Here is a 94,770-nt window from a genome sequence, read left to right as displayed (position 1 = left end):
ACATTTCCCAGCGCCAGTTGCCCGATCTTCGCGTGCAGCGATTTCAGATCAACCGGTGGCTCGTTCGTGGACGCTCCGCCAGCGCCAAACACGTCTGCCGCGCGCTCCTGCAATTGCCGTTCCGCTCGTTCTTCATCGGCCGATTCGTGATGGCACGAAGCCCGTGCACGTCCCCAGGATCACCCCCGCATCTGCGTCTTGAACATCAGCGTGATGCGCATCGTCGGGCAGGCGCGCGACACGCCGCGCGCGACGTGGTAGAGAAAGCCCGGAAACACCAGCAGCCGGTTCGGCTTCGGGTAGACCGCCGCGAGGATGTCGCTGCGATCCTTGTTGAACAGGATCGTCTCGCCGCCCCAGTCAGGGTCCCAGTGCTGGTGCGGGTAATACACGGCGGTGCAGGCGCCGATCGCCAGCGAATCGGTGTGCACCGAACCGTCGGTGCCGTAGGGCAGGCCGTTCGCGTAGCAGCTCTGCAGCGCGTGATCCCGTAGGTAGCCACGCGCGATCCGCTGCCAGCAGGCATCCAGCAGCGGCTCGCGCGCGGCCAACTCCTCGCTCGCGTCGTGGCGCCCGTCCAGCCGCGCCGGATCCTGCGAGCCGGCGAAATGGCGATTCCAGAACGCCTGCGCGCCGGCGCCGTTGTGCGAACGCCAGCCGTGCTGCCAGGGCCCTTGCGCGAGCAGGCGATGGATCGCGGCCTGCTCGTCGCCGGGCAGCAGGTCGTCGATGATCGTGATGTCCTGCCAGGCACCGCTCGCGCCCGGCCGCGTGTCGAGAGTCATCGCCACTCCGTCGATGATGGGAAAGCGCACGCCCGAAGGCGTCCGCGGCTTCATGGGTTCGCCCCGAGGCGAATCCGCGATCAGAACTTCCAGCCCAGGCTGCCCCGCACCGCGTGATCGGCCTGGCGGCTGGCCAGCGAGCCCGAGTAGCCGAGGCTGGCGCGACCGGCCTTGCCGAACGCGAACCCGGCATCCACGCTCAGCACCGCCGCGTCCTTCGCCACCGGCACGCTGGCGACCGTGAAGCCGTCGCTGCCCGAGGCGAAGGCGAGTGTCGCCACCGGTCGGCCGCTCGTCAAGGCGTGCTGCCAGCCCACGCTGCCCTGCAGCGTCAGTTGCATCGACGAACCCAGCGCGAACTGCGTGGTGCCGCGCAGGCCCAGCGTCGAGAACGACACGTCGTTGTTGCCCTCCTGCACCCGCAAGGCCGCCGCGCCGCCCGACTCGGTCGCGCCGTGGTTGCTCAGGTGGACGTAGGCGAGCCGGCCGAAGGGTTCGAGCTCGAGCGCCGAGCCCAGGCCGAGCCGGTAGGCCGCCTCGCCGAACACCTGGCTCGTCTCCGCATTCAGCGTGCCGGTTTCCGACTCGGCGGCGGCGCCATAGCGAACCGCCCGATCGACGCCGCCGCGATGCCAGGCGTGCACCGCTCCCGCGCGCAGCCCGAGCGCGCCCGGTTGCCATGCCGCGTAGGCGCCGAGATGGAAGCTGTCGAACGAGGCCGAGGACGGCTGGTCGCGCAGGCTGATGCCGCTATGCGTGTAGCCGGCGATGCCACCCACCCGCAGCGCATCGCGCACGGCCGCGTCCGCGCCCGCCAGGAAGCCGCCGGTCGAGCTGGTGTAGCCGTTCACGCCGTCGCCGCGCGCGCTGCCCCAGGAGCCCAGCAGCCGGGCCCAGACGCCGGGCCGCGCGGCCGCCGCGTCGCCGCTGCCGGCACCGCCACTGCCGGTCGCGGCCAGCCGATCGAGCACGGCATCGCGTACCTGCCGGCTTTCGTTGATCAGCGTGGCGTAGGCGGCCGGGTAGATCTCGCCGGTCAACTGCGAAAGCGTGGCTTGCGGCGCCTGCGCGGCGGTCGCGAACAGCACGCTGTTGTAGACCGCGCTGCCCGGATCGACGGTTTCCAGCGCGTTCGCCACGCTGCGTTCGTTGTCGGTGTTCGCGACGCTGGCGAAGCGCGCGGCGTTGCGATTCACGGTCAGGCTGATACTGGTCGGCCCATAGGCCAGCGACGGCGACACGAACAGATAGGCACCGGGCAAAGCGAACTGCCCATCGACGCCGCCCGCCGCATTCAGGATCACGAAGCTGCGCCCCAGCACCGAGCGCGACTGCTCACCGCTCAGCGGCGGCGGCGTGTTCTCGAGCGCCAGGCTCAGCGCCCCGCCCGCCAGGCTGGCCTTGCCGCCCACGTCGATCCGGTCGCTCGCGCCGCTCGGCGACAACTCCACCGCGTAGGTCGAGCCGCTCGCCAGGCTCAGGTCGCCCGCCACCGACAAGCTACCGACCGAGTGCCCCGGCGCCACCGTGCCGCCGGCCATCGCGTTCAGCGAGCGCATCGCGCCATTGCCGTTCACCAGGCCGCCGTTGCCGACCGTGACGTCGCCGCTGCTGCCGTCGAGCGAGGCGCGCCCGCCGTCCACCGCCACGTCGCCGGTACGGCCCGTGATCGCCGCCACGCCGAGCGCCTGCACGCTCACCTTGCCGCTGCTGCCGCCCAGCGAGGCGAAGCCGTTGGCGAGCCGCACGTCGCCGGTGCTGCCGGTGCCGGTCACGGCCGCGGTGCCGCCCTGGTCGATCGCGAGCGCCGCGCTGGTGCCGGCGATGGTCGCCAGTCCGCCGTTCACGGCGATGTCGGCCGCGCGGCCATTCACCGTGAGCCGCCCGGCGGGGTTGACCACCGCGCCCGAGGCGATCGAGCCGTCGATCCGCAACTCGCCGCCGTCGACCGTGGTCAACCCGCGATAGGTATTCGCGCCCGCCAGCGTGAGCGTGCCGGCGCCCGACTTCACCAGGCTGCCCTGGTATTCGCGCGCCTGGCGGGCGGCCTCGCGCGCCACGCCGGTCGCGTAGTCGACCTTGTCGCCGTCGCTCGCCCCCGCCGGCAGGCCCTGCTGCCAGCCCCTGGACTGCAGCGTGTCGAGCCAGGCGCGATGCTCGGCGTCGTCCTCGAGCTTGCGCGCCGCGAGCGCGACGTCGGAGATGTCGTTCGACCAGACGTCGGCGGTGCCCGCGGGCAGCGCCGCGCGGAAGGTGCCGAGCAACTGCCCCGGCCCGTTCATGGCCTTCTTCAGGTCGACCAGGCCCCAGCCGCCGAACCCGTTCGGCACGCCGCTGCTGCCCGGCTTCGCGGGATGGACCGCCTGGAACAGGCCGTTGTTGCTGGTGTAGTCGGGTCGGCTGGGGTCCGGCTCCATGTTCTGCGCGGTGGTGAACATCACCGACAGCGCCTGCTCGCTGCTCATGTAGGGAAACCGCTCCATGATCAGCGAGAGCGCCGCCGACGCGTGCGGCGCGGCCGCCGAGGTGCCGTTGAAGTTCGCGTAGGTCGCGCCGGTGGGCGCCGCCGAGGTACCGGAATACGAGGTGGACGGCACGCCGGTCGGCGCCATCACGCACCACCATTTCGCGATCCCGCACTTGTTGTAGACCTGGCCGACCTGCTCGTCGTAGCCGGTGGTGGTCATCCAGTGCCCTTCCAGCTCCGGATGGAAATAGGCGTAGGAGCCGCGCAGGCTGGCGTTGTCGTAGCCGCTGTTGCCCGAGCTGAAGTTGTTGATCACGCCCTCGCGCGACACCTTCGCGGCCGCGTCGAGCCAGGTGCCCTGCCCGGTGCGCGTGCGCACCGCCTCGTGCAGCTTGTAGGCATCGGTCAGCCTGGCGAGCGTGCTGTAGTTCTCGTCGCTCGGCTGCGAGCCCCAGCTGTTGCTGATGATGCGCACGCCCTTGGCTGCGATCGCATCGTAGACATCGGAGAAATACCTCGCGTCCGAGCCGGGGAATTTCGGATCGGATACGCCGAACAGGAAGCCGTCGGTGGCATTGGTATTGCCTTCGTAGACGGTTGCGTCGGGCGCCACGCCGTGCATGCCGGTGCCGTCGCGCGCGCCCGCGATCACGCCGCTGACCAGCGTGCCGTGATTGTTGTTGTTCGGATTCAGCACGCCCGGGATGCCGTCCGAGGTGGCCGGGATGTAGCGCTTGGCGGAGAGTTCGGGATGCTGCGCGTAATAACCGGAATCGAGCACGCCGATCGCGATGTGCCTGCCGGTGAAGCCGGCCGCGTAGGCGTATTCGGCGTGCATCGCGCCGAGCCCCCATTCCCTGGCGAATTCCGGCGTGCGCCAACTGGCGGGGTCTCCGAGCCTGCCGGGCTCCTGGTAGGGCGCCGTCTGCGCCGCCACCGGCCGCGGAATCACCGCGGCGGCGATCAGCAGTTGAAACAGCAGCAGCGATGCGCGCCCGGGTGCGCCGGCGCGATTCTCATGCGTGGCCACGGCTGCCCTCCACGCGGATCGTTCCTCGATTTCCAGCGAGATCCATTGCCTTTTCTCCACTCATTGGTTTTCTGGTGTCCTGCCCCACATCGTTCGATCGCGTCGAACGCGCCCGACATCGATCCCTGCCCACCGGCGACAGGCGAGCACGGCCCCGCCCTGCATTCGGCCTCGCTGGTTTCATTCAGGCGCTTTGATCAAAAACGGGAAATTGATCCGGCATCGTCCATCCATGCCGGCGAAGATCGGCCATGCCCGGTCGGTACGCGCGGCCGGCATGGCCGTGGTCTTGAAAGGGCCGGCATCTCCATGCCGGCCGATCAGGGATATCAGCCCCGCCGCATGCCTGCCTCAGGGCTGGACGGCTCGGCTCAGGAATTGCCTCCTGCCTTCGCCGCGTTGCGCATCCGCATGACGCGCTGCGGGGTGCGTTGCGACATGAAGTCGAGCACGTCGTTCAGGCGGACATAACCGCTTCCGGCGCGGTCGATCTCGGAGAAATGATCGCTCACCAGGCCCCAACCCGCCGCCTTGGCCTGCTGCTTCGACAGCGTGCCGTTCGCGTCGCCGCCGTTGGCCGCCGTGAAGCGTTCGGTGACCTGGCGATCCACGTCGGCCGTGACCGAACGCTCCGATTGCTTCTCCGGCTGCGCCCAGCCGCCCGGCGGCGGCGGGGGCTTGGGCAGGTCGTCGTAGCCGTTAGCCATGGCGACGTTGGCCAGGGAGAAGCCGCCGGCAAGGGCCACAACCATCCATTTCATGATCTTCATGCTTGTCCTCGCTCATGCTTACATCAGGGAACCATCGGCCGCCTGCGCCGACGATTGGTAGTACGCATCGATCGCCTGCTTCAGCGGCGCGCGCGACTGCTCGGTGTTGTAGATCATGTGGCCGCCCTCGAACCATTTGACGGGCACCCGGTCCGCAAGGTTCACGCCTTCCAGGTCCAGCTCGGTCTGGAAGCCCGGCGTGGCGATGTCCTCGTAGCCGTGCAGGATCAGCAGCTTGGCATCCGGGTTGGCGGTCAGCACGGCCTGGATGTCGGTGATGCTCTGCGGCAGGGTATTGGCCGGCAGGCCCGCCCGCGCCCATTTCCAGATCCCGATCGTGTCGTTGTTGAGCGGCTGGTACGCCGACTTGCTCTGGTAGTTCACGAAGTCCGGGAAATAGGTCTTGAGCTGGTTCAGGAAGGCCACGTTGATGTAGTCGTCCGCCGCGAAGCTGTTGCCGTTCGGCACCTTCATGCGCGCGTCATAGCGACCCAGTTGATACCCCGGCACCAGCGCCGAGCGGAACGGCCCCGGCGTGTAGTTGAAGCTGCTCTTCCAGGTCGCGGCGGAAATGCCGGTGTAGCTGGACAGCTGGTTCAGCACCGCCTGCCCTTGCGAGCTGGCCGCGAAGGCGTTCCAGGTCGATTTCGGCCGGCCGTTGGTGAAATAGGTCCGGTAGGTGTTCTGGAAGGTGGTGCGAGCCACCGTGCGCAGCTCGGCCAGGTACTCCGCCTGGCTGCGCGTGCCGCGCTGCGTCGACTTCTTGAAGTAGTCGGCCGCCATCGCGTAGGACGGGATGTAGCCCTCGCAGGTGACCGAGCCGTCCTCCATGTCGCAATTCGAGTTGTAGTCGACCAGGGGCGAATTGAGGATGAAGCCCGCCAGCACCTTGGCCGGCTTGCCGGTCGGGTCGGGCACGTAGCCGCTGGTGCCGGCCTGCTCCAGCAGGTTGGCGACGATCGGCGTGCGAATGCCGCCGTAGGATTCGCCATACAGGTACTTCGGCGAGCTCTGGCGGTTGAACTTGTTGGTATAGCTGACGATGAAGTCGGCCACCACCTGCGCGTCGGCGTCGGTGCCCCACAGATCGCGGTTCTGCAGCGGCGAGATGGCCGTGGACAGGCCCGTGCCCGGCGGATCGACGAACACGATGTCCGATTCGTCGAGCAGCGAGATCGCATTGTCCTCGAACGGGAAGCTGGACGGCTGCACCGTGTCGTTGGCCATGTTGGGCGCATCCGACTTCAGGCGCTTCGGACCCCACGAGCCCATGTGCAGCCAGATCGAGGCGGAACCCGGGCCGCCGTTCCAGAGGAAGGTGACCGGGCGGTTCTCCTTGCCCAGCCCGTCGCGCGTGTACGAGGTATAGAAGATCGCCGCCTCGGCCGTCTTGCCCTGGGCATTGGTCTTGTAGGCCACCAGGTGGCCGGCGCGCGCCGTGTAGGGCACGGTCTTGCCGTTGATCGCGATGGTGTGGCGCTTGACCGAGGTGTCCTCGTTGATCGAGGCCAGCTTGATCGTACCGCTGCGCGTGGTGGTGTAGGTGTTCGGGTCGTTGAGCACCTTGTCGGCCGGCGCGAGCCGGTCGAAGGCCTGCTGCTCGGTTTCGTCCGCGGCGGGCCCGGCGGCTGGGCTCGCGACGGGCGCGGCCTGGTTCGCGGCGAAGCTGCTGACGGGCGAGGACGTGTCGTCGCCGCAGGCGGCCATGGCCATGGCGGCCAGCAAGGCGCATAGCGTCCAGGCGGGGGTTCTTCCAGTCATGAAGACTCTCCTGTTGATACTCTGCAAATCGATGTTATTGGGCTGGTTGATTCGCACTGCATATCGACCCGACGTTCACGGCGCGTCTCGGAACGACGCCGGGTCAATTCCTGGCACGACGCCGGCCGCGCGCGGCGCGGCGGCGTCGTGTCGTCATCTCGTCGGGTTCATTGCGCACGCATCACGGCGGCCACGCGCGCCTGCGGCACGATCGGCATCTGCAGCGTGGTGTGCGCCAGGTCCAGCGTGACCTGCGCCGTGCCCTGGTAGCCCTGCAGCTTGAGCTTCACCTTGCTGCCGGGCAGCACGGTGAAGTCGCGCGGCATCAGCTCGAGCACGAAGTCGTAGTCGGTGCCGGCCGCGATGTTCTGCGGCGTCTCCAGGCCCTTGTAGAAGCGCGGATTGGCCCAGCCGTAGGTGACGTCGTGGCCGTCCACCGACAGCGTCGCCTTCACGTTGGTGACCGCCGGCGCGAAGCGCCCGCGCATCGCCACGCGGATGGTGCCCGAGTAGCGCGTGGCGTTCGCCAGCGGGCGGGTCTCGTAGCTGACGGCCGTGCTCTTGCTGAAGCCCACCGAGGGCGCCGCCGTGCCGTCCGCCGTGTCGGGCGTGAGCAGGCCGCCCGCGCGGCCGTCGCCGTGCAGGTAATAGGCGGCGTCGACCGTCTTCGGCCAGGCGTCTTCCTTGATGAACAGCTCGCCGGTCGGGATGCAGTCGCGCGGGTTGTGGCCCGAGTGGCAGTGGCCGATCAGCGTGTCGCTGGTGTCGTCCTCGCCGCGGCTGATGGTGGCGCCCACCGGGATGTCGCCGGCCGGCGTCTCGCGCACGTAGGTGGGCTGCTTCTCCACGCCGTTGTTCACGCCGAACAGGTAGCGCGAATACCACATCAGGATCTGCTTCTGCCACTCCTTCTGCCAGGCCGGATCGTCGTGGTCGCGGCTGTGCAGCCAGAGCTGCACCGGCTTGCCGGCGCGGCGCAGCGCATCGTAGAGCTGCACCGAGTTCCTGGTCTTGACGTTGTTGTCGGCCTGCCCCTGCGCGATCAGCGTGGCCGCCTGGAAGCGGTCGACCAGGGACACCGTGTTGCGCGCCTTCCAGAAGTCGTTGTAGGCATAGGTGCCGTCGTCCGAGGCGCTCACCGCGGCCTGGCGCGCCGGCTCGCAGATCGAGGCGCGCGCGCTCGACTGCTCCTGCTGCATGTAGCTGCCGAGCGTGACGGTGTTGTCGATATCGGCGATCACGCCGTTATAGCGGAAATAGTCGTAGCCGCTGCTGATGCCCTCCACCGGCACGATGGCCTCCAGCCCCGGCACGCCGGTGGCCGCCACCATGCTCGGCAGCGTGCCGCCGTAGGAGATGCCCTCCATCGCCACGTGGCCGGTCGACCAGCTCGCCGTCACCGGCTTGCCCTGCGCGTCGGTGCCGGGCGCGGTGGCGTCGCCGGTCAGCCAGCGCACCACGCTGGCCATCGCCTCGCGCTCGGTGCGGTCCATCACCGACCAGCAGCCGTCCGACAGGTTGGTGCCGATCGAGTCGGCATAGATCACCGTGAAGCCCATGCGCAGGTACTCGGCCTCGCCGAGGAAGGGCGCGCGCGTCTGGGTGGCGTAGGTCGGATCGGCGTAGTACACCGAGGGCCGCACGATCACCGGCGTCTTGAGCCCCTCGGCCACCTCGGCCGGCTGCACGATGCGGATCGCGATGCGGTCGGGCTTGCCGTCCTGGTCGGTGTCGAACGGCGTCTGCACCATCACGCTCTGCTTGAGCGGCGCGCGCATCGACAGCCAGGGCAGGATCATGCCGTCGTTGACGCTCGGCCCGTTGTGGCCGGGATACAGCGTGGCGAGCTTCGGATACGGCAGCCCGGTGGGCGAGCTGGCGAACTGCTCGCCCACCTCGGGCAGCGGCTGCGGCGGCGCGAACGGCGCCGGCTCGGGCGCCGTGGTGGCCGTGCTCAAGGGCGTGACCTGCCGCGCGGCCGAAGGCGAGGCGCCATCGTCGCCGCCGCATGCCGTCAAGCCGATCGCGGCCGCCATCAACAGCATCGGCAAGCGCGCGCCATGGCGGACCTTGCCCGCCCCCTCTCGATGATTGTCTTTATTCACTCTCGGTGCTCCGGCCCATGTTCTTATCTGTTGTACTAATCGTTTAACATTTCACGCATGTAACGCGCGGAAATAATTTGTAATGTAGCAAAAAACAAAAATCAATCTTTTTGCAATCTGATACGTAAAAAAGATTCCGATGGCTCGGGCGGAAAGCTTACAGGCGGGGCCGCGCAGCTCAATCGAGAGGAATGATTCGGCCCAGACAACAATACAAGGACATAACAAAATGTCGATTGACAATCGAATCGAATCAGGAAATTGGCGCTGCGCAAGTGCAGCAAATATTTGAACGAATCGGTGAAAAGGCATTACGCGAAGCCGGCGCGGAAGGCCGAGCGGATTCGTGGGAGGAAAACGCAAAGGGCGCGCCATGCGCGATGGCGCGCCCGATCGTGCGATAGCGACGAACGCTTCGCTCAGTGAGCGTCGACGAACGCGAGGATGTGCCGCGCCACCTCGTCCGGTGCCTCGCGTTGCGGAAAATGGCCAACGCCGTCGAGCAGCTCGCGTCGATAGGCCGAGGTGAAGAAGCGTTCCTTGCCGGCCGAACTGGCGGGATGGTTGCAGGTGTCGATCGCGCCGTGCAGCACCAGGGTCGGCACCGCCAGCACCGGCGCGGGATCGAGCAAGGCCTCGTCGGCGTCGTAGGCCGCATCGCCCGCCACGAAGCCCCAGCGATGCCGATAGGAATGCAGCACCACCTCGGCCCAGTCGGGCCCCTCGAAGGCGCTGCAGGCATCCTCGAAGGCCTCCTCCTCATACCAATCCGAGGGCGACCAGGTATTCCACATCTGCCGCGCGAAGGCACGGCGCTGCTCGCGCACCGCCTGCTCGCCGCGCGGCGTGGCCATGAACCAGTGATACCAGTAGTTGCGCGCCTGCTCGAACGGCAGCGGCTGGCGCGGATCGTTGGTGCCATAGCCGACCGACAGCATCACCAGTTGCTCGGCCACGCCCGGCCGCAGCCCGCAGGCATTGGCCACCGCCCGCGCGCCCCAGTCGTGGCCGACCAGCAGCGGCCGCGCGAGCGACAGCGCGTCGATGAAATCGAGCAGGTCGCGGCCGAGCGCGGCCAGTTGCCCGCTGCGCGGCGTGGCCGGATCGCGAAAGCGGGTCGGCGCGAAACCCCGCAGCGCGGGCGCCAGCACGCGATAGCCACGCGCGGCCAGCGTCGCCGCCACGCCTTGCCAGGAGCGCGCGTTGTCGGGCCAGCCGTGCAGCAGGATCGCGACGCGCTCGCCTTGCGGGTTCCATTCCAGATAGGCAATCTCGAGCGTCGCGGTGGATACCGAGGACCAGGGCTTCATGTCGCCTCCATGTGCGTATCGAAAGCTCCGATGCTATCGAGCTCGCCTGGACGATTGACGATCAATCGACGCCTATAATGCACGTTTCGTGATGAATGGAGTTCGCCGTGGACACCGCTTTCGGCCCTCAATCGGCCAGCCTCGACATCGTGCTGCTGCGCACCTTCGTGGCCGTGATCGAACTGGGCGGCTTCGCGCCGGCCGCCGAGCGGCTGGCGCTGACGCCCTCGGCCGTCAGCGGCCATATCAAGCGGCTCGAGGACAGCGCCGGCGCGCGCCTGCTGGAGCGCACCACGCGCCGCGTGGCCGCCACCCCGGCCGGCGAGACCCTGCATCGCTACGCGCGCAACATCCTCGACCTGGAACGCGAGGCGCTCGCGCGCCTCAAGGGCTCGTCGATCCAGGGCCGGCTGCGGGTGGGCGCCTCGGAGGATTTCGCCGGCACCTGGCTGCCCGGCGTGCTGCAGGCCTTCCAGCGCGGTTATCCCGATGCCGCGATCGAGCTGAAGGTCGGCATCACGCCGGACCTGGTGCGCCAGCTCGCGCGCGGCCGGCTCGACATCGTGTTCGGCAAGCAATGCGGGCCGATCGATCGGGACGGCGAACTGCTTTGGGAGGAACCGCTGGTGTGGGCCTATGCCGAGCAGGCGCCCTTCTCGTCCGACACGATCGTGCCGCTGGCCGCCTTCGCGGCGCCCTGCATCTATCGCGACGCGGCCGTCACCGCGCTCGGCGAGAGCGAGCGCGAATGGCGGCTCGCCTTCGAGAGCAGCAGCATGGCCGGCTGCCTGTCCGCCGCGTTGTCGGGCTTCGCGGTGGCGCCGGTGGCGCGCAGCCAGCTGCGCCCCGGGCTGCGTGCGCTGGGCCGCCGCGAAGGCATGCCGGCGCTGCCGCAGGTGCGCTTCTACGCCTTCATCGGCAAGCGCACGCCGGCCACGCTGGCGCTGGTGCGCGCCGTGCACGAGGCCGGCAGCCCGGGCCGCTTCGCGCCGCGCAACGCGGCCTGAGCCCGCGGATCGTCAATCCGGATTCCTTAATCCGGCTAATTCATGCAGGCCCTCGCCGCCTGACGATTCGATTACGAGTTTGCTAGAATCGCGCCCATCAAGGGATTTTCAACGATCGACCGATCTCGCCTGGCACAAACCAGGCTTATCGATCGATTAGCCATGCTAATGCAAAAGATTCTCGACTCGTCGATGCTGGGCGCGCTGCGCTGCTTCGCCTGCGCTGGACAACTGCTCAGCTTCACGCGCGCGGCCGACGTGCTGAGCCTCACGCAGAGCGCCGTGAGCCAGCAGATCCGCCAGCTCGAAAACCGCCTCGGCTACGCGCTGTTCGTGCGCGAACACCGCCGCCTGTCGCTCACGCGCGAGGGCACCATGCTGCTCGAGGGCGTGCGCCGCGGCTTCGACGAGATCGAGACCACCCTGGTGCGGATCGCCAGCGCCGACGATCCGGTGCGCGTGGGCTGCTGCCCCTCGTTCGCGATGCTGTGGCTGGTGCCGCGCCTGTCCGACTTCCACCTGCAGTTCTCGCGCAACCCGGTGCAGTTGAAGGCCGAGTTCACGGCGGCCGGCCTGCCCGATCACGACACCACCGGGGTCGATATCGCGATCCGCTATTCGGTCGACGATTTCAGCGACATCGAGCATGCCGATGCACTGCTCGACGAATGGCTGCTGCCGGTGGCGACGCCCGCCTACCTGGAGCGGCATCCCTCGCTGCGCGCCGGCAAGCTCGACCGCAAGGTCGCCTTCCTGCACGACGCGGCGGCCTGGACCGGCTCCTCCGATTCGGCCGAGTGGCAGGCCTGGCTGGAAGCGGTCAAGCCGGCCTGGCTGCCGCGCATCGACGGGCCGCGCTTCAATCTCGGCAGCATGGCCTTCAACGCTGCGCTCAACCACCAGGGCGTCGCGATCGGGCGCGTGTCGATGCTGCTCGACGACCTGCGCGACGGCCGGCTGGTGCCGGTGGTGCCGGTGGCGATCCGCTCGCCGGCGCGCTACTGGATGATCCGCCGCGCCGACAGCGCGATGTCGGTCGGCTCGTTCCGCGCCTGGATCCGTCAGCAGTGCTCACACCATGCGCTGCGCCGCGCGCACGACATCGGGCAGCTCGGCGTGAGCCTGGGGCAATCGCCCGAGCCCTCGCGCGCCGCCCGCTGAGCGCACCTGCGGCGCGCGAAGCGAAACCGCCGCTTCAACGCGACGAACGCGACGAAACCGGCGCGCCCGGTCGCGAGGGCACGCGATCGGGCGGCACGCCGAGCACATGCAGCGCGCCCTCGGTGATCGCCGCGAACACCGGCCCGGCCACCGGCCCGCCGTAATACGAGACCTTGCGCGGCGTATCGATCATCACCGCCACCACCACGCGCGGCCTCGACATCGGCGCCATGCCGACGAACACCGCGCGATACTGCCCCGCCGCGTAACCATGCCGTCCATTGCTCTTGCGCGCGGTGCCCGTCTTCGCGCCGACGCGATAGTCGGGCAGGCGCGCCATGGTGGCGGTGCCGCCCGGCGCGACCGTCTCCTCCAGCATGGCGCGCACCCGGGCCGCGACGGCGGACGGGATCACCGCCGCGCCCGGCCGCGCATCGCGGAGCGCCGGCATCTCGTGCAGCAGGCTCAGGCGCGTGGCGTGCCCGTCGTTGGCCAGGATCACGTAGGCGCGCGCCAGTTGCGCGAGCGACACCGACAAGCCGTAGCCATAGGACATGGTGGCCTGCTCCACCGGCCCCCAGCGATGCGGATTGCGCAGCGTGCCCGACACCACGCCGGGAAAGCCGTCGAGCGGCGCGCCGCCCAGGCCGAAGCGCCGGAAGTTGTCCCACATCGCCTGCGCGCTCAGCAGTTGCGAGATCTTCACCATGCCGATATTGCTCGACTTGGCGATCACCTGGCCGGTGTCGATCACGCCATGGTCCGAGGTGTCGCGAATCCGCGCGCCATGGAATTCCAGCACGCCGGGCGAGGTATCGAAGCGCGTGCCGGGCGTGATCAACCCATCGGCCAGTGCCAGCGAGACGGTCAGCGGCTTGATGGTCGAGCCGGGCTCGAAGGTGTCGGTCAGCGCGCGATTGCGTGGCGGCCCGCCCGCCAGCGCGCCAGGATCGTTCGGATCGAAGCTCGGCACGTTGGCGAGCGCGAGGATCTCGCCGCTGACCACGTCCACCGCGATCGCGCAGCCGGCCGCCGCCGCCGTGCGCTCGACGCCGCGCGCCAGCGCCTCCTGCGTGAGCCGCTGGATCTGCCGGTCGATCGACAGCACCAGGTCCGGCTGCGGCTCGGGCAGGTCCGAATCGCGCGGCTCGGTCACCGCGCGGCCGAGCCGGTCGACGATCAGGGTACGGCTCGCGGCCTGGCCGCGCAGCGCCGCGTTGCCGGCCAGCTCGATGCCTTCCAGCCCCGCGCCGTCGCGGCCGGTGATGCCGATCACCTGGGCCAGCGCATCGCCTTCCGGGAAGTAGCGTTTCTGCGCGGCGATCGCGTGCAGGCCCGGGATTGCGCTCGCCAGCAAGGGGCGCGCGACGTCCAGCGGCACCGCGCGCCGCAGCGGCGCGAAACGTCCGCCGCGCCGCCGGAACGCGTCGACCGAAGCCGGCGACAGATGCAGCGCGTCGGCCAGCTCGCCGACCTGCACGGGCGTGGCGCGCGCGAAATCCTGCGGATCGAGCCACAGATCGTCGACGGGTTCGCTGATGGCCAGCACGTTGCCGCGCCGGTCGAGGATCTTCGAGCGCAGCGCCACCGCGCTGAAGGTGCGCTCGTAGCGCCGCCGCCCCTGCTCGACGAAGAACTCGCGATGCGCCACCTGCACCCAGGCGGCACGCGCGACCAGCGCCAGGAAACCGAGCGTGAGCAGCAGCACCACCAGGCGCGAGCGCCAGGCGGGCAAGCCGGCCGGCACGCCGGGCGAACGCTGGAAGGAAAAGTGCTCGCGTGACATGTGCCGGGCGATCCGTGCCGGCGGCGAAGCCGGCTCAGTGAGGAAGGCCGGCGATTGTGTCGAGCGCGCGCGCGACGCTCAAGCGATGATTTCTTGGGCGTGGATTAGCCCGCTTAATGCCTGCGCCACGACGGGCGGCGCGCATTCAATCGCGCACGCCATCCGCTCCCGCGAATACCGACATGCGTCGCATGATCCAGTCCAGCAGCTCGTTGGCGGCCGCCACCAGCGGCCTGCCCGGCTTCACCAGCAGGCCCGCCTTGATGTCGAGGAACAGCGGATGCGAGATCGGCACCACCGCGAGCTTGCCCGCGGCCAGCTCGCGCTGCACCGCGAACTCGCCGATCAGCGCGACCATCGAGCCGGCCTCGACGATGCGCTTGAGCGCGGTCAGCGAGTTGGCCGTCAGCGAGGGATGGATCCGCACGCTCTCGGCGAACTCCAGCATGCGCGCCGCGTGGCCGATGCCGAAGGTCGAGGGCATCAGCGCGAGCGGATGCGCCAGCACCTCGGCGACGCTGGCCGGCCCGCCGCGCCGCGCGAGCGGATGATCGCGGCGGGTCAGCAGCACGATCGGCTGCGCGACCGTCATGCGATGCACCACCAGCGGATGCGGCGGCGGGTTGTAGGCCAGGCCGATATGCGCGCGGCTCTCGGCGATCGCCTCGAGGATGTCGTCGACCGGCAGCATGTTCAGCTCGACGCTCACGCCGGGATAGGTGGCGAGGAACTCGGCCAGCACCTCGTCGACCAGGCCGTCGACGAAGCCCTCGCTGACCACCAGTTGCACATGCCCCTGGTGCAGCCCCTTGAGCGCGTGCAACTGCTCCTCGAGCCTCTCCTGGTGAGCGCGATAGCCGCGCCAGAATTCCAGCAGATGGGCCGCCGCCTCGGTGGGCTTCACGCCCCGCGCGAGCCGCTCGAACAAGGTGGTGCCGAGCTCCTCCTCGAGCAGGCGGATCTGGCGCGTGATCACCGAGGGCGAGGTGTTCAGGTGGTCGGCCGCGCCGCGGATCGAACCATGGGTGAGGACCTCATGGAAATAGCGCAGGCGCTGCTGGTTGATTTCTCGCATGAATCGACTCGGGGCGAAAAGGAAGACGGCGGCGGCAGTGTTGCCCTGGCGGCAACGATACATGAACCGAGTTGCTGTTGCTCGTGCTTTTTGGGCTGGACATCATTCGCACACCAGAACGTGAAGGCCGAGCCGAGCCACGCCACCGGAGATCCCCATGTCGACTGTTTCCCGCGTCGGTCTCGACGCCCGCGCGTCCTCGCTCTATGCGAAGGTCAACCTGCGGCTGCTGCCGTTCCTGCTGCTCTGCTACCTGTTCGCCTACCTGGACCGCGTCAACGTCGGCTTCGCGAAGCTGCAGATGCAACAGGACCTGGCGCTGTCGGATGCCGCCTACGGGGTGGGCGCCGGCATCTTCTTCATCGGCTACGTGCTGTTCGAGGTGCCCAGCAACCTGCTGCTGCCGAGGATCGGCGCGCGCCGCACCTTCAGCCGGATCCTGTGCCTGTGGGGCATCACCTCGGCCTGCATGCTGTTCGTGCGCAACGTGCCGATGTTCTACGCGATGCGCTTCCTGCTCGGCGTGTTCGAGGCCGGCTTCGCGCCCGGCATGATCTGGTACCTGTCGCGCTGGTACGGCCCCTCGCGGATGGGACGCGCGATCGCCATCGTGTTCCTGGCCGGGCCGATCGGCGGCATCGTGGGCGGCCCCTTGTCGGCCGCGCTGATCACCACGCTCGACGGCCGCCTGGGCCTGGCGGGCTGGCAGTGGATGTTCCTGGTGGAGGGCCTGCCCTGCGTGCTGCTGGGCCTCCTGACGCTGCGCGTGCTGCCCGATCGCGCCGCCGACGCGCGCTGGCTCGATGCAGAGGAGAGGCAGCGCATCGAGGCCGAGATCGCGGCGCCCCACCTGCACGAACGCGGCTTCGGACGCGCCCTGCGCGACCTGGCGATCTACCGGCTGGCGATCGCCTACTTCAGCCTGATCGCCGCGATCTACGCGATCAGCTTCTGGCTGCCCACCCTGCTCAAGGCGCGCGGCGCCACCAACCTGATCACGCTCGGCTGGTACAGCGCGATCCCCTACCTGGCCGCCGCGATCGGCATGACCTGGATCGGGCGCCGCTCGGATCGCACCGGCGAGCGCCGCTACCACGCGGTGGTGCCGGCCTGCGCGGCGGCCCTGGCGCTGGCCGCGGCGACGCGCTTCGACGCGCAGCTGCCGGTCGCGCTGGCCCTGCTGACGCTGGCCACCGCCGCGCTGTGGATGGCCTACACGGTGTTCTGGGCGATTCCCTCGAACTTCATCAAGGGCGCCGAGGCAGCCGGGGTGATCGCGCTGATCAACACCATCGGCCTGTCCGGCGGCTTCTGGGGCCCGGCCATGATCGGCTGGGTCAAGACCGCCACCGGCAGCCTCGACGCGGGCCTGCTCGCGCTGGCCGGCTTCCCGCTGCTGGCCGCCGTGCTGCTGGCCACCAACCGGCTCAGCGCCGCGCCGCGCTGAGTACCGGGCGCCGGCTTCGCGGCCCGGCTCGCAACCGCTTCCCCGGCGGCGCCTCACGGCGCCGCGCCGTCTTTTCCTTCGGACTCCACGATGAAGATCCTGATTGCCGGTTTCCAGCACGAGACCAATACCTTCGCGCCCACCCGCGCCGACTACGACAGCTTCGTGCGCGGCGAGGGCTTTCCCGCGCTGCGCCGCGGCGCCGAGGTGCTGGCGCTGCGCGAGGTGAACATCCCCGCCGGCGGCTTCATCCGCGCCGCCGCGGCGCGCGGCCACGCGCTGCTGCCGGTGATCTGGGCCGGCGCGAGCCCCTCCGCGCACGTCACGCGCGAGGCCTACGAGCGCATCGCCGGCGAGATCCTCGACGCGGTGCGCGCCGGCGGTTTCGAGGCGATCTACCTGGACCTGCACGGCGCGATGGTGGCCGAGCATGTCGACGACGGCGAGGGCGAACTGCTGGAGCGGATCCGGCGCGAGCTGGGCGCGGGCGTGCCGGTCATCGCCTCGCTCGACCTGCACGCCAACGTGACGGCGCGCATGCTGCGCGACGCCGACCTGCTGGTCGCCTACCGCAGCTACCCGCACGTCGACATGGCCGAGACCGGCGAACGCGCGCTGCACCTGCTCGAGCGCCTGGCCGCCTCGCCCGCGAAACCGGTGTGCGTGGCGCGCGGCCTGCCCTTCCTGATTCCCGTCAACGCGATGTGCACGCGCTTCGATCCGGCCCGCGCGCTCTACCAGGAACTCGCGCGGCTCGAGCACGACGACGAACGGCTGCTGTCGCTGTCCTTCGCGCCCGGCTTCCCGGCCGCCGACTTTCCCGAATGCGGGCCGATGCTGTGGGGCTACGGCATCGACGCCGCCCCGATCGAGCGGCGCATCGATGCCCTCGCGCGCGCGCTGGTCGCCGACGAGGCGAGCTGGCGCGTCGACTTCCTGAGCCCCGACCAGGCGGTGCGCGCGGCCCTGCACGCGAGCGTCGGCGCCACCCGGCCGGTGATCATCGCCGACACGCAGGACAACCCCGGCGCGGGCGGCGACGCGAACACCATGGAACTGGTGCGCGCGCTGCTGCGCAATGGCGCGCGCGAGGCGGCGGTGGGCATGATCTGGGACCCGCAAGCCGTGCGGCTCGCGCATCAGGCCGGTGTGGGCGCAAGCATCGAGCTGGCGCTGGGCGGCAGCCAGGCGCGCGACGCTCCCGCCGCTCATGCTCCGCTGGCGGCCCGCTTCGAGGTCGCCCACCTGTCCGACGGGCGCTTTCGCTTCGACGGGCCGATGATGAACGGCATGGACGGAGAACTGGGCCCGGTCGCCTGCCTGCGCATCGAGGGCGTGGAGATCGCGGTGAGCGCGACCAAGATGCAGATGTTCGAGCGCAACCAGTTTCGTTGCGCGGGCATCGATCCCGAGCGGCGCGCGATCCTGGTGGTGAAGAGCTCGGTGCATTTCCGCGCCGACTTCGAGTCGATCGCGCACGCGACGCTGGTGGCCAAGGCGCCGGGGCCGATGGCGGCCGATCCGGGCGACCTGCCGTGGCGCCGGCTGCGTGCCGGCATGCGCGTGCGCCCGGGCGGGCCGGCCTTCGCGCGGGCCTAAGCCCTCGCGGCCACGCGCTGATTCGATTCGCGGAGCGTTGGCAAGATCGATTGCGAGCTGGATTGCGAGCTCGATCGCGGCCTGGATTGCAAACCGGGGCGCGAGCCTGCTCGCCGGCACCTTACCGCCACGTCACGAACCCGTCGCGATCGCATCGCGCGGCTGATCCGCAAGGCCCGCAGCCCGCGCCGCGCCGCGCCCGGCCATGCAAAACGGCGCGCGCCACCTCGCCGGTGGCGCGCGCCGCATCGAATCACGCTCGACGAATCACCGCTCAGCCGGGAACCACCTCGGCGCTGAACGCCTCGACCTCGGCGGCCAGGCCGATCGCGGCCTGGCGCACCAGCTCGCCGCCCTTTTCCTGCGAGGCCTGCTTCGGATGCGAGCCCATCCGGCCGTCGGGGAAGCGCGCGCGGAACTCGAGCGCCTCGCGGATCGGCCCCATCGGCGCGATCTCCGGCGCGTAGTCGGCATCCTTGATGGTATGCGGCAGCGCCCATTGCGTGACGGCGATCTCGGAGGGCGTGGCATGCACGCCATGGCCGGTCGGGAACTGGCGGTTGGCGATCTCGGTCACGCCTTCCAGGTCCCACCAGTTCTTCAGCTTCAGCGCGAAACCGCAGCGGCGACGCGCGAAGCTGGCCTGCGCGTAGATCTCCGAGAACGCGGCCTCGATCGAGGCGATGTTGCCGCCATGGCCGTTGAGGAACAGGATCTTCTCGAAGCCGTGCACAGCCAGCGAATTGACCCAGTCGCAGATCGCCGCGATGAAGGTGCTCGGGCGCAGCGAGATGGTGCCGGGAAAGCCCAGGTGGTGCTGCGCCATGCCGATGTTGAAGGTCGGCGCGACCAGGATGTCGGCCGACTTCTGCGCCTCGACGGCGATGATCTCGGGACACAGCCAGTCGGTGCCCAGCAGGCCGGTGGGGCCGTGCTGCTCGTTCGAGCCGATCGGCACCACGATGGTGCGGCTGCGCTTCAGGTAGGCCTCGATTTCGGCCCAGGTCGACAGGTGCAGGAGCATGATGAATTCCGTTGGCAGGTGCGCTGGGCTCGCGCGACTGCGGGCCGGACGATGCGCGGGTGGGGACGATTCGTGATGTCGCGATGGATCACATCGTCCCAGCAAGCCGCCCGGTGCACAACAGCAACAAGATGAACGAAACGTTGCCCGGCAAGCAACGCTCGATTCGATCGGCCGCCTGTCACGGCGCCCGGCCGGCGCTGCGCCGATTCCTTGCCTCGCCCTTCCCTCCCCTCCCCTTGCTCCGGCCTCAGCCCGCCTCGACCGCTTCCGGCTCGGCGAGCGCCGCCTCGTGCGAGGCTTCCAGCCCGGCGCTGACGATCACCGTCTGCACCGGACGGCCGCCGTCCAGGCGCGAGCCGTCCGCGCGATACCAGAGCATCGAGACGATATCGCGCGCATCGCGCGTGCTGGTTTCCTCGAATTCCCGCTGCATGGCCCTTCTCTCTCGATGATGTGAATCGCCGCGCCCGCAGGCGCGCAAACGTTGTCGTCGACGCGCGCGAGCATCGAGCCCGCGGCGTCGATCGGCACCTGCCGCCCTCGCGCCGCCCGTCCTACCTTGCCGCCATCCCGCCTTGCTGTTGCATCGCGCCGCCGGCCCGCCTCAGGCTTCCTCGAGCACCCACTTGACCAGCCCGTGGCGCCCCTTGAAACCGAGCTTGGTCGCGGCGCGCTTGATATAGGTTTCCACCGTGCTGTGCTTGACGCCGAGCGTCTCGGCCATCTCGCGGAAGGTACTGCCGGTCAGCAGGCCGACGCAGACCTCGATCTCGCGGTCGGACAGCACCACGGCCGCGCTCGACAGGCGATGCTCGAACTCGCTGCGCAGCGATTCGTTGCGCGTCTTCTCGCTGGACTCGCGCTCGTCGGCCACCGGGCGCGCGCTGGCCGCGTAGCGGCGGTGCGAGGCGTGCATCTCCACCAGCGGCAGCAGCATCTCCGCGCAGCTCTTGAGGAAGGACATTTCCTGCAGGGTGAAGTCGTAGGACTGGTCGGGGCGATACAGCGAGATCACGTAGCGCCGGTTCGCCTTGCGCGAGACCAGGTGGCACTGGAAGCCGCGGTCGTAGCGACACGAGGGCATGGCCTCGAAACCGCTGCTCGACTCGCAGTGGCGCGGCGCGTTCATGTGGATCAGCTGCGTGTCGGACGCCGCGAGGATCTTCATCGACAGCGGATCGCGCGCGATGCCGCGCTCCAGCTCGTCCTTGAGGATGGTGGTGCGGATGTCCTGGTCATGCGAGGCGAAGGCGCCGAGCAGGTGCACCCCGACGATTTCGCCCTTGCTCTCGTTGACCGACCACGCGGTGATCTTGGTCGAGGCGACCTTCACGGATCCGACGAGCAAGGCGTGCAGATCCGAGGTGAAGCGCTCGGTACCGGTGCTGGATATGATTTTCCCTAGCTTGCCAAATATCTCGACCAATTCGTGTTCCTCGGAATATGTTGTTGTGCAGCCCAGGCGCGTCCTCGCCGGATCGATGAATCGACCAAGGCATCGCGGCGGCACCTGCCGGCGCCGGGTCCTGCCGATCTTCCCCTGCCCGCGTCCACCGATCGTGCCGCACGGCTACGGCCGACCTCGCGACAGGTCTCGACGCCGTCGTGGCCGGTCCATTGCGCCGGACATCGATGCGCCCACCACCGGGACCCGCCGGCCGCATCTGAACGGCGCCCGATCCGGGTTCCCTCCGGCGATTCCTCTCAAAACCGCCGGATGAAAAAAGTAGCCAGCATCCGCATGCCGCAACAAGCCGGACACACGAAGCCCCGACCCCATTCGCGAAGCCAGCCTCGCGAACCGTGCCGGCCGATGCCACCGGCCACACGCGGGTCACAATGCGCCGCGCCGCCCGAGCCGCCATCGACCGCCCTGATCAGGCCGGCGACAGCGCCGTTTGCGTCGCAATTCATTGTTATGGATTGCCAGCACCGCGACTGTACTGGATTTTCCATGACACAGCGCCCTCTACAAAAAAATACTTTTGAAACGAGTTACGCTGTGTTAGGAAATCTAACCCTTGTTTTATGCGAATTGCGCGTGAGCGGAATGCGACATCCATTTCCCGAATTCGGCGCGTTATGCCAGATGGCACGCCAGCCGGGGTTTCTGGTCGAAGAAAGGGAGTTGGGGAGAACGCGACGGGACGCCAGGGAAGGGCGCGAGGAGGACTATGTCGATCGACCGGCATTCTGCCGGCCTTCATTTCGTTATGTTAATCAGTTGATTAACAGTGAGATTTGGTTTCACGATTATGACGTTTGAAACGATCGTTTCGTTTCAAACCGGGAAGCGCGGCGGCGGTACCGGCGATCGGCGCCACCGCCGAGCTTCCCGCAGCGGGTTCAGGCCGGCTGCGCCTCGCGCCGGCGCTCCAGTTCGCGCACCAGCGGCAGCACGCGCTGGCCGAAGTATTCGACCTCCTCGTGGTAGTGCAGGAAGCCGGCCAGCACCAGGTCGACGCCGATCGACTTCAGCGCCACGATGCGCTCGGCGATCTGCTCGGGCGTGCCGATCAGGTTGGTGCGGAAACCGTCGTTGTACTGCACCAGGTCCTCGAACGTCGAGTTGGCCCACATGCCCTGCCCCTCGGGCGCGGCCTTGCCGGCCTGCTTGACGGCGTGGCCGAAGGCATTGACGGCCTCCACGTCGGCATGCCGGACGATCTCGTCGAGCACCGCGCGCGCCTCCTCCTCGGTATCGCGCGCGATCACGAAGGCGTTCACCCCGAAGCGCACGCGGCGCCCCTGCTCGGCCGCCGCCGCGCCGATCTCCTCGATCTGCGCGCGATGGCCCTCGAGCGTGTTGCCGTTCATGAAGTACCAGTCGGAGACGGCCGCGGCCATCCTGCGCGCCGCCGCCGAGTTGCCGCCCTGGAAGATCTCCGGATGCGGCTGCTGGATCGGCTTGGGCTTGAGCGTGTAGTCGTGGAAGCGGTAGAAGTCGCCGCGGAACGTGAAGTTGTCCTCGGTCCAGACACCGCGCACGGCCCGGATGAATTCCTCGGAGCGGCGATAGCGCTCGTCGTGTTCGAGCCAGGGCTCGCCGATCGCGGTGAACTCGCCCTTGAACCAGCCGCTGACCACGTTGATCGCGACGCGCCCGCCGGTGAGCTGGTCGATGGTGGCGAGCTGCTTGGCCACCACCGCCGGATGCCAGGGGCCCGGCAGGATCGCCGCGATCACCTTGAGGCGCTCGGTGGCGGCCAGCAGCGCATGGCTGATCGCCACCGATTCGTGCTGGTACTCGGCTCCGTAGCCGGCCGTGAAGCGGATCTGCGACAGCGCGTAGTCGAAGCCGTTGCGCTCGGCCAGTTGCGCGAGCTTGCGGTTGTAGTCGATATCCCAGCTGGTGCGCTGCTCGATCTTGCTGACCACCAGGCCGCCGCTGACGTTGGGCACCCAGTAGGCGAATTTCAGTGTTTCCGGCTCGTGACTCATCGGCTCGTTCCTCGAATGAACAGGCGACAGGAAGCCGTGCCGGGCGCCAGGGCGCGCGGCACGGCAATGTCGTCGGCACATGCTAGGAGCCGGGCTTGATGGGGACAACCAAGGATTTCAGCTAAGCATTCCAGCCATCGCGAAGTCCCGCCCCGCTCATCGAGGCCGGGCCTCGGTGCCTGCCTGCGCCGCGCGCGGCGATTCGATCAGGCGAGTCATCAATGCCTTCAATTCCACCGGCACGCGAAAACCGTTCTGTTGCTGCCGCCGCCGGCAGAACAGCTCGCAGCTCAACCATCCCCGGTAGCCGGTCGCCTTCACCGCGTCGGTCCATTCGACGAGATCGAGCACGCCGGCGCCGGTGGGCACGTCGCGCAGCACGACTTCGTCGTGCCGCGTGCCGCGGACTCGCGATCCCGGCGCAAGAAGATTCGTCGAGGAAAATTCCACCGACGCGCGGCTTGCCCATATACGGCAGCCGCCCGAATTCATCGTTCGGATTCTTGAACAATGTCGTCCCCCGACAAGCACCTCGACCTTGACGGCGCGGCTTGCCCGGTTCAGTGGAACCGGTATGCGGGATTCGCGGGATCGAACGCCGAATCGTCGAAGTCCCGCGGCGTGATCGTCTCGAACACCACCTGCTCGAAGAGGCGGCCGTCGTTGTCATAGGATTCGGCGGTCCGGAACCACGGATGCCGCAGATCGAGCCCCAGCGTTTCCTTCTTCGCGTAGTACTCGGGCTGGCCGGTCGGCGTTTCGTAGGTGAACGCGACGACGCGCACGCCGTCGATGGTCTTCACCTCGATGCGCGCCGGATGCTGGCCGCCCGCCTCCCCGAGCTTCGCCCCCTCGGCCAGGAACTGGCCCGCGATGAAGGCCGTGCCGATATCGCGCACCGGATGGCGCGACTGCGTATGCGCCAGCGCACCGTTCAACGAGGCCCACACGGGCAGTACGTTCAGCAGGCCGCCGAGATGGCCATACAACTGGTCGCGGCGGCGCGACTCGTCATAGATGATTTCCTGCCCGGCATGCGCGCCGTCGGGCAGCCATTTCGCGTAAATCCGCAGCGGCTTGCTGCTCAAACGCACCAGCATGTGATCGGGCCGGCTCGGCCAGGTGCCATGGATGCGCTCCTGGCGCCGCATCGTGAATTCGTACGAGGCATAGGCATTGGGCCCTTGCTCGATGTAGCGCGGCAGCGTCGACGCATCGAGCGACTGGAACAGCGCGAGCAGCGCCGCGTCGTCGAGCTTTTCCAGCGCGCCCGTTTCGGCCGCGCGACGCAGCCAGCGCACCTGCCGATCGAGCGGCAGCGCGCCGACCTGCGCCGGCGAAACATCGGGCTGCCCGGCGGGCGCGGCGGCCTCGCTCGCCGCCGCGCCGTGCGCGAGCGGCGGCGACATGCATGCCGCGATCGCCAGCCACGCGGCGATCCTCAGGAAGGCGGGCAAGCTCATCGCGGGCTCCCGCCGCGCGGACGCGACATCACGGATCAATGCCGCCCGCCGCCATGGAAGCTGCTGCCTGCGTGGAAGCCGCCGCCATGGAGACCGCCGCCGTGATGGAACCCGTTGTGAAAACCGCCGTATCCGCCGAAGTGGCCGTGATCGACATGGTGGAAGTGGTGGACGAACACGAACGAGCCGCCGAAGCCGAAGGTCCAGGGCCCGTAGAACCAGGGGTCGTAATACGGGAAGACCGCGTAATCCGCGTAGGCGGGCAGGACCGCGGCATCTGCATCGATCGCCGCATCCGGCTGCTGGATCCGCCAACTGCCGTCGGGCTGGCGACATGCCAGGCCGGTCAGGTTCTGCGTGGCGCCGTCGATCACCGCGCTGGTGTTGACGCTCCGGCAAACGGGAGGCGCCGCCGCCGTTCCCGCCGTGCCGAGCGACGGATCCGCCAGGGAGGATGGCGAGGCAACCGGCGTGGTGCAGGCCGCGCAGCTGGCGAGCACGATGCCGAGTCCAATGAGAGTACGCATGATTTCGTCCTGTTCGACGGGCGGGTGGCGGGGCGCGGGGCATCGCGCCGGCACCTTGAAGACGCCATCGGTACGCCTGGCAGGACGCATCGCCGGAGCATGTGTGCCTGCCCTACCAGAACAGCTTGCCGATCGGCGCTATTCCATCTTTCAGGTCGGGTTTGTTACGCGGAATTTCAGGATCGCGCGGCAAGCGCTGTCGCGGTGCGGCAGGCACCGGATCCTGCAGGAATCGCCGGCGGATACTGGTGAAATCGTCGATGGAACATCGACGCCGGCGGATTGTGGCCGGCACGACGAGACAATCGAAGGCGGCCGGCAAGGTCGTGGTCGCGGTCCGCTCTCGCGCGAACCCGGCTTCGGCATGCGGGAAACGAAAGGGGCGGACAGTTTTCACCATCCGCCCCTCTCATTTTCAGTCGACGCCCGGTTCGATGCAGCCGGTCAGCGATGATATCCAGGACTGGAGAAACCGCCCCTCACTCCCGCCCCAGATCCACCAGCGGATGCGCCTCCAGCTTCCACGGCGAGCTCAGGAAATGCCGCACCCGCTCGCCGCGCACCTCCGTCAGCGTGGCCGGCGCCCAGCGCGGACGGCGATCCTTGTCCACCAGGTGCGCGCGAACGCCCTCGACGAAATCGCCGTCCTCGATCGCGCGCGAGCCGATCGACAGCTCCATGCGGAACGATTCGGCCAGCGTCATCTGGCGCCCGCGCAGCAGCGCGTCGCGCGTGACCAGCAGCATGGTCGGCGAATGGCCGGTCAAGGCATCGAGCGTGGCCTGCAGCCATTGCCGGTATTCACGGCTGCTCTCCTCGCGGCCGAGGTCATGACGCAGCGTGGCGACGATCCGCTCGACGCTGGAGCGCCGGTCGAAGTGCCGGACGATCCAGGGTAGCTGACCATCCAGCGCGGCATGCGGAACGATGTTGCAGGGCGGCTCGAACACCGCGCGCAGCGCGCCCGGCAGGTCGGGCCCGCCCAGCTCGGCACGTTCCAGGCGCTGCTCGAAGGTCTCCAGCCACGAGGCCGGCACGCAAAGATCGGCGAGACGGGCGACCAATGCATCGGCGCCCGACAGGGTCACGCCGGTCAGCCCGATGTAGAGCGCCAGCTCCACCGGCAGCGCCGACAGGAAGTGCGTGGCGCCCACGTCGGGCACGAAACCGATGCGCGTTTCCGGCATCGCCAGCTTGCTGCGCTCGGTGGTCACGCGCAGCGCGGCACCCTGCGCGAGCCCCATGCCGCCGCCCATGGTGATGCCGTCCATCAGCGCCACCACCGGCTTCGGAAAGGTGTGCAGCGCGTAGTCGAGCCGGTATTCGTCGACGAAGAATTGCAGCCAGTCGCGTGAGCCGGCCTTCGCCTCGTGATACAGCGCGCGCACGTCGCCGCCCGCGCAGAAGCCCTTCTCGCCGGCGCCGCGCAGCACGATGGCGAGAATCTGCGGGTCCTCGCGGCAACGCTCCACCAGTACCGCGAGCTCGCGCACCATCGCGTGCGAGAGCGCGTTCAGCGCGGCCGGCCGGTCGAGCGTGATGACGGCGACGCGATTGATCACGCGCATCGTCACGTCGGGGCCGTTGCTGGCCGCGGCAGCCGCGCCGGCCGAGGTGAACGCCGTTGACGCCTCGGCCGCCGGCGCCGAGGCGGAAGAAACCATGGATGCCTGTAGCGCCATGCTCATTGCTTGTCTCCGTGATGGGCCGCGTGCCAGTCGGGGCGACGCTTGCCGAAGAAGGCGGCCACGCCTTCGCGCGGCTCGCCGGTGTCGAACAGGTCGACGAAACGTTCGCGCTCCAGCGCGACGGCGGCATCGAAGGGCACCCCCTGCCGCGCCAGCACGATCAGCGCCTTGCTCGATTCGGTGGCGCGCGGCGCGAGAGCGGCCACGCGGCGCGCCAGCTCGATGCCGGCCTCGCGCGCGGCGCCGGTCTCCACCAGCTCCTCGACCAGGCCGATGCGCAGCGCCGTCTCGGCATCGACGCGCAGGCCGGCCAGCACGATGCGCTTGGCCCAGCCCTCGCCGACCAGCCAGGGCAGCGTCTGGGTGCCGAGCCCGCAGGGCAGCAGGCCGACCGCCGGCTCGGGCAGCGCCATCTGCGCATGCCGCTCGGCGATCCGCATATCGCAGGCCAGCGCGCACTCCAGGCCGCCGCCCATCGCATAACCGTTGATCGCGGCGATCGTCACGAAACGCGCGGCCTGCAGCTTCGCGAAGGCGGCGCCGAAACGCGCGGCCATGGCGCGCGCCACGGCGTGGTCGCCGCTGGCGAAGGTGTCGAGGTCGGCCCCGCCGCAGAAGAATTTCGGGCCGGCGCCGGTGATCACCAGCGCGCGCAGCGCGGGCGTCGCCTCGAGCCGCGCCACGCTGCGCTCCAGCTCGGCCAGGCCCTCGGCCGTGAAGGCGTTGGCGGGCGGCCGCGACAGCGTCAGCAGCGCGATCGCGCCGCCGTCGATTTCGGTGAGTTCGATCATCGGGAATCCTTGGAAGCGGGCATCTGGTAGAGGCGGATCACCGCCGAGAAATCGAGCCGGCCGTCGCCGCGGCTGCTCACGGTCTGGTAGAGCTGCTGCGCGAGCGCGCCGAGATAGACGGGCTGGCGCACCTGCTTCGCGGCGTCGTTGGCCAGGCCCAGGTCCTTCAACATCAGGTCGGTGCCGAAGCCGCCGGTGTAGCCGCGCGAGGACGGCGCGGTTTCGATCACGCCCGGGTAGGGGTTGTAGGTGTCCGCGCTCCAGCAGCGGCCGGTCGAGGTGTTGAGGATGCCGCCCAGCACCTTCGGGTCGATGCCGAGCGCCACGCCCAGCGACATCGCCTCGGCCACGCCGGCCATCGAGATGCCGAGCACCAGGTTGTTGCAGACCTTGGCCACCTGCCCCATCCCGGTCGGCCCGCAATGCACCACGTTGCGGCCCATGCCGGTGAGCACCGGCGTGACGCGCTCGAACTCGGCCACGCTGCCGCCGACCATGAAGGTCAGCGTGCCGGCCGCGGCGCCGCCGGTACCGCCCGACACGGGCGCGTCGACGAAGGCGCCGCCGCGCTCGCGCACCAGCTCGCCGAAGGCCTGCGCGCTGGCCGGGTCGATGGTGCTCGAGTCGATCACCGTGGCACCCGGCGCGAGCCCGGCCAGCACCCCGTTCTCGTCCGTCAGCGCGCGGCGCACGTGGACCGCGGCCGGCAGCATGGTGATCACGAACTCGGCGCCCTCGGCCGCCTCGCGCGCCGAGCCCGCCAGCTTCGCGCCGCCGTCGGCCACCAGCCGCAGCGCGTCCTCGCTGAGGTCGAAGGCCCGCACCTCGTGGCCGGCCTTGACGAGATTGAGCGCCATCGGCGCGCCCATGTGGCCGAGGCCGATGAATCCGATCTTCATGACGTTCTCCCGATGTCGCTATCGCTGTCTTGTCCCGTCTCAGCCGAGCCGGATGGTGGTGTTGACCGCGCCGGCCGTGGCGTCGTCGTCGAACCAGCGCGCGGTGACGGTCTTGGTCTGCGTATAGAACTGCACCACCTGCTTGCCGTAGGGGCCGAGGTCGCCGAGCTTGGAGCCGCGCGAGCCGGTGAAGCTGAAGTACGGCACCGGTACCGGGATCGGGATGTTGATGCCGACCTGGCCGATGTCGATCTCGCTCTGGAACTTGCGCGCCGCCGCCCCGCTCTGCGTGAACAGGCCCACGCCGTTGCCGAACGGATTGGCGTTGACCAGGGCGATGGCCTCGTCGAGCGTGTCGGCGCTCAGCACCACCAGCACCGGCCCGAAGATCTCCTTGGTATAGATGCTCATGTCGGTCTTCACGTCGGTGAACACCGTGGGCCCGACGAAGTTGCCGTCCTCGTAGCCGGGCACCGTCACGCCGCGGCCGTCGAGCGCGAGCGTCGCACCGGCGGCCACGCCCTCCTCGATCAGCGACAGCACGCGCGCCTTGGCCGCCTTCGACACCAGCGGGCCGACGTCGGTGCCGGGCTCGACGCCGGCATTGACCTTGAGCGTCTTCGCACGCGCCACCAGGTCCGGCAGCCAGTCGCGCGCGGCGCCCACCAGCACCGCCACCGAGGTGGCCATGCAGCGCTGGCCGGCCGCGCCGAAAGCGGCGCCCGCCAGCGCGTTGAGGGTCTGCTCGCGGTTCGCGTCGGGCAGCACCACCGCGTGGTTCTTGGCGCCCATCATCGACTGCACGCGCTTGCCGTGCTCGCCGGCGAGCCGGTAGACGTGGGTGCCGACCGCCGTCGAGCCGACGAAGGACACCGCCTTCACCAGCTCGTGCGTGCAGATCGCGTCGACCACTTCCTTGCCGCCGTGCACCACGTTGAGCACGCCCTTGGGCACGCCCGCCTCGATCGCCAGCTCGACCAGCTCCATGGTCGACAGCGGATCCTGCTCGGAAGGCTTCAGCACGAAGGTGTTGCCGCAGACCAGGGCCATCGGGAACATCCACAGCGGGATCATGGCCGGGAAGTTGAACGGCGTGATGCCGGCGCACACGCCCAGCGGCTGGCGCAGCGTGTAGGTGTCGACGCTGCCGGCCACGTTCTCGGCGAACTCGCCGAGCTGCAGCGAGCCGATCGAGCAGGCATGCTCGACCACCTCGAGGCCGCGGAAGATGTCGCCCTCTGCATCGGGCAGGGTCTTGCCCTGCTCGGCCGTCAGCGTCCTGGCAATGCGCTGCTGGTTGGCGCGGATCAGGTCCTGGTACTTCAGCATGATGCGCATGCGCGCGCCGATCGGCGTGCTCTTCCATTGCGCGAACGCGGCATGCGCGGCGCGCACGGCGGCGTCCACCTCGGCGACGGTCGCGAAAGGCACGCGCGCCAGCACCTCCTGGGTGGCCGGGTTGACGATCTCGCGCCACTCGCGGGTGGCCGACTCGACGAATTCGCCGTCGATCAGCAGCTTGACCGTCGGCAGGGACTGCCCCGCGCGGGGCATCGGCGTTGCGTTCATGGTTCGGCTCTCCTTGAAGGCCGTCGCGCGAAACGCGCGGCGGCCGGTGAATGGCGCACGCGCGCCGTTCGATACGGTGCGCGCGACGGCGATCGGCAATCCTCGTGGGCCGGCCGGCCCCGCTTCACTCGTTGGGGAAATCCTCCTCCCAGTATTCGTCGGGCATGCGCAGCGAGGGATCGGCATCGCGCTCCAGCTCGCGGCGGCGCAGCTCGACGCGGCGGATCTTGCCGGAGATGGTCTTGGGCAGCTCGGCGAACTGCAGCCGGCGGATCCGCTTGTAGGGCGCCAGCTTCTCGCGGGAGAAGCGGAAGATCTCCCGGGCCAGCGCCGCATCGGGCTCGTAGCCGGTGCGCAGCATCACCACCGTCTTGGGCACCGACAGGCGCAACGGATCGGGGCTCGGCACCACGGCCGCCTCGGCGATCGCCGGATGCTCGATCAGCACGCTCTCCAGCTCGAACGGGCTCAGGCGGTAGTCGGAGGACTTGAACACGTCGTCGGCACGGCCGATGTAGAGGTAATAACCGTCGTCGCGGCGCAGCGCGATGTCGGAGGTGCGGTAGTAGCCGTCGCGCATCGCGCGCGCGGTGGCCTCGGCGTGGTTGGCGTAGCCGGTCATCAGGCCGGCGGGACGCTCGCCGTCCAGCGGCAGCGCGATCTCGCCCTCCTCCACCGGCGCGCCGTCGGGATCGAGCAGGGCCACGCGATAACCCGGCAGCGGGCGACCCATCGAGCCGGCCACCACCGGCTGGCCCGGCGAATTGCCGATCAGGCAGGTGGTTTCGGTCTGGCCGTAACCGTCGCGGATGGTAATGCCCCAGGCGCGGCGCACGCGCTCGATGATCTCGGGATTGAGCGGCTCGCCCGCGCCGATGATCTCGCGCAGCTTGACCGCGTAGGAGGCCAGCGGCTGCTGCACCAGCATGCGCCAGACCGTCGGCGGCGCGCACAGCGTGGTGATGCCGTAGCGCACCAGCGCGTCGAGCGCCTGCTTGGGATCGAAGCGCGTGTAGTTGAAGGCGAACACGCAGGCCTGCGCGTTCCAGGGCGCGAAGAAGCAGCTCCAGGCATGCTTGGCCCAGCCCGGCGAGCTGATGTTCCAGTGGATGTCGCCCGGTTGCAGGCCGATCCAGTACAGCGTGGACAGGCTGCCGACCGGGTAGGTGCGATGGGTGTGCTCGACCAGCTTCGGCTTGGAGGTGGTGCCCGAGGTGAAATAGAGCAGCAGCGTGTCGTCGACGTGGGTGGGCGCGTCGGGTGCGAATTCGGCCGGGGCGGCGTAGCCCTCGTCGTAGCGCAGCCAGCCCTCGCGCGCGCCGCCGACGATGATGCGCGTCACCTCCACGCCGGCCTGGTCGAATTTCGCGGCCTCGGCCGCGTCGATCACCGCGTAGCGCGCGCCGCCGATCGTCACGCGATCACGGATCTCCTCAGCGGGCAGCTGGGTGGTGGCGGGCAGCACCACCGCGCCGAGCTTCATCGCGGCCAGCATGGTCTCCCACAGTTCGACGCGGTTCGGCAGCATCAGCAGCAGGCGGTCGCCGCGGCCCACGCCGAGCCGGCGCAGATGATTGGCAATCCTCGACGATTGCTCCGACATGCGCGCGAACGAAACCGGCTCGCCCGCGCCCGTCGCGGCATCGACGATCCACAGCGCGGGGCGTTCGTTGCCGTGCGCCATCGCGTCGAAGTAGTCGAGCGCCCAGTTGAACGACGCTAGCTGCGGCCAGCGGAAATCGCGATAGGCCGTGTCGTAGTCGGTCCGGTGCCGCAGCAGGAAATCGCGGGCATCGAGGAAAGCCTGTGCCGTCATCGTTTCGTCTCCTTCCGTCTCGTCGCGCAACGTTGGTTCGTGCGTCGTCGTGTGGGGGTGATCATACGCCGGCCTCGCGTGCCGGATCAGAGCTGCCGCGCGATCACCATGCGCTGCACTTCGCTGGTCCCTTCGTAGATCTGCGTGATGCGCGCATCGCGGTAATGGCGCTCGACTTCGTAATCGGCCAGGTAGCCGTAGCCGCCGTGGACCTGGATCGCGTCGGAGCAGACCTTCTCGGCCATCTCCGAGGCGAACAGCTTGGCCTGCGAGGCTTCCGACAGGCAGGGCAGCCCTTCGGTGCGCAGCCGCGCGGCGTGATGCACCAGCAGGCGCGCCGCGTTCAGCTGGGTGGCCATGTCGGCGAGCTTCTCGGCGATCGCCTGGTGCTCCTTGATCGGCTTGCCGAATTGGGTGCGCTCGGCGGCGTAGCGGCAGGCCTTGTCGAAGGCGGCACGCGCGATGCCCACCGCCTGCGCGGCGATGCCGATGCGCCCGCCCTCGAGATTCGCCAGCGCGATCTTGAGGCCCTCGCCGCGCGCGCCGAGCAGGTTCTCCTCGGGGATCGCGCAGTTCTCCAGCGTGATCGGGCAGGTGTCCGAGGCGCGGATGCCGAGCTTCTTCTCGGGCTTGCCGACGTTGAAGCCGGGCGTGTCGGTCGGCACGATGAAGGCCGACAGGCCGCGCTTGCCCTGCTCGGGATCGGTCATGGCAAAAACGATCGCCACGCCGGCGCGCGAGGCGTTCGAGATGAACTGCTTGCTGCCGTTCAGCACCCAGCGGCCGTCCTGCAGCACCGCGCGGGTGCGCAGGTTGTTCGCCTCGGAGCCGGCCTGCGGCTCGGTCAGGCAGAACGAGCCGACCATTCGGCCCGAGGCCAGCTCGCGCAACCAGCGATCGCGCTGCGCGTCGGTGCCGTAGTTCAGGATCGGGCCGCAGCACACCGAGTTCTGCACACTCATCAGCGTGGCGCAGGACGCGCAGCCGGCGGCGATTTCCTCCACCGCCAGCGCATAGGCGGTGTAATCGGTATACGAGCCGTCCCACTCGGCCGGCACCACCATGCCGAGCAGGCCCAGTTCGCCCATCTGCGCGACCACGCGATCGGGCAGCGCGCCCTCGCGGTCCCATTGCGCCGCGTTCGGCGCGAGCACTTCGGTGGAGAAATCGCGGACGCTGTCGCGAATCATCCGCTGGTCTTCGGTATAGAGCGCATCCATGGCGGGGCCTGTCTCCTGATCCGGTGCCGCGCGCGGCAGCCGGTAACTGATTCGTTCGTCGATGACGTCAGTGTAGGCAAGGCAGGGCGGTGTTTCGATGCTCGCCGCACTCAATTACAATGATCGTTTTTGCCATAGCAGGTTCGTGCGTGCCATATCGCCCCGAATCTCGCCCCCAAAGCGCGTGCCTCGCCGCCAGGGGCCGCGCCGCCCGCACCTCGGACCTACCCCGCATGAAAGCCGCCGACAAAGGAACCGTCTCGATCCGCCTGGTCGCCACCAGCATCGCGCTCGCGCGCCAGGGCGGCGCCGACCCCGACGCGCTGCTCGCGCAGGCCGGCATCGCGCCGGATGCGCTGGCCGATCCCGAGGCGCATGTGAGCGCGCGCCAGTACGGCGCGCTCTGGAACGCGATCGCGCGCACGCTCGACGACGAGTTCTTCGGCCAGGATTCGCACCCGATGCGCAGCGGCACCTTCATCGCCATGAGCCAGGCGGCGCTGGGCGCGCGCAGCGGGCTGAGCGCGCTGTCGCGCGCGCTCAACGTGATGCGCGGCGTGCTCGACGACCTGCACGCCGAACTCGATGTCGACGCGCAGCGCGTGCGGCTGCGCTTCGTGCATCGCGAGGCCGACGCGAGGCCGCCGGTGTTCGCCTACGCGACTTTTTTCATCGTGGTGTATGGGCTGACCTGCTGGCTGATCGGGCGGCGCATCCCGGTGCTGCGCGCGCAGCTGCGCAGCGCGCCGCCCGAGGTCGCGCGCGACTATCAGCAGATCTTCTGCGAGGACCTGCGCTTCGATCAGCCCGAGTCCTGCGTCGAGTTCGATCCGGCCTTCGCGACGCTGCCGGTGGTACAGAGCGGCGCCTCGCTGAAGACCTTCCTGCGCAACGCGCCCGGCAACTTCATCGTCAAGTACCGCAACCCCGATTCGCTGGCGAGCCGCGTACGCGCGGTGCTGCGCGCCGCCTCGCCGGCCGACTGGCCCGACGCGGCCGGCATCGCCGCGCGCCTGCACGTGGCCGAGGCCACGCTCAGGCGCAAGCTGCGCCAGGAAGGCGCCTCGTACCAGGAGATCAAGGATGCGCTGCGCTACGAGATCGCCTGCGCGGCGCTGGCCGACAGCGAGCTGACGGTGGCCGACGTGGCGAGCGCGGCCGGCTTCGCGGAGCCGAGCGCGTTCTATCGAGCCTTCAAGGGATGGAGCGGACTGAGCCCGGCCGCTTATCGCGAGCGCGAACTGGCGGCCAGGGCTAATCGGCCCGGCTGAATGAAGCGATGCGCGAGGAGAACGGGCCCGCGTGGCGAGCCCGTTCGATTCGGCAATGACAGGATGGACGCGCCATCACGCTTGGCGCGCGAGACGGCGAAGCAGGCCGTCATGTCAGGTGCTGGCCGCCAGGCGCGGGCCGCCCTGGCCGCGCGCGACAGCGGACGGCGCGGGTTCCGCGGCCGGCTGCGCGGCAGCGGTGACCCACGGATCGATGCCCTGCTTCTGCACCTCTTCCAGGAAGGACACGCGCGTGCGCCAGTAGTCGGCCTGCAGCTTCGCGTCGATCACGCGCTGCTCGGCGGTGAACAACTCCATGCGCGCCGTGACGAGCATCGACGCGGCGGTTTTCTCGGGAGTGGGGGCATGCCGCATCGCCCAACGACTGATCCAGTTCAACATGCTTACCTCCGTATCGACCGATGAATTCGAACGGGAATCCAGGCCACCATGGCCCGGCGAATACCGGTTTTGCCTGCTGCCGGGACGTCGACGCGGCGAATCTCGTGTCGCTGCATCGGCGTCCTCCAAGTCGTCCGACCCACCATTACATCCTAGAGTCCAATCCTCTTTTTCGCGATAGCGCCTTGCAATCTTTTACATCCAAAATGCGATTCTTTCCGATCCATTGTTAATTGTCGGATGTGTAAAGCCCGTGAATCCAGGCGTGGCAAGGGATGGCTTCACGAACGCGTTTCCGGCGGGTGTCGCGTGGACGATACGGAACAGTTTTCGTGCCCGATGCGATGCACAATCGCGGTGCGAGCCGCCTGCAACGATGGACGCCGCCATTGCGGCCGCGTGAAATCCATCGCTTCTCGCGTTCAACGGCCCTGCATCTCGTGCGGCCAGCGATAGGCGAGCAGTTCCGCGCGCGGATAGGCCAGCTCGCGCACTTCGTCGAGCTGGTTGCCGCCGAACAGCACGATCGAGTCGCCTTCGTGGCGCAGATAAAAACCGACGTGCCCTTTCCAGCTGTTCGGATCGTCGCGCATCAGCACGGCGATGCAGCCGTAAACGGGCTCGGCCAGTTCGCGTCCCCAGTCGAGCCAGGAGCGCGCCAGCGCCGAGCCGGTGCCGGCCAGGCCGGCGCGCGTCATGCACCAGTTCGCGAACGAGGAGCACCAGGAGATCTTGTCGTCGTAGCCGGCCAGGTTGGTGGCGCCGTTGTATTCGACGATGCGCGGATTGCTGCGGCCGGCGCCGTAGCGCGCGATGCCTGCCTCGGCGAAGGCGACCGGCATCCACGGCGGCGTTGCGGCATCGATGCGGTGGCGTTCGGGCTTCATCGCGGGCCCTCCTCGCGTGCATCGCGTGCCGGCGCCGGTCTCGACACCAATCGATGCGCGCGCAACGAAATCGAAAGGATCGCCGGGATGGCTGGCAACGACGCCGCGCAAGTCGACGGACGCGGCGCTCGAAATGCCTGGCGGCCGGCTCGCGGCAGCCGGCGCGCGTGCCTCGGTTCGGGATGGTTCGACATGCTCTCTCGGGTATTTTTGGCGACTTATCGTATGTCGGCGTTCGTCCGGGGCCGGGCGAGCGCGCACGAGCCGCCATCGTAGCGGGTCGGTGCCGTGCCCGGCAATCGTAGGCGCGCGCTCGTGCTGCGTTTACAATCCCGCCCGTCGCCGTCCCCAGCGGGCCATCCCCAAGGACGCGCGCGCGGCGCGAGCCGCCACGAAAACCAGTCACACGAACGAAACGTCGAGCAAGACGACCACCGACCGGAGAACCCTCTTCATGGACTCGATCAAACGGTATTTCGGCTTCCAGGAAGCCGGAACCGACCTGCGCACCGAACTGCTGGCGGGCGTGACCACCTTCCTTACCATGGCTTACATCATCTTCGTGAATCCGGCGATTCTCGGCGATGCCGGCATGCCCAAGGAATCGGTGTTCGTCGCGACCTGCCTGGTGGCCGCGCTCGCCTCGCTGATCATGGGTCTGTACGCCAACTACCCGGTGGCCTGCGCGCCGGGCATGGGCCTGAACGCCTACTTCGCCTACGCGGTGGTCAAGGGCATGGGCTTCACCTGGGAGGCCGCGCTCGGCGCGGTGTTCATCTCCGGCTGCCTGTTCCTGCTGGTCACCCTGTTCCGGGTGCGCGAGGCGATCATCAACGGCATCCCCAAGACGCTGCGGGTGGCGATCACGGCCGGCATCGGCCTGTTCCTCGGCATCATCTCGCTGAAGACGGCCGGCGTGATCACCGGCAGCCCGGCCACCCTGGTCACGCTCGGCAACCTGCACCAGCCCACCACCATCCTGGCGATCGTCGGCTTCTTCCTGATCGTCACGCTCGATGCGCTGCGCGTGCGCGGCGCGATCCTGATCGGCATCGTGGCGGTCACCGTGCTGTCGTTCTTCTTCGGCGGCAACCAGTTCCACGGCATCGTCTCGATGCCGCCCTCGATCGAGCCCACCCTGTTCAAGCTCGACATCAAGGCCGCGCTGTCGACCGGCGTGATCAACGTGATCCTGGTGTTCTTCCTGGTCGAGCTGTTCGACGCCACCGGCACCCTGATGGGCGTGGCCAACCGCGCCGGCCTGCTGGTGGAAGGCAAGATGCAGCGCCTGAACAAGGCCCTGCTGGCCGACAGCACCGCGATCGTGGCCGGCTCGGTGCTGGGCACCTCGTCGACCACCGCCTACATCGAGAGCGCCTCGGGCGTGCAGGCGGGCGGGCGCACCGGCATGACGGCGGTGACGGTGGCCGTGCTGTTCCTCGCGTGCCTGTTCATCGCGCCGCTGGCCGGCGTGGTGCCGGCCTATGCCACCGCGCCGGCCCTGCTCTACGTGTCCTGCCTGATGCTGCGCGACATGGTGGACGTGTCCTGGGACGACGCCACCGAGGCCGTGCCGGCCGCGCTGACCGCCCTGCTGATGCCCTTCACCTACTCGATCGCCAACGGCGTGGCCTTCGGCTTCATCGCCTATGCCGGCCTCAAGCTGCTGACCGGGCGCGCGAAGGAGGTCAAGGCGATCGTGTGGATCATCGCGATCGTGTTCCTGTTCCGCTACTTCTACCTGGGCGGCGAATAAACCTCGCGCCTCGCCCCGGCATGCGACGCCGCCTTCGGGCGGCGTCGCCGTTTCCGGCCCGGCGAACGCCGCGCGCGGCCCGCCGGCCCCTGGATCGTGCCGATATGTTCCGGCCGGCCGGGATGGCTATACTATGCGCCCCGGTATCGTTCCCGAGATCCATGCGGCGGCTCACCTGTTCGATCGTCTTCCTGCTAGGCTGCGCGTCCACGGCGTTCGCGGATCCCGCTGCGTCCGATCGCAGCGATGCGGCCATGCTGGCCGCCGCGCCCGCCCTGGCCTCCGGCGTGCCCGCCTCGGGGCCGCTGGCGCAGGGCGCCGAAGCGAGCCACGGCCCCGTCACCACCTACCTGATCCGCAAGTTCGGCGTCGCCCGGCAGAAGGCCGAGCAGATCTCCGACGCCGTCACGCTCGCCTCCGCCAAGTACTCGCTGCCGCCCGCCGTGCTGCTGGCGATCATCTCGATCGAATCGCGCTTCCGGGAAAAGGCCAAGGGCGCCAACGGCGCGACCGGGCTGATGCAGGTGGTGCCCTCGGTGCATCGCGGCCTGGTGCGCAACCAGGACCTGACCGAGCCCACCACCAACATCAAGATCGGCTCGGCCATCCTCTATGGCTACATGCAGGGCGCGAACGGCGACCTCGACGTAGCAATGCGCCGTTACGGCGGCTCGCAGGCCTATGCGCAGAAGATCCGCCTGCGCGCCCAGGAGTTCGATCGCGCGCTCGACACCGACCGGCCCGCCGCCCCGGCGGCAGCCTCCTCAAGCAGCGCGGACGGCGGCGAGCGCCGCTCGATGTCGCGCTCGCGCTAGGCGCGCGCTTGCCCCGCCGAAGCGGCCGAGCCGGCCGTCTGCAATCCGAAGGAATGAAAACGCACGCTTCCCGCGAGAAGCGTCGGCACCGCGCGCCGCGTTCAGCGCTGATGGGCCTCGTGGAAGCGGACGTAGCCGCTGCGCAGCGTCACGCAGCGCGCACGCGTATCGGCCAGCAGCCGCCGGGCGGCGGCCTCGATGCGCGGGCGGTGGTTCGCGAAGGCGCCCAGCATGTCCTCGAAGCTCGGCGACGCCGCGCCGAAATGCGATTCGAGCGCCTCGGCGGTGATCTCGCACCACACCCGCTCGCCGTCGACCAGCGCCGCGAAGGCCAGCGTCAGTTCACGCCCCGAATACTCGGGGGCTTCGTTCGGGAAATGGATCTGCATGGCGCTGCCTCTGCCGTGACGAGAATGCAAAAGGCCGCGCACACCAGGACGGCCTCCGGGGCCAAGGGGGTGAACGCGGGACGGCCGGCAGGCGGCGCGCGAGTCATGAGGGGCGCGCCCGGAACGAGCCGGTTGCATTCACTGTAGACGCTTTGCGCCGACACGCAAGGCCGGTTCGGAGAAACCCCGAGCCGTGCCCCGCGGTGGTGCCGGGCGCCGTCGCTGGGCACCGCAATTCAGCAGCCGCTGCTTAATGCGCGCGTGCCGCAAGCCGCATGGCAGCCGTGCCGCGATCGCCCTTCCACGCCGGGCCGATCGCCTCGTCTTGCGGTGCAAAAAAACCGTTCGGCGCCGCTCGCCTCGCGAAGGCGGGGGCATCGCACGCCGAGGCGAATCGCCATCGCGCCGGCCCGTTCGCGCTTGTATGATGGGCACCTGCGGCGCCTCGGCCAAGGCCCGCGAACCCAACAAGGGCGCACCGACGGCGCCCCAGGAGACAAGACATGCCGCAATCCTCCGTGCTGCCCGCCGCGGACAGCCGACTCGACGTCCTCGCGCAGGCCCATGCGCGCTCGGCCTCGGTCGGGCTGCGCGTGTCGGACCGGCCCGACTACACGCCGCTGTCGGCCGGCGCGCTGCGCGAACTGATCGACGGCAGCCGCTCGCTCTACACGCACGCGCGTCCCGTGATGGAGGCGCTCCACGCACAGATCGCCGATACCCAAAGCCTCGTACTCCTGACCGACCGGGACGGCATGATCCTGCACAGCATCGGCGACGCGGACTTCGTCGAGAAGGCCAACCGCGTCGCGCTGCGCCCCGGCGCCTCCTGGGCCGAGCAGGCGCGCGGCACCAATGCGATCGGCACCGCGCTGGCGGCGCAGCAGGCCATCACCGTGCACGGCGGCGAGCACTTCCTGCGCGCCAACCACGTGCTGTCCTGCTCCTGCGCGCCGATCGCCGATCCCTTCGGCCGCCCGCTCGGCGCGCTCGACGTGAGCGGCGACCCGCGCGGCTTCGGCCCGCACACGCTGGCGCTGGTGAAGATGTCGGCGCAACTGATCGAGAACCACCTGTTCGCCAATGCCTGCGAGGCGGCGCTGCGCGTGCAGTTCCATGCCCATGCCGAGTTCGTCGACTCGCTGTTCGGCGGGCTGGTGGCGTTCCGCGCCGACGGCAGCCTGCTGGCCGCCAACCGCAGCGCGCAATTCCAGCTCGGCGCGCCGCTCGAGGCGCTGCAGGATCGCGCTTGCGACGAGCTGTTCGGCCTGCCCTTCGCGCGGCTCGCCGACCAGGCCGCACGCGAACCGGGCGCCAGCTTCGCGCTGACGCTGGCCAGCGGCGTACGCGTGATCGCGCGCTGCGACTATGCCGATGCGCGCAAGACCCGCATCGCGCCGCGCGCGCCGTTGGCGACGCCGTCCCGCCAGCCGGCGCCGGCCCCCGCCCCGCGCGAGGAGAGCCCCGACGCGATCACGCTGGCCACGCTCGACACCGGCGACGCGCGCATGGCGACGATCCTGCAGCGTGTCGCCAAGATCCGCGGCCGCGACCTGCCGGTGCTGATCCTCGGCGAGACCGGCACCGGCAAGGAATGGCTGGCGCGCGCGCTGCATCACGCCTCGCCGCGCCGCGACGGACCCTTCGTGGCCGTCAACTGCGCGGCCCTGCCCGATTCGCTGATCGAGGCCGAGCTGTTCGGCTACGAGGACGGCGCCTTCACCGGCGCGCGCCGGCGCGGCAGCGCCGGGCGCATCGTGCAGGCCGACGGCGGCACGCTGTTCCTCGACGAGATCGGCGACATGCCGCTGGCGCAGCAGGTGCGGCTGATGCGGGTGCTGCAGGAGCGCGCGGTGGTGCCGCTCGGTGGCGGGCGCGCCCAGCCCGTCGACGTTCGCGTGGTCTGCGCGACCCATCGCGACCTGCGCGCGATGATGGCCCGGCAGGACTTCCGCGAGGATCTCTACTACCGCATCAACGGGCTGTCGGTGACGCTGCCGCCGCTCGCGCAGCGCGGCGACCTGGAGGAACTGGTGCGGCGCATGCTGGCCCGGCTGGCGCGCACCGACGCGCTGCCGGGGCGTGTGTCCCCCGCCGTGCTGGCCGCCTTCGCGCGCTGCCGCTGGCCGGGCAATCTTCGGCAGATGGCCAACGTGCTGCGCACCGCCGGCATGCTGGCCGACGACGCGCCCGAGATCGACCTGGAACACCTGCCCGAGGATTTCTGGCTCGATTGCCCGCGGCAGGCCGACGAGCCGGGGCCCGCGATCGCCGAGGCGCCGCCGGCAGGCGCCCTCGCCGAGCGCGCCGCCACCACGCTCGACGCGCACCAGGCCGCGCTGATCGACGGCACGCTGGCCCGCCATCACGGCAATATCTCGGCCGCCGCGCGCGAACTGGGCCTGGCGCGCAATACCGTCTACCGGCATCTGCGGCGGCGGCGCGGCGAGGCCTGAGCGCGTCGCCGGACCGGGCGCGCATCGGGTATGCTGGCGATCCCGCCCCAAACTCTCTGCTGCCCCTGATGAGCGAATCCGAATCCGCGTTCCAGGTCCGTATCGAGCCGATCGGCCTCAGCTTCGAGTCGCCCGATTCGCTGTCGCTGCTCGAGGCGGCCGGCTTCGATGGCATCTCGCTGCCGCGCTCCTGCCGCAACGGCACCTGCCGCAGTTGCCTGTGCCGGCTGCGCGAAGGCCGGATCCGTTACCGGATCGAATGGCCGGGGCTCAGCGCCGAGGAAAAGCGCGAGGGCTGGATCCTGCCCTGCGTGGCGATCGCCGAATCGGATCTGGTGATCGAATACGAGGCCGATGCCGAGCTGTCCCGAACATCGTCGCGCTAGATACTGTTTCGGTTTCCTCAGCGACTCTCCCTCACCCACCGACCGACATGGATTTCGACGACATCGTTCTGGGCGCCGGCATCGTCGGCGTGTCGATTGCCCGCCATCTGCGCGAGCGCGGCCGCCGCGTCGCGCTGGTCGATCATCAGGCGCCCGGCCAGGGCACCAGCTTCGGCAATGCCGGGCTGATCGAGCGCTCGTCGGTGATGCCCTATGCGTTTGCGCGCAGCCCGCTGGCCCTGCTGCGCTACGCGGCCAACCGCGCCACCGAGCTGTACTGGCATCCGCGTTCGCTGCCGGCCTTCGCGCCCTGGCTGCTGCGCTTCTGGCACGAATCGGCGCCAGCCCGCCATGCCGCGGCCGCGCGCGACCTGCGCCCGCTGATCGAGCGCAGCGTGATCGAGCACGAGGCGCTGGCCGCGCGCAGCCCCGGCGCTGCCGAGCTGATCCACGGCAGCGGCTGGCTCGAGGCGTTCCGCTCGCCGCGCGCGCTCGAACGCGGCGTCGCCGATGCCGCCGAGCTGACGCGCAGCCACGGCCTGCGTTACGCGGCGCTCGACGCCGCGGCGCTACGCTCGCGCGAAGCCTCGCTCGGCGAAGGTTTCGCGGGCGCCATCCATTGGCTCGATCCGAAGGCCGTATCGAATCCCGGCGCGCTGGTGGCCGCCTATGCCGCGCAATTCGAGCGCGACGGCGGCACCCTGCTGCGCGGCGACGCGGCCACGCTGGCCCGGGTGGATGACGGCTGGCGCGTGGACACCGCCGACGGCGAGACCTCGGCGCGCCAGGCGGTGATCGCGCTCGGCCCCTGGTCGGACCTGGTGTTCTCGCGCTTCGGCTATCGCATCCCGCTGCGCGACAAGCGCGGCTACCACATGCATTACGCGCCGCCGGCCGGGCTGCCGCGCCTGTCGGCGCCGGTGGTCGACATCGAGCACGGCTACGTGATCGCGCCGATGCAGCGCGGCCTGCGCCTGACCACCGGCATCGAGCTGGCGGCCCGCTCGCTGCCGCCCACGGGCATCCAGCTGGCGCGCGCCGAACGCATCGCGCGCCCGAGCTTCGGCCTGGGCGAGCGGCTCGACTCGGCGCCCTGGCTCGGCTTTCGCCCCTGCACGCCCGACATGCGGCCGGTGATCGGCGCGGCGCCGCGCCATCGCGGCATGTGGTTCGCGTTCGGCCACAACCATCACGGGCTGACGCTCGGCCCGATCACGGGCCGGCTGCTCGCGCAGGCGATCTGCGGCGAGACGCCGGAGATCGATCTCGCGCCGTTCAGCGCGACGCGCTTCATACGCTGAGGCAATGCCGATTCGAATCGGCATTGCCTCAGCGCGATTAACCGGCGCATAAAGCATTGCCAATCCATTGCGTCGCGCCGTGAATGACGTCAAATGCGCAACGCAGTGTTCACGAAATGAGGACACTGCGTTTCGATCGTCCAACCGCTTAGCCGTCGTATCCATTCCCGACCTGCCTTTCCTGACAGGACTGCCATCCACGCGTCACGCTGCTAGCGGCTTGCGCATTGCATCATTGCGCCTGTTGTCCGGAAACGTTCGACGGCAGGCGCGGTGGAAACAGCCGGTCGCCCGCCGACATTTCGCAAGGAGCCGATCATGATGCGCAAGCCTTATTCGATCCTCGCGGCGTCCGCCCTGCTGGCATTCGCCTCGTCCGCCTTCGCGGCCGGCGATGACGCGCAGGCCCCGTCGCAATCCGCCGGCGCCACCGCCCAGCAGGCGCGGGCGCAGGACAGCGCGAACGTGAATTCCGGCTATGGTGCACAGCCTCGTGACACGGTCGAAGCAGGAAAACGGGCCCAAGACCCGTTCACGATCAACGGCCGATCGATGTACGACGTGCACTGAACCGTCTCCAAGGGCGAGCTACCTCAACACGGTCCTCACCCCAGATGCCTATGCGAGTAAGGCGTCTGCCGTGTGGCTCGCTCCTTTTTCCACCCCGGATCCCCTCCGGGGTTTTTTCTTTGTGCGCCCAACAGGGCTCGTCGATTGTTTCTAAATCGGCAAAATGTAATTCGAGCCAGACAGGATGTTTTTTCTTGTCGCAGGCGCTTACATTTAGCCCCAGATTCTTATTGGAAACCGCTACGGAATCGACAAATCGCAGTTGCAAATACTGCCTAGGCCGATACCGCACGAGCTTTAGGAAACGGCAAATGAAGTCTTCCCAATCAAGGCCAGTGCTCGACGCCTCCGACGTTCACGTCGAAATTCTCGAACAATCCGATACGCTGCTGGTGGTTCGCTGGGTCGAACCCGGCCGCTGCCACTATGGCGAGCAGCGCTGGCGGCGCCGCTTCGCGCAACGCACCGGCACCTGCGCGCTGTCGCGACAGACCATCCAGCGCGGCGAAGAGGTGTTCCGCCCTGCCGAACGTCCCGCCCCCGCGAACGCCGGCGCGATGATCTCCGCCGCCCAGGTGCTGGGCCTGCACAGCGGCAAGTAAGCCGCCCTCAGCCAGACGCCGCGATCCACTCGCGGCGTTTCCTTTTGCGGCGCCTGCCCGCCGCAGGCGTTTCCACACGCGCTCCATGCCCCGCCATGCCCGAAAGCCCCTGCGATTCGCGGGGCTTTCGCTTTTACGTCTGCCGCTCCCTCACCCCGCCGGCCCTCTGCCTCGGTCGCTCGAATCGAGTTGCGGCGCGCCTGCGGGCGATGTCGCGATATCGTTGCCGCCCACGCATTCCTCCGACCATTGACGACCTGCGATTTTATCGATTTAAGCAACGATCTATCACCGAAACCAGTATTTACCCTAGGTATCGCGAGGACTACGATTCACATCACTCGCTGACGACATCCAGTCGAAGGCGACACACCAAACAAAGATACGGAGGTCATATCATGAAGTCGCTCACTCAAGCAGTCGTTGCCGCTCTTGCCCTTACCGCCTCGGTCGCCGCGTTCGCGCAAACGAACCAGCCCGTGACCCGCGCCGAAGTGCGCGCGCAACTGGTTCAACTCGAGAAGGCCGGGTATCATCCGGGCGTCGCGAGCCCGTACTACCCGGAAGACATCCAGGCCGCCGAGGCCCGCGTGGCGGGCACGGACACCAGCGGCTACGGCTCGCAGGCAGCGCCGGTGGTGCGTTCGGGCAGCGCGGTGGCACCGGCTGCCACGGCACGTGACTCGATCTACTTCGGTCACTAAGCAGTAGCTGCGAGGCTGCCCCGGCGGCAGCCCGTTTCGACGACGAGCCCGCCACGGGCTCGTCGTCGTTTTCAGGCCCCAAACCTCCGCCGCCCCATCAGGGACGGCTTAGCCCGGGCGCCTGGCGCCCGGGCCTTTTTTCGATCCGGGGGCACCCGTCCCGATCGGAACGAGCTGGAGAAGGCCCGCATCATCGTTGCCGGTGGTGCAACAATGTGTTTCTTGGGGATCGTGGAATACGGCGGCGCGAGCCGCGTTTCGCCGCGCCGGATTCCAGCACGATCCCGAGCCGTGACGAACGGCACGATCCTCGACGAGGTCGTGCCGTTTTTCATTTTGGGTTCGGTGGATCCTCTGACGATTTCCAGGCCCGGGAAGGCGATTGTTTCCTCGAGCCAAGGGCAATCTCACCAGCGCGAGCCTTTATTCGCCGGCGCTCTCGCAATATCGGCAAATCGACGTTTTGCCAGCCGAATCGCAGAAGATTCCTTCTGTTTTTCATTTTGAAAGCCGTCGAACGGCTTTCTATACTCGACTCGCAGCTGTTCTCGTGCCAACAGACGGCGTGCACTCCGCCTCGGTCCGGCTTCGGTCCGGGGTATTTTTTTGGCAGGAACGAGACGGCACCGCTCATCGGGATGCCGCGTGCCGGTCCATAGCGGCTTCCAGGAATTCGCAGATCGTCGCGTGCATCCGGGCCGCGCCCGGGCTGAGGTCGAGCGCGCGCCAGCAGCCGTGCACGAGGCCGGAGCCGAAGTGGAAATGCGCCTCGCCGCCAGCCGCGACGATGCGCTCGACGTAGACGCGCGCATCGTCGCGCAGGGGATCGTGCTCGGCACCCACCGCCAGCAGCGGCGGCAAGCCCTCGAAGCGGGCCGCGAACAGCGGCACGGTGCCGGCCGGCGGCGCGGCATCGCCCCAATAGAGACGCCGGTACAGGCGCACCTCGTCGAGCGTCAGCATCGGCGCATGCGCCTCGGTTTCGGCGGCGGGCGATTCGGGTTCGAGGCCGAGCATCGGGTAAGCCAGCGCGACGGCCGCGAGCTCGGCGCCGAACCAGGCGGCCACGCTGGCCGCCAGCGTGCCGCCCGCGCTGTCGCCGGCAACCGCGACCGGCAGCGCCGTCGGCCCGAACGGCAGGCTGCCGCCCAGCGCGGCGCGCGTCACGGCACGCACGTCATCGTGCGCGGCCGGGGCGCGATGCTCGGGCGCCAGCCGGTAATCGACGGCGATCACGTCGAGGCCGGTATCGGCCGCGATCCGCGCCGTGATCGACGCGTGGCTGTCGAGCGAGCCGAGCACGAAACCGCCGCCATGGAAGAACAACACCGTGCCGCGCGGCTGCTCGCGGGCCCGGTAGCGCCGCAAGGCAAGGCGATGTCCCGCCGGCGCGAACATCACGGCATCCTCGGCGACCACGCCGGGCGGCAGCCGGGCCGGCGTCCAGCGCGCGGCGAACGCCTCGTAAGCCTCGCGCAGCGCCTCGATCGACAGCGCGCGCGGATCACCGCCATCGCCGCCCTCGGCCGTCACGCGCGCGACGAAGGCGGCGATTCCCGCTTCCAGCGCCATCGCCCGCGCCTCGCTCAGCGCGCGGGACGCGCCGGCGGCAAGCCGATCACGCGCCCCGCATAAGCGGGAGCCGGCAGCCCCTGCTGCCGCGCCACCATCCCGGCCAGCCGCTCGGCCACGTCGGCATCGAAGGGCGCCGCCTTCGGGCCGCCGGTGTCGATGTGCATCAGCATCTGCTCGCTGGCCGACACGGGCCCCGCCACGCCTTCGGCGAACATCTCCAGGTACAGATGGATGCGCTTCACGTCGACCGCCAGCACGCGCGCGTCGACATGCACCACCGTGCCGAGCTTGATCTCGTGCAGGTAGTTCAGGTGCGCCTCGAGCGTGTAGATCGAGCGCTGCCGCGCGCGGCGCGTGGCGTCGTCGAGGCCGATCCGCTCGATCAGCGCATCGCTCGCGTAGCTGAAGATCAGCAGGTAGAACGCATCGCGCAGGTGCCCGTTGTAGTCGACCCATTCCTCGCGCACCTGGTCGCGATACACGGTGAAGCCGCTGGCCGTTGCCGTCGTCATGCTCAGTCCTCGTAGCGCATGCCGTGGCGCGCCTTGACGCGCGAGATCGCCTCGATCACCTCGGTGATGCACTCGTCGCGATAGCGTTCCAGCGCCTTGATGCTGCGCTCGCCCTGCTGCTCGGCCGTGCCTTCCACCACGCGGTCGATCAGCTCGTCGGTCAGCGTGGGCGCCACCAGCTTGGTCCAGGGCAGCTCCAGCGCGGGCCCGAACTGCTTCATGAAGTGGCGCATGCCGGCATCGCCGCCCGCCAGCGTGTAGGTCAGGAAAGTGCCCATGAAGGACCAACGGATGCCGGCGCCGAAGCGGATCGCGTCGTCGATCTCGCCGGTGGTCGCCACGCCCTCGTTGACGAGGTGCAGCGCCTCGCGCCAGAGCGCCTCCAGCAGCCGGTCGGCGATGAAGCCGGGCACTTCCTTGCGCACCCGCAGCGGGCGCATGCCGAGCGCGGCGTAGATGCCGATGGCCGCCTCGACGGCCTCGGCCGAGGTGCGCTCGCCGCCCAGCACCTCGACCAGCGGCAGCAGATAAACGGGGTTGAACGGGTGGCCGACCAGGCAGCGCTCGGGATGCGTGGCGCGCGCGTAGAAATCGGTGGGCAGCAGGCCCGAGGTGGACGAGGCGATGATCGCGCCCGGCTTGGCCGCGCGGCTCACCTGCTCGTGCAGCTCGAGCTTCAGCGCCTCGCGCTCGGGCGCGCTTTCCTGGATGAAATCGGCATCGGCCACGCAGGCCTCGATGGTCGCGACGAAGCGCAGCCGCTCGGGCGAGGCGCCCGGCTCCAGCCCGACGCGCTCCAGCGCGGGCCAGGCATTGGCGATGTTCGCGCGCAGTTGCTGCTCGGCGCCCGGCGCCGGGTCCCAGACGACCACGTCGAGCCCGTGGGCGAGCGCGCGCGCCACCCAGCCGCTGCCGATCACGCCGGTGCCGATCGCGGCGAAGGTCTTGATATCGGTGATCACAGTCATGTCGAATCCTTGGCTTTCCTGAATGTCTGGCGGCGCGGCGCCTGGTGCGCGCGCCGCCGCTCGTGATGTCACGCGAATTCGGCGATCGCGCGGCGCTCCAGCAGGCGCTGGCCGCGCGGCGGCAGGCCCAGCTTGGCACGGCCCTCGGCGGGCGTCAGCACGCGGGCGCCGAGGCGCTCGACGATCTCCCGCGCGCGCTGCACCAGCGAGCCGTTCGAGGCCGGCACGCCGCGATCCAGCCAGATGTTGTCCTCGAGGCCCACGCGCACGTGGCCGCCCAGCAGCATCGCCTGCGCCACCATCGGCATCTGCATGCGGCCGATGCCGAAGCCGGCCCAGTGCGCGCCGGGCGGCAGGTTGTCGACCATCGCCTTCATGGTGCCGGTATCGGCCGGCGCGCCCCAGGGAATCCCCATGCAGAGCTGGAACAGCGGCGGATCGTCGAGCAGGCCTTCCTTGAGCAGCTGCTTGGCGAACCACAGATGGCCGGTATCGAAGATCTCCAGCTCGGGCTTCACGCCGAGCTGCTGGATGCGCTTCGCGCCGGCGCGCAGCTGGGCCGGCGTGGACACGTAGATATAGTCGCCGTCGCCGAAGTTGAGCGTGCCGCAGTCGAGCGTGCAGATCTCGGGCAGCAGTTCCTCCACGTGCGCCAGGCGCGTCAGGCCGCCCACCAGGTCGGTGCCCTGGCCGAAGTGCATCGGCGCCTCGCCCGCGCCGATCTCCAGGTCGCCACCCATGCCGGCCGTCAGATTGATGATCACGTCCACGTCGGCCGAGCGGATCCGGTCCACCACCTCGCGGTACAGGCTCGGGTCGCGGCTGCCACGCCCGGTTCGCGGGTCGCGCACATGGCAGTGCGCGACCGTCGCGCCGGCGCGGGCCGCCTCGATCGCCGCCTCGGCGATCTGCTTGGGCGTGACGGGGATCGCCGGGTGCTTGCCGACCGTGTCGCCGGCGCCCGTCACGGCGCAGGTGATGATCACTTCATGGTTCATTGCGATTGCCTCGTTGCTTGCATGGACGCCCTCGCGTCCGGTTGATCGATGTCGCGTGCCGGGCGGCGGCCTTACATGCCCAGCGCAGCCTTGACGGTAGCCACGCCGTCCTTGCCGTCGAAGCTCTTCACGCCGGACAGCCAGCCGTCGAGCACCTGCGGGTGCTTGCGGATGTAGTCCTTGGCGGCGTCGGCCGGGCGGGTCTTGTTCACCACGGCCAGCATCAGCTGGTTCTCCATCTCGGTGGTGAAGCGCAGGTTCGAGACCAGCTTGCCGGCGTTCGGGCAACGCTCGGCGAAGCCGTTCGCGGTCAGCGTGTAGACGCGCGCCTCGCCGTAGTTCGGCCCGAACGAGGCGTCGCCGCCCGACAGGTAGTTCATCTGCAGCTGGATGTTCATCGGGTGCGGTTCCCAGCCGAGGAACACCACCCACTTCTTGTCGCGCACCGCGCGCTCGACCGTCACCAGCATGCCGGCCTCGCTCGACTCCACCAGCTTGAAGCCGCCCAGGCCGTATTGATTGGTGTCGATCATCTTCTGGATGGTCGCGTTCGCGCTGCTGCCGGGCTCGATGCCGTAGATCTTGCCGTCGAGCTCGGCGCGATGCTTGGCGATGTCGTCGAAGGTCTTCAGGCCGGCCTGGTATTCATAGGCCGGTACCGCCAGGGTGGCCTTGGCGCCCGACAGGTTGGGCGGCTCCAGCACGGTGATCGACTTCGAGTCGAGGAAGGGCTGCAATTGCTTCTGCTGCACCGGCCACCAGTAGCCGAGCGAGACGTCGATCTGCTTGGCCTTCAGGCCGGCGAACGAGATCGGCACCGAGGAGATGGTGGTGGTCGGCTTGTAGCCGAGCGAGTCGAACAGCATCGAGGCCAGGGCCGTGGTGGAGGTGATGTCGGTCCAGCCGATATCGGAGAAACGCACCGTGCGGCAGGCGGCGGCATCCTGGGCAAACGACGGCAACGGCAAGGCGGATGCCGCGGCCAAGGCCACGACCAGCGCGAGGGTCTTGCACGACTTCATGTTGGCTCCCTGTTCGGCGGTTGTCTCGCAGGCGGATGATGGGGACGACGAGGCCTGCACCGTGGAAGCAAAAATAACGGGCCATATTCGGCCCGAGGCGACCGCCGGCGACGTTTTGTTGACTGCCAGCGACCTTGGGGGGAAACCATGAGGCCGGGGCTCGCGGCTTGGAGGGCGGGGGTTCGGGGCAAATCGCGGGCGCGGCGCGATTGTCCCGATGCGGCACGGCGACCGGCGCCGGGATGATCCAGCCCAAGCCGGCCGGCCCGCGCCGGTGTCGAAGCGAGGTGGCGCACGTAGAATACCTACCGCGCCGCTGCCCGCCCCCCTTCGACATGCCCTTTTCCTATACCCGCAAACAGATCACCAACTGGCTGGGTCCCGCCACGATGGCCAAGGCCCGCAGCTATGAGAACGCCGTCTCGGACCTGCAGTGGCGGGAGGATCGCGGCACGCTGAGCGCCAAGGTGCAAGGCACCCACTCGCGTCCCTACGAGGTGAGCATCAGCTTCCGCGAGGGCGACGAGGCGGGGGACACCTGGATCGACAACGAATGCACCTGCCCGGTCGGCTATCTGTGCAAGCACGTGGCGGCGGTGCTGGTGGCCGGTCTCGATCAACAGCCGAAACCCCCGGCCACGGGCGTGCGTCCCGAACTGCTGACCTGGCTGGAAGGCTTTCGCACGGCCCGCGTGGCGTCCAAGGGGCGCGGCACCAAGCCGGCGGCGGCCAGGGCCACGCAGGGGCTGGCCTATGTGATCGCCGGCACCTACCAGGGCAAGCCGGAGATCTTCCTCTACAAGGCGCGCATCGGCGCCGACGGCGCGATCCGCTCGTTCGGCGATCCCTGGCGCAACCTGGAAAACGCGCTGGTCCAGCCGCCGAAGTTCGTCGTGGAGGACGACCTGGCGATCCTGCGCGGCTTGTGGCTGGAACGCAGCCGCTCCTACATCGGCGGCTTCCGGCTGAATGGCAGCGGCGGCGCCGCCATCATGGACAAGATGATCGCCACCGGCCGCGCCTTCGTCTCGTCCACGGCGCAGTTCGCCTCGTGGAGCGAGCCGCGCGCCCTGCAACTCGCTGCGGCGCGCCCGGGCCGGATCCACTGGCATACGCTGTCGGACACGCGGATCCAGCCGATCCTGCAGACCGAGCCGCCCGCCGCCCTGCTGCTGACCACCACCGAGCCCTGCTGGTACCTCGACGCGCAAACCGGCGAGGCCGGCCCGATCGAACTGCCCTGGCCGGCCGACGAACTCGCGGAATTCCTGGCCATGCCGCCCGTCACGCTCGACGAGGCCGTGCTGGTGGGCAAGGTGATGCAGGAAGTGGCGCCCGACTTTCCCCCGCCGCCCGCGCCCGTCTCGGCCAGCGTGCAGGTGATCGACACCGAGCCGCTGCCGCGGCTGTCGCTCGACACGCTGCCGGTGTGGACTTTCGGCCGCTCCTCGCCCAACACGCAGAACGCCCTGGATTTCGCCACCGTCAGCTTCGAGTACGACGGCCACGCGCTCGCCGCGCAAGGCAATACCACCCTGGTGCGCAGCGCGAACGGAGAGGTGGTGCAGGTGCGCCGCCGGCTCGAGGCCGAGCAGAAGCGCCTGGCGGAACTGCATCGGCTCGGGTTCGGCAAGATGCCCACGAGGCTCGTTCATGGGCCCAAGCCGTTCCCCGACGGCATGCTCACGCCGCGTTATCCCGACGACTGGCCCGACTTCGTCAGGAACCTCGTGCCGGCCTTGCGCCGCGACGGCTGGCAGGTGGTGATGAGCGATGCGTTCCGCCACAACGTGGCCGAGGTCGAGTCGATCGACGGCGTGCTCAAGCAGGCCGGCGAAGGCTGGTTCGAGCTGGAAATGGGCATCAGCGTCAACGACCGGATCGTGCGCCTGGAGCCGCTGCTGGCCGAGCTGTTCCGGCGCGACACGCGCTGGCTGTCGGGCCGGCTCGACGCGATCGACGACGACGAGATCATCGAGCTGCTGACCGACCGGCGCGAACGGCTGCACCTGCGCGCCGCCCGCCTCAAGCCGGTGGTGCGCGTGCTGATCGACCTGTTCGACACGATCGGCGCCGGCAGCCTGCGCCTGTCGGCCTGGGACGCGGCCCGGATCGAGGCGCTGAACCAGACGGGCCGCTGGCAATTCCACGGCGATGCCGCAATCCGGCAGCTCGCGCAACGGCTGGCGAGCGGCCAGGGTGTCGACGAGGCGCCGGTGCCGCGCGGGCTGCGGGCCGAATTGCGCGCCTACCAGCGCCAGGGCCTGAACTGGATGCAGTTCCTGCGCGAGCAGAACCTGGCGGGCGTGCTGGCCGACGACATGGGGCTCGGCAAGACCGTGCAGACGCTGGCCCACCTCCTCGCCGAGAAGGAAGCCGGGCGGCTCGACCGGCCGGCCCTGGTGGTCGCGCCCACCACGCTGATGCACAACTGGCGCGAGGAGGCGCGACGCTTCGCGCCGGACCTGCGCGTGCTCGACCTGCATGGGCCGCAGCGGCGCGAGCGCTTCGACGAGATCCCCCGGCACGACCTGGTGCTCAGCACCTACGCCCTGCTCTGGCGCGACCAGGCGGCGCTCGCCGAGCACGACTACCACCTGCTGATCCTCGACGAGGCCCAGTACGTCAAGAACGCCTCCACCAAGGCGGCCGCCACCATCCGCGAGTTGCGCGCGCGGCATCGGCTGTGCCTGACCGGCACGCCGCTCGAAAACCATCTGGGCGAGCTCTGGGCCCAGTTCGATTTCCTGCTGCCCGGCTTCCTCGGCACGCAGCGCGATTTCTCGCGGCGCTGGCGCACGCCGATCGAGAAGCACGGCGACACGGTCCGGCGCGAGTTGCTGGCGCGGCGGATTCGCCCCTTCATGCTGCGCCGTCGCAAGGACGAGGTCGCCGCCGAACTGCCGCCCAAGACCACCATCCTGCGCAGCGTCGAGCTCGACGGCGCCCAGCGGGACCTCTACGAAACCGTGCGCGCCGCGGTGCACGAGAAGATGCGCAAGGCCGTCGCCGAGAAGGGGCTGGCGCGCAGCCATATCGTGGTGCTCGAGGCGCTGCTGAAGCTGCGCCAGGTGTGCTGCGATCCGCGCCTGGTCAAGCTCGAACGGGCCGCGCGCGTCAAGGAATCGGCCAAGCTGGCGCTGCTCATGGAGATGCTGCCGGAACTGATCGAGGAAGGGCGCCGCGTGCTGCTGTTCTCGCAGTTCACGGGCATGCTCGAGCTGATCGCCGAGGCGCTCGACGCCGCCGGCATCGCCCACGTGATGCTGACCGGCCACACCACCGACCGCGTCACGCCCGTGCAGCGCTTCCAGCAAGGCGAGGTGCCGCTGTTCCTGATCAGCCTGAAGGCCGGCGGCGTGGGCCTGAACCTGACGGCCGCCGATACCGTGATCCACTACGACCCGTGGTGGAACCCTTCCGTCGAGAACCAGGCGACCGATCGCGCGCATCGGCTCGGGCAGGACAAGCCGGTGTTCGTCTACAAGCTGATCGTGGCCGGCAGCGTGGAGGAGAAGATCCTGGTGCTGCAGGAGCAGAAGGCGGCGCTGGCCAGCGCGATCCTGTCCGAGGATGCCGCCGGCGCCGTCAAGTTCTCGGCCGACGACCTCGATGCCCTGTTCGAGCCGATCCCGGCCGCGCCCGCTTCGGCGGCGCCGCGCCGGCGCGCCAGGAAGGAACCTGCCGCCGGCTGATCGTCCGGGCGATCGATCGGCGGGATGGGGCGCGCCGACTTCCGCCCCCGAATTCCCGTAATATCGCGCTGGAAGAATGCCTCGCGCGAGCGCATTCGCCTATCGCCCCTCCCGGAGACAACATCCATGGCAAAAGCATACTGGCTCAGCATCTACCGCAATATCTCCGATCCCGACAAGATGGCGGCCTACGCCAAGCTGGCCGCGCCGGCCGTGACCGAAGCCGGCGGCCGCTACCTGGTGCGCAACACGCCGGCCGAAGTGTTCGAGTCGGGCCTGCAGCAGCGCGCGGTGGTGATCGAGTTCGACAGCCTCGAAGCCGCGCTGGCCGCGCGCAACAGCCCGGCCTACCAGGCCGCGCTCAAGGAGCTCGGCGACGGCGCCGAGCGCGATTTCCGCGTGGTCGAAGGCGTCTGAGGCCTTGACACGGCAGGCTCCGGCGCCCGCCGGGGCCTGGCGGTCCAGGCGCCTGCTTGCGCGTCTCTTTCACCCATCTTCCGTTTCACCCGCCTCGGCAAGTCGTTCTCGCCAACCCGCTCCTCGCCACACGATTTCCGTCCCGACGCTAAGCAAATAGAAAAATCTTCTATTCAAACGCGGAATCGCGGCTGAATTTGGAGCCTTTTTCTTGATGGCTCCCCGTATCATTTCCGCATTCCCTGGCGGCAATGAACGAACGACCATGAGCGAGAACCTCCACCTCCACTACCTCGACTACGCAGCGACCACCCCGGTGGATCCGCGCGTGATCGCCTCGATGGCCGAGTGCCTCGGCGCCGACGGCATCTTCGGCAATCCGGCCTCGAGCTCGCATCTGGCGGGCCGGCTGGCGCGCGAGAAGGTGGAACAGGCCCGCGCGCAGGTGGCCGCGCTGATCGGCGCCGACGCCGACGAGATCGTCTGGACCTCGGGCGCCACCGAATCGAACAATCTCGCGCTGAAGGGTTATGCCGACAAGGCCGGCGAGCGGCGCCACCTGATCACCAGCCGCATCGAGCACAAGGCCATCCTCGACACCATGGTCAGCCTCGCGAAGCACGGCTTCGTGGTGAGCTACCTGGCGCCCGCGCCCAATGGCGAGATCAGCGCCGAGGCGGTGGCCGAGGCCATCGCCCCCGATACGGGCCTGGTTTCGCTGATGCTGGTCAACAACGAGATCGGCACGCTCAGCGACATCGCCGCGATCGCGCGCGTGGTTCATGCGGCCGGCGCCCTGCTCCACGTCGACGCGGCGCAGGCGCTCGGCAAGACCGCGATCGACGTGCGCGCGCTCGGCGTCGACATGCTGTCGATGTCGGCGCACAAGGTGTATGGCCCGAAGGGGATCGGCGCGCTGTATGTGCGGCGCGAGATCGCCGAGCGGATCGCCCCGCAGATGCACGGCGGCGGACACGAGCGCGGGCTGCGCTCGGGCACCCTGGCCACGCACCAGATCGTCGGCATGGGCACCGCCTGCGAAGTGGCGGCCGCCGCGCTGGAGAGCGACACGGCGCGCATCGCCACCTTGAGCGAGGGCTTGCGCGATGCGATCCTCGCGATCGGCGATGTCTCGCAGAACGCGCGCGAGGCGCGCCGCATTCCGCATACGCTGAGCCTGACCGTCAACGCGCCGGGCTTCCAGCCCTTCATGCTCGGCGAGGCGCTGGCCGTATCGTCCACCTCGGCCTGCAATTCGGCCGCCGGCACGCCCTCGCATGTGCTCACCGCGATCGGCCTCGATGCGCAGGCGGCGGGACGCACCGTGCGCATCAGCGTCGGGCGCTTCACCACGGAGCAGGACGTCGAGTTCGCGATCGCCCGCTTTCGCGAGGCGATCGAGCGATGTCGCGAGGCGGCCGAGCGCGGGTTTACCGCTTCCGGGCAGATTCAGCCGGAGGACTTGAAGGCGATCCGCAATGCGGGCTTCCGCTCGGTGATCTGCAATCGGCCCGACGGCGAGAGCGCGGATCAGCCAGATTTCGCGGAGATCGAAAAGGCGGCGCGCGAGTCGGGAATCGAGGCACGTTACCTGCCGGTGGCTGCCGGGCAGCCGATCGGCGATGAGCAGGCCGAAGCATTCGGCGCGCTGCTCGACGAACTGCCGAAGCCGGTGCTGGCCTATTGCCGCAGCGGGCGCCGGGCAAGCCTGCTGAGGGAGCGGCTGGCGGCGCTGCGGCCGGCTTGAAGGAGACATGCATCCTCCGTCTTGCAGGCGCCACCGTGCGCCATTGCCCCGCGCCGGCAATCATGATTTCGTCGCATGTCTTGCATCTCTCGCCGATTTGGAACGGGGAAACCAGCCGATACCGCCAGCCGCCCGCTTTCCATCCCGAGATGAAGAACTGACCCGGGCCGGCACCGATCGTGTGCGTGCCGGCCATGGCTACGTTCATTGACCGAAATACACGGGTTTCATGCCGTCGTTTTCGAGCGAGACATGATGATGGCGCGTGCCCGAGGCCGAAGCGCCGCCGACGCTGCCGCCATAACCCTGTTCGTCGCTGACCGTGCGCACGGCCACTTGCTGCTGCCCCACGCGCTGCTCGGCTGCCTGCAGTTGCGCCGGGTACGTCGTGTCCTCGCCGCGCGCCGAGTTGTATCCGGCGGCTTGCAGTTGCACGAGCTCGGCGCGCACCTGTGCACGCGTCAACTGGCGGGGCTGCGCCTGGGCGGCACCGGCGGCGAACGTGAGGACAACGGCGGCCGCGGTGGCGGCGATGATGCGATTGGCGAGAAGCGTCTTCATGATGGACTCCAGTGATAGGTTGGTTGCGTTCGCAACGTTGTCGACCCATGTCGTTTCGCTGCGGGTTCGTGATCTCCTTGTCGATCACGTGTATCCACTGTAGTGCCGCGACGCTTCTCGATGAATGTCCGCGCGGCTCAACAAACTGCTCGTTCGTCTCAAGTGCCGTACCGGGTCCGCCAGCCTCTATAATCAAGCGCGCGCCCCGCCCTCACCTCACCCGCCCAGCCCCATGCCGGAAACTCTCCACTTCCTGCTGCTCCCCGGCTTTTCCGCGCTTGGCTGCATGTCCGCGATCGAGCCGCTGCGGGTGGCGAACCGCTTTCGCCCCGATCTGTACCGCTGGCAACTGCTGAGCATGGACGGCGCGCCGGTGCTGGCCAGCAATGGCGTGGCGCTGAACGCCGACGCGGCCTTCGGCGAGGTGGAGCGCGCCGATACGGTGTTCGTGATCGCCGGCTTCGAGCCGCTGGCGCGCTACACGCGCACGCTGGGCCACTGGCTGCGGCGCCAACATCTGGGCGGCGCCACCATCGGCGGGATCGACACGGGCAGCTTCGTGCTGGCCGAGGCCGGGCTGTTCGACCCCTCGCACACGCTGACGCTGCACTGGGAAGCGCTGGCCGCGTTTCGCGAACGTTACCCTCGCCTGAACGCGACGCAGGAACTGTTCGAGACCGGCGAGCGCCGCATCACCTGCGCGGGCGGCACCGCCTCGATCGACATGATGCTGGAGCTGATCGGCCGCCGGCACGGCGCCGACCTGGCCGCGACCATCTCCGAGCAGTTCGTGGTGGGCCGGATCCGCCAGCATTCGGACCGGCAGCGGCTGGAGATCGCGGCGCGCTACGGCGTGCACAACCGCAAGCTGATCCAGGTGATCGGCGCGATGGAGCGGCACACCGAGACGCCGCTGTCGTCGGATGCGCTGGCGCAGGATGTCGGCATCACGCGGCGCCAGCTCGAGCGCCTGTTCAGCTCGATCCTCAACGACACGCCCACGCGCTTCTACATGCAGCTGCGGCTGGACCGCGCCCGCGAGCTGCTGCAGCAGACCGACATGACGATCACGGCGATCTGCGTGGCTTGCGGCTTCGAATCGCCCTCGCATTTCTCGCGCAGCTACCGGGCGCGCTTCGGCGCGAGCCCGCGCAACGACCGACAGACGCAGCGCTGAGCCTGGCACGCTGCGCGAGCCCGACAAGGCACGGAAGGTCTGCTGAAAACCAGTGCACGCGCCAGTGTAGAAAATCCGCTGAGCAATCGTGAGATTCGCGCGAAGCCCCGTCGCGCAGAACGCAATTCATCAATTTCGCCCCATTGCTGAGACACGCTCAGTCAAACTGAGAATTCAAAAACAGAATGACGGCTACATTGCCATGCAGGCTCATCCGCGATGAGGTGGTGGTACACGCACGGAGGTGCCCCAGCCAGGGCGGCGATCCATCGGTCGCCGCATCTCCACCCCATCCGACATCCTGTTGAGAAGAAGCGATGAAACTTTCCACGCCGTCGATCCACGGCACCACCCCAGCCACCGGCCAGGATTCCACCCAGCCGGCGGCGCACACGCCGGGTTCCCGGCCGCAGCCGACGGAAACGCGATCCCGCATGGGCGGTGCCCTGCAGAATCTCCCGCAACGTCCGACGTCGAATCGCTCGGCCGAGTCGCGTCCGGATGCGGGTTTCCAGCGCGCATCCACGCCAAACCAGCATGCCTCGGCGTACCCGATGGAGGCACCCGAGCACGCCGAGGCCTATCAGAACATTTCGGTATCCGGAGAATTCGAGCACGACGCGAGCCGGTATAGCAATGCACTCATGATGTACTGCGAAGCCGACAGCCGCGTGCATGTCCCGTTGGTCGATACGATCCAGCAGCACCCCAAGGACATCGAGCTGGAATTTTCCACCTCGACCCGCATGCCGGCCAGCCGAGCGGGCACCACCGGAGCGTCAGTGAACGGCGTGGGCGTCCATACCGATCCGACGGCGCTCGCGCGGCATATCGCAGCCGGACATCCGCTTTCGCTCTCCGTGGAGGTGAACGAGAACCACGTGCTCACCCAGAACAGCGGCTATGGCGCGCATGTCATCGATCATGAAATGTCCTTGCACGTGGCCCCCATCGTCGACGTCTTCCTGGAAGCCAAGACCATGGCCGCGCAGGCAAGCGAGAGCGAGGTGGCCGAGTTCATCCGTCACGAGCAGGCCGACGGCGGACGATTGAACGCGGACACGCATCATCGCAGCCTGGCCGAGGTCCGGCCCGACCGCCTTCCGGATGCGCATACCCGGCGACTGGTCGAAACGCACGTCGAGCTGATGTCGGGCGCGGATGACGACACCGTGAGAAGCCAGATCGGGAACGCGATGCAGGCGGACGTCACGGTCCATCAGCGCAACAACGACTGATTCGGCGCCGATGGACATCCGGGACGGCCGACACGGCCGGGCGCCCCGGGATACGCGGGGAACCGGCGTCGACGATTCGTCAGCGAGGCGCGGCGCCCGCCTGGCCAGGGACCTCGACGCGCCGCCTGAAGCAGCCTCTAGGCAAGCCATATCGCAACGATCGAGATCACCAGCAGCAAGGCCAACACCCGGTTGAGCATGCGCCATTGGGCGTCGGTGCGCAGCAGGCGGGCCAGGAACAGCCCCGCGAGACACCAGACCGAGAGCGACAGCATGGCCGCGACGCCGAACGACGCCCCGAGCAGGCCGGCCAGTTGAAGCGGCCCCGGGGCGAGCGCGGCAAACGATGCGGCGGCACCCAGCGTCATCGTCCATCCCTTCGGGTTGTGCCAGAGCATCCACAGGCCTCCGACAAAACCAGCCGGCTTGTTCAGACGCGCCGCGACGTGCGGCGGCCCGCTGCGCCCGATGCGCCAGGCGAGCCACAGCAGATACAGCGAGCCCAGTGCCTTCATGCCGAGTTGAAGGCCCGGCAGCGCGAGCACCACGCCGCCGAGCCCCGCCGCCGTCGACGCGGCCATCGATGCCAGACCGGCGGCGATCCCCACCATGTAGGGCAAGGAGCGCCGATAACCGAAATGCGCGCCCGATGCAGTGGCCAGGGTGGTCGCGCCACCCGGCGTGATCGTGGAGACCAGGACGAAAACCAACAGCGGCAGATAGTCGTGCAGGGGCACATGCCCTCCCGGCGAGTCGATCGGAGAACCCCGTTTTACCCGCGCGCGATGCATTAAGATAGCGAAACTTCTTGATCCATTCCATTAGCATTGGTAATGCAGAAATGGCCCGAAACCTCGATATCACCCTGCTCCGCGCCTTTGTCACCGTCGCCGAACACGGCAGCATGACGGCTGCCGGCAACGCGCTGCATCTCACGCAAGGCGCGGTCAGCCAGCAGATCGCGCGGCTCGAGGCGCTGGCCGGGCCCCTGTTCGTCCGCGATCGCCACGACCTGCGGCCGACGGCGGCCGGCGAGCGCCTGCTCGGCTCGACCCGGCGCTTCCTCGACATGCACGACGCCTTGCGAACCGAGATGACGGCCGGCGCGATAGACGGGGCGATACGCCTGGGCGCGCCGCAAGACCTGGTGGGAACCTGCCTGGCGCCGATCCTGAAAGGCTTCACGCAGAACCACCCCCAGGTCGAGCTCACGCTCGTGTGCGAGGCATCGCCGGAACTGCTGAAAACGCTGAAGCGCGGCGCGATCGACATCGCGCTGACGGAAGAGCCGCCGGGCAAATCCCGTGGCGAGTGCGTGGCCGTGGACCGGCTCGTCTGGGTCGGTGCAAGAGGGGGCACCGCGCATGGGAAGCGGCCCCTGCCGCTCTCGATGGTGGCCGAGACCTGCGCGTTCCGGCCCGTCGTGCTCGATGCGCTGCGCCGGCACGACATGCCATGGCGCGCCATGTTCGAAAACGGCAGCATCGATGCGACCGTCGCCATGGTACGTGCCGATCTCGCGGTGACGGCGCGCCTGGCGTCCACCGTGCCGGGCGAACTCGGCATCCTGCCTGCCGAATGCGGGCTTCCCGCGCTGCCCGATTTTTCGATCAACCTTCATGTACAGAAAGGACCAGGCGCCCCCGCCGCCGTGGAGTTGGTCCGCCACCTCAGGGAAGGGCTCGCGCGATATCGCGGCTCGACGTGATGGGAAACGCCCGGGAAACGATAAGGACACCATCCGGTCCCGCCGCTGCACAGCGGCCCTCCACGCTTCACCGAGCGTCGATGGCCGACGTTGAGCGGCAAGGCGATGTCCTCGGCATTCGGCGGCGCGCCGGAAGATGCCGACGCCTCGGGCGACCAGGCGATGCCGCGCCTCTGATCACGATCCGCAGCCACGATCAGTGCAACAGCACCATCGACGCGATGGCCGATCGCTAGTCGGTGCGGTGCGCCTCCTGCGCGCGGCGCGGCAGGGCCGCCGGCGCGGGATCAGGCCGGCGGGCGCCGGCCCGGCAATCAGCTCTGGAGCCGCTGGGCGACGGCCGCCACGCGGGCGGCATAGGCCTTCACCGTGTCCAGGTCGCCGCCCAGCATCTCCTCGACGCCCGCGTCGGCGGGCGACTGCAGCAGCGCGCCGACCGAGCCGCCGAGATTATTGACGTCGTCGCGGGTCGCCGCCTTGGTATTGGCGGGCGGGACACCCAGGCTGACCCAGATACCGCCGTGCTGGGAAGCGAGCGTCTGCAGATAGATCAAGGTGACCTGCTTGTCGCCGTTCAAGCTGGCGCTGTTGGTGAAACCGCCGAAGACCTTGTCCTGCCAGGCGCGCGAGAACCACTTCTTGGAACTGGCGTCCGCGAACTTCTTGAACTGCCAGGCGGGACCGCCCATGTAGGTCGGCGTGCCGAAGATGATGGCCTGGGCGGCATCGAGCTGCTCCCAGGCTGCTTCCGGCAGATTGCCCTCGGCATCGATCTCGATCAGTTCGGCGCCCGCGCCTTGCGCCGCCACTTCGGCGGCCCGCCTGGTGTGACCATATCCGGAAAAATAAACAACGATAGTCTTTGCCATGATGCTTCCTCGGGATGGGGGGGAATGTCCGGGACTACCGCGTGATGTTATCGTTTTTTTAGTCAGCGCCGGCAACGGCTTGGTCAATCGATGGCAGACTAGCCATCGAATTCCCCGGGCGTCGATGCCTCAGCGGCAATCGCCGGGGCACCGCCCCCCGATCGATCCCGAGCCCGATCGCAAGCGCCCGGCGCCGCGTCGCGGCGCCGGGCGAATCGAGCCATCATCAACGCATCAGAACGAATGGCGCATGCCGATCCGCACGTCCGCCTGCGTCTGCGTGGTCGACGGCGTGAAGCTGTAGCCGATCACGGCATCCATGCCATTCGAGGCGCGCAGGTAGTCGCCGGAGATATACACGTCGGTGCGCTTGGACAGCAGGTAGTGCACGCCGGCCGAACCCTGGTTCCAGTGATGGCCCTCGAAGCGCGTGTGCTGGTAGCCGCCGATCAGGCTCAGCGCCGGCGTGAACTGATACGTCGCGCCGCCTTCATACACCTGCATGTGCGAGCTCTGCCCAAAACCCTTGATCGTCGTGTAGGTGAAGTTGCCGATCAGCGAGAGCTTGCCGATCGCGTAGCTCGCGCCCACGCCGAAGGTGCCCTGCTTGTCGATGTTCATCGGCGTGCTGGAGAACAGGTCCGTCACCGCGCCCGTGGCCGGATCGACGCTGACGGTCGGCTGGCCGAGGAAGGTCTTGGTGCCGATCATCGCGTAGGGATCGAAGGCGTAGATGCCGTTCGGGTTGTTCAGCTGCGTGTAGGCGGCGCCGGCCGAGAAATCGCCGTTCGCGTAGCTCGCGCCCAGGCTGTAGGCGCTGTTGCGGTGGAAATTGCCGGCCACGTTGCCGAACGAGTACATGCCGCCGAACTTGAAGCCCGCGAAGGTGTTCGACAGGAACTTCACCGAGTTCGGCAGGCGGTCGCCGTTGAAGCGGTCGAAGTCGCCCTGGTGGATCGCGTAACCGCTGGCCCAGGCCGAGACGTTGGTCAGGTAGACCATCTCCTCGGTCATGTCGAGCTGGTCGCCGAAGGACAGCGTGCCCCAGTCGTTCTGCAGTCCGACATAAGCCTGGCGGCCGAACAGCGCACCGCCGAAGCCGAGTTGCCCGTTGCCGAGCCGGAAGCCGCTTTCCAGGGCGAACACTGCCTTCAAGCCGCCGCCGAGGTCTTCGGTGCCCTTGAAGCCGATCCGGTTGCCGTAGGACACGCCGTCGTCGAACTTGAACACATGCGCGCCGCCCGAATTGTTCACATAGGTAATACCGGCGTCGATGATGCCGTACAGCGTGACGCTGCTCTGCGCGTGACTCGTCGACGACACGCCCGCCATGGCCAGCGCGGCGGCGCCGGCTGCGGCAACTTTCATTCTTTTTTTCATCGTGGCAACCCCAAACCTGCATCCCTGTTGGAAGAATGACCCACGCGCGGCGCGGGTCCGAAGCCTTGCTTGAAACGGGTGACGCTGGCGTGGCCGGCTGGCCGAATCGCGAACCGGACACGTGAGGAAAAAAATACAAACCCAATTTATGGGTCACCCGTCTGCGAACGACAACAAATGGTCTGTATGCGACCGACCCGTGAAAGCCCTGAGGCGGGTTCGCGCTGCCACCGCCGCGAACCTCGCACGGGTTACGGGCGCTTCAGTGCAGGCCGAGCGCCGTCCTGGCGGCCGGCAGCGCGGGCGCGCCGCTGGCGGTGGTGACGCCCGCCAGCCAGGCGTCGAGCAGGTCGGGATGGGCCTGCAGGGCGCGTTTCGCGGCATCGGTGGGCGAGAGCTTGTCGACCAGCATCGAGGCGATCATGGCGTTCTCCACGTCCACGCTGAAGCTCACCTGCCGGAACAGCTTGCCGAGGTTCGGGCACTGGTTCGCGTAGCCGCTGCGCGCCACCGTGTTGACGGTCGCGCCGCCGTAGTCGGGACCGAAATAGGCATCGCCGCCCGACAGGTAGACGGGATGGAACCTGGTGTTCATCAGGTGCGGCTCCCAGGCCAGGAACACGATCCACTGGTGATCGCGTTCGGCGCGCTCGACCTGGGTCAGCATGCCGGTCTCGCTCGATTCCACCAGGCTCCAGTTGCCCGCGCCGAGTGCCTTGTCGGCGATCATCCGCTTGATGTTCTGGTTGGCCGGCGCGCCCGGCTCGATGCCGTAGATGCGATTGCCGAAGCGGTCCGCGTACCTGGCGAGATCGGCGAAGCTGTGCACGCCGGCGGCCGCCACGTAGTCGGGCACGGCCAGCGTGAACTTCGCGTGCGTCAGGTTCGGGTGCAGCACCTCGATCGACTTCTCCTCGACGAAGGGCTTGACCAGCGGCCCCTGCGCCGGCATCCAGTTGCCGAGGAACACGTCGATCTGCCCTTTCTTGAGGCCCTGGAAGGTGATCGGCACCGACAGGTTCGAGACGCGCTGGCGATAGCCGAGGGCATCCAGCACCACGCCCGTCATCGCATTGGTGGCGTCGATATCGGTCCAGCCCGGCGCGGCCATCCGCACCTCGGTGCAGGCGGCGGGCTCGGCCGCCCGTGCCACGGCGCCCGGCAGGAGGACGGCCAGCAAGGCCGACAGCGCGGCCGTCGCGAAGGTGCCGCGCCGCGGCGCGCGAGCCGCCCCGGCAGATCGATTGAAGCGTGTCATCGTGGATTTTCCTTATGGAATGGATGGATGGCCGGCGGCGGGTGGCCGGCGCCCGGTATTCAGCCCTGTACTCAGCCCTGCACGCGCGGATAGCGCGCCATCGCCTCGAGCGTGTCGAGTTCGATGTGGTTGCGCATGTAGCGCTGGCTCGCGTCCTGGAACGGCTGCCAGTCCCAGGAGGCGATGCGCCCCTGCGTGGTGGCCGCGAAATGGAAGCGGCGGCGGCGCTGGCTGGCCAGCACCTGGGCGTGGATCGCGTCCAGGTCCCAGCGCTTGGCCACTTCGGCGCGGAACGCGGCGACCAGCTCGGCCAGCGCCGGATCGTCGGCGAGGTTGCGCAGCTCGCGCGGATCGTCGCGCAGGTTGTAGAGCTGGTCCGGATCCACCGGCGTGTGGATGAACTTCCACTCGCCGCGCCGGATCATCACGATCGGCGCGATCGCGCCTTCGGCCAGGTACTCGCCGATCGCCTCGTCGTGACCGGCGCCGCCCGTCAGATGCGGCAGCAGGCTGCATCCGTCGATGCTATCCGGCCATTCCGCCGGCGCGCCGCCGGTGGCGAACTCCACCAGGGTGGGCAGCAGGTCCAGGTGCGAGACCGAGGCCGCCACGCGGCCCGGCGCGAAGCGCTTGGGCGCGTTGACGATCAGCGGCACGCGGCAGCCGCCCTCGAAGAAGGTCATCTTGTACCAGAGGCCGCGCTCGCCGAGCATGTCGCCGTGGTCGGCGGTCACGATCACGATCGTATCGTCGGCGAACCCGCAGGCTTCCAGCGCGTTCATCACCGCGTCGAACTGCGCGTCGACATAGGAGCTCGAGCCGTAATAGGCATGGCGCGCCGCCCTCACCTGCGCCTCGCCGGGCGGCGTGCGGTCGATCTCGCTGACCGCGCGCAGCCGCTTCGAATGCGGGTCGCTCTCGTCGTAGCCGAGCGTGACGGCCGGCATCGGCACGTCCTCGTCCCGGTAGAGGTCCCAATACTCGCGCGTGATCGCGTAGGGATCGTGCGGGTGCGTGAGCGACATCACCAGGCAGAACGGCCGCGTGTCCTGCCCCGCCGATTTCTCGCGGGCCAGGTCGTAGAGCTTCTGGCGGGTGGCGAAAGTCACCTCGTCGTCGAAATCGAGCTGGTTGGTTCGCACGCAGGGGCCCGCGTCGAGCACCGAGCCCATGTTGTGGTACCAGCTGGGCCGCGCCTCGGGCTGGCTCCAGTCGGGCACCCAGCCGAAATCGGCCGGGTAGATGTCGGTGGTGAGCCGCTCCTCGAAGCCGTGCAACTGGTCAGGCCCGCAGAAGTGCATCTTCCCGGCCAGCGCCGTGCGATAGCCGGCCGCGCGCAGGTAGTGCGCGAAGGTGAGCGTCTGGGCCGGCAGTTCGGCCGCGTTGTCGTAGGCGCCGATCGCGGCCGGCAGCTTGCCCGACATGAGGGAAAAGCGCGAGGGCGCACACAGGGGGCTGGCGCAATAGGCCGATTCGAACACCACCCCGCCGGCGGCCAGGCGGTCGATGGTGGGCGTGATCGCGCCGCGATGTCCGTAGGCGGACAAGGCGAACGGGGTCAGTTGATCAGCCATCAAGATAAGGATATTCGGCTTCGTGTTAAGCATCGCGAATTGACTGAATTAGAATCGACGGGATCGCGGCGCCGCCGGCCGCGCCGGGTTTTCGGCGCGGCGAGCGCGCCGCGGCAGGCTTCACTGTCGCCGGCTGGAATCGCGCGGGGAAGTGGTCGTTTGCTTATGGGCCATCAGAGGTGCTTATGAGAAGTCCCGATCGGTTACCACCGATGCAGGCGCTGTCCGCCTTCGAATCGGCGGCGCGCCTGGCCAGCTTCACGGCCGCCGCGCGCGAGCTGGGCTCGACGCAGCCGGCCGTCAGCCAGCGCGTGGTGCAGCTCGAGGAAGCGCTCGGCGCGCCGCTGTTCGAGCGCGGCCACCGCGGCGTGACCCTGACCGAGGACGGCGCGCGCCTGTTCGAGGCGGTACGCCAGAGCCTGGACACGCTGCGCTGCGCCACCGCCGACATCCGCGAGCGCCGCGCCCGTGGCGCCCTCACCCTGGTGACCGACGTGGGTTTCGCGACCTACTGGCTGATGCCGCGACTGGCGCAACTGAAGGCCGAGATGCCCGACGTGGACGTGCGCGTGGTGACGGCCCAGCACGCCGACCTGCAACGCGACCACGCCGATGTGGCGATCCTGTTCGGCGACGGCGACTGGCCGGCCTGCACCTCCACGCGCCTGTTCGAGGAAGCCGTCACCCCCGTGTGCTCGCCGGCCTTCCTGGCCGCGCATCGACGCAAGCTGAAGGGCCCGGCCGACCTGCTGGCGTTGCCGCTGCTGCACGTGCAGCCGACCAAGCCGGAACGCTGGCTGGACTGGCACGGCTGGTTCGCCGCCCACCAGCTCACCGTCCCGCCCGAGCCGCATGGGCTGACTTTCAATAGTTATGCGCTGGTGGTGCATGCCGCCCTGATGAACCAGGGCGTGGCGCTGGGGTGGTCGCCGCTGGTGGACGAGCTGGTTGCGAGTGGCCAGCTGGTACGCTGCGTGGAGGACACGGCGGTGACCGAGCGCGGGTATTTCCTGGTGCGGCCGCCATCGCGGCCCGAGGCGCCGGCGGTGGGCCGGTTCCGGCGCTGGCTGTTCGACCGCTGCCGCGAGCCGGCCGGCGCCGGGCGCGCCGTGGCGGCGGCGCCGGTTCATGCCGCCGTGAGCGGGCGCTGAGGGGCTGGACGGCTGATCATGGTTCGGCGCCGTCGGTTGGGTGCCGGCGCCGCCCCGGTTTGGCGTTTCGATACCAGCGGCACGGCGTTTCGATTCTATCCACCCGGATTACGGACTGGTTTACTGGAGCCCTGCCGCGAGAAGCGGCCGCGTGTGGCGCGCCGCGCCGCCGGTGATCCGAGGAAAGCATGTCCGGCTCCGTTCGCAACTCCCGATTCCTGTTGACGCTCTCCTGCCCCAGCGCGGCCGGCCAGGTGGCCGCCGTGGTGGGCGTGCTCGATAGCCACCGCTGCTATGTCGACGAACTAACCGTGTTCGACGACGACCTGAGCGGGCGCTTTTTCGTGCGCTGCGTGTTCCATGCCTCCGATGCGGCGGATACGCCCGATATCGACGCGCTGCGGGCCGAGTTCGCGCCGATCGCCGAACGCTTCCAGATGCAGTGGGCGATTCATGATGCCGATGCGCGGCCGAAGGTGATGATCCTGGTTTCCAAGCTCGAACATTGCCTGGCGGATCTGCTGTTCCGCTGGAAGATGGGCGAGCTGAAGATGGATATCGTGGGGATTGCCTCCAATCACGCGGATCTGGCGCCGCTGGCGATGCAGCATGGCTTGCCGTTTCGGCATTTTCCGATCACCGCGGAGACGAAGGCCCAGCAGGAGGCGCAGTGGCTGGATATGTTCGAGTCCAGTGGGGCTGAATTGGTGATTCTGGCGAGATATATGCAGGTGCTGTCGCCGGAAACCAGCGCGAAGCTGGCGAATCGGGCGATCAATATTCATCACTCGTTCTTGCCGGGGTTCAAGGGGGCGAAGCCTTATCACCAGGCGCATGCGCGTGGGGTGAAGCTGATCGGGGCGACGGCTCACTTCGTTACCGATGACCTGGATGAAGGGCCGATTATCGAGCAGGTGGTCGAGCGGGTCGATCACTCGTATCGGCCGGAACGGCTGCTGATGGTTGGACGGGATATGGAGTCGATTACGCTGGCTCGGGCGGTGAAGGCGTTTATCGAGCGGCGGGTGTTTCTCAATGGGGATCGGACGGTGGTGTTTAGTTGAGTTTGATGTGACTCGGTGGGCGGGAACGCGCGCCGGGTAGGTGTTTCCTTTAGTCTCTGACTTTGACAGCCCCCGCGCAGGAATGTGTGGGGGTTTTTTTTGGGTTCGTCGAGGAATTCCGGGGGAATGTGGCACGGATTCCTCCAGTCCTACGGTGCTGAGCAGGGATTCGTTGTAACCGCCGGGCCTGTCAGAATTTTCGTGTTCGAAGCGGGTTGAGCATCACACGGATGGCCGGACAAAACGCTCTTCGTAGAGGATGGCAAACTGATTTATGGCTGCCTTCCAATCATGCGCGGCGCGTCCCCAGTCAGCCGTAATGTTACGCAAGGCCAACCAGATGAGCTTGGTGGCCGCTTCGTCACTGGGAAAGTGACCTCGCGTCTTGATGATCTTGCGAATCGCCGGGGGAAATGCGAAGAACGGGATCACGCGATCCCAGGCGCTGCGCCATGAGGCACTGACGGTCGGGAAGCGCCGTCCCCATTCGCTGTCGGCAAACGCATCCAACTCGGCCTGGGCCGCTTCCGCGCTCGCCGCCGTGTAGATTGGCCGGATGGCCGCGGCCAGCCCGCGACGGTCTTTCCAGCGCGCGTAATCCAGGCTGTTACGCATCAGATGCACGATGCAGGTCTGCAGCGTCGTGGCCGGGAATACGGCTGCCAGTGCCTCGGGCATCCCATTCAGTCCATCGGTGACGGCGATCAGGATGTCGTTCACACCACGCGTTTTCAGATCATTGAAGACCTTCATCCAGAACTTCGCGCCTTCGGTGCTTTCGATCCAGAGCCCCAGAATGTCGCGCGTTCCATCGGGCAACACGCCCAGCGCCAGATAGATGGCCTTGTTCCTCACGACGGCGTTTTCCCGGATCTTGACCCGCAAGGCATCGAAGAAGACGACCGGATACATCAATTCAAGCGGCCGGGCTTGCCAGGCCGTGACCTCGGCCATGACTTCATCGGTGACGGAGCTGATGAAATCCGGCGACACCTCGGTGCCGTACTGTTCGAGCAGAAAAGCCTGGATTTCTCGCACGGTCATGCCGCGTGCGTCCCACGGGGACTAGCTTCGCGTCGTACATCGCCACGATCTTGTCGTCGAAGCCGGTGAAGCGGCGTTCGTGCTTGGGAATCAGCAGCGGCTGGAAACTGCCGTCGCGATCGCGAGGCACCTCGATACGGATCGGGCCGTCCTCGGTCAGAACCGTCTTGGCGCTCTTGCCATTGCGTTGATTGCTCACCTCAGATGGCTTGGCCGCGCCCGACGCGTAGCCTAGATGGTGATTCATTTCACCACCCAGCGCGCGCTCGATCAGCGCTTTCTTGAGTGCCAGCGTGGCGGCATTGATAGCTTCGGCCGTCATCGGGCCATTGCCGAACTGCTCCAGCAGCTCGGCGGGAATCGTCGGCAACTCGGCCGGCGTGGCTTTCGGTTTGCGAGGCATAGGTTCTCCTTGGGACAAGAATATGCCTCGAACACAAAATTACGGACAGGCCCTGCTTCGGCGCGGGATCGGCCAGCCACTCATCTTGCCCGCGTGACCGCTCTACTACAACCTGTCTCGTCTGCCGCAGAGTCCGTGTGGCCGGCCCGGAAATGAAGTAAAGAGAGACGCAATCCTATCCGCCGCGATGCGCGTTATAACATCCGAAGGGCTCGCCAAGCCAACCGCGACGATTGCCACGGTGGCGGGGATCTCGAATGAATCCTCATTCACTTGTTTGAGCGCGGCTTCTCTCCCTTCATCCCCGCTCCGTCCAAGAATCGACCAACTATCCGCGCGAGCTCCGCCGGCGCTTCGAGCGGCAACAAATGCCCGGCTTCCGGCACGACATGCATGACCGCCTGCGGAATACGTGGCAACAACTCAACTTGTAGCGTGGCGATGGAATCCACTTGATCGCGCTCGCCGGAGATGACGATGGTGGGCACATCGATCGACAGCACTGCCTCGGTAATATCCTCCAGCATCGCCAAGTTCGGCCACGCAGCCTTTGCCTGCGGCGCGCCCTTGAGGCTGTCTTCGATCACCTGCTCGCGCCGGGCGTCATCCAGTTTCCTCGCGGTGAGAACGTGATCGATGACGAACTCGACCGATTCACGCGATTGATACGCACCCGCCAGCATCGCGCGTTGTTCCTCGGGAAGCATGGTTGGCGACGGCGGCGACGGCGCAACCAGCACCAGGCCTTCCAGCCCGCGCGGCCGACGCGACGCCATCAGCTGCGCAACCTTGCCGCCCATCGAATGCCCCACCACCACATAGCGCCGCAAACCCAATGCGTCGATGACACCCTCCGCATCGGCGGCAAGGTCGGCGATGCGGTAACCGTCCATCGGCGCCGCGGAATCGCCCCAGCCTCGATGATCGGTAGCGACGATTCGATAGCGGTCCGCCAACTCCGTAGCTACCGCGTCCCACGTCCGCGACGAGCCTCCGTAATAGTGGAGGCAGACCAGCGCCAGTTCCCCACTGCCCTGCTGCTTGACGTGGATGCGCGTGCCATTGGTTTCGATGTCCATCCAGATACTCCTTCTCGGTGATGTGCCGCCATCGTAGATTCGAGTCTTTCATTCGATAATTGGCGATAGCGTATCGACAGTCGATAATCGTGCTATCGAATGAGGAACAGGAAATGGACCGACTGACAAGCCTCGCCGTGTTCGTCGCCGCGGTGGAAGAAGGCAGCCTGGCGGCCGCCGCGCGCCGCTTCGGGCTTTCGCCGGCGATGGCCGGCAAGCATGTGAGCGCGATCGAGGCGCAATTGAACGCGCGGCTGCTGCAACGAACCACGCGGCGCCTGAGCCTGACCGACGCGGGCCAGACCTACTATGAACGCAGCAAGCAGATCCTCGACGCCTTCGACGACGCCAATCGGGAAGCCGGCGATTCGCAGGGCAAGGCGCGCGGCGTGCTGCGTATCGCGGCGCCCGTCACGTTCGGCGCGATGCATCTCGGCGAGGTAACGGCGCGCTATCTGGAAGACCATCCCGACGTGAACGTGGAGGTCACGCTCGGCGACCGCTATGTCGACCTGCTCGATGCCGGCATCGACGTGGCGATCCGCATCGGGCGGCTGGACGATCCCGCGCTCGTCGTTCGGCGAATTGCGCCGTGCCGGATGGTGGTATGTGCATCACCGGCCTACCTGGAACGACATGGCACGCCGCGCACGCCTCGCGACCTGCACCAGGCGCCGCGGCTGGCGTTCAGCGAGGCCGTGTCGGCCGGCGACTGGACCTTGTTCGATTCGAGAAACCGCGCTCATGTGATCGATGGCCCTTGCCGGGTCGCGGCCAACAACACGCAAATGCTGCTATCCACCGCGCTGGCCGGCGCCGGCATCGCCTATGGCCCGAGCTTCGTGTTCGGCGAGCATCTGCGACGCGGCGAACTGGTGGCGCTGCTGCCCGCCTACCGCGCCACCGAGCTGGCGATCCAGGCGGTTTATCCGAGCGCGCGACGCATCCCGCTCAAGGTGCGCCGCTTCGTCGATTACCTCGCCGAAGCATTCGGCGACGAGCCGCCCTGGGATCAAGCAACGAAACCTGGCAACCGGCGCGCGTCTCAAGCAGCTTGCGCCTCGCCATCGAAACGCAAGCGCGCCGCCGTGACTTGAGCGTGATTGTCGTCGGCCCACCGAATCAGCACATTCAAGGCGGCGAACATCGAGCGGCCGAATTCGGTGAGACCATATTCGACGCTCGGCGGCTTGGTCGGGAAGACCTCGCGATACACATAGCCGTCTCGTTGCAGATCGCGAAGCGTCTGCGTGAGCATGCGCTGCGAAATATCGGGCACCAGGCGGCGAAGCTCGCCGAATCGATGCGGCTTCTCGGCCAGCGCCGTCATCAGCAGCGCACTCCATCGTCCATTGATGGCATCCATGACGTCGCGCACCGGGCAATCCGCCCACAGCGGATACCTGGCCCGCGCCTTTTCCAGCCGCGCCTTGATCGGGCATGCCGGCATCTCGGTGGTTCCCATTTGGTAACTATCTCCTCAAAAACTGCCTTCTTTACGGAGCTACGCAGAGGCTCGATGATCGAGTCACTCTCGAAATGAGACTAACACTCGCAACAAGGCCAGTCCATGAACGACACCATTTTCATCACCGGCGCATCCGGTCATCTCGGCCGCCTCGTCATCCAGCATCTGCTGGCGCGCGGCGTGACGCCGGCACGCATCATCGCGGGCACACGCAGCCCGGAAACGCTTGCCGATCTCGCGATGGCAGGCATCGCGGTTCGCAAGGCCGACTTCGAGGACCGGCAAGGCTTGACCGAGGCGTTCGACGGTGTCGGCACCGTGCTCGTCATTTCGACGGATGCGCTGGAAGAAGCCGGGGCACGGCTGAAGCAGCATCGCAACGCGGTTGCATCGGCGGCGGCGGCAGGCGTCGGCCGCCTCGCCTATACCTCGCAGTTCAACCCGGCCAGTTCGCTGCTGAGCTTCGCGAACGATCACCTGGAAACCGAGCGAGCCATCCAGGCCAGCGGCCTGCCGCACGTCATTTTCCGCAACGGCTGGTATCACGAGAACCTGTTGATGTCGCTGCCCGCGGCGCTGAAGCGAGGCCAATGGCATTCGGCGGCGCAAGGCGGTAGAACCTCCTACGCGGCACGAGAGGACATCGCAGAAGCGATTGCCGCCGTGCTGGCCGGCTCGGGCACCGATAGCCGGATCTACACACTGACCGGCTCCGAGGCGCTCAACCGCGAGGAAATCGCGGAGCGGGCGCGCCGCGCGACGGGCCAACCGCTTACCGCGGTGAACGTGACGGACGAGCAATTCGCCGAAGGGCTGAAAGCGGCCGGCGTGCCCGGTGCGTTCATTCCCGTCCTGATGTCGATCGAGGCGGAGACCCGGGCCGGCAATCTGTCCATCGTCACCGATCACCTCGCGTCGCTGCTCGCACGTCCGCCGAAGCGGCTCGCCGACCATCTGGACGCGGCCAAGGCCAGCTACCTGGCTTGACGTAGGCCGCCGGGGCGCTCGACAGGATTCGTCGCCCCGGAGCGGGGGACACTCGTGGCCACACGAAGTTTTTCGTCGGTGTCCCGATCATGCCGTGCGAGGCATCGACGAGGTCGATCCGCACCCTGCGGAGCGCCGCAGGCAAAGGACCGAAATGAATCGCGTCCACCCGCGCAGGTACCCCGCGCCCCGATGTCCGATCCCGGGCTTCAATTCGGTGACCGCCCCGCCGTTGACCTCGGCGTACAACGGCAGGGTCATCCTGTTCTCTACGCGATACGCCAAATAAACATAGTCGCCTTCCGAAAAATAGGAAGGAGACCAGAAAGTGTCGATCTCGATGAGCGATCGGCCAAATATGCGGTCCCGGGATACGAACTCCGGCGAACGGCCAGGCTCGCGCATACCGCGCTGAATGCCCGTCGGCCGACAGCGTCGCACCTGCGCGACGGCTACCCAATAACGATCAAACGCTACCCGCATTACATGCTTTAATTGCGCCTGCCGCGCCCCACCGCGGATGCCCACGTAAGCGTCGAAAGCCCCACGTTCGTTTTCATCCGAAGATAAGCATGTCCACCTCAAACTCGATCGGGAAAATCGCCGACTGGGCTGGAAAGAATTTTCTGATCGTCGGCATGTTGGGCACCTTGATGTCGGCCGCGGCCGCGGGAATCAGTATCATGACGCTCGCTGCCACGCGAAGTGAAGTCATCGATCATGCCAACGAGAACTCGCGCAACGTCACCGCGGTGCTGGTCAGTGAAATAACCAGGACCGTCGAAACCGCCAACACCGCCTTGATGAGCCTGACGGCGAATCTCGGCAACCCCGCATTCCAAAAAATGGACCCCCGCCTGCGGCATGACCTGCTGTTCGAAAGAACCACCGCGCAGTATGTCACCGGGATGGGCATCACCGATGCGCGGGGCAGGCTGGTCGACGGATGCTGCGGCAACACGCATAAATGGGATTTCAGCGACCGGGACTACTTCACGGTGCACCGCAATGCCCCGGACATCGGGCTGTACGTATCGGAGCCTTACCAAGCGCGCTCGCGCGGCGGCACACGGTCGATCGCCCTGTCTCGCCGAGTCGAGGGACCGAACCATGCGTTCGACGGCATCGCGGTGGTCGCCATCGACCTGGCCTACTTCGACCAGTTGCTGTCCCGCTTGAATGTCGGCGCCCATGGCGTCAGCGCCGTGGTGCGCACGGATGGCGCCATCCTGGCGAGAAATCCCCCCGTCAGCGAGAGCCAGATGACGATCCTGCGCGACTCCAAGACCTTCGCGCGCATGGTAAGCAGCCACTCGGGCTTCTATGCCGCACGCTCCATTGTCGACGGTACCCTGCGCCTGTACACGTTCCAGCGCGTGCCCGGCACCCCGCTGATCGCGGTGATCGCGCCTGCCAAACGCGACGTGCTGGCCGACATCAGCCGCATGTCCTGGAAGGTCGGCGTGTCAGCCGGGGCGATCAGCGCCTCGTTCTGCGCGGTGGTCTGGCTGCTTGCCTTCGCCTTGCGCGACAACCTGAGAAAACAGCAGAGACTGACGGATCTCAGCCACACCGATGCCTTGACCGGGCTGCTGAACCGCCGGGCACTGGATGCCGCGCTGGACGACGAATGGCATCGGGTCCATCGCGGCAACACCTGCATGTCCGTCCTGTTCATCGACGCCGACCACTTCAAGCAGTACAACGATGTCCATGGCCATGCCAGGGGCGACACCGCCCTGCGCTTCCTGGCCGAATGCATACGCAAGCACGTCCGGCGTCATGGCGACATCGCGGCGCGTTACGGCGGGGAGGAATTCGTCGCGGTGCTGGCCAATACCGATGAGAACGGCGCGGCACGCGTCGCGGAGGCCATTCGACAGGAGATCGAAACGAACCGGCTCGCGGATTTCCCCGAGCCGGTACCTGCCTTCACGGTCAGCATAGGATGCGCGACGGGCCGAGCAGGACGGCCAGCCTCGGTCGACGCCCTGTCGCATCGAGCCGACCTGGCGCTCTACGAGGCCAAGCGACAAGGAAGAAACCGGGTATGCGTGGCGTCGATGGAGGATGACGAGGCACCCGCCTGACGAAGTGCCCCTCGCGATCGACGGCGTCGAGCTTGCGCGGCTTACCCGGCCCGGCCGCCTCCGGCAACCGTCATGCCTCGAGCGATGCGATCCCCCTTGCCGCTCGCGCCGCCGGCGCGTCGCGAGCGAACGCGGCCAGCAGGCGAGCCTTGTTCAATGTCCGAATACCGCGGCATCGATCCGGAACAGCGAGATCGCGTGACTCAACTGCCGCCCCTGATCCTCCAGCGATTTCGAAGCCGCGGCCGCCTCCTCCACCAGCGCGGCGTTCTGCTGCGTGACCTCGTCCATCTGCGTCACGGCCAGGTTGACCTGCTCGATTCCCCGGCTCTGCTCGCTCGACGCGGCAGCGATCTCCCCCATGATGTCGGTCACCCGTGCCACCGCCTGGGTGACCTCGGTCATCGTCTTGCCGGCCTCGCCCACCAACTGGGAGCCATCCAGGACCTTCTGCACCGACGAGCTGATCAACTCCTTGATCTCCTTGGCGGCCGCCGACGATCGCTGGGCGAGGCTGCGCACCTCGCTGGCCACCACGGCGAATCCGCGGCCCTGTTCGCCGGCCCGGGCCGCCTCCACCGCCGCGTTGAGCGCCAGGATGTTCGTCTGGAACGCAATGCCTTCGATGATGCCCGTGATGTCGGCGATCTTGCCGGAACTCGCGCTGATCTCGTCCATGGTGCCGACCACCTGGCTCACGACGCGATTGCCGCGCCCGGCCACTTCGGACGCATTGGCGGAAAGGCTGCTCGCCTGCTGCGCGTTCTCCGCATTCTGCCTGACGGCGGAGGTGAGTTCCTCCATGCTCGCCGCGGTTTCCTGCAGCGACGCGGCCTGCTGTTCCGTGCGCGAGGACAGGTCCACGTTGCCCGACGCAATCTGGCTCGAACCCGTGGCGATACTGTCCGCGGCCGAGCGCACCTGCCCGATCAGGCCGACCAGGCTGCGCTGCATGGCGCCCATCGAGGCCAGCACGCTGCCGGCCATGGCGCGCTCGGCACCGGGTACCGGCCGAAGATCGCCCTCGGCCACCCGCATCGTGACTTCGCTCAGTTCGGTGGGATCGGCGCCGAGCGCGCGCAGGATACCTCGCGTGATCACCACGCCGGCCAGCACCGCCAGCAACACCGTCGCCAGGCAGATGCCGACCAGCAGGTTGCGCTGTTGGTGAAACTGCGCCGAGGAAGCCTGGACCCGCTGCCCCTCCTGCTCGCGCACGAAGCCGCCATAGTCGTTTTCGGCCTTGATCAGCGCCGACAGCAATGGCCGGCACTTCGAGGCGATCGCCGCGATCGCGGCGTCCCGCTGCCCGCTCACGGCCAGTTGCGCGATGTCGAGCGACACCGGCCGGTATTGGGCTTCGATCCTCGGAAGTTCGGCCGCCAACTGCCGCCCCCGCTCGCTCATGTCGGTGGCGCTGGCCACCAGCGCATTGAATGCGCCGAGGGTTTGCTCGACACGGCGTTGCGCATCGAAAACCGCGGCCTTTTCGATCTCGATATCGGCGGGTGCGGTGACCAGCACCAGGTTTCTCACGGCCATGGCCCGATCGTCCACCGCGCGCCGGACCGCCTGTGCCGCGTTGCCCCGCGCATTGACGCCCTCGACATAGCTGGAGAAGCGTTCATGCGATTCGACGATCCCGCTCAGCGAGAAGCCGGAAACGATCACCACCATCGCCGCCAGAAAGCCGAAGGCGACCGTCAATTTCGTTTTGACTGACCATTTATTGATATTCATTTTCTACCCCGATTCTCCAAATCCAAGCACCTGCCACCCCATCCTCCCGAAATATCATATAAATCGACATCGGGAACATTTTGCGGTATTCAAGCCAGTCCGCACCGGTGTTAACGGAACCGGTGGCACGGGCTTTAGCTCTTGACCAGCGCGGGATCCCGTGCAAACGTCTCTTGGCCGAAAGAATTCACATTGATTTTCAATTCATGACGAATTGGAAATCATTGGACGAATTATCGGACTGACACTATCGTCTTATTAATTCGAGGATCGAGATCGGAATTGAAATTCGAGGCATTGATATCCGCCCGCGGCACCGCGTGCAGGAACAGGGGAAACGAGATGCCGCGGGGCCGGCCTCGGCACATCGATGAAGCGGGTCGCCGCAAGGCACGCGCCGGCTCAGCCCCCGGTCAGCAGCCGTGCGCCCAGGGCCAGCGCGAGAGCCGGAAGCATCACCGCGGCGCCAACCGCGAGGAACTGCATGAAGCCGACTTCCTCGCCTTCGCGGCGAATGGCCGAGAGCCAGAGAATGGTGGCGAGCGAGCCGGTGATCGACAGGTTGGGCCCGAGATCGACGGCGATCAGCAGCGCATCCACCACGCGCTGAGGACTATGTGCCGCCGCCACGGTCGCACTCGCGATCAGGCCGGCCGGCAAGTTGTTGATCGCGTTGCTGCCCAGCGCGAGCGCGCCGCCGGCCACGGCGGCGGCCAAGCCCTGATCGCGTCCGGCAGCCGATGCGAGCAGCCGTGACAGGGCATCGATCACGCCGGTATGCGCCAGCATTTCCACCAGCACGAACAGGCCGGCCACCAGCGGCAGCACGCTCCAGGAAATTTCCCCGAGGAAGGCGAAGGGAGAGCGACGCTCCTTGAGCAGCACCACCAGCGCGGTCAACACACCGAGCGCCGCGGTGGGCAGGCCGAGCGGCAGATCGAAGGCGGACACCGCCAGCAAGGCCACCGCCGTCACGGCGATCCCGGCCAGCGCCACCTTGCCGCTCGAGCCGAGCGGCTCGACGGGCGGGTCCGTCGCACAGGCACCGGCGAGGTGCTCGCGGTGCGTATGGCGCAGCATCCAGAACGTCGCGAGGATCGACAGCGCCGAGGGCAAGGCAAAACGGGCCACCCAGGTACCCAGCGCCGGCGTATGGTTGCCGTACAGCACGAGATTGGCCGGGTTCGATATCGGCAGGACGAAGCTGGCCGCGTTCGCGACGAAGGCGCATGCATAGAGAAAAGGCAGCGGTCGAGTCCCGGCACGCCGCGCGGCAGCGAACACCGCCGGCGTGAGCACGACCGCCGCGGCATCGTTCGAGAGGAAGGCCGTCACGCCGACGCCGACCAGGTACACCTGCACGAACAGCCGGCGCGGCGAACCGTTTGCATGCCGGACGGCCAGTGCCGCGACCCAGTCGAACAGACCCTCGCGACGGCCCAGCTCGGACAGCAGCATCATGCCGGTGAGAAACAGGTAGACGTCGCCGCCCTTGCAGACCGCCTGCCAGGCGAGATGGACCGGGAGCAGGCCGAGCACGACCAGCAGCAGTGCCCCCGTGACCGCCCAAACCGCCTCGGGCCAGCGAAAAGGACGCAGGATGACGCCCGCGGTCGAGCTCAGCGCGATACCCCAGGCAAGCCAGCTTGGATTCATCGGACGAGCGGCGTGTCTTCGACAAGCGCGGGGAGGCCGCAGGCGCGCTTCAGCGTCGTGCCGAAGCAGAGCCAGAGCGCCAGCGAACCGACCGACACCCCGCCGAGCGCCAGGAACGCGGCGCCATACCCGAGGTGCTGCGCGAGGAACCCGCCCAGCGCGGGGCTCAACGCGGCGCCCATTCCCTGGACCGTCATGACCACGCCCTGGCCGACATTCACCCGCCCCGTACCCTGCAGCAGACGAACCACCAGCGCCGGAACGGCCACGCTCTGCAGCCCGGCGCCCACGCCGTCGAGCACCTGCACCGGCCAGACACCCCAGGCGGTGATGAAGCTCGCGGCCACCACCCCGCGCAGCGGCAAGGCGAGAAAGGTGAGCAGGATCACACCCCAGTAGCCGATGCTGCGGATCAGTCGCGGCGCGATGCAGGCGGCGACGATCATCACCAGTTGCGCGACGACGATGGTCTGCGCGGTCAGCACGCTCGGATCGCCCTGTCGGGCGGCCACCACCGCAAGACCATAGAGCGGCAGCATGGCGGCGTTGCCGAGATGGAACAGCGCAAGCGCCACCGCGAGCAGCAGCAAGGCACGGTTGCCGAGCAACGCACGCGCGCCGCTTGCCGGCCCGCCCTGCGCCGACGAGGTGGCGTCCAGCCCCCTCGCCCGATCATGGTCGATCGCCTCGCGCGGGATCAGCAAGGTGGTGACGATCGCCAGCACGGCAAACACGCCGGCCAGCGCGAATACGGCGCCGAATCCGAAACGCCAGCCGAGCCAGCCCGACAGCGCCGCCCCGGCCACGTTGCCCGCGTGATTGGCCACCTGGTTGCGTCCGAACTGCCGGTCGAAGTCGCGTTCGCTGACCATGCCGAGCGTCATGCCGAGGACGGCGGGGCCGAGCACCGCGCCGGCCAGCGCGGTGAACACCTGCGAGACGGCCACCACCCAATGCTGCTGCGATATCCACAGCACCAGGGAGGCGAGCGTGGTGGCGAGCGCCGCCGCCACGATGAGGCCGCGCTTGTGCCGGGTGGCATCCACCAGGGCGCCGGCGGGTGAGGTCGCCAGCATGCCGGCGATGCCGCCGAGCGTCATCACCGCGCCGATCGCGTCCGGACGCCAGCCCTGCGCCTGCAGGAAGACGCCGAGAAACGGGCCGATCCCGGCCTGCACGTCGGCCATGAAGAAATTGAGCCCTTCGAGGGCGTACCGGGCTCTCATGGTTCGAGCTGCCAGGAAAGACGCCGCGGCAGCCGGACCTGGCGCGTGGCGGGCGTGGCGAGCGGTTCGGCACGGCCTTCGGAGTCGATCCAATCCATCTCTTGATCCTCGTGTGCGATTCTCGGCGGGGCGAAGCCCGATCGACGGCGCGTATAGGCAACGGGGCAAACAGGGTGTCCCGAGGCCATGGACAGGGCGGCCTCGGACCGGCGAATCGAGGCGGCCGGCGGATTCGCCGATCGTGGAAATGCGAAGCAGGATGCAAACGTCATGCCATCCGGAGCGGGGCCCCGGGATCGGGGCATGCGAAGCGCAAGCGGCGGCGCATGTGTCAAGCAAGCGGACGTCAGCCGTCCGATCCGTTGACACATGTCGCCGAGATCGAGGACCGGCGCCGGATATCGGACTGAAAACGCGTGCCGGACGCGTGATTTCAGGCAGTTCGACTGCCTCGGCGCTACGTATCTCGTGTACGATTTGCCCAGCCGTCGTCCACGCTGTTCGATGTGGTGGCAAGCATCGAGCAATTGGATACGGTCGCCTCCTGAAAATTTCGGATGGCTGATTAACCATGCAGTGAATGGCGAACCGCGACGGCGTCGAACGGCAACACCCGGACACGGTTCCCACATGGACTCGTCGACAGGCGGCCCCCGCTCCCTTTCCTCACATGGATGTATTCGATGACTGCCTCCCCCGCCGACCTGCCCGCTCTCGCTGTCCGGAACAGCCACTGTTCGAGCTGCCGCGACGACGACAAGCTCGATGTCGACATCACCTTCGCGTTCCAGCCGATCGTCGATGTGCGGTCGATGCGCCCCTATGGCTACGAGGCCCTGGTACGCGGCCCGCGGGGCGAAGGCGCGTCGAACGTGCTGTGCCAGGTCAACGCGGACAATCGATACCTGTTCGACCAGCACTGCAGAACGACGGCGATCCGCCAGGCCTCCGAACTCGGTCTCGACACCTATCTGTCCATCAATTTCCTGCCGAACGCGGTTCATCATCCCGCCGCATGCATCAAGCGCACCTTCGAAGCCGCGGAGCGGCACGGCTTTCCCGTGGAGCGGATCATCCTGGAGACGGCGGAAAGCGAGAACATCGCGGATCGCCCGCGCCTGGTGGAAATATTCCGGGCATACAAGCAATTCGGCTTTCAGACGGCGATCGACGACTTCGGTGCAGGCTACGCCGGGCTTTCGCTACTGGCCGACTTCCAGCCCGACCTGATCAAGCTGGACATTGAACTGGTGCGCCGCGTCGACGCCGACCCCGTTCGTCAGCACATCGTGCGCGGCGTCCTGGCGATTTGCCGCGATCTGGGCATCCGCGTCATCGCGGAAGGCGTGGAGACGCCCCTGGAACGGGACTTCCTGCTGGCCGAGGATGTGGTCCTGATGCAAGGCTATCTTTTCGCCCGGCCCGGCCTCGAGTCGCTCCCGCAACCGTCACGGTCGCCCTGAGCCCAGGTCCGGCGGGACCTGCGCACTCGCGGCGAGATGCCGAACCCGGCGCGCCGTGGCGAGCTACTGCAGGACAAAATCGGTGATCAGCACCTCGTCGACACGAGCGCTGCGATTGCCCGGCTGCGTCGGCCGCTCGATCAGGGCGCGCAGCTGGTCGACGAGCTGGCGTTTGTCGTCGAGCGTGGCGAGATCCTCGGGATGCTTGTTCGACAGGGCCATCAGGATGCGGCTGCGGATCTCGGGCATATGTTGCGTCAGGTAATCCTGGGCGGTCGGATCGGTGAGCTTCAGGGTCAGGCCGATGCGCACGTAGTGCATCTCGTCGTCGGACTGCAGGTTCACCGTCATCGGATCGAGCGGGAAGTACACCGGCGTGGAAAGCGGCGGCGGGCCGGCTTGGGCGGCCTCGGCCATGCCCTCGTGCCTGACGAAGGCAAACCAGGCCGCGCCCGCGCCCGCGGCGGCGAGGAGCAGGCCGATCAGCCCGAACAGGATGAAGCGCTTGGCCTTCCCTGTGGATGGGTTCGAGGGGACGGCGGAGGCGGTCGTGGTAGCCATGTGTTTTGCTCCGAGAGGGCGTGCCGGCCAAATTGCCGGGCCGGGGGTGGGCCCCACGGTCCACGGCAGGTACGTCATGTCGGCAATCCGGCCGCTTGGTTGTTATTGGATGCGAGTAGGGCGATTCGATCTGGTGGATCGCCAAGAAGGCAGCAAGCTGCGAGGAAACGAATTACAAGCGTTTTGAGATTGACATGACGAATAGCCGCCCCGGGACGAATATCACAACGCAGATATGCCGCGACGCGACGGCGTACGGCGGACGATCAGGACAGCGCGCCAGGAAACACGATCGATGCGAACGCCTCGTACGCCTTTCACCGAACCGCGGCTGCCGCGTTAACCATACGGTATAACGGCAGACAGACATCGATCTGAAGGGAGAGCGCACGACATGCCGTGATCCGATCGACATCCGCCAGCGCAGTCGTTCCAGCCAGGGCAGCAAGACGTGCGGCCTTCACCGCGCCTCGTCGGTGCGGCGTGATCCAGGTCGCCAGGCCGACCGACCGCTGCATGGCGGTCGATTCCCGACACCTCGATCCGGTTCAGGCCGATGAAAGGCTGCCATCGCTCTCATCACGGCCGACCTCCTGCACACGACGCAGTGCCGCGTAAATTTCCTCCAGCTTGCCGCGTCCGAATTTCGCCTCGATCGACCGGTATTGCGCCTCGATTCGAGGTTGTATCCTGCCGATCAGGCTTCGGCTGCGCACCGTCAACCTGATTTTCGAGCGCCGCAAATCCAGCGCCGAGCGCTTTCTCGTGATCATGCCGTCACGTTCCAGGCGCTCGAGTATGCGGGTCAGGCTGGGATGGAGAAGGCAGCATTGCTTCGCGATTTGCCCCGCCTCCAGACCTTCCCCGGACACTTCTTCGAGGAGACGGAGAATGCGCCATTGCTGCTCCGTCAGCGAATACTCGTTGAGGATGGACCGAATCGGCACCAGCAAGGCCTCGCGCGCCTCCAGAAGCGGGATGATCAGTCTGTAAATATCGCTCATATCGGGCACGTGGTGTCGGTCGCTCGGTGTCTATGTCACGCGGGGGCGTCGATCAGCTCGGCGATCTCGTCCACCTCGATGGTGCGGCCGCGACGGTTCTCGATGCCCCGGCCCCAGGCCTGCACCCATGCACCCGGCACCAGATAGGACCGCAGCTCGCCGGCCGCGTGCGGCGGCATGCGCAAGGAGGTGCCGTCCTCCAGCAGCGCCCCGCGCAGCTCCCCCTTCGGGCCGTACAGCGACAACACGACTTTTCCGCCCGTCTCCATCGGTTCGTGCTCCACATGCGGCTTGCCATGTTTTTCGCCGTCGCGCTGGGGACCTTCGTCCAGTATCACCGCGCCTTGTCGCGTCACCAGCTCCACCGCCGCGATCAGGTCCGCGCCGCGCGGCTTCACCCCACGCACGCGTATCGTGTCGCCCACCGCCACGTGCCGCTCGATTCGCTTCGACAGATGCGGCGGCACATGCACCAGACGCATGTCGCGCGTGCCGAGCACGATGCCGTCGATTTCGCCGTGCGGGTTCAGAAGAAAGCGGCTTACCGTGCCGCGCGTTTCGGGAAGGCCTTCGGGGTCGATCCAATGCATGTCGTGATCCTCGTTCGATGTTCGTGAAAAGCATGAAGCCGGGCGATCGTTCAGGGTGCCGGGGGCGGGCTGTCGTAGAGCCGGCTCAGGTTGCCCGGCGGCCCGAAGGCGGTCGCCTGCAGGGCCGTGCCGTATTCGTTGCGCGTGCCGTATCCCTGCGCCGCCACGCTCGCTCCGATGCGCAGGAGCTGCGGAAATTGCTGCGCCACAGGTGGCGTGAGCTTGATCGAGGTGCCGTCGGTGAGGATCACGCCATCGGGTTCTCCACGCGGCGCGGTCGTGACATGGGCCACCTCGCCTTGCACGCTGAGCGGCGACAGGCCCGCGCCGCGCAGGTCGTCCGGCGTGGGCGGCACGCCCGGCGGCGGCGCCTCGGCAAGCTGCCGGCCGCTTCTCGCGTCGGCGATGCGTTGCGCGACGAGATTGCCGGCGGCGTCGCGCGTGCCCGTCACCTGCACGGTGTCGCCGGGCCGGATCGCCGCGGCCAGCCGCGCGCCGGCGCGCGGACCGACGTGCACGATCGCGCCATCGTGGCTCAGGAAGCCATCGACCTCGCCATCGGGATTGGTCACGAAGCGCGATACGGTCGCCTGCAGGGTCACGGCCGGACCCGCGTCGGCGAGCGGCTCGGGAACCGCGCCGCCGCGGGGCAGCACCGGCGCGAGCGTCCCCGGCGGCGGCAGCAGGTGGGCGGCGGCCGGCGGGGCGTCGGAAGACGGTTGCGCCTGGCAGGCGCTGCTTGCGGCCAACAGCGCGAGCACGCCGAACGCACCGAGAAGGTGGGTGGCAAGGCGTTTGACTGGGTAGGTCGATATGGCTTGCATGATTCGCTCCGTTGCGGGACGCGAATCATGCTGCAAGCGCCGTGCCACCCGCGCGAGGCCGATGGATCAAGGCGCTCGGGCCTAACGCGCCGGCCGCGGTGTCAATCAGGCGGACGACAACCGTCCGCTTCGTTGACACCCCGGCCCGGCATCACGAGCCGGCGTCGGGCTTGGGATTCGATATCCCCAGGCTGGCCAGCCGTGTGTAGAGGGATTGCCGGCTGATGCCCAGCCGGCGCGCGGCTTCGGCGCGATTGCCGTCCGCCAGCGCGAGCGCGCGCAGCACCAGCGCCCGTTCGAGCCAGGCCAGGGCATCGCCGAGCGACAGCTCGGCCAGATGGGCGGGCAGTTCATCGGTGCCGCCGCCGGCCGTGTCGAGCAGGAAGCCGAAGTCCTCGCGCGTGAGCAGCGTGCCCGCCGCCAGCGCGCTGGCACGCTCCATGGCGTTGGCCAGCTCGCGCACGTTGCCCGGCCAGGCAAAGGTGGCCAGCAGGCGCTGCGCGTCGACGGAAAGACGCTTGCGCGAGGACGGCGGCGCCAGGCTGGCCAGGAAGTGCTCGGCGAGCGGCAGGATGTCCGCCACACGCTCGCGCAAGGGCGGAATGTGCAGGGGAATCACGTTGAGCCGATACAGCAGGTCCTGGCGGAACGTGCCGGCCGTCACCATCCCGGGCAGGTCGCGATGCGTGGCGGCCACCACCCGCACGTCGATCGCCACCTCGCGGCTCGATCCGAGCGGCGTGAGCCGCCGCTCCTGCAGCACGCGCAGCAGCTTGGCCTGCATCGCGAGCGGCATGTCGCCGATCTCGTCCAGGAACAGCGTGCCCTGGTGCGCCTCCTCGAAGCGGCCGCGTCGCGCGGCGTGGGCACCGGTGAAGGCGCCCTTGTCATGGCCGAACAGCTCGCTTTCGAGCAGCGCGTCGGGGATCGCCGCGCAATTGACCGCGACGAACGGGCCGTCGGCACGCGTCGACGCGCGATGCAGCACGCGCGCCGCCACCTCCTTGCCGGTGCCCGTCTCGCCGGTGACGAGCACGGTCGAGGTGGTTGCCGCGGCGCGACCCAGGCGCTTCTGCACCTCGCGAATCGCCTCGCTCACGCCGAGCAGCTGCGGTTCGTCCGAGGCTGCCTCGTCGACGAAGGCGGGTGCCGCCTCGGGCTCGCGCGCCTCACGGCGAACGTCGAGCATGCGCGCGAGCAGCGCCGCGATCTGGTCGCGCCCGACCGGCTTGGTCAGATGCTCGAACGCGCCCAGGCGCATCGCGCCGATGGTATTGGCGCTGCTCGCGTGCGCGGTCAGCATCACGACCGGCACGTGGCGCATGCCCTCCATCGCGCGCAGCGACTCGAGCACCGCCAGCCCGTCCGCGCCCGGCAGGCGGAAATCGAGGAAGATGCAGTCCGGCACGGCGTGTTCGCGCAATATCGCGAAGGCGTCGTCGCCCGAGCCGGCCTCGAGGCAGCGATGGCCCAGGTCCTGGATGGTTTCGGCGAGGCCTTCGCGAAAAGCCTCGTCGTCGTCGATGATCAGTACGGTCGCCATGGCAGCTCGATCAGGAAACGGGTGTGTTCGGTGTCCTCGGCCAGGCTGGCGCGGCCGCCATGCGCGGACGCGATCTCGCGAACCACGGCCAGGCCCAGGCCGGAGCCGTCGGGATGCCCGGTCACGAAGGGCTCGAAGACATGCTCGCGTTCGGCCGGCGCGACGCCCGGCCCGTCGTCGATCACCTCCAGCCTGAGCCGCTCGCCCTCCCGCGTGCAAACGTGCGAGGCTCGCACCAGCACGCGGCCGCCATCCCGGGCGTGCCGGATCGCGTTGAGGACGAGATTGTCCAGCGCGCGCGCGAGTTGCGCGGGATCGAAGGCCGGCCGGCTCGCGCCCGGCTCGGCCTGCACCGCCAATTCGACGCCGCGCGCCGCGGCACGGGCCTCGTGCGGATGGACGACCTCGTCGAGCCAGGCGTGCAGGTCCACCTCGCGGGGCGCCACCGTCACCGGCTGGGTCAGCGCGAGCAGGCTGCTCACCTGCGTCTCGATGCGGCCCACCTGACCGATGATCATCCGCAACGCGGCCTCGCGGCGCGCCTCGTCGCCCGCGAGCGCGTTCTCGGCCTTCAGGCGCATGGCCCCCGCCGGGTTGCGAATCTCGTGCGCGATCTGCGCGGCCATCTTGCCCAGCGCGCCGAAGCGCTCCGCCTGCGCGAGCCGCGCGGCGAGCACGCCGGTCTCGCGTCGCAGCGTCTCGACGCGGTCCACGTAGCGATTGAGCGCGTCCACGATATGGTCCAGGTCGCGCTCGCCGAACCGATCGAGCCGTCGGCCCTGCTCGAACGCACCCGAGGGCGCGAGTGCCTGCTCCAGGCGCGTCAGGTTGCGCTTCCAGCGTCGCAAGGCCAGTGCCAGGAACGCCGCCAGCACCAGGATGAGGGCGAGCACGCCGGCCAGTACCTTCGCGGCGCTCTCTCCATAAGGACCCAGGGGTGGGCGTGCCCGCGTCAGGGTCCAGGCGACCATCCCGTCGCGATGCGGCACGGGGCAGGCCACGGCGATCACCGCGTCCGCGCCGCTCGACACGATGCTGGTCTGCGTCCTGGCGCCGGCGGCCGCGGCGCCGAGCGTGCGCAGGATCAGCGGTGTTTCGGCCTCCGGAACGTCGCGCTTCACGCCGCTGCCCTCGTAGGTGGGGAAGGCGTAGGCCAGGAAACCGTTCGGCGCGGCGGCCGACTTGCTCCAGAATCCGCCCTCCACCCCTTCGCTGCGCGCCAGCACCAGGTCGAGCACGGCGTGCATGAGGTCGATATTGGTTTCGTGCGGACGCTGAACCGACATGTCGTAGCGCGAGGCCACCGCCTCGCAGGCCGCGAAGGCCTGCTGCCTGCCGGCCGCGACGCGCTCGCCCAGCGCCGAGGACGACATCAGCCAGACCACGGCGGCCAGCAGGCTGCACAGGATCGCGACCAGGATCCAGAGCACGGCGATCTGAGTGGAAAACGAGAGTCTCGGCATAGGCAGGCGGCTTCGGGAGTTCGGCGGTCGGGCGCTGCCATGATAGCGGGTGGCAACCGCCTCGTCCCGCCCTTTCCTCCCGGCCCCGGCTCGACTTGCCGGGCAGGCGCCGGGCCTGTCCGGTCCCGGCGGCCATCGCGCGCCGCGCGTGCGCTCGTCCGGGACGCTCGATCGAAATCAGTCTCGACGTAAGCGTGTCACAAAGTAACCGTATGGTTAACGTTTTTCAAACAAATACAGGGAGCACTCAAGTGTTCGCGTCGTCCGTGTCTCGTTTCGTCCGTCCCCATGCCATCGCATCCGCCGTCTCGCTGTCGTTCCTGCTCACCGCCTGCGGCGGCGACGGCACCGCAAGCGATACATCGCCCTCGGTGGTCTCGCAGGTGCCTGCCCCGCCCGCCGATCCGGGCTTCACCGACAGCGCGCCGGTGCCGTCGGTGGCGGCCTTCGTCGACAATGCGTTCACGAACCAGCGCGGCGACGCGCGCTACGCCACGATGAGCACCAATGCCGGGGTACGCGTGCTGGCCGGCTTCCGCGACCTCTGGCAACCGCTCACCGACATCGTCGACGCCGGAGTGAACGCGCCGGCCGCGGGCGGTTTCCCGGCCGTGGTCGCCTCGACCTGGACAGGACTGCCGAACGACGGCACGCCCAACGGCACGGCGCTCAACCCGGCCGTGCTCGATGCCAACGTGCAGTACGTGGTGACCGCCACCACCACGCGCAGCGCCGCGCAGGCCGACGCCGCGTACTACGACGACCGCCGCGGCAAGGGCTACAGCGTCACCGACGGCATGGGCCCCTTGACGACGGCCTGGCGCAACGCGGCCCGGCAGACCACCTCCATCACCTCGATCCCGGCGGACGCCACCACCACGCTCTACAACGACAGCGGCAACAACACCGGCGTCGGCAGCACCGCCAACGGGATGTTCGGCAGCGTGGTCGACTTCGTCAACACGATGGGCAACAACGCCTCCACGGAGCCGGCCAAGCGCTTCTACAAATACGAACGCCCGTACCGCTGGAGCAAGAACGTGGTGGTGGTGCCCGCGCTGGTCCCGGCCGAGAGCACCACGCCGGCCACCGACGGCGGTTTCCCCAGCGGCCATTCCGCCGAGGCGATGCGCGACGCGATCGCCATGGCCTATGTCGTGCCCGAGCGTTTCCAGGAAATGCTCTCCCGCGGCCTCGAGCTCGGCGAGAACCGCATCCTCGCCGGCATGCACTCGCCGCTCGACGTGATCGGCGGGCGCATCCTGGGCGAAGCCTCGGTGGCGGCCAATCTCGCGGACCCGGCCAATGCCGCGCTGAAGGCAGCCGCGTTCGCGCAGGCGCATACCGCGCTGTATGCCGCGACCAACACCAACGCGACGAGCTTCCCGGCCCTCGCCCATTCGGCGGCGGTCTCGAGCGACCGCTTCGCGGACTACGCGACCAACAAGGCGAACTTCCTGCGTCGCCTGAGCTTCGGTTTCGGCCAGATCAACGCCACGACGGCTCCCGCCGTGGTGCCCAAGGGGGCCGAGGCGCTGCTGGAGACGCGCCTGCCCTACCTGAGCGCGGATCAGCGTCGCGTCGTGCTGAAGACGACCGCGCTGGCCTCGGGCTACCCGGTGCTGGACGACGCCGAGGGCTGGGGACGGCTGAACCTGTTCTCGGCCGCCGACGGCTATGGCCAGTTCAACGGCAACGTGGCGATCTCGATGGATGCCGCCAAGGGCGGCTTCAATGCGGCCGACACCTGGCGCAACGACATCGGCGGCAACGGGAAACTCAGCTTCGCGGGCAGCGGCACCTTGACCCTGGCGGGCAACAACAGCTACGGCGGCGGCACCCAGGTGACGGGCGGCACGCTGGCGGCGGCGGCGCCGAACGCATTCGGCCGCGGCGACGTCTACCTGGGCGCGGGCACGGTGGCGATCGCGGCGCCGTCGCGCGCGGCCATTGCCGGCAGGTTCACGCAACTGGCGGGCAGCACGCTGGAACTCGATCGCGGCGCGGGCGACGCCGGGCGCGTCGCGGTGGCGGGCCCGGTCGCGATCGCCGGCGGCACGCTGCACGTGAAATTCACGCAAGGCTACGCCCCCAAGCCGGGCGATACGGTCAGCCTGATCGACAGCGGCAGCTTCGCGGGGCGCTTCGACGCCGTGGTGGTCGACGGCTACAAGGCGACGCCCCTGTACAGCGCCTCCGGCGTGCAGGTCCGCATCGACGGCTGAGCGTCGGGCGGTGCGGTGCCTTGCCGGGTATCGCCTGGTATCGCATCGCGCCGGGCATCGGCAAGTCGGCGTGTCGCGGGGCCGCCGCGGCATTCGTGCAGGGCGACGCCGCGCGACGCTGCCGAGTCGCGTCGCACGCGCGCGGGCACGTCAGGGGGCACCGTCGACCGTGCCCGGCAGCGAATCCTCCGGCTGGATCTTCCGGTAGATCGTATTGCGCGACACGCCCAGCTCGCGCGCCGCCGCCGACACGTTGCCGCCGTGTCGCGCCAGCGCGGCCACCACCACCGACGCGGCCACATCCTGGAGGCGCACGGCGCCCGCCTCGCCCGCCCTGGCGGGACCGCCCTCCCTGCCGGCGGGCTCGGGTCGATCGCCGCGACGCAGTTCCTCGAGGAAATCGTCGGGAAGATGCTCGGCACGGATCGGTTCATCGTCGTCGGCCATCGCTGCCGCCGTGCGCAGCAGGTTGCCCAGTTGGCGGAAATTGCCGGGCCAGGCGCAACGCTCGAACAGCGCCATCACCTCGGGCGCCACGCACAAGGCCCGAGCACGCCCGCTGGCCCGTGCCTCCTGCTCCAGCATGCGCGCCACCACCACGCGCAGGTCCTTGCGTTCGCGCAGCGCGGGCAACCTGACGGTCAGGCCATTCAGGCGGTAATACAGGTCCTCGCGGAACTGATGCCGCGCCAGCATCTCGCGCAGGTCGCGATGGGTGGCGCAGACGATCGCCACGTCGATGGGAATCGATCTGGCCGAGCCCAGAGGATTGACCTGCCGCTCCTGCAGCACACGCAGCAGCCGCGCCTGGAGCGGATACGGCATGTCGCCGATCTCGTCGAGGAACAGCGTGCCGCCGTCGGCCTGCATCAGCTTGCCGACGGCACCGCCTCGCCTCGCGCCCGTGAAGGCGCCGGCCTCGTAGCCGAACAGTTCCGATTCGATCAGGGTTTCCGGAATGGACGCGCAGTTGACCGCCACGAAGGGCCCGTCGCCGCGCGGTGAATCGGCGTGGATCGCCTGGGCGAGCAGTTCCTTGCCCGAGCCGGTCGGTCCCGTGACGAGCACCGGGATATCCTTGCCGATCACCTTGCGCAGCTTGGCGATCACGCCCGCCATCCGCGGATCGCCGGTGTCGAGTTCGGCGAGCCGCGAGGCGCGCCTCGCGGCAGCGGGCCGCCCCGGTCCCGACGCATCGGTGGCCTCGGCCAGCGCGCGCGCATGGCCGCGCTGCAAGGCATCCGCGCGCGCGGCCGGGCGCGACTGCACGCGCGCGCACACCACCGCCCCGTTGCTGAGGTTCAGCATCAGGGGCACCTCGCGATTGGCGCGCTGCCAATCCAGCAGTTGCGTCCAGGTGGTCTGGAACAGCGAGGCGAGCGTCTGGGCGCGCAAGGCCGGCAACGACATGCCGAGCTGGAATTGCGCGCTGCGATTGGCGGACGCCACGAGCCCCTCCTCGCTGAAGGCGACGATGCCCTCCATCAAGGTGCCGAGAAATTCCGCGCGCCCGTGGAAGGACACCTGCAGCATCTCCTGGAAGGTGCTGGCGAACAGGTAGTTCTCGATCATCTGCACCGACATCTTCGCCAGCGCCATGGTGTGCTGGTGGTAGCTGCGATGGTCGCCCGTCACGTCCAGCACGCCCGCCACCTGGCCGTATGGGTCGAGGATCGGGACGCTGGAACAGGTCAGGAAATGGTTGGCCGACAGATAGTGCTGTTCGCCGTGCACCACCAGGGCGCTGCGCTCGGCCAGCGCGGTGCCGATGCCGTTGGTGCCCTGGCGGTTCTCGGCCCAGTTGGCCCCCGGCATCAGCGCGACCCGCTTGGCGCGCTGCAGGAAATCGTCGTCGCCGATCGAGTGGAGGATGAGGCCCTCCGCATTGGTCAGCACGATCATGCTGTGGGTATTGGCGATCTGGTCGTGCAGCGTTTCCATGACCGGCATCGCATGCGCGCACAGGATGCGGTTCTGTTCGCGCTTCAACGCCAGTGCGGCGTCGGTCAGGATGTCGTAATCCGGCCGCACCGAGGCGCTCAGGCCGAACATCTCGGAGCGCTCGTGCGCCTTTCGGATCGTCGTCAGGAGCCTGGCCGCGGGCGGGCCCGGCTCGCGAAGGGAGGCGGGATCGAACCTGTCGTGCATCGTCTTCTCCTGAGCGGCTTGCTGGCGTGCCGCATGGGCGCCGTCGCGACCACGTGCTGCCGGCGGCCCCGCAAGCGCCCGGGGCGAACGCTTCGCGCGCCGCCCGCAGCGGCGGCTCGCCGACGGCACGCCGCGACGAGTTCCTCACGCATGCGGCGCCCCCTCGCGGACGCGCGCGTCTTCCATCAGAAGAAACCGAGCGCGTCGGGCTGGTAATTGACCAGCAGGCACTTCGTCTGCTGGTAATTCGACAGCGCCATCTTGTGCGTCTCGCGTCCGATGCCCGACTGCTTGTAGCCGCCGAAGGCCGCATGCGCGGGATACAGATGATAGCAGTTGGTCCAGACCCGGCCCGCCTCGATCTCCCGGCCCATGCGGTAGGCGCGCGCGCCGTCGCGCGTCCAGACGCCCGCGCCGAGCCCGTAGTAGGTGTCGTTCGCGATCTCGATGGCTTCCTGCTCGTCGCGGAAGGTCATCACCGAGGCCACCGGCCCGAAGATCTCCTCCTGGAACACCCGCATCCGGTTGTGCCCGAGCAGCATGGTGGGCTGCACGTAGAAGCCGCTGTCGAGTTCCGCGTGGGGCTGGGCACGGCCGCCGCCGGTCAGGCACCGCGCCCCCTCCTCGCGGCCGATGTCGATGTAGGACAGGATCTTGTCGAGTTGCTGCCGCGATGCCTGCGCGCCGATCATCGTGTCGAGGTCGAGCGGGTTGCCGCCCTTGATGCGCTCCACGCGCGCGATCGCCCGCTCGATGAAGCGCTCGTAGATCGATTCCTGGATCAGCACGCGCGAGGGGCAGGTGCAGATCTCGCCCTGGTTGAGCGCGAACATCGCCAAGCCCTCGAGCGCCTTGTCGAGGAACGCGTCGTCCCGGTCGAGCACGTCGGCGAAGAACACGTTCGGGCTCTTGCCGCCCAGCTCCACCGTCGACGGGATCAGGTTGTCGGCGGCCGCGTGCAGGATCCGCTTGCCCACCGGCGTGGAGCCGGTGAAGGCGATCTTGGCGATGCGCTTGCTGGTGGCGAGCGCCTCGCCCGCCTCCTTGCCGAAACCGTTCACCACGTTCAGCGTGCCGGGCGGGAACAGCTCGCCGATCAGCTCCATGAGCACCAGGATCGAGGCGGGCGTCTGCTCGGCCGGCTTGATCACCACGCAGCAGCCCGCGGCGAGCGCCGGCGCGAGCTTCCAGGCCGCCATCAGCAGCGGGAAATTCCAGGGAATGATCTGTCCGACCACGCCGATCGGCTCGTGGAAATGATAGGCGACGGTGTGCTCGTCGATCTCGGAGATGCCGCCCTCCTGCGCGCGGATGCAGCCCGCGAAATAGCGGAAATGGTCGATCGCGAGCGGCAGGTCGGCCATCATCGTCTCGCGCAGCGGCTTGCCGTTGTCGATGGTCTCGGCCACCGCGAGCATGCGCAGGTTCCTTTCCATGCGATCGGCGGCGGCCAGCAGCAGGTTGGCCCGATCGGCCGCGGACGTCCTGGCCCACTTGCGGCGCGCCGCATGCGCGGCGTCGATCGCCAGATCGATATCGGCGGCGCCCGAACGCGGCACGCTGCAGAAGGCCTTGCCGTTGATGGGCGACAGGTTGTCGAAATACTCGCCGCCCAGCGGCGGCACCCACTTGCCGCCGATGTAGTTGTCGTAGCGCGAACGATACGGATACTCGATGTCGAGTCCGTGGCGCTCGAGGTCGAACGGATTCATGTGCATTCCTGTTGTGCGGATGTGGCGCGGGCAATCCGCGCGCCACATCCGCGGCGCGCGGGCCTCGCGCATGGAGAACGCTCCCTCGCGGCCGGGCCGGCGAGGCAGGCACGGGCCTACATGGCCGCTTCGAAGATCGCGATCACCTGGGGCAGGGTCGCCTTGCGCGGGTTGGTCAGCATGCAGGCGTCCTTCTGCGCGTTGGTCGCCATCAGCTCGTGGTCCCCGGCCTTCACGCCGAGCCCGGCCAGGCCGGACGGAATGCCCACCGAAGCGGACAGGCGCCGGATCGCCGCCACCGCGGAGGCGGCGGCATCGTTGACGGATACGCCCTCGGTGCGCTCGCCGAGCAGCGAGGCGATGCGCGCGAAGCGCTCCGGCGCGGCGATCAGGTTGAACTCCGAGACGTGCGGCAGCAGGATCGCGTTGCACACGCCGTGCGGCAGGTTGTAGAAGCCGCCGAGCTGGTGCGCCATGGCATGGACGTAACCCAGCGAGGCGTTGTTGAACGCCATGCCGGCGAGATATTGCGCGTAGCACATGGCCGCGCGCGCTTGCATCGATTCGCCGTTGGCCACCGCCTTCGGCAGCCATTGGCCGATCAGTTCGATCGCCTTCTCGGCGCAGGCGTCGGTGATCGGCGTGGCCGCCGTCGAGACATAGGCCTCGACGGCGTGGGTCAGCGCGTCCATGCCGGTGGCGGCGGTCAGGGCCGGCGGCATCGCCACCATCAGCCGGGGGTCGTCGATCGCGATCAGCGGCGTGCAGCGCCAGTCGACGATCGCCATCTTCACGTGGTTGCTGGAGTTCGTGATGATGCAGAAACGCGTCATTTCCGCGGCCGTGCCCGCTGTCGTATTGATCGATATCAGCGGCGTCATCGGCACGCTGGATTTGTCGACGCCTTCGTAATCGCGGATGTGGCCGCCGCCGGCCGTGACGAGGCCGATTCCCTTCGCACAATCGTGCGAGGAGCCGCCGCCCAGCGACACGATGAAATCACAGCCTGCCTGCTGGTACAGCGTCACGCCGTCGTGGACGTTGATGTCGGTGGGATTGGGTTCGGCGCCCGCGAAGATCACGGCTTGCAGGCCCGCTTCGCGCAGGTAGCCGGCGATCAGTTCGGACAGGCCCATCTTGTGCAGGCCGGCGTCGGTCACGATCAGCGCCTTGCTCCCGCCGAGCGACTTGGCGCGCGTGCCGGTCTCGCGGGCGCAGCCGGGCCCGATCAGGGTGACGCAGGGAATGAAGAAACTGTCGGTGCGATCGGCGATGCTCAGGTAGCTCATGTCGTCTCCAAGGTTATGTGGGGCATTGCGGATGCCACACACTCCCTTGCAGGAACCGTACCAGGCGAAACAGCCCCGCCAGGCAAGGCAGCGCGGCGAAACGGCCCGATCGCCGCTGTTGACGACATGCGAAGTTGTTGCGTTTCGGAACAGCAGCGCAACACCGGATCGAGCCGGCCCACTCGTCCGGCACAGCGCACCATGCCCCGCGCGAGCGCGACAGGCTGCAGCGCGCGGCAGCACGCCCCCCTTTTTTTCAATCAATCCCTAATGATGGAATGATTAGACAATAATCAATAAAAAATAGATGTATATTTAATGAGTATCCCGTATTTTTGTTTTCATTTCATTTTCCTTGCTGCCGCTCGCGCTTTGGCCAGGCAAGGTCCGGCGAAGAGGCAAGTGGTCATCCCGAACGGCCATCAGCTGGGTTTTTTTTTGGATATGATCCTCCGGCGCCCCCGCGGACTGCCCGCTGCGCGCCGGGCGAGAGCGGACGGCACGAGGCGGCCTCGGCCGGCACCGAATGTGAGAAGGACGCATCGGCCACACCATGAACCTGCATGCTGAAACACGGTACTTCTCGGATGTGTTCCTCCACTCCCAGGCAGTGGTCGACTGGTCGCAGCACTACGACCAGATCAGCCCCGGCACGGCCACCACCACCCTGCGCCAGGTAGCCGGGCAGGGCTTTCACGTTTTTCGCGAACGCATCAACCTGCGCGTGATGCAACATGGGCTGGCGCCGCGCGACCGACTCTGTTTCGCGCTGCCGATCGCAAGCGCGGTTGCACCCGTGGTGCAAGGGCGCACCGTCGAGCGCCCGAGCCTGCTGACGCTGCGCGGCGGCGAGGAGTTCGTCGCGCATCTGCCCTGCAACACCGAAGTGCTGGCCTTCACGATCGATTGCGCGCTCACGGCCGAGCGCGAACTCGACGAACTCGCCAAGCTGCCGGCCCGCATCCTGAAGCAGCCGGTACTCCCCATTTCGAACGCGCGCTACCATCGCGCCCTGGACGGCCTGGAGGACGTGCTGCGCCAGGCATTGGACAGCGGTT

Annotated in this window: 78 protein-coding genes and 2 pseudogenes (1 of these 80 cut by a window edge); 28 read left to right on the top strand and 52 right to left on the bottom strand. The window is 68.2% G+C overall.

What is annotated here, in order from left to right; translation table 11 throughout:
• The 7 genes and pseudogenes from FB600_RS37820 to FB600_RS26325 form a co-directional block, all read right to left on the bottom strand.
• A pseudogene (locus FB600_RS37820) lies at positions 1-122 on the bottom strand (IS3 family transposase); the annotation flags it as partial.
• 57 nt (positions 123-179) lie between these two features.
• Positions 180-785, bottom strand: a complete 606-nt coding sequence (locus tag FB600_RS26350; protein ID WP_105853051.1) for a 2OG-Fe(II) oxygenase — start codon at positions 783-785, stop codon at positions 180-182.
• A gap of 80 nt (positions 786-865) precedes the next feature.
• Entirely contained in the window at positions 866-4,237 is a 3,372-nt protein-coding gene (locus tag FB600_RS26345; protein WP_409995241.1) for an autotransporter domain-containing protein, read from the bottom strand.
• Between the two features lie 416 nt (positions 4,238-4,653).
• The gene (locus FB600_RS26340) at positions 4,654-5,043 is read right to left on the bottom strand and encodes a hypothetical protein (protein ID WP_373421882.1); all 390 of its coding nucleotides are present in this window, start codon (positions 5,041-5,043) and stop codon (positions 4,654-4,656) included.
• A 27-nt stretch (positions 5,044-5,070) separates the two neighbouring features.
• Positions 5,071-6,813, bottom strand: coding sequence for a S10 family serine carboxypeptidase-like protein (locus FB600_RS26335; protein ID WP_227742745.1), 1,743 nt, complete (start codon positions 6,811-6,813; stop codon positions 5,071-5,073).
• Positions 6,814-6,980: 167 nt separating this feature from the next.
• Positions 6,981-8,918 (bottom strand): Xaa-Pro dipeptidyl-peptidase, encoded by a 1,938-nt coding sequence (locus FB600_RS26330; protein WP_258182195.1) that lies wholly within the window; start codon positions 8,916-8,918, stop codon positions 6,981-6,983.
• A gap of 419 nt (positions 8,919-9,337) precedes the next feature.
• Positions 9,338-10,228 (bottom strand): alpha/beta fold hydrolase, encoded by an 891-nt coding sequence (locus FB600_RS26325; RefSeq protein WP_096752721.1) that lies wholly within the window; start codon positions 10,226-10,228, stop codon positions 9,338-9,340.
• Positions 10,229-10,323: 95 nt separating this feature from the next.
• Here FB600_RS26325 and FB600_RS26320 point away from each other — a divergent pair, with 95 nt between their 5' ends.
• Positions 10,324-11,235, top strand: a complete 912-nt coding sequence (locus tag FB600_RS26320; protein ID WP_013689698.1) for a LysR substrate-binding domain-containing protein — start codon at positions 10,324-10,326, stop codon at positions 11,233-11,235.
• A 162-nt stretch (positions 11,236-11,397) separates the two neighbouring features.
• Entirely contained in the window at positions 11,398-12,396 is a 999-nt protein-coding gene (locus FB600_RS26315) for a LysR family transcriptional regulator (RefSeq protein WP_227742744.1), read from the top strand.
• A 34-nt stretch (positions 12,397-12,430) separates the two neighbouring features.
• On the opposite strand, the gene FB600_RS26310 is transcribed toward FB600_RS26315, so the two are convergent.
• Together FB600_RS26310 and FB600_RS26305 are read right to left on the bottom strand one after the other, a co-directional pair.
• On the bottom strand, positions 12,431-14,182 hold the full coding sequence (locus FB600_RS26310) for a peptidoglycan D,D-transpeptidase FtsI family protein (protein ID WP_145757550.1): 1,752 nt from the start codon (positions 14,180-14,182) through the stop codon (positions 12,431-12,433).
• A 145-nt stretch (positions 14,183-14,327) separates the two neighbouring features.
• Positions 14,328-15,257, bottom strand: coding sequence for a LysR family transcriptional regulator (locus tag FB600_RS26305; RefSeq protein ID WP_105821564.1), 930 nt, complete (start codon positions 15,255-15,257; stop codon positions 14,328-14,330).
• 157 nt (positions 15,258-15,414) lie between these two features.
• Here FB600_RS26305 and FB600_RS26300 point away from each other — a divergent pair, with 157 nt between their 5' ends.
• Positions 15,415-16,704: an MFS transporter gene (locus tag FB600_RS26300; RefSeq protein ID WP_096752716.1), complete on the top strand. Its 1,290-nt coding sequence runs from the start codon at positions 15,415-15,417 to the stop codon at positions 16,702-16,704.
• Between the two features lie 90 nt (positions 16,705-16,794).
• The gene (locus FB600_RS26295) at positions 16,795-18,303 is read left to right on the top strand and encodes a M81 family metallopeptidase (RefSeq protein WP_145757551.1); all 1,509 of its coding nucleotides are present in this window, start codon (positions 16,795-16,797) and stop codon (positions 18,301-18,303) included.
• A gap of 274 nt (positions 18,304-18,577) precedes the next feature.
• Here FB600_RS26295 and FB600_RS26290 read toward each other — a convergent pair whose 3' ends face one another.
• From FB600_RS26290 to FB600_RS26220, 14 genes are all read right to left on the bottom strand, one after another.
• Complete coding sequence (locus tag FB600_RS26290; RefSeq protein WP_025099871.1) at positions 18,578-19,327, bottom strand: creatininase family protein; 750 nt, start codon at positions 19,325-19,327, stop codon at positions 18,578-18,580.
• 250 nt (positions 19,328-19,577) lie between these two features.
• Positions 19,578-19,763 carry a hypothetical protein gene (locus tag FB600_RS26285; RefSeq protein ID WP_145757552.1) on the bottom strand — a complete coding sequence of 62 codons (186 nt, stop codon included), beginning with the start codon at positions 19,761-19,763 and terminating at the stop codon, positions 19,578-19,580.
• A gap of 171 nt (positions 19,764-19,934) precedes the next feature.
• Positions 19,935-20,756, bottom strand: a complete 822-nt coding sequence (locus FB600_RS26280; protein ID WP_025099873.1) for a LuxR C-terminal-related transcriptional regulator — start codon at positions 20,754-20,756, stop codon at positions 19,935-19,937.
• A gap of 920 nt (positions 20,757-21,676) precedes the next feature.
• A complete protein-coding gene (sfnG, locus tag FB600_RS26270; RefSeq protein WP_096752713.1) occupies positions 21,677-22,771 on the bottom strand; it encodes a dimethylsulfone monooxygenase SfnG in 1,095 nt (364 codons plus the stop codon).
• A gap of 156 nt (positions 22,772-22,927) precedes the next feature.
• The gene (locus FB600_RS26265; RefSeq protein WP_244102638.1) at positions 22,928-23,263 is read right to left on the bottom strand and encodes a sugar phosphate isomerase/epimerase; all 336 of its coding nucleotides are present in this window, start codon (positions 23,261-23,263) and stop codon (positions 22,928-22,930) included.
• A gap of 68 nt (positions 23,264-23,331) precedes the next feature.
• Positions 23,332-24,234, bottom strand: coding sequence for a DUF1571 domain-containing protein (locus tag FB600_RS26260; protein WP_098182661.1), 903 nt, complete (start codon positions 24,232-24,234; stop codon positions 23,332-23,334).
• 35 nt (positions 24,235-24,269) lie between these two features.
• Positions 24,270-24,761 (bottom strand): hypothetical protein, encoded by a 492-nt coding sequence (locus FB600_RS26255; RefSeq protein ID WP_145757553.1) that lies wholly within the window; start codon positions 24,759-24,761, stop codon positions 24,270-24,272.
• Positions 24,762-24,873: 112 nt separating this feature from the next.
• A complete protein-coding gene (locus tag FB600_RS26250) occupies positions 24,874-25,161 on the bottom strand; it encodes a hypothetical protein (RefSeq protein WP_124076796.1) in 288 nt (95 codons plus the stop codon).
• A 79-nt stretch (positions 25,162-25,240) separates the two neighbouring features.
• On the bottom strand, positions 25,241-26,449 hold the full coding sequence (locus FB600_RS26245; RefSeq protein ID WP_096752710.1) for an enoyl-CoA hydratase/isomerase family protein: 1,209 nt from the start codon (positions 26,447-26,449) through the stop codon (positions 25,241-25,243).
• On the bottom strand, positions 26,446-27,240 hold the full coding sequence (locus FB600_RS26240; protein ID WP_145757554.1) for an enoyl-CoA hydratase: 795 nt from the start codon (positions 27,238-27,240) through the stop codon (positions 26,446-26,448). Before FB600_RS26240 ends, FB600_RS26245 begins: the two co-directional genes overlap by 4 nt.
• The gene (gene mmsB, locus FB600_RS26235) at positions 27,237-28,139 is read right to left on the bottom strand and encodes a 3-hydroxyisobutyrate dehydrogenase (RefSeq protein ID WP_013689685.1); all 903 of its coding nucleotides are present in this window, start codon (positions 28,137-28,139) and stop codon (positions 27,237-27,239) included. Before mmsB ends, FB600_RS26240 begins: the two co-directional genes overlap by 4 nt.
• 39 nt (positions 28,140-28,178) lie before the next feature.
• Positions 28,179-29,708 (bottom strand): CoA-acylating methylmalonate-semialdehyde dehydrogenase, encoded by a 1,530-nt coding sequence (locus FB600_RS26230; RefSeq protein WP_105859605.1) that lies wholly within the window; start codon positions 29,706-29,708, stop codon positions 28,179-28,181.
• A gap of 124 nt (positions 29,709-29,832) precedes the next feature.
• A complete protein-coding gene (locus FB600_RS26225; RefSeq protein ID WP_096753002.1) occupies positions 29,833-31,524 on the bottom strand; it encodes an AMP-binding protein in 1,692 nt (563 codons plus the stop codon).
• Positions 31,525-31,610: 86 nt separating this feature from the next.
• A complete protein-coding gene (locus FB600_RS26220) occupies positions 31,611-32,744 on the bottom strand; it encodes an acyl-CoA dehydrogenase (RefSeq protein WP_017920455.1) in 1,134 nt (377 codons plus the stop codon).
• Positions 32,745-32,977: 233 nt separating this feature from the next.
• Here FB600_RS26220 and FB600_RS26215 point away from each other — a divergent pair, with 233 nt between their 5' ends.
• Complete coding sequence (locus FB600_RS26215) at positions 32,978-34,015, top strand: AraC family transcriptional regulator (RefSeq protein WP_096752708.1); 1,038 nt, start codon at positions 32,978-32,980, stop codon at positions 34,013-34,015.
• A 114-nt stretch (positions 34,016-34,129) separates the two neighbouring features.
• Here the strand turns inward: FB600_RS26215 and FB600_RS26210 are convergent, their stop codons facing one another.
• Both FB600_RS26210 and FB600_RS26205 read right to left on the bottom strand, forming a co-directional pair.
• Positions 34,130-34,417, bottom strand: coding sequence for a hypothetical protein (locus FB600_RS26210; RefSeq protein WP_013689680.1), 288 nt, complete (start codon positions 34,415-34,417; stop codon positions 34,130-34,132).
• Between the two features lie 422 nt (positions 34,418-34,839).
• Positions 34,840-35,304 (bottom strand): TIGR02594 family protein, encoded by a 465-nt coding sequence (locus FB600_RS26205; protein ID WP_036053953.1) that lies wholly within the window; start codon positions 35,302-35,304, stop codon positions 34,840-34,842.
• A gap of 454 nt (positions 35,305-35,758) precedes the next feature.
• Between FB600_RS26205 and FB600_RS26200 the strand changes: the two genes are divergently transcribed.
• Together FB600_RS26200 and FB600_RS26195 are read left to right on the top strand one after the other, a co-directional pair.
• On the top strand, positions 35,759-37,060 hold the full coding sequence (locus FB600_RS26200; RefSeq protein ID WP_036035609.1) for an NCS2 family permease: 1,302 nt from the start codon (positions 35,759-35,761) through the stop codon (positions 37,058-37,060).
• 161 nt (positions 37,061-37,221) lie between these two features.
• Positions 37,222-37,875, top strand: a complete 654-nt coding sequence (locus FB600_RS26195) for a transglycosylase SLT domain-containing protein (RefSeq protein WP_096752707.1) — start codon at positions 37,222-37,224, stop codon at positions 37,873-37,875.
• Positions 37,876-37,976: 101 nt separating this feature from the next.
• On the opposite strand, the gene FB600_RS26190 is transcribed toward FB600_RS26195, so the two are convergent.
• Positions 37,977-38,264: a DUF1488 domain-containing protein gene (locus FB600_RS26190; protein ID WP_013689676.1), complete on the bottom strand. Its 288-nt coding sequence runs from the start codon at positions 38,262-38,264 to the stop codon at positions 37,977-37,979.
• A 503-nt stretch (positions 38,265-38,767) separates the two neighbouring features.
• On the opposite strand from FB600_RS26190, the gene FB600_RS26185 reads away from it, so the two are divergent.
• The 7 genes from FB600_RS26185 to FB600_RS26155 all read left to right on the top strand — a co-directional run bounded on the left by FB600_RS26185 (position 38,768) and on the right by FB600_RS26155 (position 44,790).
• Complete coding sequence (locus FB600_RS26185; RefSeq protein WP_145757555.1) at positions 38,768-40,720, top strand: sigma-54-dependent Fis family transcriptional regulator; 1,953 nt, start codon at positions 38,768-38,770, stop codon at positions 40,718-40,720.
• A 68-nt stretch (positions 40,721-40,788) separates the two neighbouring features.
• Positions 40,789-41,106, top strand: coding sequence for a 2Fe-2S iron-sulfur cluster-binding protein (locus FB600_RS26180; RefSeq protein ID WP_096752705.1), 318 nt, complete (start codon positions 40,789-40,791; stop codon positions 41,104-41,106).
• 47 nt (positions 41,107-41,153) lie between these two features.
• Positions 41,154-42,407 (top strand): NAD(P)/FAD-dependent oxidoreductase, encoded by a 1,254-nt coding sequence (locus FB600_RS26175; RefSeq protein ID WP_098151805.1) that lies wholly within the window; start codon positions 41,154-41,156, stop codon positions 42,405-42,407.
• 318 nt (positions 42,408-42,725) lie between these two features.
• On the top strand, positions 42,726-42,977 hold the full coding sequence (locus tag FB600_RS26170) for a hypothetical protein (protein ID WP_098182656.1): 252 nt from the start codon (positions 42,726-42,728) through the stop codon (positions 42,975-42,977).
• Between the two features lie 311 nt (positions 42,978-43,288).
• Complete coding sequence (locus FB600_RS26165; RefSeq protein WP_013689672.1) at positions 43,289-43,579, top strand: DUF3331 domain-containing protein; 291 nt, start codon at positions 43,289-43,291, stop codon at positions 43,577-43,579.
• Positions 43,580-43,977: 398 nt separating this feature from the next.
• Complete coding sequence (locus tag FB600_RS26160) at positions 43,978-44,283, top strand: DUF4148 domain-containing protein (RefSeq protein WP_013689671.1); 306 nt, start codon at positions 43,978-43,980, stop codon at positions 44,281-44,283.
• A 291-nt stretch (positions 44,284-44,574) separates the two neighbouring features.
• Entirely contained in the window at positions 44,575-44,790 is a 216-nt protein-coding gene (locus tag FB600_RS26155) for a hypothetical protein (protein ID WP_127837746.1), read from the top strand.
• A 123-nt stretch (positions 44,791-44,913) separates the two neighbouring features.
• Here FB600_RS26155 and FB600_RS26150 read toward each other — a convergent pair whose 3' ends face one another.
• The 5 genes from FB600_RS26150 to FB600_RS26130 all read right to left on the bottom strand — a co-directional run bounded on the left by FB600_RS26150 (position 44,914) and on the right by FB600_RS26130 (position 49,358).
• A complete protein-coding gene (locus FB600_RS26150; RefSeq protein WP_145757556.1) occupies positions 44,914-45,855 on the bottom strand; it encodes an alpha/beta hydrolase in 942 nt (313 codons plus the stop codon).
• A gap of 14 nt (positions 45,856-45,869) precedes the next feature.
• Positions 45,870-46,370, bottom strand: coding sequence for a thioesterase family protein (locus FB600_RS26145; protein ID WP_096752700.1), 501 nt, complete (start codon positions 46,368-46,370; stop codon positions 45,870-45,872).
• Between the two features lie 2 nt (positions 46,371-46,372).
• On the bottom strand, positions 46,373-47,338 hold the full coding sequence (locus FB600_RS26140; RefSeq protein WP_098151802.1) for an L-carnitine dehydrogenase: 966 nt from the start codon (positions 47,336-47,338) through the stop codon (positions 46,373-46,375).
• A gap of 68 nt (positions 47,339-47,406) precedes the next feature.
• Positions 47,407-48,336, bottom strand: a complete 930-nt coding sequence (locus FB600_RS26135; RefSeq protein WP_145757557.1) for a 3-keto-5-aminohexanoate cleavage protein — start codon at positions 48,334-48,336, stop codon at positions 47,407-47,409.
• Between the two features lie 71 nt (positions 48,337-48,407).
• Positions 48,408-49,358, bottom strand: coding sequence for a choline ABC transporter substrate-binding protein (locus FB600_RS26130; protein WP_013689666.1), 951 nt, complete (start codon positions 49,356-49,358; stop codon positions 48,408-48,410).
• A gap of 335 nt (positions 49,359-49,693) precedes the next feature.
• Here FB600_RS26130 and FB600_RS26125 point away from each other — a divergent pair, with 335 nt between their 5' ends.
• The 3 genes from FB600_RS26125 to FB600_RS26115 all read left to right on the top strand — a co-directional run bounded on the left by FB600_RS26125 (position 49,694) and on the right by FB600_RS26115 (position 55,217).
• Positions 49,694-53,053, top strand: coding sequence for a DEAD/DEAH box helicase (locus FB600_RS26125; protein WP_145757558.1), 3,360 nt, complete (start codon positions 49,694-49,696; stop codon positions 53,051-53,053).
• Between the two features lie 126 nt (positions 53,054-53,179).
• The gene (locus tag FB600_RS26120; protein WP_013689664.1) at positions 53,180-53,470 is read left to right on the top strand and encodes a DUF1330 domain-containing protein; all 291 of its coding nucleotides are present in this window, start codon (positions 53,180-53,182) and stop codon (positions 53,468-53,470) included.
• A gap of 265 nt (positions 53,471-53,735) precedes the next feature.
• Positions 53,736-55,217 carry an aminotransferase class V-fold PLP-dependent enzyme gene (locus FB600_RS26115; protein ID WP_145757559.1) on the top strand — a complete coding sequence of 494 codons (1,482 nt, stop codon included), beginning with the start codon at positions 53,736-53,738 and terminating at the stop codon, positions 55,215-55,217.
• A 204-nt stretch (positions 55,218-55,421) separates the two neighbouring features.
• Here the strand turns inward: FB600_RS26115 and FB600_RS26110 are convergent, their stop codons facing one another.
• Positions 55,422-55,778 (bottom strand): DUF4148 domain-containing protein, encoded by a 357-nt coding sequence (locus FB600_RS26110; RefSeq protein WP_145757560.1) that lies wholly within the window; start codon positions 55,776-55,778, stop codon positions 55,422-55,424.
• A 232-nt stretch (positions 55,779-56,010) separates the two neighbouring features.
• On the opposite strand from FB600_RS26110, the gene FB600_RS26105 reads away from it, so the two are divergent.
• Together FB600_RS26105 and FB600_RS26100 are read left to right on the top strand one after the other, a co-directional pair.
• The gene (locus tag FB600_RS26105) at positions 56,011-56,955 is read left to right on the top strand and encodes a GlxA family transcriptional regulator (RefSeq protein ID WP_098182651.1); all 945 of its coding nucleotides are present in this window, start codon (positions 56,011-56,013) and stop codon (positions 56,953-56,955) included.
• 317 nt (positions 56,956-57,272) lie between these two features.
• On the top strand, positions 57,273-58,193 hold the full coding sequence (locus tag FB600_RS26100) for a hypothetical protein (RefSeq protein WP_145757561.1): 921 nt from the start codon (positions 57,273-57,275) through the stop codon (positions 58,191-58,193).
• Between the two features lie 137 nt (positions 58,194-58,330).
• Here FB600_RS26100 and FB600_RS26095 read toward each other — a convergent pair whose 3' ends face one another.
• Complete coding sequence (locus FB600_RS26095) at positions 58,331-58,930, bottom strand: LysE family translocator (RefSeq protein WP_013689660.1); 600 nt, start codon at positions 58,928-58,930, stop codon at positions 58,331-58,333.
• A 104-nt stretch (positions 58,931-59,034) separates the two neighbouring features.
• Between FB600_RS26095 and FB600_RS26090 the strand changes: the two genes are divergently transcribed.
• Positions 59,035-59,901 carry a LysR substrate-binding domain-containing protein gene (locus FB600_RS26090; RefSeq protein WP_103691779.1) on the top strand — a complete coding sequence of 289 codons (867 nt, stop codon included), beginning with the start codon at positions 59,035-59,037 and terminating at the stop codon, positions 59,899-59,901.
• Between the two features lie 314 nt (positions 59,902-60,215).
• Here the strand turns inward: FB600_RS26090 and FB600_RS26085 are convergent, their stop codons facing one another.
• The 4 genes from FB600_RS26085 to betC all read right to left on the bottom strand — a co-directional run bounded on the left by FB600_RS26085 (position 60,216) and on the right by betC (position 65,015).
• Entirely contained in the window at positions 60,216-60,770 is a 555-nt protein-coding gene (locus FB600_RS26085; RefSeq protein WP_017919147.1) for a flavodoxin family protein, read from the bottom strand.
• Between the two features lie 234 nt (positions 60,771-61,004).
• Positions 61,005-62,150 carry a porin gene (locus FB600_RS26080; RefSeq protein WP_145757562.1) on the bottom strand — a complete coding sequence of 382 codons (1,146 nt, stop codon included), beginning with the start codon at positions 62,148-62,150 and terminating at the stop codon, positions 61,005-61,007.
• A gap of 262 nt (positions 62,151-62,412) precedes the next feature.
• Entirely contained in the window at positions 62,413-63,408 is a 996-nt protein-coding gene (gene choX / locus FB600_RS26075; protein ID WP_098182648.1) for a choline ABC transporter substrate-binding protein, read from the bottom strand.
• 71 nt (positions 63,409-63,479) lie between these two features.
• Positions 63,480-65,015: a choline-sulfatase gene (gene betC, locus FB600_RS26070; RefSeq protein WP_145757563.1), complete on the bottom strand. Its 1,536-nt coding sequence runs from the start codon at positions 65,013-65,015 to the stop codon at positions 63,480-63,482.
• Between the two features lie 179 nt (positions 65,016-65,194).
• Here betC and FB600_RS26065 point away from each other — a divergent pair, with 179 nt between their 5' ends.
• Together FB600_RS26065 and purU are read left to right on the top strand one after the other, a co-directional pair.
• Positions 65,195-66,133 carry a choline sulfate utilization transcriptional regulator gene (locus FB600_RS26065; RefSeq protein ID WP_227742742.1) on the top strand — a complete coding sequence of 313 codons (939 nt, stop codon included), beginning with the start codon at positions 65,195-65,197 and terminating at the stop codon, positions 66,131-66,133.
• 188 nt (positions 66,134-66,321) lie between these two features.
• Complete coding sequence (gene purU / locus FB600_RS26060) at positions 66,322-67,197, top strand: formyltetrahydrofolate deformylase (RefSeq protein ID WP_096752689.1); 876 nt, start codon at positions 66,322-66,324, stop codon at positions 67,195-67,197.
• Between the two features lie 222 nt (positions 67,198-67,419).
• On the opposite strand, the pseudogene FB600_RS26055 reads toward purU, so the two are convergent.
• Together FB600_RS26055 and FB600_RS26050 are read right to left on the bottom strand one after the other, a co-directional pair.
• Positions 67,420-68,644, bottom strand: a pseudogene (locus FB600_RS26055) (IS256 family transposase).
• 269 nt (positions 68,645-68,913) lie between these two features.
• Positions 68,914-69,723, bottom strand: coding sequence for an alpha/beta fold hydrolase (locus FB600_RS26050; protein WP_145757564.1), 810 nt, complete (start codon positions 69,721-69,723; stop codon positions 68,914-68,916).
• 113 nt (positions 69,724-69,836) lie between these two features.
• Between FB600_RS26050 and FB600_RS26045 the strand changes: the two genes are divergently transcribed.
• Positions 69,837-70,820: a LysR family transcriptional regulator gene (locus FB600_RS26045; RefSeq protein WP_145757565.1), complete on the top strand. Its 984-nt coding sequence runs from the start codon at positions 69,837-69,839 to the stop codon at positions 70,818-70,820.
• On the opposite strand, the gene FB600_RS26040 is transcribed toward FB600_RS26045, so the two are convergent.
• The gene (locus FB600_RS26040; RefSeq protein WP_013689644.1) at positions 70,769-71,188 is read right to left on the bottom strand and encodes a winged helix-turn-helix transcriptional regulator; all 420 of its coding nucleotides are present in this window, start codon (positions 71,186-71,188) and stop codon (positions 70,769-70,771) included. The genes FB600_RS26045 and FB600_RS26040 overlap by 52 nt on opposite strands.
• Before the next feature lie 105 nt (positions 71,189-71,293).
• Here FB600_RS26040 and FB600_RS26035 point away from each other — a divergent pair, with 105 nt between their 5' ends.
• Together FB600_RS26035 and FB600_RS26030 are read left to right on the top strand one after the other, a co-directional pair.
• Positions 71,294-72,178, top strand: a complete 885-nt coding sequence (locus FB600_RS26035; protein ID WP_098151784.1) for an SDR family oxidoreductase — start codon at positions 71,294-71,296, stop codon at positions 72,176-72,178.
• Between the two features lie 572 nt (positions 72,179-72,750).
• Positions 72,751-74,268, top strand: coding sequence for a sensor domain-containing diguanylate cyclase (locus tag FB600_RS26030; RefSeq protein WP_145757566.1), 1,518 nt, complete (start codon positions 72,751-72,753; stop codon positions 74,266-74,268).
• Between the two features lie 153 nt (positions 74,269-74,421).
• Here FB600_RS26030 and FB600_RS26025 read toward each other — a convergent pair whose 3' ends face one another.
• The 3 genes from FB600_RS26025 to FB600_RS26015 all read right to left on the bottom strand — a co-directional run bounded on the left by FB600_RS26025 (position 74,422) and on the right by FB600_RS26015 (position 78,890).
• Complete coding sequence (locus FB600_RS26025) at positions 74,422-76,008, bottom strand: methyl-accepting chemotaxis protein (RefSeq protein WP_098151782.1); 1,587 nt, start codon at positions 76,006-76,008, stop codon at positions 74,422-74,424.
• Between the two features lie 402 nt (positions 76,009-76,410).
• A complete protein-coding gene (locus tag FB600_RS26020) occupies positions 76,411-77,664 on the bottom strand; it encodes an arsenic transporter (protein ID WP_145757567.1) in 1,254 nt (417 codons plus the stop codon).
• Entirely contained in the window at positions 77,661-78,890 is a 1,230-nt protein-coding gene (locus FB600_RS26015; RefSeq protein ID WP_098151780.1) for an MFS transporter, read from the bottom strand. The genes FB600_RS26020 and FB600_RS26015 overlap by 4 nt, the downstream gene beginning before the upstream one ends.
• 683 nt (positions 78,891-79,573) lie before the next feature.
• Here FB600_RS26015 and FB600_RS26010 point away from each other — a divergent pair.
• Positions 79,574-80,353, top strand: coding sequence for an EAL domain-containing protein (locus FB600_RS26010; RefSeq protein ID WP_098151779.1), 780 nt, complete (start codon positions 79,574-79,576; stop codon positions 80,351-80,353).
• A 63-nt stretch (positions 80,354-80,416) separates the two neighbouring features.
• Here the strand turns inward: FB600_RS26010 and fliL are convergent, their stop codons facing one another.
• The 6 genes from fliL to FB600_RS25980 form a co-directional block, all read right to left on the bottom strand.
• Complete coding sequence (fliL, locus tag FB600_RS26005; RefSeq protein WP_036040647.1) at positions 80,417-80,914, bottom strand: flagellar basal body-associated protein FliL; 498 nt, start codon at positions 80,912-80,914, stop codon at positions 80,417-80,419.
• A 548-nt stretch (positions 80,915-81,462) separates the two neighbouring features.
• Positions 81,463-81,918 carry a homoprotocatechuate degradation operon regulator HpaR gene (gene hpaR, locus FB600_RS26000; protein WP_096752681.1) on the bottom strand — a complete coding sequence of 152 codons (456 nt, stop codon included), beginning with the start codon at positions 81,916-81,918 and terminating at the stop codon, positions 81,463-81,465.
• A 35-nt stretch (positions 81,919-81,953) separates the two neighbouring features.
• Entirely contained in the window at positions 81,954-82,508 is a 555-nt protein-coding gene (locus FB600_RS25995) for a hypothetical protein (protein ID WP_047837895.1), read from the bottom strand.
• Between the two features lie 50 nt (positions 82,509-82,558).
• A complete protein-coding gene (locus FB600_RS25990) occupies positions 82,559-83,332 on the bottom strand; it encodes a hypothetical protein (protein WP_096752680.1) in 774 nt (257 codons plus the stop codon).
• A gap of 151 nt (positions 83,333-83,483) precedes the next feature.
• Positions 83,484-84,875, bottom strand: coding sequence for a sigma-54-dependent transcriptional regulator (locus FB600_RS25985; RefSeq protein ID WP_098182637.1), 1,392 nt, complete (start codon positions 84,873-84,875; stop codon positions 83,484-83,486).
• Complete coding sequence (locus tag FB600_RS25980) at positions 84,860-86,338, bottom strand: sensor histidine kinase (RefSeq protein WP_098182636.1); 1,479 nt, start codon at positions 86,336-86,338, stop codon at positions 84,860-84,862. Before FB600_RS25980 ends, FB600_RS25985 begins: the two co-directional genes overlap by 16 nt.
• Positions 86,339-86,550: 212 nt before the next feature.
• Here FB600_RS25980 and FB600_RS25975 point away from each other — a divergent pair, with 212 nt between their 5' ends.
• Positions 86,551-88,563 (top strand): phosphatase PAP2 family protein, encoded by a 2,013-nt coding sequence (locus FB600_RS25975; protein WP_233635241.1) that lies wholly within the window; start codon positions 86,551-86,553, stop codon positions 88,561-88,563.
• Between the two features lie 150 nt (positions 88,564-88,713).
• Here the strand turns inward: FB600_RS25975 and FB600_RS25970 are convergent, their stop codons facing one another.
• The 3 genes from FB600_RS25970 to FB600_RS25960 all read right to left on the bottom strand — a co-directional run bounded on the left by FB600_RS25970 (position 88,714) and on the right by FB600_RS25960 (position 93,712).
• A complete protein-coding gene (locus FB600_RS25970; RefSeq protein ID WP_145757568.1) occupies positions 88,714-90,711 on the bottom strand; it encodes a sigma-54-dependent Fis family transcriptional regulator in 1,998 nt (665 codons plus the stop codon).
• 185 nt (positions 90,712-90,896) lie between these two features.
• The gene (locus FB600_RS25965) at positions 90,897-92,423 is read right to left on the bottom strand and encodes an aldehyde dehydrogenase family protein (RefSeq protein ID WP_105821546.1); all 1,527 of its coding nucleotides are present in this window, start codon (positions 92,421-92,423) and stop codon (positions 90,897-90,899) included.
• A gap of 116 nt (positions 92,424-92,539) precedes the next feature.
• Positions 92,540-93,712 carry an iron-containing alcohol dehydrogenase gene (locus FB600_RS25960; RefSeq protein ID WP_047837901.1) on the bottom strand — a complete coding sequence of 391 codons (1,173 nt, stop codon included), beginning with the start codon at positions 93,710-93,712 and terminating at the stop codon, positions 92,540-92,542.
• A gap of 553 nt (positions 93,713-94,265) precedes the next feature.
• Between FB600_RS25960 and FB600_RS25955 the strand changes: the two genes are divergently transcribed.
• A protein-coding gene (locus tag FB600_RS25955; RefSeq protein ID WP_043216233.1) for a helix-turn-helix domain-containing protein crosses the window boundary here: on the top strand, positions 94,266-94,770 show its 5' portion. Its footprint extends 440 nt past the window's final position; the window shows 505 of its 945 coding nt (coding positions 1-505); its start codon is at positions 94,266-94,268; its stop codon lies beyond the right edge, outside the window.

It is taken from the genome of Burkholderia sp. SJZ089, from assembly GCF_007828315.1.
Classification (GTDB): Bacteria; Pseudomonadota; Gammaproteobacteria; order Burkholderiales; family Burkholderiaceae; genus Burkholderia; species Burkholderia gladioli.
The sequence above is the reverse complement of the archived record's forward strand: the minus strand, read 5'-3'. Positions and strand labels throughout refer to the sequence as shown.

Excerpts from the sequence above, each read along its gene's own strand:
- FB600_RS26210 (WP_013689680.1), bottom strand. The coding sequence starts at position 34,417 with ATGTTGAACTGGATCAGTCGTTGGGCGATGCGGCATGCCCCCACTCCC.
- FB600_RS26150 (WP_145757556.1), bottom strand. The coding sequence starts at position 45,855 with ATGGCGCTGGAAGCGGGAATCGCCGCCTTCGTCGCGCGCGTGACGGCC.
- FB600_RS26025 (WP_098151782.1), bottom strand. The coding sequence starts at position 76,008 with ATGAATATCAATAAATGGTCAGTCAAAACGAAATTGACGGTCGCCTTC.
- FB600_RS26195 (WP_096752707.1), top strand. The coding sequence starts at position 37,222 with ATGCGGCGGCTCACCTGTTCGATCGTCTTCCTGCTAGGCTGCGCGTCC.
- FB600_RS26200 (WP_036035609.1), top strand. The coding sequence starts at position 35,759 with ATGGACTCGATCAAACGGTATTTCGGCTTCCAGGAAGCCGGAACCGAC.
- FB600_RS26320 (WP_013689698.1), top strand. The coding sequence starts at position 10,324 with ATGGAGTTCGCCGTGGACACCGCTTTCGGCCCTCAATCGGCCAGCCTC.
- FB600_RS26140 (WP_098151802.1), bottom strand. The coding sequence starts at position 47,338 with ATGACTGTGATCACCGATATCAAGACCTTCGCCGCGATCGGCACCGGC.
- FB600_RS26310 (WP_145757550.1), bottom strand. The coding sequence starts at position 14,182 with ATGTCACGCGAGCACTTTTCCTTCCAGCGTTCGCCCGGCGTGCCGGCC.
- FB600_RS26180 (WP_096752705.1), top strand. The coding sequence starts at position 40,789 with ATGAGCGAATCCGAATCCGCGTTCCAGGTCCGTATCGAGCCGATCGGC.
- FB600_RS25970 (WP_145757568.1), bottom strand. The coding sequence starts at position 90,711 with ATGCACGACAGGTTCGATCCCGCCTCCCTTCGCGAGCCGGGCCCGCCC.
- FB600_RS26065 (WP_227742742.1), top strand. The coding sequence starts at position 65,195 with ATGCAGGCGCTGTCCGCCTTCGAATCGGCGGCGCGCCTGGCCAGCTTC.
- FB600_RS26120 (WP_013689664.1), top strand. The coding sequence starts at position 53,180 with ATGGCAAAAGCATACTGGCTCAGCATCTACCGCAATATCTCCGATCCC.
- FB600_RS25965 (WP_105821546.1), bottom strand. The coding sequence starts at position 92,423 with ATGAATCCGTTCGACCTCGAGCGCCACGGACTCGACATCGAGTATCCG.
- FB600_RS26040 (WP_013689644.1), bottom strand. The coding sequence starts at position 71,188 with ATGGGAACCACCGAGATGCCGGCATGCCCGATCAAGGCGCGGCTGGAA.
- hpaR (WP_096752681.1), bottom strand. The coding sequence starts at position 81,918 with ATGAGCGATATTTACAGACTGATCATCCCGCTTCTGGAGGCGCGCGAG.
- FB600_RS26085 (WP_017919147.1), bottom strand. The coding sequence starts at position 60,770 with ATGGCAAAGACTATCGTTGTTTATTTTTCCGGATATGGTCACACCAGG.
- fliL (WP_036040647.1), bottom strand. The coding sequence starts at position 80,914 with ATGGCTACCACGACCGCCTCCGCCGTCCCCTCGAACCCATCCACAGGG.
- sfnG (WP_096752713.1), bottom strand. The coding sequence starts at position 22,771 with ATGAGTCACGAGCCGGAAACACTGAAATTCGCCTACTGGGTGCCCAAC.
- FB600_RS26185 (WP_145757555.1), top strand. The coding sequence starts at position 38,768 with ATGCCGCAATCCTCCGTGCTGCCCGCCGCGGACAGCCGACTCGACGTC.
- FB600_RS26080 (WP_145757562.1), bottom strand. The coding sequence starts at position 62,150 with ATGAAAAAAAGAATGAAAGTTGCCGCAGCCGGCGCCGCCGCGCTGGCC.
- FB600_RS26020 (WP_145757567.1), bottom strand. The coding sequence starts at position 77,664 with ATGAATCCAAGCTGGCTTGCCTGGGGTATCGCGCTGAGCTCGACCGCG.
- FB600_RS25985 (WP_098182637.1), bottom strand. The coding sequence starts at position 84,875 with ATGGCGACCGTACTGATCATCGACGACGACGAGGCTTTTCGCGAAGGC.
- FB600_RS26175 (WP_098151805.1), top strand. The coding sequence starts at position 41,154 with ATGGATTTCGACGACATCGTTCTGGGCGCCGGCATCGTCGGCGTGTCG.
- FB600_RS26110 (WP_145757560.1), bottom strand. The coding sequence starts at position 55,778 with ATGAAGACGCTTCTCGCCAATCGCATCATCGCCGCCACCGCGGCCGCC.
- choX (WP_098182648.1), bottom strand. The coding sequence starts at position 63,408 with ATGACACGCTTCAATCGATCTGCCGGGGCGGCTCGCGCGCCGCGGCGC.
- FB600_RS25980 (WP_098182636.1), bottom strand. The coding sequence starts at position 86,338 with ATGCCGAGACTCTCGTTTTCCACTCAGATCGCCGTGCTCTGGATCCTG.
- FB600_RS26160 (WP_013689671.1), top strand. The coding sequence starts at position 43,978 with ATGAAGTCGCTCACTCAAGCAGTCGTTGCCGCTCTTGCCCTTACCGCC.
- purU (WP_096752689.1), top strand. The coding sequence starts at position 66,322 with ATGTCCGGCTCCGTTCGCAACTCCCGATTCCTGTTGACGCTCTCCTGC.
- FB600_RS26250 (WP_124076796.1), bottom strand. The coding sequence starts at position 25,161 with ATGGTGAAAACTGTCCGCCCCTTTCGTTTCCCGCATGCCGAAGCCGGG.
- FB600_RS25990 (WP_096752680.1), bottom strand. The coding sequence starts at position 83,332 with ATGCAAGCCATATCGACCTACCCAGTCAAACGCCTTGCCACCCACCTT.
- FB600_RS26315 (WP_227742744.1), top strand. The coding sequence starts at position 11,398 with ATGCTAATGCAAAAGATTCTCGACTCGTCGATGCTGGGCGCGCTGCGC.
- FB600_RS25960 (WP_047837901.1), bottom strand. The coding sequence starts at position 93,712 with ATGAGCTACCTGAGCATCGCCGATCGCACCGACAGTTTCTTCATTCCC.
- FB600_RS26260 (WP_098182661.1), bottom strand. The coding sequence starts at position 24,234 with ATGAGCTTGCCCGCCTTCCTGAGGATCGCCGCGTGGCTGGCGATCGCG.
- FB600_RS26135 (WP_145757557.1), bottom strand. The coding sequence starts at position 48,336 with ATGAACCATGAAGTGATCATCACCTGCGCCGTGACGGGCGCCGGCGAC.
- FB600_RS26240 (WP_145757554.1), bottom strand. The coding sequence starts at position 27,240 with ATGATCGAACTCACCGAAATCGACGGCGGCGCGATCGCGCTGCTGACG.
- FB600_RS26230 (WP_105859605.1), bottom strand. The coding sequence starts at position 29,708 with ATGAACGCAACGCCGATGCCCCGCGCGGGGCAGTCCCTGCCGACGGTC.
- FB600_RS26190 (WP_013689676.1), bottom strand. The coding sequence starts at position 38,264 with ATGCAGATCCATTTCCCGAACGAAGCCCCCGAGTATTCGGGGCGTGAA.
- FB600_RS26050 (WP_145757564.1), bottom strand. The coding sequence starts at position 69,723 with ATGGACATCGAAACCAATGGCACGCGCATCCACGTCAAGCAGCAGGGC.
- FB600_RS26115 (WP_145757559.1), top strand. The coding sequence starts at position 53,736 with ATGAGCGAGAACCTCCACCTCCACTACCTCGACTACGCAGCGACCACC.
- FB600_RS26165 (WP_013689672.1), top strand. The coding sequence starts at position 43,289 with ATGAAGTCTTCCCAATCAAGGCCAGTGCTCGACGCCTCCGACGTTCAC.
- FB600_RS26100 (WP_145757561.1), top strand. The coding sequence starts at position 57,273 with ATGAAACTTTCCACGCCGTCGATCCACGGCACCACCCCAGCCACCGGC.
- FB600_RS26290 (WP_025099871.1), bottom strand. The coding sequence starts at position 19,327 with ATGCTCCTGCACCTGTCGACCTGGGCCGAAATCGAGGCCTACCTGAAG.
- FB600_RS26030 (WP_145757566.1), top strand. The coding sequence starts at position 72,751 with ATGTCCACCTCAAACTCGATCGGGAAAATCGCCGACTGGGCTGGAAAG.
- FB600_RS26225 (WP_096753002.1), bottom strand. The coding sequence starts at position 31,524 with ATGACGGCACAGGCTTTCCTCGATGCCCGCGATTTCCTGCTGCGGCAC.
- FB600_RS26215 (WP_096752708.1), top strand. The coding sequence starts at position 32,978 with ATGAAAGCCGCCGACAAAGGAACCGTCTCGATCCGCCTGGTCGCCACC.
- FB600_RS26090 (WP_103691779.1), top strand. The coding sequence starts at position 59,035 with ATGGCCCGAAACCTCGATATCACCCTGCTCCGCGCCTTTGTCACCGTC.
- FB600_RS26265 (WP_244102638.1), bottom strand. The coding sequence starts at position 23,263 with ATGAATTCGGGCGGCTGCCGTATATGGGCAAGCCGCGCGTCGGTGGAA.
- FB600_RS26305 (WP_105821564.1), bottom strand. The coding sequence starts at position 15,257 with ATGCGAGAAATCAACCAGCAGCGCCTGCGCTATTTCCATGAGGTCCTC.
- FB600_RS26300 (WP_096752716.1), top strand. The coding sequence starts at position 15,415 with ATGTCGACTGTTTCCCGCGTCGGTCTCGACGCCCGCGCGTCCTCGCTC.
- FB600_RS26325 (WP_096752721.1), bottom strand. The coding sequence starts at position 10,228 with ATGAAGCCCTGGTCCTCGGTATCCACCGCGACGCTCGAGATTGCCTAT.
- FB600_RS26010 (WP_098151779.1), top strand. The coding sequence starts at position 79,574 with ATGACTGCCTCCCCCGCCGACCTGCCCGCTCTCGCTGTCCGGAACAGC.
- FB600_RS26220 (WP_017920455.1), bottom strand. The coding sequence starts at position 32,744 with ATGGATGCGCTCTATACCGAAGACCAGCGGATGATTCGCGACAGCGTC.
- FB600_RS26015 (WP_098151780.1), bottom strand. The coding sequence starts at position 78,890 with ATGAGAGCCCGGTACGCCCTCGAAGGGCTCAATTTCTTCATGGCCGAC.
- FB600_RS26205 (WP_036053953.1), bottom strand. The coding sequence starts at position 35,304 with ATGAAGCCCGAACGCCACCGCATCGATGCCGCAACGCCGCCGTGGATG.
- FB600_RS26350 (WP_105853051.1), bottom strand. The coding sequence starts at position 785 with ATGACTCTCGACACGCGGCCGGGCGCGAGCGGTGCCTGGCAGGACATC.
- FB600_RS26105 (WP_098182651.1), top strand. The coding sequence starts at position 56,011 with ATGCCGGAAACTCTCCACTTCCTGCTGCTCCCCGGCTTTTCCGCGCTT.
- FB600_RS25995 (WP_047837895.1), bottom strand. The coding sequence starts at position 82,508 with ATGCATTGGATCGACCCCGAAGGCCTTCCCGAAACGCGCGGCACGGTA.
- FB600_RS26285 (WP_145757552.1), bottom strand. The coding sequence starts at position 19,763 with ATGCAGCGGGAATTCGAGGAAACCAGCACGCGCGATGCGCGCGATATC.
- FB600_RS26295 (WP_145757551.1), top strand. The coding sequence starts at position 16,795 with ATGAAGATCCTGATTGCCGGTTTCCAGCACGAGACCAATACCTTCGCG.
- FB600_RS26245 (WP_096752710.1), bottom strand. The coding sequence starts at position 26,449 with ATGAGCATGGCGCTACAGGCATCCATGGTTTCTTCCGCCTCGGCGCCG.
- FB600_RS26130 (WP_013689666.1), bottom strand. The coding sequence starts at position 49,358 with ATGAAGTCGTGCAAGACCCTCGCGCTGGTCGTGGCCTTGGCCGCGGCA.
- FB600_RS26170 (WP_098182656.1), top strand. The coding sequence starts at position 42,726 with ATGATGCGCAAGCCTTATTCGATCCTCGCGGCGTCCGCCCTGCTGGCA.
- betC (WP_145757563.1), bottom strand. The coding sequence starts at position 65,015 with ATGCTTAACACGAAGCCGAATATCCTTATCTTGATGGCTGATCAACTG.
- FB600_RS26255 (WP_145757553.1), bottom strand. The coding sequence starts at position 24,761 with ATGCGTACTCTCATTGGACTCGGCATCGTGCTCGCCAGCTGCGCGGCC.
- FB600_RS25975 (WP_233635241.1), top strand. The coding sequence starts at position 86,551 with ATGGTTAACGTTTTTCAAACAAATACAGGGAGCACTCAAGTGTTCGCG.
- FB600_RS26335 (WP_227742745.1), bottom strand. The coding sequence starts at position 6,813 with ATGACTGGAAGAACCCCCGCCTGGACGCTATGCGCCTTGCTGGCCGCC.
- FB600_RS26035 (WP_098151784.1), top strand. The coding sequence starts at position 71,294 with ATGAACGACACCATTTTCATCACCGGCGCATCCGGTCATCTCGGCCGC.
- FB600_RS26145 (WP_096752700.1), bottom strand. The coding sequence starts at position 46,370 with ATGACGACGGCAACGGCCAGCGGCTTCACCGTGTATCGCGACCAGGTG.
- FB600_RS26340 (WP_373421882.1), bottom strand. The coding sequence starts at position 5,043 with ATGAAATGGATGGTTGTGGCCCTTGCCGGCGGCTTCTCCCTGGCCAAC.
- FB600_RS26045 (WP_145757565.1), top strand. The coding sequence starts at position 69,837 with ATGGACCGACTGACAAGCCTCGCCGTGTTCGTCGCCGCGGTGGAAGAA.
- mmsB (WP_013689685.1), bottom strand. The coding sequence starts at position 28,139 with ATGAAGATCGGATTCATCGGCCTCGGCCACATGGGCGCGCCGATGGCG.
- FB600_RS26125 (WP_145757558.1), top strand. The coding sequence starts at position 49,694 with ATGCCCTTTTCCTATACCCGCAAACAGATCACCAACTGGCTGGGTCCC.